Here is a 114,014-nt window from a genome sequence, read left to right on the forward strand (position 1 = left end):
GATCAAGGCGGCCCGCAAAGCGGGCCGCGCCGGCCCGGCCCCGGCCTGCTGGCGACCTCCGGCCGGCATCGGCCGGGCCGGCCGGCCACGCTGACGGAGCATCCCGAGGCTCTCCTGACCACCAAGTCATGAAGAGGACAGCTCACCGGGCGGCGGGTGCGCCCTACGCCGCCTACCTTCCCCCCATGCCGCTGTCCGCTGCCCGCCGCCCCCGACGCCTGGTCATCCTCGCCGCGTCGCTGGCCCTGATCTCGGTCATCGGCGCACACCTCGCCGTGACGCTGCGATACAAGCTGGACGCCGGCTTCTTTTTCGGGAGTCCCGACGCATATGCGAGGGTCGATGCCGACAACGTCACCGAACACCGGCACCTGGCCCGCCCTGGCGCAACTATCGACTACGCGTTCGGCATCGCAAACCCAGGGCCGTTCACCGTCCGTCTCCAAGAGGTGATCGACGAAGGCAGCGGGTCCTACACCCACGAACGCGTCCGGATGAAGGAGCTTTCCCGCGAAAAAAGCCCCTCACCTGTCGACCTCGGCCCTGCCGACGCGGTTCCGTTCCGACCGGTCGACCTGCGCCCCAACGCCGGCCTGCTGGTGTTTGTGACACTGCGACTCGGTCAGGAGATTCCTCCGGAATGCGCAGGCTTCTCGTTCGACGTCCAACGGGTGCGTTTCACGGTGCTGGGCATGCCCCGCGAGCAACTCGTCCCGATCGGACACGTCATCAAGGTCGAGGCGCCCGCGAGCGACGGCGAGCCCTGCAAGGATCCCGGCCTTGGAGGGTGACCCCCTGACCAGACGGCGCCACACTCGCCCAACGCGGCAGGGCACCAGTCGAGGGGGCGGACGTTCTCGCCATATGGGCCAATAGCTCGTGAACGCGCTTGAACTCCTCCCCTGGGTCGTCGGCCTGAACAGCAATAGTCGCCATCGGCGTCCCCTCCGAGACGTGCCCGTTGCGTGCCCGATCAACCAGGCAATCAGGGGCAGCGGCGGTCAACAGCAGCCGGAGACGACAAAGGCCCCTGACTTGCGTTTCCGCAGGTCAGAGGCCTTGCCATTGCCTGGTGGCGGGTGAAGGATTCGAACCTTCGAAGCTTTCGCGACGGATTTACAGTCCGCTCCCATTGGCCGCTCGGGCAACCCGCCAGGGCGTACCACCGCGTTGCCACGCGGCGGCGGAAGCAAGGATAGCGGTTGCCCCCCGGACCGTCGCAACCGGGTACCGTCAGGGGGTCGTGCCGCTGGTCAGCGCGCGACCGCACAGCTTTGACCGCCGGACAGCAGGAGCATGAGCATGGCAGCGAACCCGTCGTTCGACATCGTGAGCAAGGTCGACCGGCAGGAGGTCGACAACGCCCTCCGCCAGGCGGAGAAGGAGCTCTCGCAGCGGTTCGACTTCCGCGGCACCGGCGCGGAGATCTCCTGGTCGGGCGAGGAGGCGATCAGCCTCCAGGCGGAGACCGAGGAGCGGGTCAGCGCGGCGCTGGACGTCTTCAAGGAGAAGCTGGTCAAGCGGAACATCTCGCTCAAGTCCCTGGACGCGGGCGACCCGCGATCCTCGGGCAAGGTGTTCAAGATCGACTGCAAGGTCATCCAGGGCATCGACTCGGACAAGGCCAAGGCGATCAGCAAGAAGATCCGCGACGAGGGCCCTAAGGGCGTCCAGGCGCAGATCCAGGGCGACCAGCTCCGGGTCACCGGCAAAAAGAAGGACGACCTCCAGGCCGTCATCACCCTGCTCAAGGGCGAGGACTTCGGCGTCGCCCTGCAGTTCACCAACTACCGGTAGGCAGGTCTCTCCGCGCCTGGTCGTCGTTTCCACTCGGCCCTGTTAGCTGGGGAAGCGCGGGCATCAATAGTCGTCCTTGGTTGCCGGTAGTCAGGCTGCGACGGCCTGGCGACGGCCTGGAGCTCACGCGACCAAGGGGTGGCTGGTGTCTACCGGTCGTCCACGTCTACGTGCCGCCATCCCTGCTGGTGACCCCACATTTGTAAGTCCTGAGCGCCGCGTCCGTTGGCGTCCGTCCCTGACCGTGACCTCGGACGGTCGTCCACTGCGGGCTTGGCCTGGTCGTCATCGTCCGGGCCGGTTGCTGTCGCTGTTGCTGTCAGAGTCGGGCCGTGAGCAATCCCGCACTGCTCGGACGGCTGTCCGTCACGATCACTAAGACACCCCGGAGCTTCGCGGCCAGCAGGCCGTTCGTCATCCGGGCGGAGCAGGGCGGCGGTCGAGGTAGGCGTCCAATGCGGCGGCGCCGGCGAGCATGGCGCGGCTCCTGGCCGAGAGGCGGGCGCGCCAGTCGCGCAGCATCGACTCCAGCGGTGCGACGCCTCCGGCGGAGCGGACCTGGGCGATCAGCGGGGCGATCTGCTCCAGCAGGTAGCCACCCCGTCTGAGCTGGTGGGCCAGCAGGGCGTCGCGGACGTCCGCCTCGCTGTAGACCCGGTAGCCCGTCCGCGGGTCGCGGCGCGGCTGGACCAGGCCGGCGCGTTCCCATTTGCGCAGGGTGGCCGGTCGGATGCCGAGCCGCCGCGACAGCGGGCCGACGAACGTGTCACCGCGCTCCCGCGGTACGGGATCGAGGTCGCGAAGCGCGGCTTCGACGGCCTGGAGAGTGCGGCGGTCATCGAGCAGCTGGGCGTGACTCTCGTCGATGAGCCGGAGCGCGTCCTCGGTCGCGTCCCGGTTGACCGCCTGCATGATCGAGGTGGCCGTTTGGTGGCCGTGTCCGGGCACGAGCGCGAGAAACGCGCGGAGGGCCTGCGCGTGCCGCGGCGTGTAGGTGCGGTAACCGTGCAGGGTGCGTTCGGCGCCCGGCAGGATGCCGGCCGCCTCGTAGTTCCTGATCGCCTGGGTGGACAGGCCGTACCCGCGCGCCAGGTCGACCGGCCTGAGCCGTCCACCGTCTTGAAGGTTTCGCCCCACTGTCCTGCCAGCATCGCGGAGAAGTTTCAACCGGAGGTTCAACGATACCGTTGAGGGCATGATTGCTGGTGCCAAGGACACCGCCCATGCTGTCGAGGCCGCGACCGTCATGCGGCTGCTCCCGACCCGGCCGCGGCTGCTCGCCCTGGGCGAGCCCACCCACGGCGAGGACCTCCTGCTCGACGTACGCAACGAACTCTTCCGGCAGCTCGTCGAGCAGGAGGGCTACCGGACGATCGCCATCGAGAGCGACTGCGTGATGGGCCTGGTCGTGGACGACTACGTCACGTCCGGCACGGGCACCCTCGACGAGGTCATGGAGCGCGGCTTCAGCCACGAGTGGGGCGCCTTCCCGGCCAACCGCGAGCTGGTGCGCTGGATGCGCGCGTACAACGACGGCCGGCCCGCGTCCGAGCGGCTGCGCTTCGCCGGTTTCGACGGCCCGCTGGAGATCACCGGCGCCGCGAGCCCCCGGCAGGCCCTCACCGCACTCCACGCCTACCTCACCGCCTGGGCCGACGCCGACCTGCTCCCCTGCGCCGCCGATACGCTCGACCGCCTGCTCGGCGCCGACGACCAGTGGACCAACCCCGCCGCGATGATGGACCCATCCCAGTCCGTGGGGCAGACACCCGAGGCCAAGCAGCTGCGGCTGCTCGCCGACGACCTGGTGACGCTGCTCGACGCGCAGACGCCACAGCTGATCGCGGCGTCCTCACCGGACGACTGGGACCGGGCACGCCTGTACGGGCGCACCGCCACCGGCCTGCTGCGCTACCACTTCTGGATGGCCGACACGTCACCGAGCCGCATGGCGCGGCTGCTGGCCCTGCGGGACTCGATGATGGCCGCCAACCTGTTCGCCATCGCCGAGCGGGGGCCGGCGTTGGTGAACGCGCACAACGGCCACCTCCAGCGGAACAAGAGCAGGATGCGGATGGGCGACCTGCCGCTGGAATGGTGGAGCGCCGGCGCGATCGTCAGCGCCCACCTGGGCGACGGGTACGCCTTCCTGGCCACAGCCCTCGGCACGATCCGCCACCATGGCGTGGACGCCCCACCTCCGGACACCATCGAGGGGCTGCTGTACGCGCTGCCGGAGGACCGGTACGTCGTCGACGCCCGCCGACTGGCCACCGTCGTCGGCGACGTGACGCCCGCTCCCCGCGTGTCCCCCTGGTTCGGCTACTCCCCGTTGGACCCGGCCCAGTTGGCCAGCAGTGATGGGATCGTGTTCGTCAAGGACGTCCCTGCGGGACGATGTGATGGCTGGGCCGAAACGCGCGGCGGTGCTTGAGGTGGGCTGCGGCACCGGTCAGGCGACGCGCTCGGACCGGTCCGGTGGGCAGCAGGTTTGTCCCGCCCGTAGACAGCCAACTTGTCATCCGCGCATCCATGCCGTGATCACGCGGTTGAGGTTGGTCCGCACGTAGGCGTCTGTCTCGGTCTCCAGCATGCGCCGCATGGCCTGTAGGAGTGTCCGCTCCCCGCGCTTTTCAGCGGTCTGCACCGCCTGCCGCCGGACTCGCGGATCGTCATCGTCGAGCGCGCCAGCGAGCAGGTCGGCAGCTGGTCCCCGCGCCTGGGCGAGACAGTAGGTGGCGAATTCGCGAGATCCGGCGTCTGGGCCGGTGACGAGGGGAGCGAGGTCGACCACCGTCATCGTCCCGGTATCGGCCAGCGCCTGCATCGCCCTTTGTCGCACCCCGCGGTCGGGGTCACCGAGCAAGACTCGAGCCTGTTCGGCGAGATCAGAAACGCCCAGAGCGCGCAGGAATCCGATCACCGCCGCACGCACTGGTGCCTCGGGGTCGGCCAGCCTCGCTCGTGCCGCTGGCTCCAACCCCGGTGCCTTCTGACGCCATCCGACGCTCAGAGCCGCCTCACGTACCAGGGGGTCTTCGTCGGCAGCCGCCGCGGCAAGGCCACGAACACCTGTTGCGCTGATAGCGGGCAACGTACCCAGCGATCGCGCAGCTCGCGCCCGACGATGCGCGGACGGATCATCGGACAGGATGCCAAGCAGCCGCGCCTCGTCGCCGGGAATCTTGTCTCCGAACCAGGTCACGTCGTAGCCGGCCACAAGTTCGTCGAGCCAGCGCTCATACCAGGACAGGAAGTCCTCGTCCTCCAACACGTACGGCGCCGGGACACCGTTGAGGTCCACGTTGACGAGGCGACCCCGACCCCGGGCCGGAGATCACCAGCAGGGTGTAGCTGGTGCAGCCGTGATGCACGATCGCCAACGTGCCCTGCTGCGGATCCGGGCGGTCATCCGGCCCCCAGAACCCGTCCCACCAGTCCGGCTCGTACAGAGTGCCGGGCACGAACGGGCTGGGCGCAGCCAGATGCCCAGCAGACGAGTCGGACACCTCCTCGTACGCGTTGGCCAGCGACAGCAAGCCGTAGCTTGGGCCCGCTCCCCCATCGCCGAGCCCCAGGATGAACCTGCGGTAGCTCTCCGGTAGCGCGATTCCGTGCTCAGCCTCAAAGGCGGCCACGCTCGACTCCGGCAGCGGCGGCCTAAGCCGGTAGCCGTGCTCCTTGGCACCGAACGCGGTCAGGAACCGATCAGGGCTTGCGGCCACCAAGTTCAGCTTTCCGCCGATCCGGGATAGCTGCGCGTCGCTGACCATGCCCCTCCAACCCGCCTCGATGTGCCTCCGGTCTGCCACCTCGCCGGTCGCAGCGGCCTTCAATTTGGTGCATCCTGCCATGACCGATAGCACCAGCTCTGTGGACGCCTGAAGCGCTTGCCGAGTCCGCAGTACGGTGGCCTGGCCAAAAGATCGTCTAGCCGGAGGTGTCACCCACATCCCGAGACTGATCTGTCACGCACGTCCTGAGACCCGACACGCCGGCAGCCGGCCGGATCGAACGTGTGTTCGACTAAGCTGCTTCGGGTGGAGGTACTTGGTCGCTGGTGGAACGGGGCAGTGGGTCGCGTTGCCCGGCGGGAGGTCCTCACGCTGCCGTCGGACGGCCTGGCGACGGCCTAGCGGCGATCATGGCTGTGTTTTGGCTGGTAGCGGGCGACATCTCAGCAGTTCACCAACTACCGCTGATCGCGGCGGTCAGCGCCCGAAGATCAACAAAAGCACCACGGTCAGGATCGCGCTGACCAGGATCGAGCCGAGGCAGCCGATCCGGTTCGAGAAGAAGAACATGCGGCTGCCGTACCCGCCGCTCGCGACCGCAATCCGCCGGGTGGCACACCAGGGGCCTCTCCCGTCCCCGGAGACACCCCTGGTGTGCCACCGGCGAGGTCAGACCGGGGTGGGGTGTTCGGCGCGTACCGCCCGGGCCTCGGCGCGGGCGATCGGGCCGTCGGGCAGCGCGGCGACCCCGGCCCCGACGGCGACCGCCGCCCCGGCGAAGAGGAACGCCCAGGGCACGCCGCCCGCGTGGTCGACGATCAGCCCGGCCACCGCGCCGCCGGCCGCGCTCGCCGCCACCGACATGGTCACCACCCAGGTGTACGCCTCGTTCAGCATCCCGACCGGCGCGATCCGCCCGACCAGGGTGTTCTCCAGCGTGAGCGCGGGCGCGATGGTCGCCCCGCCGACCGCCAGCGCGACGCCCAGGGCCAGCGGGTGCGGCATCACCGCGAACACGGCGAAGCTGCCCGCCACCCCGCCGAGCAGCCAGGCGAACTGCCGGGCCATGTTCGGCGACGGCCGGCGTACCCCGAACCAGAAGCCCCCGACGGCGCTGCCGACCCCCCAGACGGCGAGCAGCAGCCCGGCGAGGCTCTCCGGGGCGGCGGTGGGCTGGTTGCCGGCGAACGCCGGCACGATCACCCCGGCCGCGCCGAACGCGACGCCCAGCCCGCCGACGCAGACCAGCAGCGCCGGGAAGCCGCCCACCCGCAGCGGGCCGAGGCCCTTGGCGTGGTGCTCGCGCGGGTGCGGCCGCCAGCCGCGCATCACCCGGCCGAGCGCCACCGCGCCGGTGCCGACCAGGGTGACCACGGCGGCGCCGACCAGCGCGGCGGCCGCGTCCGCGACCAGTACGAAGCCGGCCACCAGCAGCGGGCCCAGCACGAAGACGACTTCGAAGAGCGAGGTCTCCGCCGCCAGGGCGGTGTTGCGCAGGTGCTGCCGGCCGGAGGCGAAAGTGGTGAGGTCGTTCCAGGCGCCCCGGATCGCCGCGGTCAGCGGCGGGTAGGTCGCCCCGGCGACCCCGGCGGCCAGGTAGATCAGCCCGAGACTGCCCTCCTCGGCCCGGCTGGCCCAGAGCAGCCCGACCAGCGCCAACGGGTGGGCGACGGCGGTCGCCAGCAGCACCGGGGTCGGCCCGACCCGGTCGGCGACCCGGCCGGCGACCGGGCTGAGCGCGGCGCCGGCGAGCGCGTAGATGCCGCCGGCGACCGCAGCGAGCGCGTACCGGTCGGTCACCTGCTCGACGACCAGCAGCAGCGCCAGCGGCGTCATGCCGATCCCGAGCCGCCCGATGATGCCGAAGACCAGCAGCATCGGCGCGCCGGGGATCCGCCAGACGCCCAGGTACTGGCGCAGTGCGGCCACAGGGGCACCTCCGGGGAGCCAGGTAACGGGTGGGAGCCGTTCCGACCCTAACGCCGCAGCATGCCCCGGAGGTGGTCGGCTCGCTCACATCGGGGGGCGGAGCGGGGCTGCCCCGGGCGGCGGCGAGAGGGTAGTTTGTTGATCGAATTGGATCCATGCCCGCAGGCGCCGCCACGACGACGTACGGAGGTCCGATGACCGGCACGACGATCGAACCGCTGCGGGTGGAGATCTACTCGCTGTACGGGGACGCCCGGCCCGCCGAGGCCGCCTCCCCCAGCCTACGCGGATCGCTCCCGGCCCGGGCCGTGCAGCACTGCCCACCGGTCGCCGCCGGCTCCGGGTTCGGCTGGTACGTCCACCCGCCGGCCGACTTTGCGCTCCGCTGGGACGGGCAGGACACCGAGTGGAGCCTGCTGGAGGAGAACGAGCCGGTCGGCTGGCGCTCGCTGGCCGGCGGGTACGACGGCAAGCTGCCCGACGCGGCCGCCCAGCTGGCGGCGGCGCCCGAGCGGTTCCGCGACGACCTGGACATCTTCGACCGGTACGGCGGCAGCATCCCGTTCATCGACGCCGATCCGCGCGCCGCGAACACCATCGAGCTGGTCACCGGCGTGGTGGCGCGCACCTCGCCGGGCTGGTGCCTGCTCGCCCGGGGGGTGCCGAACTGGCCGACCCAGCGCGGGCTCCAGATCTACGAGGGGGTGGTGGAGACCGACTGGTACACCTCGCTCCTGCCCACCATTCTGCGGCTGACCGAGCCCGGCCAGGTGGTGCGCTTCTACCGGAACATCCCGATCATGTGCCTGCAACCGATGCACCGCTCGACGCTCGACGCGGTACGGCAGGCCGAGTTGGTCGCCGGGCAGGGCCTCGCGGCCTGGCCGGAGGACGCCTGGGCGGACTTCGTGGCGTTGCGCCGCCGCCGCCAGGATCCGGAGCTCCGCAGCAGCTACCGGCGGGAACAGGCCCGCCGGCTCCGGGAGAACGCCAGTTACCGGCCGATCGGGGTCGAGGAAGCGGACCAGCCGGCCTGATGACCAACGCCGACGAACGGCTCGCACCGCCCCCCGGCTATCGGGCGCTGTTCCGCCACCCGGTGGCCTCCCGGCTGGTGGCTGCCCGGGGCGTCTCCGAACTGGGCGACTTCGTCGGGCTGGCCGCCCTGCTGCTGCTCGCGTACGACCAGACGCACTCGGTCCTCGGGCCGGCCGCGGTCTACGCCGCCCGTACCCTGCCCGCCCTGCTGGTCGCCACCGTGTTCAGCGGCTGGCTGGACGTGCCGGCCCGGCGTACCCTCCTGGTCTGGCTCTCGGTGGCCGGCGCCGTGCTGATCGCGGTGCCCGCGACGGTCCCCCGGCCGGTGCCGGCGATCATCGCGGCCGGCCTGCTCGGCGCGGTCCGGGCCGCCTACTCCAGCGTCAACGTGGCGGTCGCCGCGGAGGCGGTGGACGCCCCGTTGCGGCTGCCGCTCTTCGGCCTCTCCGCCTTCGCCAACCAGGTCGGCCAGGTGACCGGCCTGGTCGCCGGCGCAAGCGTGACCGTGGCGCTCGGTCCCCGGGTGGCGCTCCTGATCGACCTGGTCTCGTTCCTGATCGCGGCGGTCGTCCTGGCCGGGCTGCCGACGGAGCCGCAGCACCGCCGGGGACCGCGCCCGCCGGCCACCGCGGGCATACGGATCATCGCGGGCCATCCGGTGCTGCGCGGCGTCGCCCTGCTCACCCTGGCCACGGTGCTCTCCGGCGCGCTGCCGGAGACCCTCGCCCCGGACCTCGCCGCAGGGGCCTGGCGACCCGTCGTGCTGGCCGCCTCGGCGCTGGGTGGCGCGTTCTTCGTCCTGATGGTCGGGCGCAGGGCCTGGCTGGGCCGGCTGGCCGGCCAGGTGGCGGTGGCGGCCGCGTTGGGCGGCGCGCTGCTGCTGGCCGGCGTCCTGGTCGCGGTCAGGGCGCCGCTGTGGGCGGTGGCGGTGGCGAACGCGCTGATCGGCGCGGGCGGCGGCTGGCTGATCGGCGCGCAGGCCACCTTCGCCCGGCTGGCGCCCCCGGAACGGATGGGGCAGGTGGAGGCGACGATCGTGGCGGCCAACATCGTGGTCTCCGGGTGCGGGATCTTCCTGCTCGGCGGCGTGGCCGCCGTGCTCTCCCCCGCCGCCTCGTACCTGACGGCGGGCGCGGTGCTGCTCGTCGTCGTCCTGCTGGCCCGTCCGGACCGGCTGCCGACCGGCCCGGAGTGATCCGGCGGCGGGTCGCGCTCCGCACACGGCTCCGCCCGCGTCCGAACCGGACGCGGGCGGAGGTGTCGGTGGGTCAGCGCTGGAACTGCACCGGGCCGCCGCCGGTGGCCATCTGCTCCAGCCGGGCGACCCGCTCCTCCATCCGGGGGTGGGTGGAGAACATCGCCGCGATGGCGCCGCCCCGCTTGAACGGGTTGTCGATCATCAGGTGGGCGGTGCTGGTCAACTGGCCCTGCGCGGGCAGCGGACGGGCCTGGGTGCCCACGTGGATCTTCTGCAGGGCGCTGGCCAGGGCCAGCGGGTCCCGGGTGAGCTGGGCGCCGGAGGCGTCCGCCTGGAACTCCCGGCTCCGGCTGATCGCCAGCTGGATCACGGTGGCGGCGATCGGGCCGAGGATCAGGGTGAGCAGCAGCACGGCCGGGTTCGGGGCGTCCTCGTCGTCGGAGGAGCCCAGCGGGATGAACCAGGCGATGTTGGCCAGCAGGGTGATGATGCCGGCCAGACCGGCCGCCACGCTGGAGATGAGGATGTCCCGGTTGTAGACGTGCGAAAGTTCGTGACCGATCACCCCGCGCAGCTCGCGGTAGTCCAGGATCTCGGTGATCCCCTGAGTGACGCAGACCGCCGCGTTGGCCGGGTTACGCCCGGTCGCGAACGCGTTGGGCTGCGAGGTCGGGCTGACGTACAGGCGGGGCATCGGCTGCCGTGCCTCGGTGGCCAGCTCGCGGACCATCCGGTACAGGTCGGGGAATTCCGCCTCGCTGACCGGTTGTGCCCGCATCGAGCGCAGGGCCAGCTTGTCGGACCAGAAGTAGCTCACGCCGTTCATCAGCAACGAGACGACGACGGCGATGACGAGGCCGCCGCTGCCGCCGAACCAGTAGCCGACCGCGAGGATCAGCGAGGTCAACAGGCCGAGCAGCGCTGCGGTCTTGAGACGGTTGTGATGCACGATCGCTCCTTCGGTGCGCGGATCGCACGGGACCCGTTGACCGGTCCAACGTCACCGGTACCCGTCAACCATCCTGCTCATGGCTGGGAGTTGACTGGAGATTCCTGTGCGACCGGACAGCGGGGACGACTCCGGACGGGTCCGGCCAGGTCGGCGCGGGAGCCGGTCACCCGGCCGCGAGGTCCAGCACGAGCTGCGGGGCGAAGCCGACCAGCACGGCCAGCGCGGTGGCCACGGTCAGGGCCACGGTGACCGTCCAGGCCGGGCGGGCCACCGCCGGCGCGGCGGCACCCTCGGCGGCCGGCCCGGCGGCGTAGAGGGCGGCGGCGAGGCGGAGGTAGTAGGCCAGGCCGATCACCGCGTTGACCGCCACCACCAGGGCGAGCCAGCCGGCGCCGCCGTCCAGCAGTGACCGGACCACGGTCACCTTGGCGAACAGGCCGGCCAGGCCGGGCGGCAACCCGGCCAACCCGATCAGCGCCAGGGCGAACGCCGCACCCACCCACGGGTGCCGGCGGGCCGCCCCGCGCAGCTCGGCCACCGTGCCGCCGTCCGCGCCGGCCGGGCGGAGCGCGACCAGCGCCGCGAAGGCGGCCAGCTCCAGCAGGACGAAGAAGACCGCGTACGCGACGGCGGCGGCGTACGCGGTCGTCCGGGCCTCGCCGGTGCGACCGGCGGCCAGCGCGAGCGCGCCCAGCGGGGCGAGGATGTAGCCGGCCTGGGCCACCGACGACCAGGCCAGCAGCCGGACGGTACGCCGCTGGCGCAGCGCCACCAGGTTCCCGACGGTCATCGTCAGCACCGCCAGCCCGGCGAGCACCGGCCCGGTGACCTCGGCCGGCAGGGCGCGCTGCACCACGGCGAGCAGGGCGACCACGCCACCCAGCTTGGAGGCGGTCGACAGGTAGGCCGCCACCGGCAGCGGCGCGCCGTCGTAGGTGGCCGGCGCCCAGGCGTGGAACGGCACCGCCGCCACCTTGAAGGCCAGCCCGAGCACCACCAGCGCGACGGCGGCGGTGGCCAGCGGCAGGTCCCGCAGCTCCGGGCGGTCCCCGAGGAGCGCGCCGAGCCGGTCCAGGTGCAGCCCACCGGTGGCCGCGTAGAGCAGCGCCGCGCCGAGCAGGGTGAGCGTGGTCGCCACCACGCTGACCACGAAGAAGGTGACCGCCGCTTCGGCGCTGGCCAGGCTGCCCCGGCGCAGCCCGACCAGGACGTAGAGCGGCAGGGTGAGGGTCTCCAGGGCGACGATCAGGGTGATCAGGTCGCCGGCCGCGCCGAGCACGACGCCGCCGGTCATCGAGCAGGCGAGCAGGAAGCAGTACTCACCCACCGGCGTCGTCCCGGCCCGCAGCAGCGGGCCGGAGATCGCCAGCACGCCGAGGGTGAGCAGCGCGAAGACGGCCGCGACCAGGGCGGCCCGGCCGTCGAACACCCAGGAGCAGTCCGCGCCGACGCAGAACGTCCGCCGGGTCTCCCCCGCGCCGACCAGCGAGGACCCGACGACGGTGGCGACGGCGCCCGCGGCGGCCGCGGCCACCGTCGCGCCGGCCCGGGCCAGCAGCAGGTCGGCCAGGAGCACGAGTACGGCGGTGCCGGCCGCCAGGTACGCCGGCAGCAGCGCCACGTTGTCGACGCTCTGCACGAGGCTCATCTCAACACCCCCACCAGGGCCTCCACCGGACCGGAGGCGAGGCCGAGCACCAGCGTTGGCGCCAGCCCGACGGCGAGCGCGAGCAGCACCAAGGGGGCCCAGGCGGTCAGCTCCGCCCCGGCCAGGCCGGGTGCCAGCCGCCCCACCACCGGGCTGGGCCGGCCGTGGGTGACCTGGCGCAGCAGCCGCAGGAGGTATGCGGCGGTGAGCGCCCCGCCGACCGCGGCCAGCACCGCGAGGGTGGTCCAGAGCGGTCCGCCCCGCCGGACGGCGGCGACCACGGCGAACGCCTCACCCCAGAAGCCGGCCAGCCCGGGCAGGCCGAGCGAGGCCACCGCGGCGAAGCCGAGCAGCCCGGCGAGCCGGGGCGCGGTCTCCCGCAGCCCGGACAGGTCGGCGAGCGCGCCGGTGTGGGTACGGTCCTTGACCGCCCCGGCCAGGAAGAAGAGCAGGCCGGTGATCACCCCGTGGGCGATGTTGCCGATCAGCGCCGCCTGGAGGCCGGTGGCGGTCAGCGTGGCCACCCCGAGCAGCACGAATCCCATGTGCCCGACGCTGGAGTACGCGATCAGCCGCTTCAGCTCGTCCTGGGCCAGGCAGACCAGGGAGCCGATCAGGATCGCGGCGACGGCGAGCACGCCGAGCACCGGGGCGGCCCAGCGGGCGCCCTCGGGGGCCACCCCGACCGCGATCCGGATCAGGCCGTACGTGCCCATCTTGAGCAGCACCCCGGCGAGGATGACGCTGCCGACGGTGGGTGCCTGGGTGTGCGCGTCGGGCAGCCAGGAGTGCAGCGGCCAGAGCGGGCTCTTCACCGCGAAGGCGAGCGCGAGCAGGGTGAACGCGGCCAGCTGGGTGCCTCGGGACAGGCTCGCCCCGCCGGTCAGCGCGACCACGTCGGCGGTGCCGGCGGCGGCGACCACGACGTAGACGCCGACCAGCAGCAGCACCGAGCCGAAGAGCGTGTAGAGGGCGAACTTGCGGGCCGCCCGCCGCCGGTCGTCGCCGCCCCAGCCGGCGATGATCGCGTACATCGGGAGCAGGACGACCTCGAAGAATCCGAAGAAGAGCACCAGGTCGAGGGCGAGGAAGGTGCCGAGGATGCCCACCTCGACCACCAGTAGCAGCGCGACGAGGGCCCGCCCGCTCCCGCCACCGGCCGGCACCTTCCAGACGGTGTAGCCGCAGCAGAGCAGGGTGAGCAGGGCGGTCAACGCCACCAGCGGCCAGGAGATCCCGTCCACCCCGAGGTGGAAGCGCAGGTCCAGGCCGGGCACCCAGGTCAGGTCGAGTTGGTGCCAGGGCTGCACGGCCGGCGCCGGGCCGTACCCGAACCAGCCGTGGTCGCCGACGACCAGCAGCGCCGCGACCACCAGGGTCAGCCCGGCGACCACCGTGCCGACCAGCCGGGCCGCCCGGTCCCGGGGCGTCGCGGCCACCAGGACCGCCCCGACCGCCGGCAGCGCCAGGACCGCGACCAGCAGGAACTTTCCGAGGCTCACGGCTGCTCCTCGGTTCCCGACTGCGGGGCTCGCAACACCGGCTCACTCCTCGCGCTCACGGAGTCACCTCAGTTCGCGACTGCGGGGCTCGCAACACCGGCTCACTCCTCGCGCTCACGGAGTCACCTCGGTTCGCGACTGCGGGGCTCGCAACACCGGCTCACTCCTCGCGCTCACGGTGCCCCTCCGATCAGCACGGCGGCCAGGCCGATCAGCACCGCGCCGGCCAGCACCGCCGCCGCCGCGCGGGGCAGCGCCGCCCGGTGCAGCGCGGCCAGGCCGCCGCCGAGGCCGTACGCGCCCCGGCCGGTGCCCTCCACCGCGCCGTCGACCACCACCTCGTCGCCGGTACGCAGCACCCCGGCGAGCGCCGTCGTCGGGCGTACGACCAGGGCGTGCTGGACGTCGTCGAGCCGGAACGCCGCCGCGAAGACCGGTCGCAGCGGACCCAGCGCGCGGGCCGGGTCGGTGGCCGGGTCCCGGCGCCAGCCGGCCCAGGCCAGCAGGGCCCCGACCAGCAGCAGCGCGGTCGGCAGCAGCAGCGCCAGGCCGAGGTGCACCAGCTCCACATCGGTTTCCGTCCCGGTCGCCGGGGCGAGGAGCCGGTCGGCGAACGGGGGCAGGAACGCGGCCAGCCCGAGCAGCGCGGCGGGAACCGCGAGCAGCAGCACCGGCCAGCGCATCGCGGCCGGCGGGTCGTGCGGGTGCCGCAGCGGCATCCGGGGCTCGCCGAGGAAGGTGCGCAGCAGCAGCCGGGTGGCGTACCAGGCGGTGACCACCACGCCGAGCAGCCCGACCAGCCAGACCAGCCAGCCCACCCAGGCGGGAGCCGGGCCGGCGCCGTCCAGCGCGGCCGACTCGGCGACGGCGAGCACGCCGTCCTTGCTCCAGAAGCCGGACAGCGGCGGCACCCCGGCCAGCGCGCCGAGACCGATCAGCGTGCACCAGAAGGTGACCGGCATGTCGCGGCGCAGCCCGCCCATCCGGGACATCAGCGTGGTGCCCACCGCATGGATCACCGCGCCGGCGGCGAGGAAGAGCAGCGCCTTGAAGGCGGCGTGGGCGAGCAGGTGGAACAGCGCGGCGGCGGGCGCCCCGACCGCGAGCGCCCCGGTCATGTAGCCGATCTGGGAGACCGTCGACCAGGCCAGCACCCGCTTGAGGTCGTCCTGGGCGGTGGCCGCGAACGCGCCGAGCAGCAGGGTGATCGAGGCCATCACCCCGAGCACCGCCAGCGCCGTCGGGGTGGCCGCGAAGAGCGGATAGAGCCGGGCGACCGCGTAGACGCCGGCGGCGACCATGGTGGCCGCGTGGATCAGCGCGGAGATCGGGGTGGGGCCGGCCATCGCGTCCGGCAGCCAGGTGTGCAGCGGGAACTGCGCGCTCTTGCCGGCCACCCCGGCGAGCAGCAGCAGGCAGGCGGCGGTCAGGACGCCGGTGGAGTGGTCGTGGGCGAGCACGTCGGCGATCCGGAAGCTGCCCGCCGAGACGCCGAGCAGCGCGATGCCGAGCAGGAAGCCGACGTCACCCACCCGGGTGACCAGGAACGCCTTCATCGCGGCGGCCGGGGCCTCGGGCAGCCGGCGGTCGTGGGCGATCAGCAGGTAGGAGCAGAGCCCCATCACCTCCCAGCCGACCAGCAGCATGACCAGGTCGCCGGCGACCACCACCAGCAGCATCGCCGCGGTGAAGAGGCTGATCTGCGCCGCGTACGGCGGGTAGCGGTGGTCGACCTCGACGTCGTCGTGCGGGCCGCGCTTGAGGTAGGCGGTCGAGTAGACCTGCACGGCCAGGGCCACCGCGGCCACCGCCACCGCGACCAGGGTGGCGGCGCCGTCGAGCCGGACCCCGAGCGTCACCCGCAGGCCGCCCAGGTCGATCCAGGTGGTGGAGGTCTCCACCGGGTCGTCGACCCGGGCCAGCAGGGCCAGCGCGATCAGCAGTGCGCCGGCCGCGCCGGTGACGCCGAGGGCGATCGCCGCCCGCCGGACCCGGTCCTCCCCGGTGGTCGCGCCGCGCGGCGAGGGCGGCAGCAGCAGGCCGGTCAGGCCGGCGAGCAGGGGTACGGCCGGCAGCGCGGCCCCCAGCAGTCCGGTCACCGGTCCCCCTCCGGCCGGTCGGCGTCCCCGGCCGCCGGTCGCTCGACGGCGGTCCCCGCGGCCAGCCGCTCGGCCGGCACCAGCGCCGGAGCCTCGGTCAGCGGGACCTCGTCCACCGCGACGCTGGCCCGCAGCCGGTAGAGCTGGAGCACGATGGCCAGCCCCACACCGATCTCGGCGGCGGCCAGCACGATCACGAAGAGCGCGAAGACCTGCCCGGAGTGCGGCAGCTGCGCCCGCACGGTGGTGTCGGCGGTGACCAGGATCAGGTTGACCGCGTTGAGCATCAGCTCGACGGCCATCAGCACCAGCACCGCGTTGCGCCGACGCAGCACGCCGTAGACGCCGAGCCCGAAGAGCAGCGCGGCGGTGACGTACGGGATGACCGGTCTCACCGGCGACCGCCCTGGTCGGCCGCCGTCCCGGCGGTGGCCCGGACGGGCGCCTCCGGGGCGGTCCGGTCGCCGCCGGCCGGGACGGGGCGGCCCCGGCCGGCCGGCGCGGCGGCCGGGTCGGGGCGGCGGCCGATGTCGGGGCGGGACAGGATGATCGCCCCGACCAGGGCGGCCAGCAGCAGCACCGATAGCACCTCGAAGGGGAGCACCCAGGAGCGGAAGACCTGCTCGCCGAGGCGCTCGGCGGTGCCCGGCGCCGGCAGCTCCACCCGGGACCAGCGGAACGCGTCGACCAGCAGCACGGCCAGCCCCAGCCCGGCGCCGCCGCCGATCAGCGCGGCCGGCCAGCCGGGGCGGTTCAGGTCGTCCGAGGCGCCGATCGGGGCGCGGGTCAGCATCACCGCGAAGAGCAGCAGCACCACCACCGCGCCGACGTAGATCAGCACCTGCACCCAGGCCACCAGCTCGGCGGTGAGCACCAGGTAGTCGCCGGCCAGCGCGCCGAGACAGACCACCAGGTAGAGGCCGGCCCGGACCAAATGCTTCGTGCCCACCACCAGCACGCCCGCCCCGACCGCCACCGCACCCAGGGCGAGCAGCAGCACGTCCGCACCGGTCATGGGGTCGCACCCCCGTCGGCGGCGGGGCCGGGCTCGGGGCGTACCACGGTGGGGCGGGCGGCGGAGCTGGTCGGGGCCGCGGCCTTGCGCGCGGCGGTGGTCTCCTCCTTGGCCGGCTCGCCGTTGTGGTCGTGCGCGGGCGGCGGCGGGACGGTGGCCATCCACTGGCCGAGGTGGTCCTTGTCGTGCAGCAGGTCCTTGATGTCGTACTCGGCGTACTCGAACTCGGGTGACCAGTAGAGCGCGTCGAAGGGGCAGACCTCGATGCAGATGCCGCAGTACATGCAGAGCGAGAAGTCGATGTCGAACTTGTCGAGGACGTTGCGCTGGCGGGGGCGGGCGGCGCCGGGCACCGCCACCTCCTCCTTGTGCGAGTCGATGTAGATGCACCAGTCCGGGCACTCCCGGGCGCAGAGCATGCAGACCGTGCAGTTCTCCTCCGACAGCGCGATCACGCCGCGGGAGCGGGGGGGCAGCTCCGGGGCGACGTCCGGGTACTGCTGGGTGGTCGACCGGCGGGTCATCGTCTTCAGCGTGACCGCCAGCCCCTTCACCAGCCCCTCGCCGGGAATGCCACTGCGCTCGCTCATGCCGCTCATCCTGCCCTGTGCCCCCGGCGCGCGCGACCACCACCCGGCACTTGCCGGCGGTACCGTGACCGGCACGGCCCCCGCGGCCGTTCACCGACGGATCCGGCAGTCACCGCACGCCACCCCGGGACGGGCGTCAGACCGGGGGCAGCATCTCGACACCGAGCTGCTGGAGAAGCTGGAACAGCTCGTTGACGCTCCACACATCGACGATCCGGCCGTCGGCGTCGAAGCGCAGGAACGTGGCGCCCGAGTAGCTGACCACCTGCCCGGTCGGTGGCACCGGCCCGAACCGCCCGGCCTGGGTGCCGGCGGCCCGCCAGCGCAGCGCCACCCGGTCCCCGGTGGCCACCACGTCCACCAGCTTGTAGCGCAGGTCGGGGAAGGCGGCCCGGCGGTCCCGGTGCCAGGCCAGGGTCGCCTCCGGGCCGGTCCCGCCCAGCCCCGGGCAGTCCTCGGCCACCAGCTCGTACGCGGACTCCTCGCGCCCGGCGTTCCACACGTCCGCGACGAAGCGCCGGGCCGCCGCCTCCACATCGGTCATCCCGGCAGCCTAGCCAGCGCCCGTCGACCCGCCCCGGCCGGAAGCGGCGGCGCGAGCGGGAGTGCCCGCCGGGCATGCCGGAGATCGGTCAGGATGGGGCGGAGACGACAGGCGGACCCGGAGGGGGCGACGTGGGCGGCGAGGCAGGCACGACGACCGGCGGAAAGTACGTCGAGCCGGGCGGCGAGTTCACCCGGGACCAGCGCTACATCGCCACCCGGATCACCGCCGACGGGCGGTACGGCTATCCGGTGACGCCGGGGCGGTACCGGTTGGCGGTCAGCCGCGCCTGCCCCTGGGCCAACCGGCTGATCATCGTACGGCGGCTGCTCGGGTTGGAGGACGCCCTCTCGATGGCGGTGGCCGGGCCGACCCACGACGCCCGGAGCTGGACCTTCGACCTCGACCCGGGCGGACGGGACCCGGTGCTCGGCATCGAGCGGCTGGCCGAGGCGTACTTCGCGCGCTTCCCCGGATACGAGCGGGGCATCACCGTGCCGGCGATTGTGGACGTGCCGACCGGGCAGGTGGTGACCAACGACTACGCGCAGATGAGCCTCGACCTGTCCACCGAGTGGACGGCGTACCACCGCTCCGGGGCACCCGACCTCTATCCCGAGCGGCTGCGCGACGAGATCGACGAGGTCAACGCGGTGGTCTTCGCCGACGTCAACAACGGGGTCTACCGGTGCGGCTTCGCCGGCAGCCAGGACGCGTACGAGAAGGCGTACCACCGGCTCTTCGACCGGCTGGACTGGCTGACCGACCGGCTGGCCGGGCAGCGCTACCTGGTCGGCGACACGATCACCGAGGCGGACGTGCGGCTGTTCACCACGCTGGTCCGCTTCGACCCGGTCTACCACGGCCACTTCAAGTGCAACCGGAGCAAGCTGACCGAGATGCCGGTGCTCTGGGCGTACGCCCGGGACCTGTTTCAGACCCCGGGCTTCGGCGACACCGTCGACTTCGACCACGTCAAGCAGCACTACTACGAGGTGCACCGGGACATCAACCCGACCGGCGTGGTCCCCCTCGGCCCCGACCTGTCCGGCTGGCTCACCCCGCACGACCGCGAGACCCTCGGCGGACGCCCCTTCGGCGACGGCACACCCCCACCGCCTCCCGCCGAACCGGTCGACCCCGCCCACACCCCCCTGCCCTGAACGCGAGCCCGGCTTAAGCCGGGGACGGTCAGAGGGCGATGCGGACGGCGGCGGTCAGGACGAGCTGGGCGAGGGAGAGGGGTACCAGGACCAGCCAGCAGAGGCGTTGGAGCTGGTCCTCGCGGAGCCGGGGGTAGGACACCCGGAGCCAGATGATCACGAAGGAGACCGCGAAGACCTTCAGCAGCGTCCAGAGCCAGCCGAGCTGCCCGTTGGCGAACGGGCCCTGCCAGCCGCCGAGGAAGAGCACGGTGGTCAACGCGGCGATCACCACGATGCCGACGTACTCGGCGAGCAGGAAGAACGCGAAGCGCAGGCCCGTGTACTCGGTCATGTACCCGAAGACCAGCTCGGAGTCGGCGATCGGCATGTCGAACGGCGGCCGCCGGATCTCGGCCAGCCCGGCGAGGAAGAAGACGATCATCGCGGGCGCCTGCCAGAGCAGCCACCAGGGCTGCCACGCCTCGACGATCCCGGAGAGGCTCAGCGTGCCCGCCGCCATCGCCACCGAGGCGGCGGCCAGCACCAACGGCAGCTCGTAGCCGAGCAGCTGGGCCGCCCCGCGCAGGCCGCCGAGCAGGCTGTACTTGTTGGCCGACGCCCAGGCCGACATCAGCACCGCCACCACGCCCACGCCGACCACGGCGAGGACGAAGAAGAGGCCGATGTCCAGCGGCTGCCCGACCAGGTCGTCCGGGCCGAGCGGGATGACCAGCAGCACCAGCAGGTAGGGCACCAACGCCACCACCGGGGCCAATCGGAACACCGCCCGGTCCGCCTCGCGCGGGGTGACGTCCTCCTTCTGCACGAACTTGATCCCGTCGGCGACCAGCTGCGCCCAGCCGTGGAAGCCGCCGGCGTACATCGGGCCGAGCCGACCCTGCATGTGCGCCATCACCTTGTGCTCGGCCTGACCGACCAGCAGCGGCAGGGTGAGGAAGGCGACCAGCACGCCACCGACCCGGATCACCAGCTCCAACCAGGTGGGCATCAGGCCGTACCTTCCTCGTCGTCGCCGGGGGCCGGCGGGTCGGCCGGCGCCGGGCCGTCGCCACCGCCGGTGGGCCGGGGGGTACGCGCCGGACGCGCGCCCGGGGCCGGCCGGGCGGGCCGCTCCCGGGACGGCCGGGCGGGGGTGCCGCCGCGCGGGCCCTCGCCCACGCCTGCCGCGCCGGCCGGGGTGGGCGTGGTGCCCCACTCCCCCGGCGCGGGCACGCCCGGCGGGCGGATCGGGCGGCGACCACCGCCGGCCTCCGACTCGCCCGGCTCCTTCGCCCCCGGCCACGGCTTGGCGACCCGGGAGGCCAGCACGAACTCCTTGCGCAGCGGATGGCCCTCGAACTCCGGCGGCAGCAGCAGCGGAAGCAGCCCCTCGTGGCCGGCGAAGTCCACGCCGAACATCTCGTGGGTCTCCCGCTCGTGCCAGGCCGCCCCCGGGTAGACGTCGACCACCGACGGCACGGTCGGCGACTCGCGGGGCACCCGGGTCCGCAGCAGCACCCCGTGCCGGTGCCGGGTCGACCAGAGGTGCGCCACCACGTCGAACCCGGCGGCCAGCTCGTCGACGGCGGAGAGCCAGTCGAAGAAATCGCAGGCCAGTCCGTCGTCGTCCCGCACCGCGCGGAGCGCGTCCGACCAGTTCGCGCAGGGTACGTCGACGGTGGCGCGGGCGTAGGACTGACCGCCGGAGACCGACGCGGTGGCCTCGACCGGCGCGAGCAGCGCGACCACCCGCTGGCCGACCTCTTCCGGAGTCATGCCGCTGATCCTATGGCCGGCGGCCCGGGCCCGTATCGGGCCGCCCGCGCCCGGGCTGGTCGGCTTGTCCGATTGCCGAGCGGACGGCGGCCCGGCGGGGAAAGATGAGGACTGTGCGCGCTGTGACTGTGACTCCCGGTGTCCCCGACTCGCTGCGCCTGACCGAGGACTGGCCCGAGCCGGCCTCCGAGGAGGGCGCGATCCTGGTCGAGGGGCTCGCCGTGGGCATCTGCGGCACCGACCAGGAGATCATCGCCGGGGCCTACGGCGAGGCGCCGCCCGGCCAGGAACGGCTGGTGCTGGGGCACGAGTCGCTGGGCCGGGTGCTGGAGGACCCGACCGGCACGTTGCAGCCCGGTGACCTGGTCGCCGGGGTGGTCCGCCACCCCGACCCGCTGCCCTGCCCGAACTGCGCGGTCGGCGAGTGGGACATGTGCCGCAACGGGCAGTACACCGAGCACGGCATCAAGGCGCTGTCCGGCTTCGCCCGGGACCGGTGGCGGGTACAGCCGAAGTTCGCGGTCGGCCTGGACCCGGTGCTCGAGCCGGTCGGGATGCTGCTGGAGCCGACCACCGTGGTGGCGAAGGCCTGGGACCACATCGAGCGGATCGGTCGCCGCGCCGAGTGGAAGCCGCAGACCGTGCTGGTCACCGGGGCCGGGCCGATCGGCCTGCTCGCCGCGCTGCTGGCCACCCAACGCGGGCTGTCGGTGCACGTGCTGGACCGGGCCATGACCGGGCCGAAGCCGGACCTGGTCCGGGCGCTCGGCGCGACGTACCACACGGTGCCGGTGAGCGAGTTGGAGTTCGAGCCGGACGTGGTGGTGGAGTGCACCGGCGCGCCGGTGGTCGTGCTCGACGCGATGTGCAAGACCGCGCCGACCGGCATCGTCTGCCTCACCGGGGTCTCCAGCGGCGGCCGGACCATCGACTTCGACGCCGGCGCGCTCAACCGGGCGCTGGTGCTGGAGAACAACGTCGTCTTCGGTTCGGTCAACGCGGGTCGCAAGCACTGGGACCAGGCCGCCGAGGCGCTCGCCCGGGCCGACCAGGGCTGGCTGAACTCGCTGATCACCCGCCGGGTGCCGGTGTCGGGGTACGCCGAGGCGTACGCCTCCGGACCGGACGACATCAAGGTGGTGCTGGACTTCACGGCCTGAGCGGCCGGGCGGCTCGCGGATCAGATGCCGGGGAGCCGGCCGTTGCGGAACAGGTCCACGAAGAGCTGGTGGTCCTCCCGGGCCCGGTCGCCGTACGCGTGGGCGAAGTCGACGAGGTGCGCCACGAAGCCGTCCGAGTCGGCGCCGATCGCGCCCACGATCGACTCCTCGGTCGAGTAGTCCACCAGGTCGTGGCTGGACTCGTCGTCGGCGACCGAGTGCATCCGGGCCACCGCCCGGCCCAGGTCGGCGAGCACCCCGGCCAGCTCCTCCGGCTCGTTGACGTCGGCCCAGTCCAGGTCGGCGGCGTACGGGGAGATCTCGGCGACCAGCTGGCCGGTCCCGTCCAGCTCGGTGAAGCCCAGCCACGGGTCGGCGTACGCCTGCAGGGCCCGCTGCGACTCGGCCGTGCGGTGTCCCTGGTGCCGGAAGTAGCCGCGGACCCGCTCGTCGTCGATGTGTCTGGCCACCGCCGGCACCTGCGCCTGCTTCATGTAGAGGACGACGTCGTTCTCCAGCGCCTGGGTGTGCCCCTCCAGCAGCAGGTTGTACGACGGCAGGCCGGCCGAGCCGATGCCGACGCCCTTGCGCAGCACCACGTCCTTGATCTTCGACGCCACCGGGCGCAGCCGGACCGCCGCCTCCGGCCGGGTGTCCAGGTACGCCTCGTAGGCGGCGCAGACCTTCTCCCGGGTCTCGCCGTCGATCTCGAAGACGCCGTCGCCGAGGGAGAACCGGCGGTCGTAGTTGTCGATGGTGGTCTGCGTGGCGAGCAGGTCCACCCGGGTGTTCAGCCGGGCCTGCTGGAGCACCCGGCGCAGCACCCCGTCGGCGGTGTCCAGGGTGATCGAGCCGATCGCGTCGTCCCCGCCGGCGGCGATGGCCGACAGCTCGGTCAGGTACGACCGGGCGAACCGGCCGACCAGGTCGCTGATCACCTGGTCGGAGAGGGCCTTGGCGTAGCCGAGCAGCGCCACGCTGGCCGCGAAGCGCTTCAGGTCCCAGGTGAACGGCCCGACGTACGCCTCGTCGAAGTCGTTGACGTTGAACACCAACTGCCCGGAGGCGTTCATGTAGGTGCCGAAGTTCTCCGCGTGCAGGTCGCCGTGGATCCACACCCGGCTGGTCCGGTCGTCGAGGAACGTGTCGTCAGCGAAGTCGCCGAGCTGGTCGGCGTAGAACAGCGACGCGCTGCCCCGGTAGAAGGCGAACGGGGAGGCGGCCATCTTGCGGAACTTGCGGCGGAACGCCGCCGGGTCGAGCGCCATCGACGCGCCGAACTCCGCGGTCAGCACGTCGATGATGAAGGCGGAACGCTGGTCCGCGGACTGGGTCATGGACCGCAGGCTAACCCCCGTCCGCCACCCGTGGCGCTCGTCCGACCGAGCTGGCCGGGCGGGCGGTACGGCGGTCCGGGTCATGTCCGCCATCCAGTCGGACTCCGACGGCCGCCGGTCGGCCCGTCCGGCGGTCAGGACGCGGGTGGGCGTACCGGCGGGGCGGTGAGTGAAGCGACGTCGCGGGGCGCGGCGTCCACCGGTGAGGCGAGCGGGTCGGGCCGGGACACCCCGCCGATGCCGGCCTGCTCGGCGGCGATCTTCTCCTGTAGGCGGAGGATGCCGTGCAGCAGCGCCTCCGGCCGGGGCGGGCAGCCGGGCACGTAGACGTCGACCGGGATGAGCTGGTCGACCCCCTTGGTCACCGAGTACGAGTCCCAGTACGGGCCGCCGCAGTTGGAGCAGGCGCCGAACGAGATGACGTACTTCGGCTCGGGCATCTGGTCGTACAGCCGCTTGATCGCCGGGGCCATCTTGTCGGTGACCGTGCCGGAGACCACCATCAGGTCGGCCTGCCGGGGGCCGTGGGCGAACGGGATCACGCCCAGCCGCATGAAGTCGTGCCGGCCCATGCTGGTCGCGATGAACTCGATCGCGCAGCAGGCCAGGCCGAAGTTGAAGACCCAGAGTGAGTAGCGGCGGCCCCAGTTGAGCACGAACCGGATCGGCTCGCCGAGCACTCCCGGCAGCTGCACGACCGCCCCCTTCCTGACCCTCACCGACAGTCAACCACAGGTCCGGTGCCACCCTCCGAGCAGCGGGTTGCGCGGAGGAACAGCCGGGTTCACGGCAGGAGGGGCTGCAACCCCCTCCGGGGGCATGGAGTGTTACCGGCGCCCAGGGCAGACCGGCCCGACGGTAACGGGGAGGGGCAGTGACAGCAGTGATGGGGGCCCGCGCCAACGAGCCACCGGCAACGCTCGGCGCGGCGGACGGGTTGCTCCGGCCGGCGATCACCTTCGACGACTTCTACCACGCGCACTTCCGTGGCGTGACCACGCAGCTCTGCGCGTACACGGGTGATCTGGGGCAGGCGCAGGACCTGGCCCAGGAGGCGTTCTGCCGGGCGCTGGCCCGGTGGGACCGCCTGGTCCGGTACGACGATCCGGTGGCCTGGGTCCGCCACGTCGCCTGGAACCTGGCCCGCAGCCGCTGGCGGCGGCTGCGCACCGCCCGCAACCACCTGCTGCGGCAGCGGCAGACCGAGGCCGAGGTGGCCGGTCCGACGCCCGACCGGGTGGCCATCGACGCGGCGCTGGCGAAGCTGCCCGCCAACCACCGGCGGGCGGTCATCCTGCACTACCTGGCCGACCTGTCGGTCAACCAGATCGCTACCCAGGAAGGGGTGGCGGAAGGCACGGTCAAGTCCTGGCTGCACCGCGGACGTACCGCGCTGGCCGGGCTGCTCGACGAGACCACCGAGGGGGTGGGCAATGTCTGACATCGACCCGCGACTGCGGGAGCGGTTCGCCGCGTACCGCAGCGACGTGACCACCCGGGTCGCCGGTCCGGGACCCGACCAGGCCCGGCGTACCCTGCGCCGGCGGCGCCGGACGGCCGTGGTGGCCGCCGCGGCGGCGGTGGTGCTGGTGGCGGCCCCGGTGGTCGCCAACGCGGCCCTGCACGGCGACCGGACCGCACCGGTGCCCGGGGTGTCCGTCGACCCGACCGCCCCGCCGACCGGGTTCCCGTCGCCCAGCCCGTCGGAGACCGGTACGACGACGCCGAGGCTGACCGCGCCGCCGCCGGACGGCCACCTCACCCGGTCACAGCTGCTCGGAGCGCCCGTGCCGGTCCCCGCGTGGCGGTCCGACGGGCCACAATGCCCGTCGGGACAGGTCCGGCTGACCACGGACGGCGCACGTCCACTGGCCGCGTTGCTGGTCTCGGTCGACCACGGGGACGTCGACCGGGACGGCGCGGCCGAGACCGTCGTCCGCCTGCGCTGCCTCATGGAGGGCACCGGACCGGAGCAGGTGGTCGTCTACGACCGGGACGCGAACGGCCGGATCGTCGCCCTCGGGCAGGTGGTCGCCCTGCCGGGCTCCACCGAGAAGGGTTGGCTCGAAACCGTTGAGGTGCGATCGGACGGCCAGATCCGGGTGCAGGTGATGGACCAGGGGCCGGGCTCCGGCTGGCCCGTGCAGTGGGTGCAGCACCAGTGGCGGACGTTCCGGTGGGACGGTTCGGGCTTCGACCAGGTGCTCGGCGAGACCGCGTTGCCCGTCAACCCGTACTCGGTGGACCTGTCGGTCACGTCGACCGACCTGCGGCTGACGAAGAACGCTGACGGGTCCCGCTCCGGCACGATCGACGTCCGGATCCGGCACCTGGGCGGCCGGGAGGCGACCGGGGTCGACCTGCGGCTAGACCTGCAGTGGGGCCTGTTTCCGGTGCGGAACAGCTGGACGATGTGCCGCAACGACTACCGCAGCACCCGGGATCCGGTGCAGTGCCGGCTGGGGCCGATCCGTCCCGGCGCCGAGCTCACGGTCCGGCTCAGCCTCGAGGTGCCGCAGGGATACGGCTTCACTCCCGAGGAGAGGTTGGTGAGTGCCCACGCCCTCGGGCCGGAGGACCAGGCGCTGATCGAGCGGAACGAGGAGAACAACCAGGTCAACCCCAGGCTCGGGTGAGCCGGGGCGGGCACAGCCCGGTCGGGATTCGTCCCGGCCGGGCCACGGCCGGGTCCGACCCGGCGGTGGCGCGGATGAACAGTCGGTTTCCCGGCAGAGCGGGCTGTGACCTCGTGCCCCGGCATGTCACGTTATGACCCGACTCACATCCCCTCTTCCGGCCACCAGCTGGCCGCCGCCATGTCCACCCCGGCCGGGCGCAGCGGGCAGCCCTCGGCCTGCAGCCGGGCCCGGGCCTCGACCTCGTGCCCGGGCGGCAGCCGGCCGGCGGAGTTCACCACCCGGTGCCAGGGCACCCCGCCGCCGTGCCGGGCCATGATCGAGCCGACCAGCCGGGCCGAGGCCCGCCCCGAGCGCTCGGCGAGGGCGTCGGCGACCGCCCCGTACGACATCACCCTGCCCGGCGGGATCCGCTCGACCAGCGCGAGCACCGCTTCGACGTACTCCTCCGGCGTCATGACCGGCCACGATATGGGAAGGCGACCGGCTCCGGTGGGACCGGACGCGCAGAATGGGCGGGTGCGCGAAGCAGTCACCTCGGCCCGGCGGATCGTCGTCAAGATCGGTTCGTCCTCGCTGACCACCGCGACCGGCGGGCTGGACGACGCACGAGTCGACGAGCTGGTCGACACGCTCGCCGCGCTGGCCGCTGCCGGGCACGAGGTGGTGCTGGTCTCCTCCGGCGCGATCGCCGCCGGGCTGGCCCCGCTCGGCCTGGCCCGGCGACCCCGCGACCTGGCCACCCAGCAGGCCGCGGCGAGCGTCGGGCAGGGCCTGCTGATCGGCCGGTACGCGGCCGGCCTCGCCCGGCACCGGCTCACCGTCGGGCAGGTGCTGCTGACCGTCGACGACGTGACCCGCCGGGCGCACTACCGCAACGCGTACCGGACCCTGCGCAAGCTGCTCGACCTGCGGGCGGTGCCGATCGTCAACGAGAACGACACGGTGGCCACCGAGGAGATCCGGTTCGGCGACAACGACCGGCTGGCCGCGCTGGTCGCCGCCCTGGTCGACGCCGACCTGCTGGTGCTCCTCTCCGACGTGGACGCGCTCTGGACCGGCGACCCGGCCCAGCCGGGCAGCGCCCGGATCACCGAGATCCGCGGCGAGCGGGACCTGGCGGCGGTCGACATCGGCGGCGCCGGCCGGGCCGGGGTCGGCACCGGCGGGATGGTCACCAAGGTCGAGGCGGCCCGGATCGCCACCGGCTTCGGCATCCCGGTGGTGCTGACCGCTGCGGCGCTGGCCGCCCGGGCGCTGGCCGGCGAGCCGGTCGGCACGTTCTTCCACCCCGCCGAGCGGCGACCGGCCGCCCGGCTCTTCTGGCTGGCGCACGCCACGGCGCCCCGGGGGCGGCTGCACCTCGACGCGGGAGCGGTGCAGGCCGTGGTGGGGCGGCGCAAGTCACTGCTGCCGGCCGGGATCACCGCCGTCGACGGCGCGTTCACCGCCGGGGACCCGGTGGACCTGGTGGACGCCGGGGGCGCCCCGGTGGCCCGGGGGCTGGTCAACTACGACGCGGTGGAGCTGCCCGGACTGCTCGGCCGCTCCACCGGTGAACTCGCCGCGGCGCTCGGCCCGGCGTACGAACGGGAGGTCGTCCACCGCGACGACCTCGTGCTGCTGTGAGGAGTGGACCCATGAGCGTCAGCGAGCAGGCCCGCCGGGCCCGGGAGGCGGCCGGGGAGCTGGCCGTCGCCACGCGTACCGCCAAGGACGCCGCGCTGCACGCGATGGCCGACGCGCTGGTGGCGCGTACGCCGGAGGTCCTGGCCGCCAACGCGACGGACCTGGCGGCCGGGCGCGAGGCCGGGCTGACCGCGGCCGTGCTGGACCGGCTCGCCCTCGACGCGGGCCGGGTCGCCGGCATCGCCGACGCGCTGCGCCAGATGGCCGCGCTGCCCGACCCGGTGGGCGAGGTAGTCCGCGGCTCGACCCTGCCCAACGGCCTGGAGCTACGGCAGGTCCGGGTGCCGTTCGGGGTGGTCGGCATCATCTACGAGGCCCGGCCGAACGTGACCGTGGACGCCGCCGGGATCTGCCTGAAGTCCGGCAACGCGGCGCTACTGCGCGGCTCCTCCTCGGCGGCGCACTCCAACGCCGCGCTGGTCGCAGTGCTCCGCGACGCGGTCGCCGGGGCCGGCCTGCCGGCGGACGCGGTGCAGCTGCTCGACGCCACCTCCCGCGACTCGGTCAAGGAGCTGATGCGGGCCCGCGGCCTGGTCGACGTGCTGATCCCGCGCGGCGGCGCGTCGCTGATCCGCACCGTGGTCGAGGAGTCGACGGTGCCGGTGATCGAGACCGGGGTGGGCAACTGCCACGTCTACGTCGACGCGGCCGCCGACCTGGCCAAGGCGGTGGCAGTCACCCTCAACGCCAAGACCCAGCGACTGTCCACCTGCAACACCGCCGAGTCGCTGCTGGTGCACGCGGACGTCGCCGACGCCTTCCTGCCCGCGGTGCTGGCCGCCTTCGCCGACGCCGGGGTGACCGTGCACGGCGACGCCCGGGTGGCCGCGTACTCGGCCGCGGTGATCCCGGCCACCGAGGAGGACTTCGGCACCGAATACCTCTCCGCCGACATCTCGGTCGCCGTGGTCGACTCGCTGGACGCGGCGGTCGCGCACATCCGCCGCTACGGCACCGGCCACACCGAGGCGATCGTCACCGACTCGCAGCCCGCCGCCCGGGAGTTCGTGGCTCGGGTCGACGCGGCGGCGGTGATGGTGAACGCCTCCACCCGGTTCACCGACGGCGGCGAGTTCGGCTTCGGCGCGGAGATCGGCATCTCCACCCAGAAGCTGCACGCCCGCGGCCCGATGGGGCTGCCCGAGCTGACCAGCACCAAGTACGTGGTCACCGGGGACGGGCACCTGCGCTGACGCCGGCCGCCGCTCAGCCGGCCGGGGTGGCCGACCCGACCGCCGGGCGGCAGGCGCGAATCGCCCGCAGGGTGGTGTGCACGTCGAACTGGTGGCCGTCGTCGCTGTCCCAGCCGCCGTCGCTGCGCTGCGTCTCGGCGAGCCGCTTGCGCGCCGAGACCAGCAGCCACTGCTCCTCGCCCACCTCGACCCGGCGCAGCGTCGCGGCCAGCCACGCCACGTCGGCCGGGGACATCTCCGGGATCCGCTCGGCCAGCACCGCCTGGATCCGCGCCGACTCGTAGTACATCTGCTGCCGGTGCAGCACGGCCGCGCTCAACCAGCCGGCGGGCAGGAACGACGGCCAGCTCCCGTCCGGGGCGAGCTGCCCGGCGAGCGTCTGCGCCGCGGCCTGCACCACCCCGGCGTACGCCCCGCCGACGCGGTGGTCGAGCGGGCCGGCGGCGCGGGCGTCCAGCCCGGCGACGGTCAGCCAGAACCCGGCGTTGGCGGTGAGGTAGAGCTGGGCCTCCGGGTCGCCGGGACGGGCCCACTCGGGGGCGAACCCGGCCAGCGCCGGGTCCTCGTCCCAGCCGCCGTCGGGGAGCTGCCGGACGGCCAGCCAGTCCAGGGCGTGCCGGGCCGCCGGGCGACCGAGCGCGCCGAGGTCGTCCAGCTCGCCGAGGCGGAAGCAGGTCGCGTCGACGGAGGCGACGTCGCTGCCCAGGGTGGCCGGCCAGCCGCCACCCGGCGTCTGCCCGGCCTCGGCCGCGTCGAGCAGTTCGACCGGCACCGGCGCCCCGGTGCGCAGCCGGGAGAGGCGGGCGCGGTCCACCGCATCACCATGAGCCACGACGAAGCCGATCGCGGCGTCCAAGTCGACCACGGCGGCAAGGCTACCGGCGCAAACGCGGTTACGCCTCGGTAGCTCGGCCAACGTGGCCCGGCCCACCGGCGGGTACGCGAAGGGGCCCTCCCGGCGACGGAAGGGCCCCTTCGACCGACGACTCAGTACGCGGGCAGCGACGGGTCGATCTGCTTGATCCAGGAGAGCACGCCGCCCTGGACGTGCACGGCGTCGCGGAAGCCGGCCGCCTTCAGCGCGGCGAGCGCCTCGGCGGAGCGGACCCCGGACTTGCAGTGCAGCACGATCTGCCTGTCCTGCGGGAGCTTCGCCAGCGCCTCGCCGGAGATGATCTCGCCCTTGGGGATCAGCGTGGCGCCGGGGATCCGGACGATCTCGTACTCGGCCGGCTCGCGGACGTCGACCAGGAAGATGTCCTTGCCGGCGTCCTGCCACTCCTTCAGCTCGCCGGCGGTGATGGTCGCGTCGACCACCGCCTCCTGCGCCTCCTCGGAGACCGCGCCGCAGAAGTCCTCGTAGTCCTCCAGCAGGTCGGTGACCGTGGGGTTCTCGCCGCAGAGCACGCAGTTCGGGTCCTTGCGGACCTTGATCTTGCGGTATTCCATCTCCAGGGCGTCGTAGACCATCAGCCGGCCGACCAGCGGCTCGCCGATGCCGGCGAGCAGCTTGATCGCCTCGTTGACCTGGATCGAGCCGATGGACGCGCAGAGCACGCCGAGCACGCCGCCCTCGGCGCAGGAGGGGACCATGCCGGGCGGCGGCGGCTCCGGGTAGAGGCAGCGGTAGCAGGGGCCGTGCTCGGCCCAGAAGACCGACGCCTGGCCGTCGAAGCGGTAGATCGAACCCCAGACGTACGGCTTGCCGAGCAGCACCGCCGCGTCGTTGACCATGTAGCGGGTGGCGAAGTTGTCGGTGCCGTCAACGATCAGGTCGTACCGGGAGAAGATGTCGCGGACGTTGTCCCGGTCCAGCGCGGTGTTGTGGATCTCGACGTTGACCAGCGGGTTGATCTCGCGGATCGACGCGGCGGCCGACTCGGCCTTCGCGCGCCCGACGTCCGAGACGCCGTGGATGATCTGGCGCTGGAGGTTGGACTCGTCGACGGTGTCGAAGTCGATGATGCCGAGCGTGCCGACACCGGCGGCGGCGAGGTACATCAGGGCCGGCGACCCGAGGCCACCGGCGCCCACGCAGAGCACCCGGGCGTTCTTCAGCCGCTTCTGCCCCTCGACCCCGACGTCCGGGATGATCAGGTGGCGCGAGTAGCGGCGGATCTCGTCAACGGTCAGCTCGGCGGCGGGCTCGACGAGCGGGGGCAGCGACACGGTGGACTCCCCGGGATCGGCAGTGGTGAACCGCGCCATTGTCGCTCGCCGTCCCGCCGGTCGGCCATGAGCGGGGACACGTCGCCCGACATGCGGGAGCGGGAACAACTCAGATGCCGGGGACCGGCTCGCCCTCGTAGCGGGAGCCGTCGACGTAGGGGAATGCGTTGGCGACGCAGCCGTCCAGGCCGTACGTCTGCTGCTGCATCACCGGCGCCGGTTCGCCCGGCCCGGGGCAGGCCTGGTGCTCCTCGCCGAGCTCGTGGCCGACCTCGTGGTTGATCACGTACGTCCGGTAGGTCTCCACCGGTGCCCCGTAGTCGGGCACCCCGTCCATCCAGCGGGCCAGGTTGATGATCACCTGTCCGGGCAGCCGGCAGGAGGTGTAGCCGTCGGTGCTCAGCCCGCCCTCGGTGCACATCCGTTCCGAGGTGGCCGGGGTGGCCAGGTAGACGGTGAAGTCCGCCGCGGCCGCCGCGGCCACCCGCTGCATCCGCAGCTCTCCCGAGGCGATCCAGCTGCGCTGGTCGCCCAGCGCCTCGTCGACGGTGGCGGCGAAGGCGGCCACGTCCTGCCCGGTGCCCTGTTCCACCGCCACCCGGTAGTGGTGCAGCGGACCGTCGGCGCCCTGGATCGGCGACCGCCCGTCGGCGGCGGTGAACCGGCCCGGGCCGCTCGACGGGTACGCGGCGGCCCGGTGACCGGCGCCCGTCCCGTCCGCCAGCCGCCCCCCGGTCGGCGCGGTCGGGGTGGCCGGGTCGCCGGTCCGGGCGAGCGCCACCCCGGTGGCCGTCGCGCCGAACAGGACCACGCCGATCAGCACGGCGCGCCGCCGCCGACGCCGCATCCGGACCAGGCCGGGACGGGTGGTGCGGCCGGACGGTTCCGGGCGGTCGTCGGTGACGGTCGGGTCGATGGGGTCCACCCGTCCAGCATGGCAAACTATTCGGGCAAAACGGCGCTATTGCCGCAGCCGCCGCGAATGTGGTTCACATGGCGCGGCGGGGCTCAGAGCGCCCGGCCGGTGTACCGCCTACCGCCGAGAAACGGCCACGGGTTGGCCGTGCAGCCGCCCAGGAAGAGCGACTGCTGCTGCATCACCGGCGCCGGCCGCCCGGCACCCGGGCAGCCCTCGTGGTGGTGCCCCAGCTGATGCCCCACCTCGTGGTTCACCACGTACGTGCGGTAGAGCGACAGCGGCACCCCGGCCCGGACGAAGTGCGGCACCGAGGTCCGCCACCGGTCCAGGTTGATGATCACCTTGCCCGGTGCCCGGCAGGACGTGTACGGCCGCCCGCCGACCCGGACGTCCACGCCCCCGGCGAGGCACATCCGCCCCGCCGTCCCCGGCGTGGCCAGGAAGACGGTGAAGTCGGCCGGGGCGCCCGCCGGAACCCGGAGCAGCCGCAGCTGGTCGCCGTCCACCCAGCTCCCCGGCCCGGCCAGCGCCGCCTGCACCGCGTCGGAGAACGCCCGCACGTCCTCGCCGGAACCGTTCTCGACCGCCACCCGGTACCGCTGGACCGCCCCCGACCGGCCGAGCATGGCGCCGGCACGGTCGTCGTACCCGAAGGTGCTCCACCCAGCGGCCGGCACCGCGCCGGCCAGCCGGAGCACCGGCGGCGCCGGGCTCGACGCGGACGGGCTCGGGCTGAGGGTCGGAGCCGGCGCCGAATACGGCGACGGCGAACCGGCGGTCGGCACGGCGACCGGGTCGGCGGCGAGCGGGCCGGTGCCGGCCTGCGGCCGCTCGGCGGTGATGGCGACCCCGACGAGCGCCGCCGCCAGGAGCGCGGCCAGCAACAGGACCGGACGCCACCGGGTGGACGGCCCGAGTGGCCGGGCGCGGTGCGGCGACCGCGGGGCGCTGTCGCCGCCGCGGCGGAGGAGATCGGACATCCCGGTCAGCCTGCCATGTCGGGACATACGGCGGAGTCCTCCGTTTCGGCGAGGAGTCCCACCACCGCGCGGGCCACCGTCCGGGGCACCTCCAGCTGGGCCACGTGGCCGACCCCGTGCAGCATCAGCAGCCGGCTGTCCGGGATCACCCGGGCCGTCTGCGGGGCCACCCGGACGTCCACCAACCGGTCCTGCATGCCCCCCACCACCAGCGTGGGCGCCTGGATCGAGGCGGCGATCCGCCACATCGAGCCGGGCCCCGGCAGGTACGACCGCAGGAAGCTGGAGACCAGGCCGCGGAACGTCCGGACGTACGCGGCGGCGTAGTGCGTCGCCTCGTAGCGGATCCGGATCTCCTCCAGCGCCTCCTGCCGGCGCTGCTCGCTGATCCGGCTGAGGTCCGCGACGCACGCCTCCATCGCCTCCTGGGCCATCACCTCGGGCGCCAGCTGGGCCAGCCGCCAGGCGGCCAGCCGCTCCCCGCGCGGGATGGCCAGCAGCGGCAGCATCCGCCCCTGCAACGAGCGGTGGAACGCCAGGAACGGCAGCGCCGGGGAGATCAGGGTGAGGGTGCGCACCAGGTCCGGGCGCAGCCCGGCCACCTGCACCGAGATCGCCCCGCCCAGCGAGTTGCCGAACAGGTGCACCGGGCCCCGGCCGGAGTGCTCGATCCACCGGATCACCCGCTCCGCGAAGGTCGGGATGGTGTAACGGCGGCCGGGCTCGCTGCGCCCGAAGCCGGGCAGGTCGATGGCCTGCCCGTCGAGCCGGTCGGCGAGCAGGCCGGCCAGGTCGGTCCAGTTCTGCGACGAACCACCCAGCCCGTGCACGTAGAGGGCGGGTTCGGCGTCCGGGCCGGTGGCCGGCGTCTCCCGGACGTAGGTGATCGTGCCGTCGAGGCGTACCGACCGGCCGGGCCAGGGCGGCGGGAGGTGGTGGGCGGGCAGCAGGTGGTCGGGCCAGAGGGCGGCGCGCTTCATTCCCCTAGTTTTCCCGCCGGAACCCGCGTCGACACCGCCACCGGCTCAGGACAACAGCGCCTCGAGGCGACGGTTCACCGCGGCCAGCGTCGCCCGGACCACCGCCTGCCGCGGGTCGCCGGCGACCAGGGCCGAGCCGGCCAGCTGCTCCACCCAGCCGTCGCAGACCAGCAGCACCACCACGGTCGCCACCTCGCAGTTGCCGAACGGCACGACCGCGGTGTGCTCGACGAAGCAGCGCCCCCGGTCGGCCGTCCGTTCGGACCCGCGCAGCAGCTGGTCGACCGCTGCCGCGGCCGCCACCGCGCAGAGCCGCAGGACGTACCCGTCCACGGCCGGCCCGGTGGAGTGCCCGGCGGCGGTCTCGCCCCCGGCGAGCAGGCGCACCTCGACGGTCGCGTCCAGACCGAAGGTGCTCACCTGCACGTGGTCGATCACCACCCGGGGCCCCGGCACGCCGCCGGTGTGCAGCGGGCGGGAGGGCGCGGTCTCCGTCGTGGTCATCTGCCCACCGGAGTACGACGTGCCGACCGTGGCCGGGCTGCCGGCGGCCGGCGGCGCGGAGGTGGCGGCCACCTCCTCCACACTGGCCCGACCCCGGTGGATGGGCGCCTGGCGGCGTCGCCGTGGCACGCCGGCCACCGTCTCGGCCGGCTCACCCGACCCGGCCGGGGTGGCGGAGCCGCTCGGCGCGCCGGGGAATCCCGCCCCGGCGACCGGACGGTCCTCGCGGGCGAGCGGGTCGGCCGCGCGGGTCGGGCTCGACGGACCGCCGGCCCGGGGCTGCTGGTCCCGGACGGTGGCCCGGGGATCGGTGGGTCGGGCGTCCGCCTCGCGGGCCCGCGACCGGGTCTCGCCGGCGCGGGTGTCCGCGCCGCGCGGCTCGGCCAGCCGGCTCTCCGCGGCCCTGGTGTCCGCGGCCCTGGTGTCCGCGGCCCTGGTGTCCGCGGCGCGCCCCTCGGCGGTGCGGGCCTCGCTGGGCCTGGTCTCCGCGGCCCTGCTCTCCGTGGCGCGGCCCTCGGCGGCCCTGTTCTCCGCGGCGCGGCGACGCAGCGGCGGCGCCGGGGCGGCCGGCGCGCCGGGCAGGTTCTGCGGGGCCGCGGCCAGCCCCATCCGCTCCTGAAGCAGGCGGGCCACCATCCGGCTCACGTCCGCCGGGTCGGCCCCGTCGGAGAGGTCGAGTCGCAGGCTGTGCGCGCCGGCCGGGGTACGGCGCAGCGCCGCGTCCCGCACGCCGGCCACCTCGCGGACGGCGTCGAGGATGGCGTTGACGTCGAAGCCCTCAGGGCGCTCCCGCAGCGGCGCGGGCTCGTCGTCCCGACGTAGGTGGGTGGCGATGCGGGCGAGTTCCGGGGTCTCGGCGGGTGGCTCCACGGCTGGCGGCTCCGGCACGACGGGCACGTCCGGTTCAGCGGGGACGCGCTGCGGCAGCACCGCCGAGCCGCGGTCCGACCTCCCGTCGTCCACGGCCGGCTCGGTCGTGGGCTCCGGATCGGGGGCGGATCGGCGGGCCGCGTAGGGGGGTGCGCTCGTCGGGGCGGGCGCGGACGACGTGGGGTCGAGGCGACGCGGCCCGCTCGTGGCGGGGAGGACTGCGGCGCCGGGACCGGCGAGAGTCGGCGGGTGGCCGTGGAGATCCGGCGGGACGGCGGCCTCCCCCGGTACGGACCGGAGGCGGAACGGCCGCTGCACCCGCTCGGCGCTCGGGGTGGAGTCAGGGGACGGGGCGCTGTCCGGGGTGGGCTGTTCGGCCGGAGCGGGTGGGGCGCTGCGCGGCGCGGTCGCCGACGGACCGCCGGCCCACCCGGGCGGCTGCACGACCGGCCGGTCGAAGCCGGGCCGGTCGACGGCGGCGCGGTCCACGGCGGGCGGGCCGACGGCGGGCAGGTCGGGGGCGGCCCGGTCGACCGGGGGCCGGTCGCGGGTCGACCGGTCGACGGCCGGCTCCTCGGTCGGCGCGGGCACCGGACGGACCGCCGGCTCGGGCACCACCGGGGGCTCCGGCTCCGAGCGGCTGACCTCGTAGGAACGGGCCGGCTCCGAGCGCACCGGCTCGTACGACCGGGCGGCCTCGGCCCGGACCGGCTCGTAGGGGCGGGCGGGCTCGGGGCGGGTGGGCTCGTACGGCCGGTTCGGCTCGGCGGCCCACTCCGGCGTACGGCCCGCGCGGGCCCGGCGACCACCCGGCTGCTCCTCACGCGACCAGGACGGCGCCCAGCTGCCGCCCCAGCTCGGCCCGTTCCAGTTCGGCGCGGACCAGTCCGGTTCGTCGGCCGGCGGGGTGGGCCGGCGGTCGGCGACCGGCTCGCTGCCGCGCCGGTCGGCCTCGGCCGGGGCGGCGGCCGTCGGCTCGGCGCCGAACCGGTCCGCCCAGCGGGGCGGCTCGGCGACCGGCGACGGCTCGGCCTCGGCGCGGCCGGTCTGCGGGGCGTGGAAGCCGGGGGGCACCTCGAAACCGGAGGCGGCGGTGCCCACCGGCGGGACCTGCACGGCCGGCGGGGCCGACGAGGGGAACATCCCCTCGGCCCAGGGGCTCACCCGGCCCGCCGACGGTTCCTCGGAGGCGTGCCGGACGGAGGCGTCCGGCTCGGACTGCTGCTCGCCCGGGGGCGCCGGCCGCTGCGCCGGCACGACAAGTCGGTCGCCGTCGGGGTCGCGCCGCGCCTCGGGACCGAACCGGGGCGGATCCGCGGGCGGGGCGCTCACCGGCGCCGGCCGCCCCGGGAGGTCGCCGTCGGCGTGGCCGACGCCGTTGAGATGGGCCCGCCCGTTGCGCGGCGCGGGGTCGTCGGCCGGAGGGCTGGAGAGCGGTGCCGGCAGGTCGCCGTGGCGGGGCGAGGAGGCACTCCAGCCGGCGGGGGGATCGGGGTGGCGCCACGGGGAGGCGGGCTCCCGGTAGGCGGGGGCCTCCGCGCCGGACCACCCGGTCGCCGGAGGTGCCCACCCGCTGACGGAGCGGGCCAGGTCGTCCTGCTGACCCGTCCCGTCGCCGTGCTCACCCGGGGTGGCGGCACCGGGTTGCCCTGTTTCACTCACCGTGCGCTCCTTGGTCGCCCCCGCTGAGGCTACCGTGTGGTGACAGTGGCGATAGGTTACGGCGGCGGGCCAATTCCGGGACCGGGGTGGATGCCCGGCCGGTACGGGGTAAAAGTGCCGGCTCGTACGAAGAAACTCGGAGGTTCCCATGACCGCTGTGGGGAACGGTGCCCAGACCGCCGGCCGGCCCACCAGGCTGCCCCGATCGGCGCGCCGTAAGCAGCTGCTCGCGGCGGCCCAGGAGGTGTTCGTCGCCCAGGGCTATCACGCCGCCGCGATGGACGACATCGCCGAACGGGCGGGGGTCTCCAAGCCGGTGCTCTACCAGCACTTCCCGGGCAAGATGGAGCTCTACCTGGCGCTGCTGGACACGCACTGCGACGCCATCGTCGCCAAGGTGCACGACGCGATGCGCGGGACCAACGACAACAAGGAGCGGGTCGGCGCCTCGGTGCGCGCGTACTTCGACTTCGTCGACCACGAGAGCGAGGCGTTTCGCCTCGTCTTCGAGTCGGACCTGCGCAACGACCCAGCGGTCCGGCAGCGGGTGGAGCGGGTCGAGCAGGGCTGCATCGCGGCGATAACCGACACCATCATCTCGGACACCGGCGTCAGCCGGGCGCACGCCGAGCTGCTCGCCTCCGGCCTGGTCGGCGCGGCCGAGACGGCCGCCCAGTTCTGGCTGGCCGGTGGTCGCCAGGTACCAAAGGCGGAGGCGGAGGCGCTGGTGGCGGGCCTGTCCTGGCGTGGGATCGCCAGCTTCCCGCTGCAAGGTGAGTCAGCCGGAACATCCGGCCCCGAGATCGGATAGCCTTCCCATCGGCGGCTCTTTCGCCCACCTGAGGAGGCACAGTGGAGGTCAAGATCGGCGTGCAGTACGCGCCCCGCGAGCTGGTTCTGGAGAGCGCGCAGTCGCCGGCCGAGATCGAGCAGATCGTGACCGACGCCTTCGGCAAGGACGAGGGGACGCTCTCCCTGACCGACGAGAAGGGCCGGCGGGTCATCGTGCCGGTCAGCAAGGTCGCCTACGTCGAGATCGCCGAGGCGTCCCCGCGGGCGGTCGGGTTCACCGTCCGCTGACCCGGTCCGGCCTCCGCGGCGGCTGAGTCCGCCGCGGGCCGGACCCGGCGCCCGGTTCACCGCACGCGTCCCGCGGTCGGCGGCCGGGGCCCGCACCGTGGCCGCCGGTCAGTTGTTGAGACCGGCGGCGGTCATCCGGGCGGTGTGGTTGGCGGTGAGCTTCCGGAACAGCGCCGGCACGTCCATCCCGTCCCGTGCGATAAGCGCGGTCAGCGCCCCGCGGTCCGCCGCCGCGACCCGCCCCGCCTGGGAGAGCGCCTCGCCGACGAGCCGCCGCGCCCACATCGAGAGCCGGTTCGCCACCCGGGGGTCGACCCCGATCGCGGCCCGGATCTCGGCCGCCGCGAACTCGGCGTACCGGGACTCGTGCAGGACGTCCCGCACCAGGCCCCGGTACGGCTCGTCCAGCCGGTCGGCCATCTCGCCGAGGAAGTCGTCGGTGATCCCATCCCCGACGTACGCCTTGGTGACCGCCTCCAGCCAGTCCCTCGGCTCGGTCGAGTCGTGGTACGCCTGCAACGGCGCGACGTACGGGGCCATCACGTCGTCGGGGGTCGCCCCGAGCGCGGTGAGCCAGTCGGCGAGCCGGCGGTAGTTGCCGATCTCCGCCGCCGCCATCTCGCTCAGCGCGGCCCGGCGGCGCAGGTCGGGGGCGAGCCGGGCGTCGGCGGCGATCCGGTCGAAGGCGAGCAGTTCGCCGTAGGCGACCAGGCCGAGCAGGTCGACGACGGCGTCGGGGCTTGTCGGGGCGGACACGACGCGCAGGCTACCGTCCGGGCCGTCACCTTTCCGCCCCGTTGGGGTGACGCAGGTCACAATTGCCACCCCCGGGGCAGGCCCGGTCACTGCGCGTCGGGTCGCCCGGCAGGGCGCTCGGGTAGGATAGAGCAGTTGCCGCGGGCGCCGATCTGATCGAAGTCCTGCCTGCGGCGCGCGTGCGGCCCGGTCCGGCTCGGCGATACCGCCCCCGACCGCGTGGCCCGCGTCAAACCGATCGCGCCCTGAGGACAAGACGGGGCGCACCACGAGAGGGCACCCCCAGATCCAAATGAGCGAACAAGTTCTCGAACAGCTGGGTGGCCAGGAGCTGGTCCCCACCGCCCCGGTCCGTCCGGAGGCTCCCACCTTCGCCGCGCTCGGCGCGCGGCCCGAGACCGTCGAGGCCCTGGCCGCGGCGGGCATCACCCGCGCCTTCGCGATCCAGGAGTACGCGCTGCCGATCGCGCTGCGCGGCACCGACCTGATCGGCCAGGCGCCGACCGGCACCGGCAAGACCCTCGGCTTCGGCGTACCGCTGCTCGAGCGGGTCTTCGCGCCGGGCGAGGGCAGCGACGGCGTGCCCCAGGCGCTGGTCGTCGTCCCCACCCGCGAGCTGGGCATCCAGGTCGCCAAGGACCTGGCCGCCGCGGGCCGGACCCGGGGCGTACGGGTGCTGCCGATCTACGGCGGCGTGGCGTACGAGCCGCAGATCGACGCACTGCGCAAGGGCGTCGAGATCCTGGTCGGCACGCCGGGCCGGCTGATGGACCTGCAGAAGCAGAAGCACCTGCGGCTGGACCGGGTGCGCGCGCTGGTGCTCGACGAGGCCGACCGGATGCTCGACCTGGGCTTCCTCGACGACGTCGAGAAGATCCTGGCGATGCTGCCGGAGGACCGGCAGACGATGCTCTTCTCGGCCACCATGCCGGACCCGATCGTCGCGCTGTCCCGGCGCTTCCTGCGCCGTCCGGTGACGATCCACGCCGGGCACACCGCCGAGACCGGCCCGTCCCCGCAGACCCAGCAGCTGGTCTACCGCACCCACTCGATGAACAAGGTCGAGATCGTGGCCCGGATCCTGCAGGCCGAGGGGCGCGGGCTGACCATGATCTTCACCCGTACCAAGCGGGCCGCCGACCGGGTCGCCGAGGACCTCGACTTCCGCGGCTTCGCGGTCGCCGCCGTCCACGGCGACCTGGGCCAGGGCGCGCGGGAGCGGGCGCTGCGCGCGTTCCGCGCCGGCAAGATCGATATCCTGGTCGCCACCGACGTGGCGGCCCGGGGCCTGGACGTCACCGGCGTCACCCACGTGATCAACTACGACTGCCCCGAGGACCAGGACACCTACACCCACCGGATCGGTCGTACCGGCCGGGCCGGGGCGACCGGCGTCGCGGTGACCTTCGTCGACTGGGACGACATGCCCCGCTGGCGGATCATCGACAAGACGCTCGGCCTGGAGATGCCGGAGCCGCCGGAGACGTACCACACCTCCCCGCACCTCTACACCGACCTGGACATCTCCCGGGACGTCACTGGCACCCTGCCGACCGCGGAGCGGACCCGTGCCGGGCTCGCCGCCGAGGTCGAGGAAGACCTGGGCGGCCGGCCGCCGCGCGGCGACGGCGGTGCCCGGGGTTCCCGGCGCGGCGAGAGCCGTGGGCGGGGCGAGCGGAGCGAGCGGGGCGAGCGGGGCGACCGCCAGCGCGGTGGCCGCTCCGACGCCGGTACGCCGGACGCCGAGGCGCCCGCCGACGCCTCCGCCGAGGAGGGCACCCGTACCCCGCGCCGCCGGCGTCGCCGCCGGGCCGGCGATGTGGTCGCCGGCGAGCCGACCGCGGTGATCACCGCCGACTCCGGCGGCACCGAGCCGGCCGCGGCCGCCGTCGAGGGCGAGCCGTCGAAGCCGCGCCGCCGCCGGCGCCGTCGTGGTGGCGGCGCGGGCGCCGGTACGCCGGCCGAGGCAACCGCCGACTGACACCAGCCACACCCGACATCCCCCGCACCGCCTACGCGGTACGGGGGATGTCCCCTTTCCCGCCGTGCGGCGCCGTGCCGCGCCGCGCCGACCTGATCGACTCCATTTGCGGGATGTTGCGCCATCGCGAGCGGTCGGACACGGCGACATACCGCACATGGAGTGGATCAACGGTGGCCCCCTACCGGTGGCACCGGCCACGTGACGAGGAAGATGGAGCGATGCCCGAACCACTCGACGCCGCCCTGACCGAGGTCCGGGCGCTGCTGCTCGACCCCGCGCTGACCCGCGCGGTCGCCGCCGGCCGCCGCCGCGGGCAGCGTCCCTCGGTGGTCCGCGCCGAACTACGCCCGGTGGCCCTCAAGACCGGTCCCCGGTTGCAGATCTCCACCTCCGACGGCGCCCGGCCGTACACCCGGAACGTGGCCCCCGGCGCGGAGGCCGACGCGGCGGTGGACGCGCTGCTGGCCGAGCCGTTCGGCAACTGGCACGTGGAGACCGCCGACGGGACCCTCCAGTTGCGGGTCACCAAGTCGGGCGAGGCGCAGGTGCACCGGGCCGCGGCCGCCCGGCCGGCCGCCGAGCCGGGCGGGCACGATCGGGCCAAGGAGTACCTGCTGGATCCGGGCGACCCGATCTTCGCCGAGATCGGCGGTTCGGCGGCCAAGCGACGGCAGGTTGACGCCTTCCTGCGCGCGCTCGCCGCCACCCTGCCCGACGACCTGACCAGCCCGCTGCGGGTGGTCGACCTGGGCTGCGGCAACGCGTACCTGACCTTCGCCGCGTACCGCTACCTCACTCAGCGGGGCCTGGCCGTCGAGCTGGTCGGCGTGGACGTCCGCGAGGACCAGCGGCGGCGCAACACCGAGCTGGCCGAGCGGCTCGGCTGGGGCGACCAGGTCTCGTTCGTGGCCGGCACCATCGCCGACGCGGTGGTCGAGCCGGCCCCCGACCTGGTGCTGGCGCTGCACGCCTGCGACACCGCCACCGACGAGGCGCTGGCCCGGGCGGTGCGCTGGAACGCCCGGTGGGTGCTGGCCGCCCCGTGCTGCCACCACGACCTGGCCGCGCAGCTGCGCGCCCGACCCGCCCCCGCCCCCTACGAGCTGCTGACACGCCAGGGCATCCTGCGGGAACGCTTCGCCGACGTGCTCACCGACGCGCTGCGCGCCGGGCTGCTGCGGCTGCACGGCTACCGGGCTGAGGTGGTGGAGTTCGTCGACTCCGCGCACACCCCCCGGAACCTGCTGATCCGGGCCCGGCGGACCGGCCCCGCGCCCACCGAGGGGCAGCAGGCCGAGTACCGGGAGCTGGTCGACCAGTGGCAGATCACGCCCCGGCTGGAGACGCTGCTGGCCGCGGACCCGCCCCGGGCCTGAGCCGCCGGGCGGAGCCGGTCAGCGGCGCCGCCCGCCGTTGGCGCCCCGGCCCCGACCCGACCGCTCGCCCGACGGGCCACGCTCGAAGACGGAGATCCGGTCGCCGTGACCGCCGTACGGCGACCGCTCGTCCTCCCCCGACATGGTCGGGAAGGGCACCACCTTGCCCGGCGTCTCGGCGTTGCCGGCGGCGGTGAAGGCGTTCCAGGAGATGTCGACCAGCAGCCGCTTGAGCTCCGCGTGCCGGACGGCCGCGCTGAGCTGCAGGGCCAGCCGGATGCCGAGCACCACGCCGACCAGGGTGGTGGTGACCGCCCCCGCGGCGGCCAGGACGTGCGCCCCGGTGGCCTGCTCGCCGGTCAGCGCCAGCACCAGCAGCCAGATCCAGAAGGCCAGGGCGAAGACACCGGCGTTCGCCACAAAGAAGAGGCTGATCGCACCCGGGCGGTGCGGCACCGGACGGACGGGGTCGGCCATGCTGCTCCTCATCGGTGTGCCGGGACGCGCCGGGCGGACGGGTGGGTGACGGCGGACATGTCGAGCTTAGTCGATGGACGACAATCGTCGCTGGCCACAGCCCCGCCACCGCCCGCCCCTCGACGTCGGGTTCCGTGGACGGGACGTACAGGTCGGTCGGTCAATTGCTTCTACGGTTTGTCGTACTACCCTCGAAGGGGCGCACCGACACCGGGCCCCGGCAGGAAAGGGACGACCTCGCAGGAATGGGTTCCGCAGACGTTTCACCACAGATGGCCTTCGCGCGCTTCGTGCGACGCGCCATCGACGACGCCCGCGACGAGCGGGGGTGGACGGTGAGCGACCTGGCGGCACACACCGGAGTCGGTCGGTCCACCGTCTTCCGCTGGCTCGCCGGCGACTGGCAGGACTACCCCGAGCTGGCCAAGGTGCGCGGCTTCTGCGCCGCCCTCGACCTGCCGGTGGCGGCGGCGTTCCGGGCGCTCGGCCTGCCCGACGCGGGCCCGGCCCCCCGCCGCCGCGCCGACGACGCACCGGTCGAGGCGGACGTCCGGGTCATCCTGGACCGGCTGGCCGACCCGACCGTGCCGGCCGAGGAGAAGCACCACATCCGGGACCTGCTCCGCTACCTGGCCCGCCGCCCGGTCCGACGGGCCGGCTGAGTCGCCCGGGCCACGCTCAGGGCACGTCGACGGTGAACTCGGCGGTCCGCACCTCGCCCGCCACCTGGAAGTCCAGGAACATCCGGTAGCGGCCCGGCCCCGGCACCGTCGCCCAGAAGGTCACCGGGTCGCCGGCCGGTGCCGGCTCCGGGTGCACGTGCAGGTAGCCCAGGTCGCCTTCGCGGAGCGCGACCAGGTGGCCGTACGCGCCGAGGTAGCGCTCCAGGGCGGCCGGCGCGTCACCAGCGCGGACCCGGAACCGCAGCGGCACCGCCCTGCCGACCTCCGGGACGCCCTCGTAGCCGACGGTGAATCCGTCGACGGTCGTGCTGGTGGCCGCGGCGGGCAGCGGCGACGGGGTGTAGCCGCCGGGCGCGACCAGGTCCACGCCGAGGGTCACCGCCGTCTGCCGGCCGTCGTCGGCGAGCGCGGTGAAGTCGGCGTACGCCCGCCAGACGCCCGGCTGCGGCAGGGTCAGCGGCACGGACCAGGTGCCCTCGGCGGCCATCGTCGGGTGCAGGTGCTGGTAACCGGTGAGGTCGCGGCGTACCACGATCAGGTGCATCGGCTTGTCGTGCACGACGGCGAACCGGGTGACCGGGCGGCGTTGGTCGTCGCGTACCTGGAAGCGGAGCTCGCCGGCCCGGCCGGCGGTGAACTCCCCGGCCGACGGGGTGAGGGTGTAGCCGGCCGAGGTGACCGACAGTCCACCGGCCCCGTCGGTGGACGCCTGGTCGGCGGCCGCGCCGTGACTGTGCGCCCCGGTGCCGGGGGCGTGGGTGTGCTCCGCGCCGGTGGCCACGTCGGCGCCCGTCGCGCCCGGGGTGGCCGGCCGGGGGTTGGCCCGGCCGAGGCCGAAGCCGAGCAGGACGGCGAGCACAAGCCCGCCGACGACCAGCGCGAGCCGCAGCGTGCTCCGGTCGGGGCCGCCCGGGTTCCCGTCGTCGGGCGGCAGGTCAGCACCGCGCCGGCCGGTGATCGGGTCACCGTCCGGCCCTCCGAGCGGGGTGTCACCGGCCACCGGGCGCCCGTCGGCCACCGCCGGGCCGCCTCCGTCCGCCGGGCCGGCGGGCGGAGGCGTGGGCGAGCGCTCAGGCACCGCCGCCGGCCAGTTCGTAGCCCGCCTCGTCCACGGCGGCCCGGACCGACTCCTCCGACAGCGGCGCGACGCTGGTGACCGTCGCGGTGCCGGCGGCCAGGTCCATCCGGACCTCGTCAACCCCGGGCAGCGCGGACAGCTCCGCGGTGACCGCGCGCACGCAGTGCTCGCAGGTCATCCCGGTGACGGCGTACGTCTGGGTGACGGGTCGCTGGTCGGCCATGCACCCACGGTACCGCCGGATCGGGTGCGGGCCGGTCGACGGTCGGTGACCGTGGCGACCATCGCATTCGGCCCGCCCGGGGAACTTTCCGGGGTGGCACCCACCCGGGCCGGGATCAGCCCGGCCGGGCCGCCCGGAGCGCGTCGACGGTCAGCCGGCGACGGCGAGGACGAGCGGGAGCACGTCCGGGGCGCCGGCCCGGCGCAACGACCGGGCCACCATGGTCATCGTCCAGCCGGAGTCGACCAGGTCGTCGACGAGCAGCACCGGCCCGTCCAGCCCGGCCAGGGCGTCGGCCAGCTCGTCGGGGACGGCGAAGGCGTCGTGCAGGGTGCGTACCCGTTGGGCGCTGTTGCCACGCGGCCCGCCGGGCCCGGACGGGCCGGTGGGGACTACCTGGCCGAGCAGCGGCAGCCGGCCCACGGTGGCGATCCGCTCGGCGAGCGAGCCGACCAGCACCGGGTGGGTCCGGGAGCACACGGCCACCACGCCGACCGGGCGGCGCGGCCACGGGTCGTCGCCGTGCGCCCAGGCCTTCAGCACCTCCACCACGGCCCCGGCCACGTCGTCGGGGACCGGGCCGTCCGCGGCCTCCGGCCCGACCAGGCCGCGCAGCCGCCCGCCCCAGCCCAGGTCGGAGAGCCGCCCCACGGCCCGCCCGGGCAGCGTCTGCTCGCCGGGGGCGATCCGCCCCTTCAGGGGTACGCCGACCGCGTCCAGCCCGGTCGGCCAGAGCTTCTTCGGCGCGATCTCCACGCCGGGCCGGCCGAGGAAGGTCTGCGCGGCGGTGAGCGCGGCGTCGGAGACCTCCGCGGCGAAGAGCGGGCCGGCACACCGGTCGCACCGGCCGCAGTCGCCCGCACCGGCGTCGTCCAGGCACTCGCGCAGGTACCGCATCCGGCAGCCGGTCGTGGTCGCGTACTCCCGCATGGCCTGCTGCTCGGCGGTGCGCGCCTGGGCGACGCGGCGCAACCGGGCCTCGTCGTAGACCCAGGGCTCGCCGGTGGCGAGCCAGCCGCCGCGGACCCGGCGGACCGCGCCGTCCACGTCGAGCACCTTGAGCATCAGCTCCAGCCGGGCCCGGCGCAGGTCGACGACCGGTTCGAGGGCCTGGGTGGACATTGGCCGGTCGGTGGGCAGCGCGGCGAGCACGGCCCGGACCTGCTCCTCCGGCGGGAAGGCCAGGGAGGCGAAGTAGCGCCAGATGGCCGCGTCCTCGACGCCGGGCAGCAGCAGCACCTCGGCGTGTTCGACGGCCCGGCCGGCGCGGCCGACCTGCTGGTAGTAGGCGATCGGCGAGGGCGGCGCGCCGAGGTGCACCACGAAGCCGAGGTCCGGCTTGTCGAAGCCCATGCCCAGCGCGGAGGTGGCTACCAACGCCTTGATCTTGTTGTCGAGCAGGTCCTGCTCGGCGGCGCGGCGGTCGGCGTCCTCGGCCTGACCGGTGTAGGAGGCCACCGACCAGCCCCGCGACCGCAGGAACTCCGCCGTCTCCCCGGCCGCCGCGACGGTCAGCGTGTAGATGATCCCCGAGCCGGGGAGCCGGTCCAGGTGGTCGGCGAGCCAGGCCAGCCGGTGCGCCGGGCTCGGCAGGTCGAGTACGCCCAGCCGCAGCGACTCCCGGTCCAGCGTGCCGCGCAGCACAAGCGCGTCACCGAGCTGCTCGGCGACGTCGGCGGTCACCCGCTCGTTGGCGGTGGCGGTGGTGGCCAGCACCGGGGTGCGCTCGGGCAGGTTGCCCAGGAAGGTCCGCAGCCGGCGGTAGTCCGGCCGGAAGTCGTGCCCCCAGTCGGAGACGCAGTGCGCCTCGTCCACCACCAGCAGGCCGGTGGTGGCGGCCAGCTTCGGCAGAACGGTGTCCCGGAAGTCCGGGTTGTTGAGCCGTTCCGGGCTGATCAGCAGCACGTCCACCGTGCCGGCGTGGATTTCGCCGGTGATCTCGTCCCACTCATCAAGGTTGGCGGAGTTGATGGTGCGGGCCCGGATGCCGGCCCGGGCCGCCGACTCGACCTGGTTGCGCATCAGCGCCAGCAACGGCGAGACGATCACGGTCGGGCCGGCCCGCTCCTCGGAGCGCTCCCGGAGCAGGGCGGTGGCCACGAAGTAGACCGCCGACTTGCCCCAGCCGGTGCGCTGTACGCAGAGCACCCGGCGACGGTCGACCACCAGCGCCTCGATCGCCCGCCACTGGTCCTCGCGGAGCCGGGCGTGCTCGCCGGCCAGCCGGCGCAGCACCGCCTCGGCCCGTTCCCGTACCGCCGCCCGATCCTGGCTCATCCGGCATTTCTACCAGCGCTGCCCCCGCCCCCACCCCTCCCCGCCCCCGCCTCCGCCCGGTGATCAAGAGGTTTGCGTCACGATTCCGGGTCCGGACGGAGGCAAACCTCTTGATCACCCTGGCGGGGGCGGGGTGCTGGACGGGGCGGGGTCGGGCAGCGGGGGGAGGAAGACGAGGAGGTCGCGGAGGGAGTCGGTGAGCAGCGGCGGGAGGAGGCAGCGGGCGGCAAGCTCCTCCATCGAGCCGAACGGGCCGCGGAGCCACCGGTCCATCGCCACCTGCCGGGCCTGCGCGGCGCTGATCCCGGGCAGCCGGGCGATCACCTTCTCCCCCACCGCGTTGATGTCCACCAGGCCCCCGTCGTCGAAGGTGCGGGGCAGGTCGGGCCGGCCGATGTGCAGCTCCTGCCGGGCCACCGGGTAGTGGTACAGCAGGTAGCGGGCCTGCTCACGGCGGATCCGGCGGTCGTCGGCCGGCGGCCCAGCGCCGCCCCGACCCCTGACCGCCGCCCAGACCACGCCGTTGAGCAGGATCGCGTGCAGGACGCCGAGCAGCCAGGCGACCAACCAGGCCACGATCAGGAGGCCCTCGGCGTCTGTCACGTAGTCCGGGTCGCCGCTGCCGAGCACGACGATGAACGTGACGGCGAACGACAGATAGCAGACGGCGGCGAGCGCGTTGCGCCAGCTCCGCCGCCAGCCGGCGTAGACGAGCACCACCAGCCAGGTGAGCAGGCCGAAGGAGAGCATCGCGGTCAGCGCGCCGACCACCGTTGCGCTGACGCTGAGCCAGCGCGGCACCGGCTGGGGCCGGGGACGGGCGGGCAGCTGCTCGTACCGCGGTGGCGGGAGGAACGGGGCGGGCGACGGCCCGGCCGGCGACGCGGGGAGGGCGACCGGCGAGCCGACCGGTCCGGGCGGGAAGCCGACGCTCGGCGCGGACCCGGGCCCGGCGGCCGGCGCGGGTATCGGCGCGAAGCCGGTGGCCGCCGGAGGTACGGGCGGGAAGCCGGGGACGAACGGCGACGCGAACCCGGCCGGCGGCGAGGCGGGCACGTCGGGCGTGCCTGCGGACACGAGCGGGCCGGGCATCTCTCCGGCAGCCGATTCCGACCCGCCCGGCCCCTCCTCGACCGGGTCCGCCTCCGCCGGCTCGACCGCGGCCGCCTCCACCGGCTGGGTCGGGGCAGCCTTCAGCAGGGTCGGGTCGGAGCGGAGGATGCGGCGGTGCAGCTCCCGGAGCACCTCGCCCGGCTCGATGCCGTACTCCTCCCGGAGCAGGCTGGCGAACTCCCGGTACGCGGCGAGCGCCTCCGCGTGCCGGCCGCTGCGATGCAGCGCCAGCATCAACTGGTACCGCAGCCGCTCCCGGACCGGGAACTCGGCCACCAGCTCGACCAGTTCGCCGACCAGCTCGCGGTGCCGCCCGCACTCCAGCTCCAGGTCGGCACGGGTCTCCAGAGCGACGGCCCGCAGCTCGACCAGCCGGTGCCGGGCGGCCTCGAAGACCGACCCGGCGAACCCGGTGAACGGCTCCCCCTGCCAGAGCTCCAGGGCCGCCGTCAGCTCCGCCAGGGCCTCGGCCGTACGCCCCGCCGAGTACCGCTGTCGGGCCCGGTGGACGCCACGCTCGAAGCGGACCGCGTCGACCGCCTCCGGTGTGATCCGGAGCAGGTAACCGGCGTCGGTCAGGCTGAGCACCTGCCCGGGCGTACGTGGGGAGCGGTCCGGCTCCAGCACCCGGCGCAGTCCGGCGACGTACTTCTGCACGACGTTGGGGCCGTTGGCGGGCGGCTCCTCCGGCCAGACCGCCTCGACGATCTGTCCGGTCGGGACCGGACGGCCGGCGGAGAGCAGCAGCACAGCCAGCACGGCGCGCTGCTTGCCGGGGCCGAGGTCGAGCTCCCGGTCGGCGTACCAGGCCCGCTGAGGCCCGAGGATCCCGAAACGCAGCGTTCCTGACATGCGAGTTTTCGCTCCTGACACCCCCTGGGGACCGGGCGGCAGTGCCCGGCAGCCGGACGGCAGCATATCGGCAGCCGGACCGCCGTGGCGGCCGGCAGCATCGTCAACGGCAGAAGCCACGCAGCGAGAAAGAGAAGTGCGATGACACAGGCAACGGGCAGCGCCGGCACCATCCGACGGGCGGTCGGCACGGCCGCCGCCCTGCTGGCCGCGACCACCCTGCTCGGGGGTTGCGGGCCGAAGGTCGGATCGACCGCCGCGCCCCGGACGAGCCCGAGCGCCGCGCCGAAGGAGGCGCTCCTCGACGCCGTCCCCGACGGCACGGAGGGAGCCTTCCGCTTCACCGGCAAGGACGCGTCCAGCAACCTCACCGGGCGAATCGACCCGGAGTCGAAGGCCTTCGAGATCAACACCGCCATGGCGCCGGACAAGGACGGCATCACGATGAAGATGTCGTTCCTGCTGATCGGGGACGAGATCTGGATGAAGGCGAAGTTCAGCGGCCACCCGGGCCTGCCGAATTTCCCGAACAAGTGGATGAAGCTGGACCGTGCGAAGCTGACCGACAGCGGGAGCGTGCCGTCCTACGACGGCGCGGACCAGGGCAATGCCGGCCCGCTCATCGAGGCGGCCACCTCCGTCGAGGAGCAGAGCCCCGGCAAGTACGTCGGTTTCATCGACGTGACAAGCGGCAACGCGGCGCAGGCGCTGGAGGACGGTGAGGCGGCGGCGCTCGGCGAGGCCGGCAAGCACGTGCCGTTCACCGCGCTGGTCGGGCCGGACGAGCACCTCGCCTCGCTGACGCTGGAGATCCCCGCAGCCGGCAAGCGGAAGGCGTACGAATACGTGGTCACGTACGCCGACTACGGCAGCACGCCGAAGATCACCGTGCCGACCGGCGGCGCGGCGACGAAGGCGCCGGCGATGGCGTACGAGATGTTGAACAGCTGAACCACGACGCAGGGGGCGGCGGCCGCACGGGGGGCCGCCGCCCTTTCGTCGTCAGCGGGCCGCGCGGGCTCAGCGGCCGAGGACCGAGCCGCCGTTGACGCCGAGCACCTGGCCGGTGACGTAGCCGGCGGCGGGGCCGACCAGGTAGCGGACCGCCGCAGCGATGTCGTCCGGCTGGCCGGCGCGGCCGACCAGGGTGGCCGCCACCCGGGTGGCGTGCCCCTCCGGGGTCATCCGGTCGCCGAAGAACTCGGTCTCCGCGACGTAGCCGGGGCTGACCACGTTGACCGTGATCTGCTCCTTGCCGAGCTGCGTGGCGAGGTCGTACGCCCAGCCGTGCAGTGCCGCCTTCGCCGCCGAGTACGCCCCGCCGCCGCCGCGCTGCGCGGCGATCGAGCTGAGCAGGACGATCCGGCCGCCGGGGCGGCGCAGGGCCGGCCGCAGCGCCTCGGTGAGCAGCACCGCGGTGAGCACGTTGGCGTCCAGGTTGGCCCGCCAGTGCGCCGCGGTCCCGGCCAGCGTCCCGGTGTCCCCCCCGAGGTACCCGCCGGCGTTGTTCACCACCGCGTCCACGATCCGGTCGCCGACCGTCTCGACGACCCCGGCGACCTGCGCGGGATCGGTCAGGTCCGCGGTCACGGCGGTGACCGCGTCGGCCCGCCCGCATTCGACCCGGATCCGCTCGGCGGTGGCCAGCAGCACGTCCGCCCGCCGCCCGACGATCAGTACGTCGTACCCGTCGGCCACCAGGCCCCGCGCCACGGCCGCCCCGATCCCGGTCCCACCGCCACTGACAACCGCGAACCGCTCTCCCACTGCCGCCACCTCCCGTCCGTCAGGCCCCGTTGATCATGAGGTTAGCGGGCTCCGCCGTGGCGTGGCGCCCCGCCAACCTCATGATCAAAGAGGTCGACGGGGGTCAGGGGCGGCGAGGAAGGAGCCGGAGGAGGGGGGCCAGCCGGGTACGGAGGCTGGCCAGGCCGCCGGGGAAGAAGTAGACCGCCAGGATGAAGACGGTGCCGAGGACGAAGAGGGGCTGGGAGAGGGGGTGGCTGAGGAACGCGGGGAGGTTGTTGACGGCGTCGCTGGTGCCGAAGGCGGTGAGGCGGTGGTCCAGGTACATGTAGAGGACGCCGCCGAGCACCGGACCCCAGCGGGTGCCCGGGCCGCCCAGCACCACCATGACCAGCAGCGACAGGGTCAGCTCGGACGACGTGAGGTGCGGTGAGGCGCCGCCGACGATCAGGCAGTAGACCACTCCCCCGGCCGCGGCGAGGCCACCGGCCAGGGTGAACGCCACCAGTTTGAACCGGTACGGGTCGAGCCCGAGCACCCCGATCCGCCGCTCGTCGTCGCGCAACCCGGCCAGCACCCGCCCGGTCGGCGAGCCGGAGACCCGGTGCACCACCAGGACCACCAGCGCCAGGTACGCCAGCGCCAGCCAGTACAGGTTGACCGTGTTCGTCACCCCGACCAGGGCGGGCGGCAGCCCGGAGACGTCCAGCGGCAGTCCCTCCTCGCCGCCGGTCCAGCCGTAGAAGTCCCGGGCCACCAGGATCGCGCCGACCTGGGCGAAGGCGAGCGTCACCATGGCGAAGGCGATCCCGACGGTACGCAGCGCGATCGCGCCGAGCAGCGCGGCCAGCGTCGTCGCACCGGTGACGGTGAGCAGCGCGGCCTGCCACAGCGGCAGCCCGGCCCGGGTGACCAGGATGTCGGTGCCGTACACCCCGGCGGCGAAGTAGAGCGCGTGCCCGAAGGAGAGCATCCCGGTGCGGCCGAAGAGCAGGTCGTACCCGGCGGCCAGTCCGCCGAAGACCAGGCAGATGGCGAGCAGTTGCAGGGTGCCCGGCGAGTTCAGCGGCCCCTCGAAGATCCCCGGCAGGGCGACCGTCGAGTACGGCACGACCGCGGCCACCGCCAGCGCCACCAGCGGCAGCCAGGGCCGCAGCCCGTGCCACCGCGAGTGCCCGGGGGTCAGCTCCGCCGGCACCTGGGCCGGGGGCGCGTCGACCATCGAGTCGGTCATGCGTGAGCCACCTTTCCGGCCAGGCCCTGGGGCCGCAGCAGCAGCACCGCGGCGAGCAGGCCGACCACACAGATGTCGCCCAGCCCGGACTCGCCGTAGTAGTTGACGAACTGTTGCACCAGCCCCACCGCGACGGCCGCGTACGCGGACCCGACCACCGAGCCCATCCCGCCGATCACCACCACGATGAACGCGAAGATCAGCAGCGAGCCGCCCTGCCCGGGCGAGACCGTGCCGTAGAACGTGCTGCCGAGCGCGCCGGCCAGCGCGGCGGCGGCCCCGCCGATCGCGAAGACCAGGGTGAACGCCTTGCGCACGTCGATGCCGAGCGCGGTGACCATCTCCCGGTTCTCCACCCCGGCCCGGATCACCAGGCCGTAGCGGGTCCAGCGGAGGAAGGCGAGCAGCGCGCCGAGCACCAGCACCGCCGCGACGATCAGCAGCAGCCCGCCGTTGGGCACGTTCGCGCCGAGGATCGAGGTCACCTGCCGGGTCCATTCCGGCCGCGGGAACGGCCGGGCGTCCGCGCCCCAGGTGGCCTGGAGCAGCGCCACCCCGGCCAGCGACAGGCCGACGGTGACCAGCACCTGCTCGATGGTGCGGGTGTAGAGCGGCCGGATCAGCACCAGCTCCACCAGCACCGCCACCAGCGCACCGGCGAGCACGCCGAAGGCGACGGCCAGCACGAAGCCGAAGCCGTCCGAGCCGGCGCCGGGCAGGTTCCCGGCGGCCCACCAGGTCGCGTACGCGCCAACGCCGAGGAAGAGCCCGTGCGCGAAGTTGAGCACGTCGGCGAGGCCGAAGACCAGGGAGAGCCCGGAGGCGACCAGGAAGTAGAGCGCGGCCAGGCCGAGCCCGGTCAGGGTCAGCAGGACGATGCCGCTCATGAACGCACCTCCGGGGCGCGGACGCCACTGTCGTGGCCGCCGGAGCCGACGCCGAGCAGCGACTTGGTCAGCCCGGTCTCCAGCAGCAGTTCCTTCGCGTCCCCGGCCCAGGCCACCCGGCCGGCGGCGAGCACCACCGCGTCCCTGGCCAGCCGCCGGACCACCGCCAGGTTCTGCTCGACCAGCAGCACCGGCACGGATTCCGCCACCCGTTCCAGCACCTCGGCCACCTCGGTCACCACCTTCGGCGCCAACCCCTTGGTCGGCTCGTCGACCAGCAGCAGCCGGTTGTCGTTGAGCAGCACCCGGCCGATCGCGAGCATCTGCTGCTGCCCGCCGGAGAGCGAACCGGCCCGTTGCCGTCCGCGCCGGTCCAGCTCCGGGAAGAGCGCGAAGACCTTGTCGTACGCCGGGGTGGTGCCCCGCCGTTCGGCGAGCCGGAGGTTCTCCGCGACGGTGAGGCCGGCGAAGACGCAGCGGTCCTCGGGCACGTAGCCGAGCCCGCCGCGGACCAGCCGGTGGGTGGGGCGGGCGAGCAGGCTCTGCGCGCCCATCCGGATCGTGCCGCGCACCTCGCCGTTGCGGGGGGTGAGGCCGACGACGGCGCGCAGCGTGGTGGTCTTGCCGACCCCGTTGCGGCCGAGCAGCACCGTCACCCCGGTCGGCGCGACGGTGAACGACACCCCCTGGAGGATGTGCAGCCCGGCGATCCGCACCGACAGGTTCTCCACGCTGAGGACGGGTTCCGTCATAGTGATTCCCCCAGGTACGCCTCCTGGACGGTGGCGTTGGCCATCACCGTGTCCGGGGTGTCGCAGGCGAGCAGCGCGCCGTGGTGCATCACGGCGATCCGGTCGGCCAGCTCCAGGATCACGTCCATGTGGTGTTCCACCATCAGCACCGACCGGCCACTGTCCCCGGTCAGTGACTTGATCACCGAGACCAGCTCGGGCACGTCCTCGGCGCTGACCCCGGCCATCGGCTCGTCCAGCAGCATCACCCGGGGCTCCCCGGCGAGCAGCAGGGCGATCTCCAGCTTGCGCTTCTCGCCGTGGGCCAGGGTGCCGGCGAGCGCCGTACCACGGTGGTGCAGGCCGACCCGGTCGAGCGCCGCGTCGGCGGCGGCGGCCACCTCCCGGTCGGCCGCCGCCCGCCGCCACAACTTCATCGAGCCACCCCGGTGCGCCTGTACGGCGAGCCGGACGTTCTCCCGGACGGTGAGCGAGCCGAAGACCGAGGACGCCTGGAAGGTACGTCCCAGCCCGAGGCGGGCCCGCCGGTGCGGCGGGAGGGCGGTGATGTCCTCCCCGTCCAGCAGGATCCGGCCCTCGGTCGGCCGGCGCAGGCCGGTGATCAGGTTGAACAGGGAGGTCTTGCCGGCGCCGTTCGGCCCGATCACGCCGAGGAACTCCCCGGGCGCCAGGTCGAGGTAGACGCTGTCGACGATGGCGACCTCTCCGATCCGCCAGGTCAGACCGCGGGTGGCGAGCACAAGTCAGCCCTTCATCTGGGTGACCGGCGGCGCGGTCTCGTCACCGGTCAGGCTCTTCGGCGCGGTGGCCGTGAAAGCGGTGCCGCTGCCGGAGAGCTTGGCCTGGTACATCGGCTGGAGCAGGGCGTGGTCCTCGGCGCGGATGGTCATCGGGCCCTTGATCCCGTCGAACGACCAGCCTTCCAGGGCCTTGACCATCTTGTCGACGTCGTCGCCGCCCTCCTGCACGGCGCGGACGACCATCTGCGCGGCGGCGAAGCCGTCCGGGTGGAACAGGTCGATCGTCCCGCCGGGGATCTTCGCCTTGGCGGCCTTGGCGGCCTCGGTGTCGCTGGCCCCGTCGAAGTAGTGCGACAGGAAGGAGATCTTGGCGCCGGCGGCGCCGAAGGTCGGCCAGGAGGCCCGGATGTCCAGGCCGGTGACGACCGTGGTGGAGGAGAGCACACCCTGCTGGTCGAGGGTCTGCCACATCGCGGGGGCGGTGGTGCCGGCCCAGGCGACGAAGAGCAGGTCCGGCTTGGCGGCCTTGATCTGGCTGGCGAACGGGGTGAACTCGGCGGCGCTGGCCGGGGCGCGGACGGCGCTGACGGTGGCGCCCGCCCCGCCGATGACCTTCTTGACGGCGGCCTCGTTGGCGTCGCCGAACGCGCCGTCCTGGGCGAAGACCACCACCTTCTTGCCGGCCGGGTCGCCGATGAACGACTTGGCGGTCACCACGTCCTGGTAGGACTGCCGGCCGGAGCGGAAGGTGTACTTGTTGGCGCCGGTGAGCGCGTCGGTGGCGGCCGGGCCGGAGATGAAGAGCGCCTTGTTCTGCGCGGCGATCGGGGCGACCTGAAGCGCGACGCCGGACGCGGTGGATCCGGCGATGATCTTCGTGCCCTTGCCGATCAGGTCCTTGGCCGCGGAGACCGCCTTGGCCGGGTCGCCCGCGTCGTCGACCTCGGTGAGCTCGATGGTGCGGTCGCCGACCTTGCCGGTGCCCTTGGTGGCGTAGTCGAGGCCGGCCTTGAACCCCTCGATGTACTGCTTGCCGTAGCTGGCCAGGGGGCCGGACTGGGAGTACACCAGGCCGACCTTGACCGGGGCGGTGCTGTCACCGCCACCGGAAGCGGTGTCCTGCGGGCTACCGCAGGCCGTGGCGGCGAGCGCCGCGGCCATCATCGTGGCGGCGGAGAGGAACGCCCGCCGCGTGTGCCGGACCGTCATCGCGACTCCAGGTGAGGACAGGAAGCATGTGTCGGCTCACGCTAGAAGTGACGTCACCCACGGGCCATGTGGCGGCAACACACAAGTAACGCGGGTGGGATGGCCGGCCGTAACAAGCTGCGGCCAGGTCAGTTCACCACACCGGCACACGATGGTCGCCGACCCTACCGCGCAGCCCATGGCTGTGTCGCGCCCCGCCATCGCCCCCGTTCCTCACCCGCCCGTCGCCTTCGGACCGCACGGACCTGAGTGATCAGCCGGCCGTGGGCACCGGCGGCCGCCGTCGAGGCGCCGGTCGCAGAAGACCCAGTGCCGTACGGACTGCGCGTCCTCGGCCGAGACCGTCGTACCCGCACGGTCCACATCGACCAGGAAGGAGAGAGCCCGGGTGATCGCCCGGGCGAATCGCAGCGCGGCGGGCAGGTCGGCCGCGGTACATATGTCGCCGAACGCCCGACCCGATAGGGGTTCTCCGGCGCTACAGACCTGATGACGTCAACGGATCACCCGCCGGACCGACCTCGATCGCGCTGAGGATCGCGCTCGATCCTGGAACAGGGGCCTCGTCGGCCGCGCGACACCACTGCTGGCAGGATCTTGCACGATCTTCGGAAACGCTCGGCCCAGAACCCGCGCGAGTCGTTCCCGACATCAGCTCCAAAGGACCCGCAGGACCGTGCCCGGGCCCGGCATAGCCGTAGGCGCGAACACGGACACGCGGACCTACTCGTCTACGCCATCAGGTTGGTAGCGACGCGGACCCAGCCCCGGCCCTGGCGGCGGCACGACCGGCCAGCGCGACGCGCTCGGGGACCGCACCTCGGCCGCCCGCGGCCACACCGGCCGCTCGGCACCCGCACCCCGCCCCGACGCCGAGGCCGAGGCCGAGGCCGACCCTGGCTGATCGACTCCGTTGCGCCGATGTGGAGGTGTCCGGAGCGGCCGGACACCCCCATATCGGGGACATGGACTGGATCATCGGGCCCGGACACGGCCGGGCCGAGGTGGTCAGTGCTGGGGCAGGCCGGCGCGGGCGGCGACGGCGGTGTCCGGCTGGTCGGCGAAGACGCCGTCCAGGCCGAGGCCGAGGAAGAGCTCGTACTCGGCGGTGATGTCGCCGCGGGCGTTCGGGTCGGCGCCGATCCGGAAGTCGGCCGGGAGGAACTGGTTCTCGGCGCGGAACGTCCAGGCGTGCACGAGCAGCTTCTCCCGGTGCGCGTCCCGGATCACCGTGGTCGGGGCGAGCAGCCTGCCGGTCGCGCCCCGAGGCACGATCAGGTTCTTGTTCAGGCCGACGCCGTCGGCGTACTCCGCGATCCACTTCAGGCCCGGGGCCGAGGCCAGGTCGGCGTAGGTGCGGGTGTCACCGGCGGCGGCGAAGTCGTACGGGCGGCCGGAAGCGTCCAGCAGCTGCACCAGCGGCACGTCGATCATCGTGTCGAGCTTGCGCAGGTTGGCGGTCTCGAAGGACTGGATGAACACCGGGTCACGCCGGTGGGTCAGCTTGTTCGCCTTCAGCACCTTGACCAGCGGCTCCTCCAACGCCAGCCCGACCGAGACGAAGTAGCTCGGGTGCTTGGTCTCCGGATAGACGCCGATGGTCCGGCCCCGGTTCCGGCTCTCCGTCCGGGCCAGGTCGATGACCTCCTGGAAGGTCGGCACCTCGAACATCCCGTCGAACGCGGTGTTGGCCACCCGGACCTGCGGCAGCCGCTCCTTGGCCCGCAGCGTCTTCAGCTCGGCCAGGGTGAAATCCTCGGTGAACCAGCCCGCGACCTTCCGCCCGTCGATGAGCCGGTCGGGGTCGTAGCGGTCGGCGAACTCCGGCCGGCCCGCCACGTCGGTCGTACCGGAGATCTCGTTCTCGTGCCGGGCGACCAGCACGCCGTCCCTGGTCGACACCAGGTCGGGCTCGATGTAGTCGGCGCCCATCCGGATCGCCAGCCGGTACGCCTCCAGGGTGTGCTCCGGGCGGTAGCCGCTGGCGCCCCGGTGGCCGATCACGATGGGCTGGTGGGTGGCCCGGTCCGCGCGGTCCGCGCGGTCCTCGCGGGCCGACGCCGCGCCGGGCACGGCAACGGCCACCGCGAGCAGGGCACCGGCCACGCCGAGGGCAGAAAGGATACGTCGCACCAGGGGTCTCCTCACGTAGGTTGATCGATGCGAGTCAACTCTCGTGGAGCGACGGCCGGTCGGGCAACGGCTGACCGCCGGGTGAACCTCCCCCAAGTGCCGGATGGACGATTGCCGTGGGTGGTAAGCAGGGCCGGTGACGATGCGGGGGAGGCTGGCCGACGCTCTCCGACGTCCGGTCCGGCTCGTGCCGCTGGTCCTGCTGGCGGGCATCGCGGTCGGCACCGCCGTCCTGATGCTGCCGGTCGCCAGGGCGGGGGCCGGCGGCACCCCGTTCATCGAGGCCCTGGTGGTCGCCACGTCGTCGATCTGCACCGCGGGCCTGGACTTCGAGGACACCGCGACCTACTGGTCGCCGTTCGGGCACGTGGTCATCATGCTGCTCACCCAGGCCGGCGGCTTCGGGATCATGACCATGGCCCTGCTGCTGACCCTCGCGGTCTCCCGGCAACTGGGGCTGCGTACCCGGCTGGTGCTGCAGGCGGAGGGGGCCGGGATCGGGCTGGGCGGCGCCCGACGGACGCTGATCCGGATCGGCATGACGATGCTCGGTTGGGAGAGCGCGGTGGCGCTGCTGCTGACCGCACGGCTCTGGCTCAGCTATGACTTCCCGCTGGCCCGGGCCGCCTGGTACGGCGTCTTCCACGGCGTCCAGGCCTTCAACAACAGTGGGTTCACCCTGTTCGACGGCGGCTGGAGCAAATTTGTCGCCGACCCGTGGATGTGCCTGCCCGCCACGACCGGCGTGATCGTCGGCTCGCTCGGCTTCCCGGTCCTGTTCGAACTGCGCCGCAACTGGCGTCAACCCGTGCGCTGGTCGGTGCACACTCGGCTGACCGTGGGTGGATCACTGATCCTGCTCGTGGCCGGTTTCCTTGCGCTGCTCCTGTTCGAGTGGAACAACCCGGCCACGTTCGGTCGTCTCGACGCACCGACGAAGGCGCTCGCCGCGTTCGTGCAGGGCACCATCCCCCGGTCCGGCGGCTTCAACACCGTCGACTACGGCGCCATGAGCCAGGAGAGCAGCACGGTCGTCATCGCCCTGATGTTCATCGGCGGGGGCAGTGCGAGCACCGCCGGCGGGATCAAGGTGACCACGTTCTTCCTGCTGGCGTACGTCATCTGGGCCGAGGTGCGCGGTGAACCCGACGTGGTGGTGGGCCGGCGGCGGATCGCGGAGATCACCCAACGCCAGGCACTGACCATCGCCCTGCTCGGTGTCGCGGTGGTCGCGATCAGTTCGCTCATCGTCATCGGGCTGACCGACGACGTCCTGTTCTACCGCGCGCTGTTCGAGGTCACCTCGGCCTTCTCCACCGCCGGTCTGGGCACCGACATCACCCCGCGGCTCCCCGAACCGGCGAAGTACCTGCTGATCGTCCTGCTCTTCCTGGGCCGGGTCGGCACGATCGCCGCGGCGTCCGCCCTCGCCCTGAACACCCGACACCGGCTGTACCACTACCCGGAGGAGCGACCCATTGTCGGCTAGCAGAAAACATGGCAAAGGCCCCCGCGACGTGGCCGTGGTCGGGCTGGGCCGGTTCGGCGCCCAGGTGGCGAGTTCCCTGTCCCGCCTGGGTCAGGGTGTGCTGGCCATCGACAGCGATCCGGCCAACGTGCAGCGGTGGTCGCAGTTCCTCACCCACGTCGTACAGGCGGACGCCACGGACAACCTGACGCTGCGGCAGCTCGGGGTGGCCGACTTCGAGCGCGTCGTCGTCGCCATCGGCACCGCGCTCGAGGCGAGCGTGCTGACCGTGCTGGCGCTGGCCGAAGCCGGCGTGCCGCAGATCTGGGCCCGCGCCACCTCCGAGCAGCACGCCAAGATCCTCTCCACCGTCGGCGCCCACCACGTGGTCTTCCCCGAGGCCGAGATGGGGGAACGGGTGGCGCACCTCATCGTCAGCCGGATGCTCGACTTCATCGAGTTCGGCGACGACTTCGCCATCGCCAAGGTGCCGGTGCCCCCGTCCCTGGTCGGCCGGCCACTGCGGGAGCTGGCCGTGCCGGAGCGCTACGGGGTCGTGGTGGTCGGTGCCAAGCTGCCGGAGGAACGCTTCCGGTACGCCACGCCCGACACCGTGCTCGGCCCCGGCACTGTGCTGATCGTGGAAGGCACGATCGGGCAGGTGCAGCAGTTCGCGTCGCTCGGCTGAGGGTCACTTCCCCTCACCCTTGGCCCTGCCGCCACCCTTCGCCGCTACTTCCCGCCTTTTCCCTTGTCCCCACCCGAGCCCTTGCCCGAGCTGCCGGACCGCGCCTTCGACGAGCCCGACCCGCCGCTGCCGGTGGCCGCCTTCGTCGCGGGCTTCGCCGGCGCCTTCACGACCGGGGCCTTCGGGGCCGGGGCGGTGCTGGGGACCGTGGCGGCCACCCCGGAGACCCGTACCCCACAGGTGGCGTCGCCGAGCTTGAACTCCACCGGCAGTGGGTTGGTCCCGGTGTACGAGCCGGTCAGGGCGACCTTCTCGGACGCACCCGGCGCGAGCGGGGCCCGCCCGGCGGCCGGCTCGACCGCGACCGTGCTGTCCTGCTGCCGGACCGAAGCCGGGCTGGCCTTGGTCACCGTCTGCCGGCCGGGGAAGGTGAAGCTCATCGTCCAGTCCCGCAGCTCCCGGGTGCCGGTGTTGGTCAGGGTCAGCTGCGCGGCGAAGTCCTTGCCGGAGTCGCTGCGCAGCGCGTACTCGACCTCGCACGGGGTGGGCTGCTCCATCCCCATCCGGGCCTCGTTGGGCGCGTCCACGCCGCCGCTGGCGGAGCTGCCGGACGTCACCCCCCACATCGCCGCGGTCACCGCGACCAGGCCGGCGGCGGCCACCCCGGCCTCGACCTTGCGCCGCCGGACCAACGCCCGGCGGGTGCGGGTCAGGCCGGAGAAGGGCAGCGCGTCGGTGTCGGTCGACCAGGGCAGGATCGTGGTGCCGGCGCTGGCCAGCAGGGCCGGGTCGAGCGTCCCGGGCGCCGGGGAGACCGGCACGGCCGCGATCATCCCGGCCGCGTCGGCGAGGGTACGGGCCACCTCGGCGGTGCTCGGCCGGTCCGCCGGACGCTTGGCCAGGCACCGACCCACCAGCTCGGCGACCTCGTCGGGCAGCCCCGGCACCTCGGGCATCGGCTCCGGGTCGTTGTACATGTGCGCGCGGAGCATCTCGGTGGTGGTGCTGGCCTGCCACGGCAGCCGGCCGGTGAGCATCCGGTAGATCAGCAGGCCGACGGCGTACACGTCGGTGGCCGGGGAGACCTGTCCGTGGTCCAGCCGCTCCGGGGCAAGGTAGGCGGGGGTGCCGAGCAGGTGGCCGTCCGGCCCCTTCTCGCTCTCCCCGACCAGCGCCGAGATGCCGAAGTCGACGACCTTCACCCCGGTCGGAGTCAGCATGACGTTGCCCGGGGTGACGTCCCGGTGGACGACGCCGCGGGCGTGCGCGGTGGCCAGCGCCGAGGTGACCTCGGCCCCGATCGTCATCGCCTCCCGCCAGGACAGCCGCCCGTCGCGGCCGAGCCGCGCGGTCAGCGGGTCGCCGTCGACCAGCTCCATCACGACGTACGGCACGGTCAGCCCGACCTGCTCGGACTCGCCGTAGTCGTACACGTTGGTGATGTTGGGGTGGCAGAGCCGCGCGGCGGCCTGGGCCTCGATCCGGATCCGGTGCCGGAACGCCTTGTCGCTGGCCAGCCGGGAGGCGAGCACCTTGATCGCGACCTGGCGACCGAGCACCTCGTCGTAGCCGCGCCACACCACGGACATGCCACCCGAGCCGAGCTGCTCGATCAGCCGGTACCGCTCACCGAGGAGCTGCGCCCCGTTCCGTACTGCTCCACCCATGGTGGAGGTGTTGCCCGGCTCCGCCCCAGCTACACCTCAATGGTCGTAATCGGTCAGCGAAGTCACCCGATCAGGCGGTGGCGAGCAGTTGGTCCACCGGCGCGTAGTCGTCGGTCAGCACCAGCGCGTCGCCGACGAACCCGGCCAGCTGCCCCTCGACGAGCAGGTCCGGCGGCGCGTCCACGGTGCCCAGCCGCCGGCGCAGCGCGTCCAGCGGCAGCGGCGCGTCCGAGGCGACGATGAGGAAGTTGGAGCCCTGCTCCCCGGCGATCGCGCCGGCCGGGGCGATCAGCGCGACGGTGCGGAACTCGGCGGCGACCGTGGCCAGCTCGGCGCGGATGAAGCGGTCCGGCGGGTAGTCGATGACGTTCTGCACGTAGACCCCACCCGGCCGGAGCACCCGGCTCACCTCCGCCGCCATCTCCCGGGTGGCCAGGTGCCAGGGCACCACCAGGTGACCGAAGGCGTCCCCGACAACGAAGTCCCGGCTGTCGGTCGACTCGCCGCCGACCAGTATCCGGGCGTCCCCCACCTCTGCCCGCAGCTGCGGGCCGGTGCGGACGCCGAGCTGCCGCCGGTCCAGGTCGACCAGCTCGCCGTCGATCTCGAAGACCAGGTTGTCGGTGCCGGGGCGGGTGGCGGTCAGGTAGCGGGGCATGGTGAAGCCGCCCCCGCCGAGGTGCAGCGCGTCCAGCCGCCGCCCCGTCGGCGCCAGCACGTCCGCCACCGCCCCGATCCACTGGGTGTACGCGTACTCCAGGTGGGTCGGGTCGGCCAGGTCCACGTACGAGTGCTGGGCGGAGTTGAGGTAGAGCGTGCGTCCGGTGGACCGGGACGGGTCGGTCTCCACCCGCGCGCAGTGGTACGCCGTCTCCACGTCGCACGGGTTCGGCGCGACGGCGCTCAGCCCCGCCCCGACCAGCCCGAGCACCGCGAGGGCGGCCTTCGTCCGGGCCGGACCGGGCAGCCCCGCCCCCTCCCGCCGGCGCAGGTACGCCCCGAGCACCAGGCCGGTGACGCCGAGCAACACCGCCAGCGCGATCAGGATGACCGTGCTCGGCAGCGCGGCCACCAGCACGAAGCCGGTGACCAGGGTGGCGGTGATGCCGCCCAGGGTGCCGATGCCGGAGAGCCGACCGACCACCTGCCCGGTCCGGCGCAGGTCGGCCAGCTGGAGCTTCACCACCAGCGGGGTGACCGCGGCGAGCAGGGCCGCCGGCACGAAGACGGCGAGCGCGGTGAGCAGCAGGATGCCGCTGACGGCGCCGCCGCGCAACACCTCACCGGCGTACCGGACCACCGGCAGGGTGACCGCGGAGGCGATGCCGGCCAGCACCAGCGCCGGGGCCAGCAGGCCGCGCGGGTCCCGCCGGTCGGCCAGCCAACCGCCGGTCCACGCGCCGTACGCGATCGCGGCCAGCGCGATGCCGATCACCGAGCTGGTCACCTGGAGGGTCACCCCGACGTACGGGCCGACCAGGCGGAGCGAGACGGTCTCCAGCACCAGCACGGCCCCGCTGGAGAGGAACACCAGGAACGCGGCGAGCCCGTTGGGCAGCGCGCGGGTGGTGGCCGGCGCGACGGACGCCGGGTCGACCACAACGTCGGACGATGAGCTGCTCACCGTCGCGATGGTACGCAGCGTTCCTGGCGGCCCGGGTCAGTACATCGAAAGATGAACATGGTTTGTGTGGTCGGCGGCCGGGCTGCCGGAGCCGCTGTACGACCGCCAGCCGGTGTTCGGCATCCAGATCTGCCGGTACCAGATCACGTAGAGCACGCCGAGCCGACTGGCGTTGTTCTTGAAGTAGCTGGCCAGGCTGTCGCCGTACGCCTTGTCCCCGCCGGTGGCCGTCTTGTCCTCGAAGCCGCTGGTGGCGGCGGCGAAGTCGCAGGCCCGGCCCTTGGGGTGCTCGCCGCCGCCGCCGCTGCGGAAGCAGGAGACGTACCGCTTGTAGCCGGCGGCCTGGGCCTGCTTGAGCGCGTGCAGGGTGCGCGGGGTGATGCAGCCGTCGGTGGTCGGGTCGCTCACCGAGCAGGTCTCCGAAGGCCAGGACCCGTCGGAGTTGCGCGGGGCGGGGCTGGCCGAGCGGGACCCGCCGCTGAAGCCGGCGCTGCTGCCCGAGCTGACCGTGGCCAGCGCGCGCTCCGCGTCCCGCTTCTTCTTGGCCAGCACCGCGAGCTGCTTCTGCTGCTCGCGCACCTCGTTGTCGATGGCCGCCTTGGCCTTCGCGGCGGCCTGCTTCGCCTCGGTGAGCGAGCGCAGCCGCTTGCCGTCCCGCTGCGCCATCACGTCGAGCTCGGCCGCCCGCCGCAAGAACCCCTCGGGGGTGGTGCTCTCGAGCAGCATCGCGGTCGGGGTCAGCCGACCCAACCGGTACGACTGCGCGGCCACCTCGCCCACCTGGGCGGTCAGCTGGCCCAGCCGTCCCTCGACCGTCTTCAGCTCGGCGACCAGCGCGACCTGCCGGCGCTTGGAGTTGTCCAGCTTGGCCTTGGCCTCGATGTGGCCCTTGGCGGCGGCCTCCAGCGCCTCACGGAGCTGCTTGGTGCCGCCCTCGCCGGGCTCGGCGGCCGCCGGGACGACCCCGGCCCCGAGCAGCAGCGCCACTGCGGCGAGCAGCACGGTCAGCAGCCGGCGGGCGCGCGGCCGGGTGAAGCTGGTCCTGGGCACGACGGTGTCCTTCCCTCTGCCGCCGGCCCCCGGTCGACCGTGCGCGGCGGCGGCCCCCGCCGGCCCCGGACGGCGGCCTGGGGGCGGAGACCGCCGGTCACGATACCGGACCGAACGCCGCTGACCAGGTCCGCGACCCCTCGGGGCATCGATCATCGACGCAGCGTGCCGGGGTGGTCGCCGAGCGCCGACAAAGGGCCGCGTCGGCTGCGGGGTCGGGGGCGGCCTCGGGTCGGGTCAGCCGCCCAGCAGGGCCTCGCGCGCCTCGGCCCAGGTCCGCTCGTCGGCGGCGACGAGCAGCCCCATGCCCTCGTCGGCCGGGTGGTACTCGGTACCGTCGAACCTGCGGGCCACCCCGCCGGCCTCGCGAACCAGCAACACGCCGGGGGCGTGATCCCAGGGCAGGGTCCGCCAGAAGAGGACGAACTGCTGGTCGCCGGTGAGCAGGTCGAGGTACTCCCGGCCGGCGCAGTGCTGCCCGGGCAGCAGTTCGCCGATCCGTTTCGCGCCGGCCTCGGCGCTCCGGCGGGCCTCCGGCGGCAGGAACTTCGTCACCGCGGTGCCGCGCAGCGCGCCCACCGACGGCACCCCGTGGCCGGTGCGCACCACCCGCCCGTCCAGTTCGGTGCCCTCGCCGGCGCGGGTCACCGCGAGCGTCCCGGCCAGCGGGTCGAGCACCCAGGCGGCGGCCGGCTCACCGTCGGTGAGCAGCGCGACCATCAGCGCGAAGGGCCGTCGCCCGGCGGCGAAGTTGGCAGTGCCGTCGATCGGGTCGACCAGCCAGACGTCGCCGCTGCCGCGCAGGTGGCGCAGCAGGGCGGGGTCGTCCGCGGCGGCCTCCTCACCGACCACCACCGAGCCGGGACGCAGCCGGCGCAGCGCGGCGGAGATCTTTTCCTCCGCCCGCCGGTCGGCGACCGTGACCAGGTCACCGGGCGCCTTCTCGGCGACCTGCGAGTCGTCCAGCTTGCGGAACAGCGGCAGCACGACGTCCGCCGCGGTCTCCCGCAGCAGCTCGCCGACGTCCTCCCGCAGCCGATCAGCCACGCGGCGGGAGCTTGACCACGCTGACGAAGAACTCGTCGATCTGGCGGACCACCGAGATGAAGCGCTCGAAGTCCACCGGCTTGGTCACGTAGGCGTTGGCGTGCAGCTGGTAGCTGCGCAGGATGTCCTCGTCGGCCTGGGAGGTGGTGAGCACCACGACCGGGATCCGGCGCAGTTCCTCGTCGTTCTTGATCTCCTCCAGCACCTCCCGGCCGTCCCGGCGCGGCAGGTTCAGGTCGAGCAGGATCAGGTCGGGGACGATGGCGTCCGCGTACTGGCCCTCGCGCCGCAGGTAGGCCAGCGCCTCGGCGCCGTCGGAGACGACGGCCAGCCGGTTGCGGAGCTTGTGCTCCTCGAACGCCTCCTGGGTCATCAGAACGTCGCCCGGGTCGTCCTCAACCAGGAGGACCTCGATCGGGCTCTTGCCGTCCGCTGGCGCCGTCATCCCACCGTCTCCTTCATGCCACCCGTTGTCCCGTGCTCCGGCGCCCTGTCGGGCCTGTCCCCGTCCGTCGCGCCGACCGGCGCCGGCTCGGCCTCCGCCGGCTGGCCCTCCGCCGGCTGGCCCTCCGCCGCCTCGGGGTCGGTGCCGCTCTCGGTCGATCCGGCCGGGGCCGCCTCGCCGTCCGGCTCCGCCGCCTCGGCCGCCTTCGCCGCCTCGACGTCCTCGGGCAGCGCCGGGAGGGTGAAGTGGATCGCGGTCCCCTCGTCGAGGTCGGTGTCCACCCAGATCCGGCCGCCGTGGTACTCGACGATCTTCTTGACGATGGCGAGGCCGATGCCGGTGCCCGGGTACGCGTCCTTGGCGTGCAGCCGCTGGAAGATCACGAAGATCTTGTCGGCGAACTCCGGCTCGATCCCGATGCCGTTGTCCCGGCAGCTGATCTCCCACTCGTCGCCGACCAGCCGGGCCGAGACGTGCACCTTCGGCGCCACGTCGGCCCGACGGAACTTGATCGAGTTGCTGACCAGGTTCGCCAGCAGGTTGGTCAGCAGCGGCTCCTCGCCGCGGATCACCGGCATCTGGTCCCAGGTCAGCTCGGCGTCGGCGTACTGCACGGCGGCCTCGGTCTGCCCGGCCACGTCGCCCATCACCTTGTTGAGGTCGACCTCGGTGAAGCCGCTGGTGAGCCGGCCGATCCGGGAGAACGCCAGCAGGTCGTTGATCAGGCGCTGCATCCGCTGCGCGCCGTCCACGGCGAAGGCGATGTACTGGTCGGCCCGCTCGTCGAGCTGCCCGGCGTAGCGGCGCTGGAGCAGCTGGCAGAAGCTCGCCACCTTGCGCAGCGGCTCCTGCAGGTCGTGCGAGGCCACGTAGGCGAACTGCTCCAGGTCACGGTTGGAGCGGGTCAGCTCCTCGGCCTGCTTCTGGAGCTGGCTGTTGACCCACTCGATGCTCTCGCGCGCCTCGCGCACCTCGGCGAGTTCCCTGGCGATCTTCTGCCGCATCGCGTCCACGTCGCCGGCAAGCCGCTGGAACTCCGGCGGCCCCGAGCCCTCGATGTGGTGCTGGTAGTCGCCCTCGGCGACCTCCCGCACCTGGAGCGCCAGCCCGGTCAGCGGCTTGATCACCATCCGGTCCAGCGAGAGCAGCAGCACCGTGCCGGCCACCGCCACCACCACCGCCGCGACGATCAGCAGGACGACCAGGATGTTGCTGCTCTGGTAGACCTTGGCGGCGGTCCGCTCCCGCTCCGTGAGGATCTCGGCCTGGAGGTCGCCGACCGAGGCACGGACCTGGTCGAACTGCCGCCGGGACTGGTCGGTGATGAGCGCCTGACCGGCCGCCGTGCCGTCCCGCCCGGTCGTGGTGATCACCGGCTCGGCGACGGTGCGCCGCCAGTCGGCCGCCTGCTGCTCCACGGCCCGCAGCTCACGCTCGATGTCGGGGTAGTCACGGATCAGCTCGTTCATTTTGCCGACCGTGTCCCGCTCCTGCTGGATGCCGCTCTCGTACGGACCCAGGTCGGCCTGGTCGCCGCTGACCGCGTACCCGCGGATCGCGGTCTCCTGGTCGAGCAGGGCGTTCAGCAGCTCCTGGCCCTGCACCCGCAGCGGACCGGTCTTCACCAGCACCGCGTCCATGTTCTGCCGGGTCTTGGCGGCAAGCGCGGCCTCGGCCGCGGCGAGACCGAGCAGCAGCACGACGACCACGGTGAGCAGGACGCTCACGCGCCGGCGCAGGGTCCACCCCCGCCGGTACGACTTCACCGGCCACCACCCCGGGTGACCAGCAGCATGGCGACGTCGTCGGCGAGCGGGCCACCGTTGATCTGCTCCGCCCGGCCGACCAGCCAGGCCGGCAGCTCGGACAGCGGCACGGCCTCGTTGGCCGGCTCCTCCAGCAGGCCGGTCAGCCCGGGGACGTCCAGCCGCTCGTCGCCGTCGCCCACCCGCCCCTCGATCAGGCCGTCGGTGTACATCAACAGGGACCAGTCATCGGTGGCGAACTCCAGGTCGAACGCTACGGTGCGGCGGGGTCGTACGCCGAGCAGCAGGCCGCCCCGCGCCGGGACCGGCGCGACCTTACCCCCGGCGAGCAGCAGTGGCGGCGGGTGGCCGGCCAGCCGGACGATGGCCCGGTTGCGGTGCAGGTCGAGCCGGACGGTGGCGACGGTGGCGAAGATCTCCTGGAGCCGCCGCTCGCTCATCAGCACCTGCTCCAGGGCGGGCAGTACCTCGTCGTCGGGGACGCCGGCCAGGATCAGGGCCCGCCAGGCGACCCGGAGCTCCACGCCGAGGGCCGCCTCGTCCACCCCGTGACCGCAGACGTCGCCGACGATCAGGTCGACCCGGTCGGGCCGGGTCTGCACCACGTCGAAGAAGTCGCCGCCGATCAGGGCCGCATGCCGGCCCGGGCGGTAGAAGGTGTGCACCGCCACCTCGTCGGTGGTCATCAGCGGCTGGGGCAGCAGGCCGCGTTCGAGGCGGGCGGACTCGGCCTGGCGCAGCTCGACCTCGCGCAGCCGTCGAGCGTTCTCGTCGGCCCGCTTGCGCTCCACGGCGTAGCGCAGCGCCCGGGTCAGCAGCACCCCGTCGACCTGGCCCTTGACCAGGTAGTCCTGGGCGCCCTCGGCGACCGCGACGATGCCGAGGTGCTCGTCGGAGCGGCCGGTCAGCACGCAGACCGCGGCGCCGGTGGACATCTCCAGCACCCGGCGCAGGCCGTCCAGGCCCTGCGCGTCGGGCAGCCCGAGGTCGAGCAGGACGCAGTCGACGCCCGCCACCCGCTGCCGCGCCTCGCTGAGGCTGGTGGCGACGAGCAGGTCGATCATCGAGTTCGTCTCGGCGAGCAGCTCGGTCACCAGGAAGGCGTCGCCCTCGTCGTCCTCGACCAGCAGGACCCGCAGCCGCTCACCGGGCGGCAGGTTGGGATGGCGCCCGAGGCCGCCGTGCGGGTACGGCGCGACGGAGGGACCGGCCATGCCGGGCCCCCGGTGCGGCCGGGTCACCGCCGCGAGACGCGGGAGTTCGCTGGTGATGTCGGGCTCCTTCCGAGTGCCCTGCTGATCCTGTATTAGACAACGGTCGCACACAACACGACCCCGCCGGCCCGGGCGCACCCGGGCAAGGCCCTCGCTCGGTGAGCGCCGGGGCGCCGCTGAGCGTCACGGTTCGGTCCCGGGGAGTCCCGCGCCGGCCTCCCCGGTGCAGGATGGTGCCCACCCCCGCACCACCTCCGAGGAGTCCCGCCGTGGGCGCACCCCCCACCCCCGCCGCCGACCGGGCGATCGCCCGGCCCCGCCGCCGGCCGCTCGCCGACCGGGCGCTGGCCCGGCCCCGCCGCCGGCCGCTCGCCGCCCTGGCCGCGCTCGTCGCGCTGCTCGCGGTCGGCGCCGCCATGCTGGTCGACCTCTCCACCCCGGCGCCGCGCCCGGCGGACGCCCCGGCCGACGAGTTCAGCGCCGGCCGGGCGTACCGGACCGTGCAGACCATCGCGGCCCGGCCGCACGTGGCCGGCAGCGCCGCCAACGACCAGGTACGCGAGCACCTGGTCGGCGTGCTGAGCGGGCTGGGCCTGGAGACCGAGGTGCAGGACACCGTCGCCCCGGAGGCCGGTCAGCTGAGTGGGGCCGCCGGCGGGGCGACCCTGGCCCGGGTCCGCAACGTGGTGGCCCGGCTGCCCGGTACCGCCTCGACCGGGCGGGTCTTCCTGGTGGCGCACTACGACTCGGTGCAGTCCGGGCCGGGTGGCAACGACGACGCCGCCGGCACCTCCACCATCGTGGAGGTGGCCCGGGCGCTGGCGGCCGGCCCCCGACCGCGCAACGACATCGTCTTCGTGCTGACCGACGCCGAGGAGGCGTGCCTCTGCGGCGCCTCGGCGTTCGCGTCGAGCCACCCGCTCGCCGCGGACGGCGGGGTGGTGCTCAACCTGGAGGCGCGCGGCGCGACCGGCCCGGTGATCATGTTCGAGACGTCCCGGAACAACGCGAAGCTGGTGGACGTCTTCGGTCGGGCCGCCCCGCACCCGGTGGGCACCTCGTTCGCGGTGGAGATCTACCGGGCGCTGCCCAACGACACCGACTTCACCGCGTTCCTCGACGAGGACTTCGTCGGGTTGAACTCGGCGTACATCGACGGGGGCGCGATCTACCACACCCCGCTGGACACGCCGGAGGCGATGGACCGGGGCAGCCTCCAGCAGCACGGCGACAACGCGCTCGGGCTGGCCCGCGAGTTCGGCCGTACCGACCTGGCGGCGCTGCGCTCCGGCCACGACGCCACCTACTTTCCGGTGCCCGGCGGCCTGGTCCGGTACCCCGGCTGGCTGACCTGGCCACTGGCCGCGGCGGCCCTGGTCGCGGTGCTGGCGCTGGCCTGGCTGGCCCGCCGCCGGGGTCGGGCCGGCACCGGGCGGCTGGCGGCCGGGTTCGGGCTGGCGCTGGTGCCGATCGTGCTCGCCCCGCTCGCCGCGCAGCTGCTCTGGGCCGGGATCACCGCGCTGCGCCCCGGCTATGCCGAGCTGCTCGACCCGTACCGGCCGACCTGGTTCCGGCTCGCCGTGGTGGCGCTCGCCGCCGCGATCCTCTTCGCCTGGTACGCGCTGACCCGCCGCTGGGCCGGTCCGGCGGCGCTGGCGATCGGCGGGCTGGGCTGGCTGGCCGTACTAGGGGTGGTGCTGGCCGCGCTGGTGCCCGGCGGGTCGTACCTGGCCACCCTGCCGGCGCTGACCGGCGCGCTCGCCGGCCTGCTCGCGCTCGGCACCCGGATCGACGGCCCGTGGCCGGTGCTGGCGGTGACCCTGGCCGGCGCGGTGGCCGTGGTGATCCTGCTGCCGACGGTCGTGCTGCTCTTCCCGGCGCTGGGCATGGCGATGGGCGGCGTCGCGGCGCTCTTCGCGGTGCTGCTCGGCCTGGCCGCACTTCCGGTGGTCGACCTGCTGCACCCGGCCGCCGGCGGGCAGCGCGGCTTGGTGGCCCTCCGCGCGCGCCGACTGGGCGCGCTGCCGGCCGTCGCCGCCGGGCTCGCGGCGGTGGTGCTCGCCGGAGTCGGGCTCCGCGTCGACCGTTTCGACGCCGCCCACCCGGTACCCACCCACCTGATGTACGCCCTAGACGCCGACAACGGTGAGGCCGAGTGGCTGAGTCACGAGGAGGAGCCCCAGCCCTGGACCCGGCCGTACGTCCAGGAGAAGGGCTCCGTCGCCTGGTTCTTCCCGACCCTGGGCGACGAGCGGATCTTCTACGGTCAGGCCACGGCGGCGAACCTGCCCGCACCGAAGCTGGAGGTGCTCGCCGACACCACCACGGGCGGCGAGCGCACCCTGCGGGTCCGGCTGACCCCGCAGCGGACGGTCCGCCTCGCCTCGCTGCACGTCGAGGCCGACTCGGCGACGGTCAAGCAGGCGGTCGCCGCCGGGCAGCCGTTGCCGATCGCCCCGCAGGTGCCCGGCAGTCGCTGGGGCTTCGGCCTGGTCTTCCACGCCCCGCCGCCGGAGGGCGTGGAGATCACGCTGACCCTGGTGCCCAGGACGGCCAAGGTGGTGCTGCGGGCGATGGACGCCAGCGACGGCCTGGACGCGCTACCCGGTTTCCGCCCCCGCCCGCCGGATGTCGGCGTGGCCGGCTCGCACAGCTCGGAGATGCTCGCGGTCGCCCGCACCTACCCGCTCTAGCCGACGGCCGGGAGTCGCCCCGCTGCGGCTCCGGCCGCTGCCAGGTGGCGACGGGCGGCAGCCGGGTGGCACCAGGCGACGGCCGGGTCCACTGCGGGGCCACGACCAGCGCGTGTTCCCGTGGTCGCTGTCGGGGTCACGCCGATCATCGGTGGTCAACGATGGCCACCCTTGGTTCGCCTTTGACGGCCTGGGGACGGCCTGATCATGCCAGCGACCTGCTGCCTCAGAACTGGGTACGGCCCGCCGGTATCCCTTCGTCCCGAACTCCTGGCGGCGGCTTCTCGTGCGGTTTCGGAATCACCGCGCCCAGCGCGGCGGACGGTACGGTGGCCACGACCGTGCCGACCGTGAGGTCGCCACCAACGCGAAGATTGCCTCAGCGGGGACAATGGAAGCCGACGAGGGAGGTTGGCGATGGGTGAGGATCGAGGGCATACCGAGCGGTCGACGGACGAGGAGTTCGCCCGCCTGCGGCACGTCAGGTTCGGCGAGCTGCCAGCCCGAGTCGCGCCGGCGGAGGACCTGGTCGAGACCGTAGACACAGAACCCCCGCACGAGGAGCCGGAGCAGCCTCCGGTGCGCCGGGAGTGGGGGGCGTAGGAGCTGCAGCGAGCACGAATCGCGGAACGGGACGACCCCCGCCGGGGGGAGCCGGACAGACCGCGCCGCCTCGTGTCGATTGTTGCCAGCCTGCGTGGTCGAGCAGCCGACGCTCGACGTCCTCTGCTGCCTCGTAGCCACAGATGGTCGGCATCTGACGGCCCGGCGACGGCCCAAACGGCCCAGACGGCGGCCCGGGACGGGACCCTCGGTCGCAACGTCATTTCGAACGGTGCCTTGCGTCGCCCTGACGGTCGGGCTCCATACGTGGCGGAGGCTCCCCTGGAAAGCGCGGCACCCCACCGGCGATCTCCACAACGGCTCTCAGGCGTCACCCTGTTCGCTGTTCTCTCTTACCGCTGCCGCACAGCTCAGCAGAGACTGAGCCAGCGCCTCTGCCCGGTCGGCCGATAACCACAACGAGCCGTGTGGCACGTCGTCATCGGGACCGGCGAGCCCCTCCGTGAGAGTCTCCGCCGGCACTTCGACATCAAGCCGAACGAAGTGACGCCCTCTGCTGTAGTCGACAAAGGCATCCAGGTACCGGTCATCGTCGAAGGTCACCGCAGCATGGTGCCACGGCAGCTCTGCCCACCTCACCGCCGCGACCTTGGCCTCTTCGTCCCGAACGCGGCTGCGGTGCGTCGTCTGCTGCCATCCGCTGTCATCCCGTACCTCTTAGCTCGGCTACGACCCCGCCTGCTGTCGTGGCGCGTCTCCCGCAGGCGACGCGTTCGCTGCCTGCTTCCGGTAGTGGTCGAGGCGCGCGCGTCCTGGCCCTGAACCTATGGATTGCCGGCGAGGCGGTCGCTCAAGGCTGGGTCAGCAGGTCAAGGGCCTGTACTTCCGTGCTGAACGGCTACCCAGGTGCCTGGGCTACGGAGTTGCCCAGACATGCGGCGGCACTGGACCGACCATGCTCGCGCACCTGCTCTCTCAGGTTTCGATGCGCTATTGCGGGTGGTCGGTCAAGAACCTCGACGCGGTCTGTGACACCCTGCGCGACATCGACTTCGCGGGCGTTACGGGTTGGGCGCTGGTCATCCGCGAGTTCGACGAACCCTTCAATGCCGATCCGTCGTGGGCGCGGACGCTCGCCGACGTCATCGCCCAGGTCTCATATGAGCATCTGCTCATGGGCAATAGGTTCCTCGCGCTGTTGCATACCCGAGACTGCAACGTCGCGCTCGGCCGGCTCGGCGGCCACGAACACTGGTGGCGCGAGCTCGGCAGTAGTTCGTAGAGACTCACGGTCAGCTTGGGAAGTGCCTTGCCGTCCGAGCTCACAGAACCGTACCGGTCGGCAGTAGTGCCGTGCGGCCGGCTGTCGGCTCCGCCTGAAAACTGACCACGTGGTTCCGGCTGAATCGGGACCATCTGCGGCCGTTGTTCCGCCGGCCGGACCCGGCGCAGCGCACGGAGGCTGTGCACCCGCCGGGCCCGGCGCCCACAACCGGTACACGCCACACGGCGGGCTCGCGCTCGCGCCCAAATCCGCAGACCAGCCGCACACCGTTCCACTCGCTCAACCACGACAGGCGCCAGATGAGGCAGGACCGCAACAAGGTCAGCCGATTGCACGACGCGCCCTACACAGTGGACCCGGCACCCCGATCCGGGTCAGTCCCGATCACGGAAAGTGGGCCAGATCCAGATCCAGTTTTCACCCGTTGTCGACAGTGCGGACGGTTCCCCGAGGTAGCCGGCACGTACGGATGCGGGCGGATGAGGCGCACAGAGCTTACAAGCGAGGGTTCGAACCGGGCTCCGGCACCGCCCTCCGCGCGGTTACTAGAAGGCGCGGACGACGGTGATGTGACGTTGGAGCAGTTGTCCGCCCAGCTGGTTGGTCATCCACCATCCAGGCCGGACGGATGTAACCCTTTGCACGATGCCGACGCTGCTGCTGATGAGCCGGACAAGATCCGCTCGACCATAGTCCGACAGACAAGAGGACCGTATGCATCGCATCCCCACACGCCCGGTCAGAGCCGCGGCCGCCCTTCTCACCCTGGGTCTCGGCGCCACCCTCGCGGCACCCGCGAACCCCGCCAACGCCGCTCCGCGACGGGCCGACCTCGCGGTCACCGTCACCGCCGACCAGACGGAGATCTCCACGGTGGGCGGCCGAGCGGACGTCACCATCGACGTACGCAACGTCGGCACCGGCACGGCCAACGGCGCCACCGTCGCCATCTCCCGACCCGACGGCACTGGTTACAGCGGCTGGGGCGAAAATCCGTCCCCACCCGGCTGGAACTGCGACTTCGGCACCGAGTGGACCTGCACGACGGAGCCGTTGGCCGTCGGCGCGGTCGCCGAGCCGCTGCTGCTGCGCCTCTCCCTCCCAGCCGGGCAGGCCGGCGAGACTGCGATGGTCGGCGCGGTGGCGACCACTTCCAGCCAGGAGCCCCTGCTCGATAACAACAGCGGCCAGGTCGCCCTGCGCTACGTCGCGCCGGACCTGGCGATCAGCATGACGGCGAAGCCCACACAGGTGATCGTCGGAGGCCAGGTCACCTACTGGATCGACGTCCGCAACCTCGGCGCGGCGACCGACGGCGTCAAGGTAGAACTCTTCGTCCCGGCCGGCATGCGGGGCGTCTCCTACAGCGGCCCATACGGCTGGGGCTGCAGCCTGGGCACGGACACGGTGACCAACATCCAGTCGTACTTGTGCCTGCACAACGCGGTGCCGGCCGGTGGCAGCGCCGAGCCGCTCACCCTGACCCTGCAGGTGGAGAACGCCGCGGCGGGTGACACCCTCACCGCCACGTCCACCGCGGCCGACGAGTCCGGCGCGGAGCAGGTGACGACGAACAACAGGGCGACCGCGCCGATCACCGTCGTCGAGGCCGGTCACCTCAGCGGTGCGATCTGGGGGGACGGCGACCGGGACGGGATCCGCGACGACTTCGACTCGGGCAGCTACATGCTGGCCGAATGGGTCACCATCCTGCCGCAGGACCCGGCGGACGGAGATCCGCAGGAGATCCCGGTGTCGCTGCCGTACGACGGGGACTACCGGGTCGCGCTGAAGCCCGGCCGGTACGTGCTCGAAGTGGCCGTCGACAAGGGCGAACTGAAGGACTTCAGCCCGCCGAACGTCGGCGACGACGCGACCGACTCGGACGTGATCGCCACCGAAGACACCAACTCGTACTACCGGATCGCCCGGAGTGCGGTGGTCGAGGTGACCGCGGGCGGCGAGACAGTGGTCGACGCGGGCGTCGTCAGCCCCTGACCGGATGACGTGGTGGGGCGGGCCATCTCCACCGGGGCCCCACCACGTCGTTCCTAGCGCCCCGGCGGTCGGTCCGCCCCTCAGCCCCGCAGGTGCATCTGGCCGATGCGGGTCCTGTTGCCGAGCGGGTCGCGGATGCCAAAGTCGATCCCGTACGGGCGCTCGGGCGGCTCGCGGGTGACATCGAGAGGACCAGCAGCGGCCGACGGAAGGCGTTTCGGCAGGTCAGAAGCCATGCCGGGGATAGCGTGGGAGGTCGGGAGGCCGGGGCTCTTACTTCCAGCGGAAATGCACGAATCGGAGAAGACCACGACGTTGACCTGCGACGCAACGCCGACCCAAGATCGCGGGAACAGATCGGGCACAACTCGGCTCATCACCGGGTCACCAGCCGAGCGCCGGACTGCTGGCATAGGGCCGCGTCAACCAGGTTCCGCGTCCGATCGATCGCCTCCGGCCACTCCCCCGCGTACGTGTTCAGCGTGATCGGCGTCGCATGCCCCAGCGCCATCTGAACCGTCTTCACGCTCGCCCCGCCGTGGATCAACAGCGTGGCGAAGTAGTGGCGCAATGCCCGGTGACCATCTACCTCGTCGACATCGAGCGGCGCACAGGCCGGTGTGGTTCAGTCAGTCGCGCTGCCGGTCTACGAGCATTCCTTGCGTCGCCGTAGCGTTGTCGGACCCCTCGTCGATGGAGGAACCCCATGGCTGCCAACTCACTCGCCGACTCCAGCGCGGGAGCGGTCGTTTTCATGCTCATCTTCGGCCTGCTCTTAGCGCTGTGGCCGATCGCCATCATCACCAACTTCCGGCGCTACCGTGATTCTCACGCGCGTCGCTCGATCGCGACGGGCCGCCGGTTCAATCCGGGGGTGAAGTTCTTCGGTGAGCCAGACCCCGACCACGAGCGTGCCTTCTCGCGCGTCATGCAGTACATCGTGGCCGGGGTCTTTTTGGTAGCCGCAGTGGCTGTCGTCGGGGCGGCATCAGCTGATCTCGTTCGGCGGATGACCGGGGGATAGTGCCGAGAGTTCGGCGCTCATCGAACGCCTGTGCTGACTCGGCCGACTGCCGGGTGTCGGGCTCCACTTACGTTACGCATCTGTTCCAGTTGATGGGTGACAGTTCGTCGGCCGACGGGTGCCAGGTCGTCACACCGCGTGACGGATCCGCCGCCTGCTACCGGTCGACGGACAAGTGCGCGCCAGGGACGCGCGGACAGCGGCAGATCCGTACATCTGATCTTGTCCGGCCACGGCAGAGGTCTGCTGACCGCCATGAAACGCCTGGTATCCCGGCGCTACTGGCGAGAGCTGTGGCCCTACACGGCAGTGACGTTCCGAAGCAGGCGAGCCGGCTACGACATCGAGATGCACATCGAGCCAAGATATGAGGTCGTTCGGCTACGGTTGCGGACGGTTCCCGATGGAGCTGAGCTGCTCGACCTGGATCTGCGTGGCGTTCAGGGCGTCCGAGTCGAACGCATCCATGGTCGCGAGTTGCTACGGCTCGACTTCCCGGACGACTCGCCGGCTTCCGCCCTGTGGCTACTGATGAAGCCCGACGTCGCGCTGCACTGGTCGTATGGCCTGGCAAGCTGACGTGGCCGCCCGGAGCGGTATGTCCGGGCGCTCACCGCCCGAGGGCGAAAAGGTCCTCGCCGCTGATCACGAAGCACCCGAACATGCCGCCGAGGACAGCTCGTTGGTGCTTCGTCAGCGGGTTCGCGAAGACCGCAACGCCGACCTCCGCAGCTCGGCACGCTTGCGCGATTTCGCGCGCCTTGCCGGGGCTAATCAGCGTCCGTCGAGAGAACGGTACGTTCATCTTGGCCGCACCGCCGTGCGAGACACCCCGCCGCTGGACGTGCCGGCTCACTACCCGCCCACCATGTGCCTCCACCGAAGCCGCCAGCAGATCGAGCTTCGCGCCGAATCGCTTGCCTGGTCGATGGCGCTGGCCGAGAGGTCGCCACCATCACCGTCGAGGCGAGCCCTGACGGCTACAGCGACCTGATCGCCTGGGCCGTGCAGCAGGCGCCCGGCCCGCGATTGACTTGGGCGGTGGAAGGCTGCCGCTCGCACGGAGCTCAGCGGCACAGCCCACCCGTGGCGGTTCGAGACGCGGCGAGACGCTGGCGGCTGGCGGGTGTGGGCAGCGGACCTGCCGGCATGGTGTGGCATGCACGTGCGGGCAGATATCTGCCGTTGAGCCGGTGACGCTACCGGTCGCGGGAGCATGGCGGATCGGAGAGTGCGGCGTTCAGGGCCACCTCCACCTCGGCCAGCGGCAGCTTCCTGGCCGGCGGGGCACCCTCCGTCGTGGCCGCGTGGATCGCGACGGACCGGTCCGGTGGGGTGGTGTAGATCCGCTGCACCAGCTCTCGGGGGGGGCCGGGCATCGCCGGGTCAGGCGTCGACCCGGGTACCCGATTCGAGCCGGCGGTACTCCCCCTCGTAGAGCCGGCTGAAGTTGCCGTTCAGCACGCCCAGCCCGTTGTCGTTGAGATACCCGTCGTGCAGCGCGTACGCCCGGCGCGGGCCAACCGCCCGGAGGAAGTCCAGCGACTCGGAGAACTTCGTCCACGGGGCGTGGATGGGCAGGAAGAGGGTGTCGATCTGGATGTCCTCCGGCACGACGAGCGAGTCGCCGGGGTGGTAGACCCGGTCGTCGACCAGGTACGCCAGGTTGTCCACCACCGGGATGTCGGGGTGGATCACGGCGTGTCGCCCGCCGTAGGCGCGGACCGGGATGCCGGCGGCGGTGAACCTCGAGCCCAGCTCCACCGGCTCGAGCAGGTCGGCCAGGCCGTCCAGAGTGGAGGCCAGCGACGCCGGCCCGTGCAGGGTGAACGGGCGCCGCTCGTGCTGGGCGGTCAGCGCCTCGACGTGCACGTGGTCGGGGTGCTCGTGGGTGATCAGCACGGCGTCCACGCCGTCCAGTGCGTCCCGCTCGCTGACCACTCCCGGGTCGATGACCAGCACTCCCCCGTCGTGCTCGATGCGTACGCAGGAATGGCCGTACTTGGTCAGGCGCATTCGTGACTCCTCGATTATCGAATCGTGACGTCCTCAGCGCAGTCTGCCGGAACGGGCGCGGCACCGCGCCTCGTCTGACCGATCGCCACCCAGATGTCCCGCCGGCCCGTGCCCCCATTCCATCGGCGATCACACACCGCCACCCGAAGCGGCTTAATCAAAACACGCGTTCGAATCGGCCGGCTGCCGGCGATGCCGGCGAACTGGTTCAAACTTTCTGTACGTCTTCAAGGCGGCCCGAGACGGGCCGCACGCGCCGCCGCCTGGGCGCGCGCCGCCGCCGCTGCCGCTGGCGCTCTGCGGCGTCACGCCTGATGCCCGGCGGCTGGCGCGGAGAGCGGGAAGCGGAGGGCCGCCGCAGAACGACAGCGCCGCGGCTGCTTGGGGTTCGTTTCATGCCGTGGGGGGCGGGGCTCGGCGGCCTTCTCTCGAAGGAACTGCTGCATCCCGGTCGGGAAGCCGAACCCGAGGCGCCGCTCGTTCGCGGCCAGATGTCGGGGGCGGTGCGCTGGGCTGTCGTGTATGCCCGGTGCATGACCTCTACTGGCAGTGTCGGTGAGTCGACGTGCTGGAGGAACAGGTCACGGTCGTATTCGGAGAGGCTGTTCCACCACCGATTGAAGTCGGCCACGTCTGAACCGTATCCGGGGGTGAGGCGGGCATCCGCAGCGGCACCTTTGGCGGCCATGCCTGGCGGAACACCGCCCGCGCCATGAGCAGGTGCCACCGCGACGGCCCCGCGGCCTCCGGTCGTTGATTACCTGGTGGGGCGAGCGGCTGTCGACAGCAACGCTGACAGCAACCGACCCGGACGAGCACAGCCGTGGTCGGCACCGTACGGACGGTTGCCCGAGTTGACGGACATGCGCGGATGCGGGCGGACGAGGTGCCCAGAGCTTGTAAGCGAGGCGTCAGGTTCCCGCCGAGCAGCCAAACCGGCGACCATCGGCGGACGATCGCGGACCGTGGCACGGGTGAGGTGGACAGGTGCTTGGGCCGGTCCACCTCACCTCATCCTCGCCTGCTTAGGGAATGGTGCCGTCGTGGGTGTCTCCTTCGGCAGCATTCAGGTCTTCCGCGGCGTCTGTTCCGTTCCCGCCGCTGAAGTAGTCCGCGCCGGCGTCGCCGAAGAGCATGTCGTCGCCGTTGGCGCCGTACATCGTGTCGTCACCGCCGTTGCCCCCAAGGCTTTCGTTGCCGTTCCCGCCGCACAACAGGTCGTTTCCGTCCCGGCCGCCGATGGTGTCGTCTCCGTTCTTGCCAAAGATCATATCGGGGTGCGCGGTACCGCCGATCTTTTCCGCTTGGGGGCGCCCAGCAATGACGTTGACGTTGACGGGGGCGCTGGTGTTGGTGCCATCGTTGACCTGCAAAGTCACGACCGCGCTTCCGGTCTGGGATGCCACCGTGGCTACCGACAGGGTGCGGTCAGCGCCCGAACCACCGAGGGTGATGTTGGCGTCCGGAACCAGTACCTGGTTCGACGAGGTCACAGTCACGACGAGATCCCCGGCTGGGCTTTCCGCATCGCCCACCCTGAGGTTGATGCTGCCGGACGTGCCAGTCACACATCGCCCACCCGCCGCGACGGTGATGGTGGGCGGTGCGTTGGACCCCGTGGTGTTCAACAACACCGAGACACTGTTCCCGGGAGTGTTCGCGGTTGCCACGTCGGGGCGGCCGTCGTTGTTGAAATCTCCGACCGCGACCGAGAGTGGCTGGGCGACGGCGCCGACCGTGAAGTCGGTGCGGTTGGCGAAACCACCAGAACCGTCGTTCAGCAACACCGACACGCTATGCGCGAAATTGTTGGCGGTAGTGAGATCAGAGCTGCCGTCGGTGTTGAAATCCCCCACTGCCACCGACCTCGGGGAAAGGCCGACTGACCAGTCGGTACGGTTGGCGAAACCACCAGAACCGTCGTTCAGAAACACCGAGACAGTGGGCCCGTCAGCGTTGGCGGTTGCCAGGTCGGAGATGCCGTCGGTGTTGAAATCTCCCACCGTCACCGAATTGGGGGCTGCGGGCATCGACAAGTCGGTACGGTTGGCGAAACCACCAGAACCGTCGTTGAACAACACCCGCAATTTACGGTTGGTACTTGTGTCGGTGACTGCCAGATCAGGGCTGCCGTCGGTGTTGAAGTCCCCCACCGCCACAGAAGCCGTACTGCCGCCGATCAACAAGACGGTGTGGTTGGCGAAACCACCAGAGCCGTCGTTCAGCAACACCGACACGGTATGATCCCCAAGGTTGGCGACAGCCAGGTCGGGATTGCCGTCGGTGTTGAAGTCCCCCACCGCCACCAAATTGGGCGCAAAGCCAACCAGCCAGTCGGTGCGGTTGGCGAAATCACCAGAACCGTCGTTGAACAGCACCGACACGGTATTTTCGCAGAAGTTGGCGACAGCCAGGTCCGGGCGGCCGTCCCCGTTGAGATCCCCGACCGCCGCCGAGGCTGGGCAGGCGCCGACATGGAAGTCGGTGCGGTTGATGAATCCACCAAAACCGTCGTTCAACAACACCGACACGGTGCCCGCGTCGAAGTTGGCGACCGCCAGGTCCGGGTGGTTGTCCCCGTTGAGATCCCCCACCGCGACCGAGGCTGGGGTAAGGCCAACCGGGAAGTCGGTCGGCGGATTGAAAGTCACCCCACCCGCTTGTGCCATCGCCACCGACGGCACCACCGCCAACAGGCCAGCGAGAACGGCGGACGCCGCACCCCCAACCATGCCACACCCCAAGCCCTTCCTGAGCATGTCGCACCTTCTTTCCTAACTAGCCAGACGGTGGCCCCGGCCCGAGACCCACCCAGCAAAACTTCCGAATTCAGGCGGGCCTGATCTCGCCCTCTTCGTCAACCATGAAGCTGCCGTTGGGCTGGTCGTCGATGGCGTTGCCGCTCGAGCGACTGCCTCGACAGCTGTGCAGGAGCTTGGCGTGGAGTTCCCGGACGAGGATGGCGCCCCGCGCTCACAGCGCGCTCATAGCAGGCTCAGAACCGATGGCTCGGCACGCCTGAGTAGCCACGCGAGTAGCCAAGCCGCCACACACGGCCGGATCACCCGTACCTCGGCGGAACCATTGAGCAACACTGGGCCGCCCTTTGCCGGCTCATGGCAGTGTGGGGGTCGGTACAGCAGCGAAGTACAGCAACGCTGGCAACCGGAAGCGCCTACACCGAGCCGAGGTAGCCTGCCTGGCCCTCGCACCAGACCGAACCGGGCCGTGTTGCCGCCAGGTTCGGGACGAAGAGGTCGATGGTGCGTCCAGTCGTCCAGCGACTAGGGGAGTCAGCAGAAAGTCAGCGAACGCCGTTATGCGTGACCAACGCCGATGGTCACAGCCGGCATGGCACAGAGGATAAGGCTACAGGGCGACACCCGCTGACGCTGGTCGGCAACGCCGACCAGGTTCCCCCCGGCGGGGGTCGGGAGCGTGGGCCGCCGGGCCGAAGCTGAAGAGACCCGGACGTTGTCCGAACGCAGTGGAGCTGCTGTCGCGTCACGTAGCTTGCTCTCCGTAGCGCCAGCCCGACTACTCCCTGGACCCACCCTGACGGGTCACGCGATCGGGAACGCGGATCAGGTCGTCGTCAACCCCGGGCCGGCGGTGGACCAGCCACCACCCCTGCTCGGTGTCCGGGTCGTAGTGGACGACCACGTCCTGCTCGCTCAGGTTCCGCAGCCAGCCTTCCAGCTTCTTCAGCTGGGCGGCCGGGATCGGCTCGCCGGCTCGGCGGCGGGCCTCGGTGCGCAGCATGTGCAGGATGTGGTGGTAGCGGTGCTCGCGCCGCACCGCCCACGCGACCGTGGTCACGCTCGCCTCCTAGAACAACCCGGCTCTCCCGATCATCCCAGGCCCTCTCGAAAGGCGTGGGCCGGCGGGCAAGCTGCCGACAGCAACGCCGACAGCAACCGCACCGGACGGCGGCGCATCAGTGAGGGCGGGAACGGACGGTACTCCGAGCTAACGACCGTCCCCGGACAAGGACGGACGTGCTGCACAGAGCTTGTAAACGAGGCGTCGGGCAGCAGCGAGGCAGCGAGAAGGCAGCAGGAGCTCTGATCGGGGTCGGTGCCGAACGTCGACCGACGGCAACCCGCACCTGCTCCCCGACACGAGCCGCTACCAGCCCGCAGCAGCCGACAACTTCGGTCCGCATCCCCCCGGCGGGGGTCAGAGCTCCACCTCGGCCTGGCCGCTGTCGGCCCCTGTTGGCTCCCGAGCCGGACGGCGCTCAGCCCTGGGAAGGGCCAGGCCTTAGGAAACATGACCTAGTGCGCCGGGGAGGGAGCCTCGGGGGGCCGGCCGGCGGCGTGGCGGGCGTCGGCGAGGGCGACGGCGAGCAGTACGAGCCCGGCCACGACCGCAGCGAGCAGCGTCGGGACGAAATACAGGGGGATTGCGGCGACCGCCAGGGCGGCGATGGCGACGACGCGGCGGATGGAAAGCCGGTCGAACACGGCGCGTTCCAGACGGATACGGGCGTAGAGGAACAGTGCCGGACCGCCGAGGATCGCGATGAGCCACGCCGGCTCGGGCGGGCCGTCCGGGTGTTTCAGCACGATCTCGAAGCCGACAGCGGTGGCGACGATGCCCAGCACCATGACGACGTGGGCAGTGCCGATGGCGCGGCCAGCGGCGTCCCTGTCCCCCGCCGCAGCGACGGTTTCGGCGAGGACCTGGCCGGAGCGGTAGAAGTAGATGCGCCAGAGCAGCACCGTCGACAGGAACGCCACCACCAGCCCCGCGGCGGTCGCTGCGGTAACCGGCTGGTTGGTCAGCGTGGTACCGGCGGCGAGCAGGGTTTCCCCGAGGGCGATCATCAAGAGCTGCTGGTAGCGTTCGGGCAGGTGGTGGCGGCTGTCCGTGGCCCACGCACTGACCGTCGGCCCGGCCATCCCCGGTACCGGCCAGCGCAGCTGCGCGGCGACGAAGTCAACGATTACCGCGGCCCCCCACAGGGCGGCCCGGGCGCCGCCACTGACGGCCGCGCCGGCGAACCAGATCACCGCCGAGGCCGCGAACCACAGCACCGACCGGAGGTAAAGCTGCCGCAGGGGATGTCCGCGCAGCGCGGGCATCAGGATGAGCGGCCGGCCGCACTGCAGGATCACATACGGCAGCACGAAAGCCCACCCGCGGCCGACGAACGCGCGCGGCAGCGAGGTCGACATGACCAGCAGCCCGAAGGCACTGGCCAGCACGATCCACTGGATCTTGCGGCGGCGGGGGTCAAACCAGCTGGTGATGTGCGCGGTCGTGATCCACAGCCAGATCAGCGGCAGCGACAGCACCGGCAGGAAGGCCATCGCCCGCCACCGGACGACAACGTCTTCGCTGACGATGTCCCGCGCGACCCGGGTGACGACCCCGGCCAGGGCGAACACCAACACCAGGTCGACGAACAGTTCCAGGAAGTTGGCCTGCCGCACGTCCTCGCGACGTTGCAACAGGTCCTGACCCTGTCCACCGCCTTCCCGATCCCCCATACCGCTCATACTCGCCGGGCACAACGCAGGCTGACCGGGGGTTGAACGTCGTACACCCAGTGGGAAGCCACCCACCGGTGACCGCCAACCACTCCTGGCCCGATTAGGAGGCCCCTATCAGGGGACGGCACGTCTAGTCCCACCCTCTCCCGGTTCACCCCCGATACGCCCCCGGACCCTGAGCGACGGCGGGTAGCGGCTGGACTCAGCGGGACCAGACAAGATCGGCCCCTGACCGCATTTCTGCTGATCAGGGGCCGTCTTCGCACCTGGTGGCGGGTAGAGGATTCGAACCTCTGAAGCTTTCGCGACGGATTTACAGTGCGCCCCAAGTCGGCCCGGTAGCGCTGCTCGACCAAGGGCCGGCCGCGGAAGCCGGCAAGTTCGTCATGATCACGTGGCACAGATCCGGCACAACTGAGCACGAGTAGCAGCGGAAGATGCCGGAAACCGACGGAAGCCGTTTCGGCAGGTCAGGAGCCATCTCGGGGGAAGCGTGGGAGGTCGGGAAAGCCGGGGCTATTACTTCCAGCGGAAGTGGACGAAGAGGCGGCCGAAGTTCTTCGAGTCCTTCTCCACCCGGTGGTAGAGCTGCTTGACGTCCTTCTGGTCGAGGAACCGCAGCACCCGCTTCTTGAGCTGACCGGACCCCTTGCCAGGGATGATCTCCACGAGGGTGGCCTTCTTGGCCACCGCCTCGTCCATGATCCCGCGCAGCGCCCGGTCGATGTCGTGGCCCTTGTTGAAGACGTCGTGCAGGTCCAGCTTCAGCTTCATGCCGCGTCCACCGCCAGGTCAGGTCCCATGCCCGCAATGCTAGGCCGGCCGCCGGGCCCCGGACACGCGTCGGGGCAGCCCTTCCCGAGCTGCCCCGACCGTCCCATCCGTCCCGTCCGCCGCTGCCGTCAGCGGCCCGCGCTGAGCCGGCTCTCCACCCGGCGCAGCGCGGTCACGTAGTCGTCGTTGGTGGCGTGCATCGCCGCCGCGATCCGCAGGTGCCGCAGCGCGTCCGGGTAGCGGTTCAGCCGCTCCAGCGTCCGGCCCAGCACGTGGTGGGCGTAGTGGTCGCTCGGGTCCCGGTCGACCAACTCCCGCAACTGCTCCTCCGCCCGGCTGAGCTGGGCGGACTTGAAGTACGCCCGGGCCAGCAGCTGGCGTACCGAGGAGTTGCCGGGCTCGGCCTCGACGATCGGCTCGAGCAGCCGGGCCGCTGCGGTCGGGTCACCCGCTTCGAAGAACATGGTCGCCCGCCGGTACTCCGCCAGAAGATCCATCCCGACCCACCTCCTCGTCTCGCGCCGCCACTGATCCGACGCTGGCACAACATCAGCCGTACCGCGAATGTTCCTCGGGGACGGCCACGCCCGGGGACGGCTCAACCGGTCGGGTCGTACCGCTGGGCGGCGAGCTCCCAGGCCCGGACGCCACCCACGATCCCGGCCGTGTTCGGGACGACCACGACGTCGTCCCCCATCCGGGCCACCTGTTCCGGGCGGATCAGCCGCGAGTTGCCACCGCCGAGATAGAGCCGGTCCCAGCGGAACACCGGCCGCAGCCCCTCCACCACCTGCCGGATCCGCCGGGACCAGAATGCGTCACCGAGCCGGCGGCGCTCCGGCTCCCCCACGTACGTGTCGTAGGTGGTGCCCCAGCGCACCGGGGCGTGCGACAGCTCCAGGTGCGGGGCGAGCAGCCCGCCGTCGAAGAGCGCGCTGCCCAGCCCGGTGCCGAGGGTCAGCACCAGCTCGCAGCCGGTGCCGGCGACCACCCCGGCACCGTGCACCTCGGCGTCGTTGAGCACCAGCGCCGGCACGCCGAAGGCGTCGGCGAGGGCGCTGCGGGCGTCGTACCCGGACCACTCGGCGACCAGGTCCGGGTCGACCCGGCTGCGCGGCCCGGAGCGGGTGACGTAGTGCGGGGTGGCCACCACCACGCCGTGCCGGATCATGCCGGGCATCCCGACCGTCACCCGGTCCGCCGCGGGCAGCCGGCCGCCCAGCTCCAGCAGCGTCTTCACGAGGAGCGCCGGCGGCAGCGGGTACGGCGTGGGCACCCGCAACGGCCGGGCCCGCATTGTGCCGGCCCCGTCCAGCACCGAGGCCTTGATCCCGCCGCCGCCGCAGTCGATCGCCAGAGTGGTCACCACGCCGTGAGTCTCTCTCAGCTCCCCGGCGCACGTACGCCGGGTCATCCGATCGGCGACCGGTGCCCGCCCCGGTACGCTCGGCTCCTCATGAGCGCCACGCTGATCGTCAAGGACCTCGCCGCCGGCCACGGTGACCGGCTGCTCTTCTCCGACCTGGAACTGGTGGTCGCCCCCGGCGACGTGGTCGGCCTGGTGGGGGTCAACGGGGCCGGCAAGTCGACGCTGCTGCGTACCCTCGCCGGGATCCAGCCGGTCGAGCTGGGCAGCGTCTCGCTCAACCCGCCCACCGCCACCGTCGGCTACCTTCCGCAGGAGCCGGAGCGCCGGCCGGGCGAGACGGTCCGCGACTTCCTGGCCCGGCGTACCGGGGTCACCGCGGCGCAGGCGGCGTTGGACGCCGCCACCGAGGCGCTCGGCACGGGCGCGGCCGGTGCCGACGACGCGTACGCCGAGGCGCTGGAGCGCTGGCTCGGTCTGGGCGGCGCGGACCTGGAGGAACGCGCGGAGCAGGTGGCCGCGGAGCTGGGGCTGACGGTCGACCTGGACCACCCGATGACCGGCCTCTCCGGCGGCCAGGCCGCCCGGGCCGGGCTGGCCTCGCTGCTGCTCAGCCGGTACGACGTCTTCCTGCTCGACGAGCCCACCAACGACCTGGACCTGGCCGGCCTGGAACGGCTGGAGCGGTTCGTCACCGGGCTGCGCGCCGGCACGGTGCTGGTCAGCCACGACCGCGAGTTCCTCACCCGCACGGTGACCCGGGTGCTGGAGCTGGACCTGGCCCAGCAGCAGGTCCGGCACTACGGCGGCGGCTACGCCGCCTACCTGGAGGAGCGGGAGGTGGCCCGCCGGCACGCCCGCGCCGGCTACGAGGAGTACGCCGACACCCGGGGGGCGCTGGAGGCCCGGGCGCGCACCCAGCGGGCGTGGATGGAGAAGGGCGTGAAGAACGCCCGGCGCAAGGCCACCGACAACGACAAGATCGGCCGCAAGTTCCGCGCCGAGTCGACGGAGAAGCAGGCGGCGAAGGCCAAGCAGACCGAGCGGCTGATCGAGCGGCTGGATGTGGTCGAGGAGCCGCGCAAGGAGTGGGAGCTGCGGATGGAGATCGCCGCCGCGCCCCGCGCCGGCGCGATCGTGGCCTCGCTGCGTGGCGCGGCGGTCCGCCGGGGCGGCTTCACCCTCGGCCCGGTGGACCTCCAGGTCGACTGGGCCGACCGGGTGGCGATCACCGGGGCGAACGGCTCCGGCAAGACCACCCTGCTCGCCGCACTGCTCGGCCGGCTGCCGCTCGACGAGGGGCACGCCGCGCTCGGCCCCGGGGTGGTGGTCGGCGAGGTCGACCAGGCCCGCGGGCTCTTCCTCGGCGACCAGCCGCTGCTGGACGCGTTCGGTGCCGCCGTACCGGAGCTGGCGCCGGCGGACGCGCGGACGCTGCTGGCCAAGTTCGGCCTGCGCGCGGCGCACGTGCTGCGGCCGGCGGCGACGCTGTCGCCCGGCGAGCGGACCCGGGCGGCGCTGGCGCTGTTGCAGGGGCGCGGGGTCAACCTGCTGGTGCTGGACGAGCCGACCAACCACCTCGACCTGCCGGCGATCGAGCAGCTGGAATCGGCGCTGGCCAGCTATCCGGGCACGCTGCTGCTGGTCACCCACGACCGGCGGATGCTGGACGCGGTGACCGTCAACCGGCGGCTGCGGGTCGACGCCGGACGGATCGCCGAGGATTGATCCGTGCCGGCGGGCGCGCGCCGGGTGAGAATGACTCCATGCTCAAGTGGGAGTACGCGCTGCTGGTCCGCCGCCGCCAGGCGGCCACCACCGACATCGGGTGGGAGGTCGTCTTCATCTGGTACAGCCCGGACGGCTCGATGGTCGACGTCACGCCGTACGGCGACACCGCGCTGGCCCACCTCAACCGGGCCGGCGACCAGGGCTGGGAGCTGGTCGGGATGAGCGAGGACCCGTCCCTCGAGGGCCTCACCGAGCTGCACCGCTACCACCTCAAGCGGCCGAAGGCGGTGACCCCGCAGCCGCGGCAGCGGATCCGGGGCGCGGGGCGGGGCACCCGCCGGACCATCTCCGGCTGAGCCCGGCCGCGGCCCCCGCCGCCCGGCTCTGGCCGGCCCCGCCGTCCGGACCTGCCACGCATACCGGGCGGAGATGCGGGTAACGGCCGGCGGGAGGTGGCCATGGTCGCGCTGGCGCAGACGCCGCCCTCGGCCGACCGGCTGCGGGCGATCGACGGGTTCCTCGCCGAGGCCTGGGCCGAGCAGGCCCGGCACGACGAGCGGGTACGCGGGCTCCCGGTCGAGGTGCGGTTCGACCGGGGGGTCGCCCACCTCACCGGCGAGGTCGCCGAACCGGCCCAGCTGCGGCTGGTCCGCGACCTGGTGGGGCGGCTGGCCGGGGTGCTCGGCATCTGGTCCCGGGTCCGGGTCGCCGGTCGGGACCCGGTGGTGGTGGACCTGGGCTGCGGCGGCCAGAAGCAGTACCCGACGAACCTGGGGCTGGACATCTACCCGGCGACCGGGGTGGACGCGGTGGCCGACCTCTCCGGGTCGCTACCGCTGGCCGACGACTCGGTCGACGTCTTCTTCGCGGTGCACATCCTGGAGCACCTGATCGACTTCCTGCCGCTGGTGGACGAGTGCCACCGGGCGCTCCGGCCGGGCGGCGTGCTGCATGTGATGAGCCCCTGGTGGGGGCACGTGAACGCGGTCGCCGACCCGACCCACGTACGCCTGCTGGACGTGCAGACCTTCAAGGGCATCTGCGGCCGGCGCCCGCCGGGCAAGCCCCGGTGGTACCCGCTGCACGCCGGCTGCGACGGCGCCTCCATCTTCGCCGACCTCACCGCCCTCCCCCCCGACGCCGCACCCCCCTCCCCATCCCACCTCTCCCGCTTCTTCGACTGACCCGCCCCTACTCACTCACCCCCGGCCCCTCGACGCGTTGATCATGACGGCGGGCTCGTGGGCGGCGAGGCGGTTGCGGCGGTAGCCGTAGCCGAAGTAGATGACCGCGCCGAGCAGCATCCAGACGAGGAACCGGATCCAGGTCTCCACCGACAGGTTCAACATCAGGTAGAAGCAGGCCAGCGCGGAGACGATCGGCAGCACCGGGGAGAACGGCACCTTGAACGGCCGGTCCAGATCCGGCCGCTTGCGGCGCAGGATCGGCACCGCGATCGAGACGATCACGAACGCGCAGAGCGCGCCGATGCTGACCAGGTCGGCCAGGGCCGACAGCGGCAGGAAGCCGGCGAGCAGCGCCACCACCACGATCATGACCGCGGAGATCCGGTACGGGGTGCCCCAGCGCGGGTGCACCTTGGCGATCGAGGGCGGGATCAGCCCGTCCCGGGCGATGGCGAAGCCGATCCGGCCCATGGCCACCAGGTCGACCAGGATCACGCTGGTCAGGCCGGCGATGGCGGCGATGGAGACCAGCACCCCGGCCCAGCCCGCGCCGGCCGCCTTGAACGCCGACGCGATCGGGGCGCCCCGGTCGATCTCGGTGTACGGCACCATGCCGACCACGACCAGCGAGACGCCGATGTACAGCACGGTGGAGATCAGCAGCGTGCCGAGCAGGCCGAGGGTGAGGTCCCGGCGGGGCCGCCGGGTCTCCTCGCCGAGGTTGGCCACCGCCTCGAAGCCGGTGTACGCGAAGAAGACCACCGCGGCGGCGCTGAGCACGCCGACGAAGCCGAACACCGAGGGCTCCAGCCCGAAGAGGGCCTGGGTGACCGGCTGCTTGATGCCGTCGTCGCCGGCGCCGGCGGGCTCCGCGGGCGGGATGAACGGGGTGAGGTTGGCGGCCTTCACGAAGAACAGGCCGGCGACCACGATGAAGACGCAGATGGCGACCTTGACCAGCACCAGCAGGTTGGTCACCTTGGCGGACTCGCGGATGCCGACGATGGCCACGATGCCGAGCAGCAGCACGACGCCGATCGCGCCGACGTTGACGATGCTGCCCTCCTCGCCGAACCAGGCGGTGGGCAGCCCGAAGAGTTCGGCGAGATAGCCGGACCAGCCCCGGGCCACCACCGCCGCCCCGAGCGCGAACTCCAGCAGCAGGTCCCAGCCGATGATCCAGGCGACGATCTCGCCCATGGTCGCGTACGCGTAGGTGTAGGCACTTCCGGCCGTCGGCACGCTGGAGGCCAGCTCGGCGTAGCAGAGCGCGGCGAGCAGGGCGACCACGCCGGCGATGGCGAAGGAGATCACCACGCCCGGCCCGGCGCTGTCCCGCGCCTCGATGCCGGTGAGCGTGAAGATGCCGGTGCCGATCACGATGCCGATGCCGAAGCCGGTGAGGTCACGGGCGCCGAGGTGGCGCTTAAGTCCCAGCTTGCCGTCGCTGCCGTCGGCCTCGCCCTGGGCTATCACGTCCTTGATCGGTTTGGTCCGCAGCACGGACACCGCGTTCACCCCTCCCACCGTCCGACCACCCCCGTGGCGGCCGGTGACCGGCGATGCTACCGAGCACGGACCCTCGTCAATCACCACTTCTCGCGCCAATCGGGCCATGACCGGGCGTGTGGAGCCGGTCACGGTCGGCGGTGTGATCCGCGCCGCTCCGGACGCCGGTCACCGGTATCCGGACATCCGAGGTCAGACCCTTGCGCGAAGCCCATCCGGTGTGAAAATTTCCTACCAGCGGTAGATAGCCGCTGGCGAATCTTGCCACGCGAAGCCGCACACCCGGGAGCCCGACGAAGGGACACACCGCATGAAGGCAACTCGGCTCAGAGCCGCCGGGCTCGCCGCAGCACTGCTCGGCGCGCTCGTCGCCGCCACCCCCGCGAGCGCCGCGGAGACCGACTCGGCGACCACCCCCACCACGACCACCTGCACCCCCGACCCGGCCACCCCGAAGCGCCAGTTCCGGGCCATGTGGATCGCGTCGGTGACGAACATCGACTGGCCCAGCAAGGCCTCGCAGACCGCGCCCGACCAGGTCGCCAAGCAGAAGGCGGAGTACCTGGGCTGGCTCGACCTGGCGCAGAAGCTGAACCACAACGCCGTGGTGGTCCAGATCCGCCCGACCGCGGACGCGTTCTGGCCGTCGCCGTACGAGCCGTGGTCGGAGTACCTGACCGGGGTTCGCGGCCAGGACCCCGGCTGGGACCCGCTGGCCTTCCTCGTCGAGGAGCCGCACAAGCGCAACCTGGAGTTCCACGCCTGGTTCAACCCGTACCGGATCTCCATGCCGGCCCCGGGCGGCGCCGGCGCGGACATCTCGAAGCTCGCCCCGAACCACCCGGCCCGGCAGCACCCGGACTGGACCTTCGCGTACCCGCCCGCCGGCGTCGCCGGCAGCCGGCTCTACTACAACCCCGGCATCCCCGAGGTCCGCGAGTTCGTCCAGACCGCGATGATGGACGCGGTCGACCGGTACGACATCGACGGCGTGCACTTCGACGACTACTTCTACCCGTACCCGAGCGGCACCCACCAGGTGCCCGACGACGCCACCTTCGCGGCGTACAACCGCGGGTTCACCAACAAGGCCGACTGGCGGCGGGACAACATCAACCTGCTGATCCAGGAGATGAACGCCAAAATCAAGGCGGCCAAGTCGTGGGTGAAGTTCGGGGTCAGCCCGTTCGGCATCTGGCGCAACAAGTCCGTCGACCCGCTCGGCTCGGACACCACCGGCAGCCAGTCCTACGACATCATCTCCGCCGACACCCGCACCTGGGTGAAGCAGGAGTGGATCGACTACGTCGTCCCGCAGCTCTACTGGTACATCGGCCAGTACCCGGCGGCCGACTACGCGCGACTGGTGCCGTGGTGGGCCGAGACGGTGCGCGGGACCCGGGTGCAGCTCTACATCGGACAGGCCGACTACAAGAGCGGTGAGCCGGTCTACGGGCCGTTCTGGCAGAACCCGCGGGAGCTGTCCGACCACCTGACGCTCAACCGGTCGTACCCGGAGGTGCTCGGCAACGTGCACTTCTCGGCCGTGCAGGTGAGGGCCAACCGGCTCGGTGCCACCGACATCTACGCCGCCGAGCACTACTCGCGTCCGGCACTGGTCCCGGCCATGCCGCACCTGCCGTCCAAGCCGCTGCTCCTCCCGGTGGTCACCGGGTCGCAGCGACAGGACGACGGGGTGCGGCTGAGCTGGCGGCAGCCGGCCGATGGCAAGGGCCCCTTCGGCACCGCGACGTCGTACGCGATCTACCGGTTCAACGGGACCGATCTGGCCGACGGCTGCGACTTCGCCGACGCGTCACACCTGGTCGACACGGTCCGGGCCACGCCCGAGGAGGTGCAGTCCTGGGTGGACCCCACCGCCGAGGCGGGCCAGCGGTACACGTACTACGTGACCGCGCTCGACCGGCTGTGGAACGAGAGCCGGGTCAGCCCGCCGCACTTCGTGCGCTGACGACCGACGGATGCCCCGGACGCCCCCGCGCCCGGGGCATTCGTCTGTTTCGGCGCAGGTCATCAATAGTCGGCGTCGGATGGAGATTCACGTACGCCGATTGATCGACACTGATCGGCATCCGGTGACCCGCCGGTAACCGCCCGTACCGCTCACCCCCGCGGAGGTAACCGTGCCCAGACGCCTCGCCACCCTACTCACCGCCGGCACGTTCGCGCTGCTCATGGCGCTCGGTGTCGCCTCGCCCGCGTCCGCCGCGGTGAGCACCGCGCAGAAGCTCAGCGTGCTCTCCAGCTGGACGCAGACCAGTGCCACCAGCTACAACGCCTGGAACGCCGGCCGCCTGAACAAGGCCGCCTGGTCGGAGTACGCCTTCGACTGGTCGACCGACTACTGCTCGTCGAGCCCGGACAACCCGCTCGGGTTCAGCTTCAGCCTCTCCTGCTACCGGCACGACTTCGGCTACCGCAACTACAAGGCGATGGGCCAGTTCTCCGCCAACAAGTCCCGGCTGGACAGCGCCTTCTACGCCGACCTGAAGCGGGTCTGCGCCACCTACAACATCGTCGTCCGGCCGGCCTGCTACAGCCTGGCCTGGACCTACTACGAGGCGGTCAGCATCTTCGGCTCCGTGGCCGCCGTCCAGCAGTCCGACATCGACCGGGCCGCCCGGATGAAGGCCGACGCCGAGCGCCGCGCCGCCCTCCGCGGCTGACCCGCACGCCCCGCCGACCGGGAGGTTCGCGTCGCCGGATCCTGACGCGAGCCTCCCGCCGTCGCCGTCGCCGTCGCAGTCCTGCCGCGCAGGTCGGTGCCGGTGGTCGACGCGGGCGCGCCGGCGTCAGGCGCGTTCGCGGTGGTCGACCTCGCGGGAGGCCGGGCCGGACTGGCGCAGTGCGGCGGCGCCGAAGCGCACCGAGTCGGCCGCGAGGTCGGGGTGCTCCGCCGCCAGGGCCAGCGTCGCCGCCTCCTCCAGCCCCAGCTCGCCGCCCTCGCCGTACGCGGCGTCGAAGGCCGCGTCGCCGAGCGTCCGGCGCAGCTCCGCCTGCTGCTCCAGCCAGTAGCTGCCGTAGATGCCGGGGGTCGCACGCAGCTGCGCCCGGGTCGCCTGGGCCGCGCCGAAGAGCCGCGCGGCGGTCAGCGGGTCATCGCCGGCCGCGCAGCGGACCGCCACCGCGTTCACCGTGTCACAGGCCCGCCCGTGGTAGCCGTGGCTCATCCGGGACCGCAGCGCCACCAGCAGGTGCTCGTGCGCGGCGACCAGGTCGCCCCGGGCCAGCGCCACCATGCCGAGCAGCATGTCCACCGAACGGTGACCGCGCTCCACCGGCCGGGCCGCCTCCACCGGGCGGGCCGCGCCGAGCAGCTCCGCCGCCTCGGCCAGCGCGCCCCGGCGCCAGAGCAGCTCGGCCAGGTTGTAGATGGCGAAGAGCGCGTCGCCGGTCACGTCCTGCTCCTGCGCCCAGTCGATGACCTCCCGGCAGACCCGCTCCGCCTCGGCGAACTGTCCCATGTCGATCAGCGGGGCGGCCCGGCCGGCGAGCACCCGGGCGAGCAGGCCGGCGTCGCCGGCCTGCCGTGCCGCCGCCTCCGCCCGCTGGGAGAAGCGCAGCTCCTCGGCGAACTCGCCGTCCGCGCCGGCGTGCAGCGAGTGCAGGTGGTACGCCGCCGCGAGCTCCGCCTCCGGAATCGACTCTCCGGTCTCGGCGATCCGGCCGTACAGCCGGAACAGCCAGAGCCGCCCCTCCCGGGACAACCCGCGCTCCCGCCACCACTGGTCCAGCCCGCCGGCCAGCCGCAGCCCGGCCCGGGCGCTGCCCCCGTTGGCGCACCAGCGCAACGCGGCCCGCAGCTCGCCGGCCAGCGGATCCAGCGCGTAGAGCGAGAGGGTGACCGGTCGCCCGTCCGGGCCGAGGTGGGCCCGCTCCAGCGCGTGCGCGGACCAGGCCACGTGCCGGTCCCGGGCGGTGCGCTCCTCGCCCGCCTCGATCAGCCGGCGGGCCGCGTACGCCCGGATCGGGTCGAGCATCCGGTACGTGCTGCCCGACGCGTGCGGCTCGGCCAGCACCATCGACTTGTCCACCAGCACCGACAGCGGATCGAGCGGGTCGTCGTCGAGCAGCCACTCCACCGTGGTCAGGTCGACCGGGCCGGCGAAGACCGCCATCCAGCGCAGCAACCGGGCCGCGCGCGGGCCGAGCGTCCGGTACGACCAGGTGACCGTCGCCTGCATGGTCAGGTGCCGTTCGATGGCGGAGCGCTGCACCGCCCGGTGCGCCGGCGTGGGCGGGGTGCCACCGGCCGCCGCGGCCGCCAGGTCCACGGTGTCCTGCTGGTTGCCGGTCCAACCCTTGTCGGCGGGCGGCTCCGGGTCGGCGCGCCCGGCGTCGAGGGTGCCCAGCACGTCGTCCAGGCGGGCGGCGAGCTGGCCGGCGGAGAGCACCCGCAGCCGGGCGGCGGCCAGCTCGATGGCCAGCGGCAGCCCGTCCAGCCGTTGCACCACCCGGCGCAGGTCGGCGACCTCCGCGCAGTCCGGCAGCCGGCCGCCCCGGGCCGCCGCCATCCGGTCCAGCAGCAGCGCGACCGCGTCGCTCTCCCGACCCGGCTGCGGGTCCACCGAGAGCGGTGGGATCCGCCAGACCACCTCGCCGGGCAGGCCGAGGGACTCCCGGCTGGTGGCCAGCACCCGTACCCCGCCCCCGCCGGTGAGCAGGCGGGAGGCCACCTCGGCGCAGGCCGCCGGCTGCACGTCGCAGGTGTCCAGGACGATCAGCATCCGGCGGGCGGCGGCGTACTCGACCAGGGTGTCCAGGATCGGGCGACCCGGCTCGGGACGCAGCCCGAGCACCGCGGCCACCGCGAACGCCACCAGCCCCGGGTCGGTGACCGTGGCGATGTCGACGAACCAGACCCCGTCCGGGTACGCCTCGACCATCCCGGAGGCCAGCTCCACCGCCAGCCGGGTCTTGCCCCCGCCGCCCGCGCCGAGCACGGTGACCAGCCGGTGCAGCCGGACCAGCAGGTCCAGCTCGACCCGTTCGACCTCGCGGCCGACGAAGGAGGTGACCTGGGTGGGCAGGTTGTGCGCCACCGCGTCGGCGGTACGCGGCCGCGGGAACTGCCGCTCCAGGCCGGGTGCGACGAGCTGGAAGAGCCGTTCCCGGTCGTCGAAGCCGCGCAACCGGTGCAGCCCGAGGTCGAGCAGGGACGCGCCGGCCGGCAACGGCTCGGCGTGCCGGGCGGTCGAGGCCGAGCAGAGCACCTGCCCGCCGTGGGCCGCGGCGGCCACCCGGGCGGCCCGGTGCACCTCGGGGCTGGCGTACTCGCCGTCGCGCGGCTCCGCGTAGCCGGTGTGCAGCCCCATCCGGACCCGGGGGGTGGCGTCCGGGTGCGGCCAGTCGTGGGTGGACAGTGCCCGCTGGGCGGTCAGGCAGGCGGTCAGCGCTGCCGAGGCGTCCGGGAAGGCGAGGAAGAACGAGTCACCCTCGGTCAGCAGCTCCGCGCCGTCGGTCCCGGCCAGGGTGTCGCGGAGCAGCCGACGGTGCTCCCGCAGCACCGGGCGGTATTCCGGACCGAGCAGCTGGGCCAGCCGGGTCGAACCCTCAATGTCGGTGAACACGAAGGTCACCCAGCCGCTCGGGAGGTGGATCCGTGGCGACATGCGTGGAACCTCCGCCCCTGACGTGGGGCTCATGCTGCCCTATGGTCGGGCCGTCACGCAACGTGAGAACGGCCGGGCGGCGTCCGGCCCAAGGTGCCACTGGACCCGATCCCCGGCAAGGTCGACGTCCTCCGCCGGGCCCGCCGCGACGTGGTCAGCAGCCGCAGCCACCGCCGCAGCAGCCGCCCGCGGCAGCCGCCGGGGCGCCGCCCACCGGGCCCGCGCCGCCACGGCCGGTGACCGCGACGGCGGAGAGGAGCTTGACCGTGTCGGCGTGCCCCTGCGGGCAGGACGCCGGCTCACCCGCCTCGGCCATCGGGCGGTTGACCTCGAAGGTGTCGCCGCAGGCGCGGCAGCGGAACTCGTAGCGGGGCATGCTGCCAGGGTACGGCCGGACCTGACGTCGGTAGGGACATGGGTGATACTCGACGCGTGGCGAGTGGCGAGGACAGATCGACGGTGCGGCCCCTGCGACCGGCGACACCGCCCGACGGCCCGCTGGCCAGCACCGGCGCGGCGCCGGAGCCGACGTCGGTCCCCCGGCCCCGCCGCGCGGTCCCGGACGCGCCGCCCCCGGCCGGGGACGCCGGGCAGCCGATGGCCGACTCCGGGAAGTCGGCAGCCGAAGGTGCCGGAGAGCCGGCCGCCGGCACCGAGCCCACCCCCACCGCCAACCCGACCGCGACCGACCGGACCAGCGACCCCGGAACGGCGAAGTCCGACGCCTCCGGCGAGGCAGGTCCCGCCGACGGTGACACGAAGGGCGACAGCCCCGAGGCCCTGGGGCGACGACGACGGATGCCGTTCGCGCACGCCGTGCCGCTCTCCCCTCCCCGGCAGGCGGTCCTCGGCGCGGCCCGGGCCACCCGGGCCTGGTCCCGGCGCCCCAGCGGGCGGCTGACCGTACCCGGGGTGTTCCTGATCGGGCTGGTCGCGGCGACCGCGGCGGTGGGCGCGGTGGTGGTGCCGGCGGCCGTCCGGACGCCGAGCCCGGTCGCGGTGGACGCCACCGCGAGCACCGGCATCGGCGCCCCCTCGGGCGACCCGACGGCGGCGCCCGCGGTGCCCGGAGCGCCGGTGGTGCCCGGGGCCACCGGACTGCCCGGCCTGCTGCCCGGCGGGGTGGCGCCGACCGGGCCGGCCGCCGCGCCCGCCACCGGGCGCCCCGCCGACGCCCTCGCCGGCTGGGCCCGGGCCACCGGCGCCGAGGTGGGCGTCTCGCCGGTGGCCATGCAGGCGTACGGCTACGCCGAGCTGGTGCTCGCCCAGACCAACCGAAGCTGCCAGCTGAGCTGGACCACCCTCGCCGCGATCGGGTACGTCGAGTCCCGGCACGGGCAGGCCAACGGCGCCACCCTCCACCCGGACGGTCGGGCCGAGCCGGAGATCATCGGCGACCCGCTCGACGGCCAGGGCGGCCGCTCCCGGATCACCGACACCGACCGCGGGCTCTTCGACCGGGACACCGTCTACGACCGGGCGATCGGGCCGATGCAGTTCATCCCGACCACCTGGCAGCAGATCGGCGCGGACGCCGACAACGACGGCCGGAAGGACCCGCACGACCTGGACGACGCGGCGCTCGCCGCCGGCCGGTACCTCTGCGCGGGCGGCCGGAACATGACCATCGCCGGCGACTGGTGGGGGGCCATCCTCTCCTACAACGACGTGCGCCGGTACGCCCAGGACGTCTTCGACACCGCCAACCGCTACGGTCAGGCCAGCCGCACGTGATGTGATCGTCCGCGTACTTTAACGGACCGGACACTTCCCCCGGGCAGCCATTGACGGCAAGCTAGACGGGTGATGGTGCGCGAGTGGGATCCCCGGACCGCGTCGTCCGACGAGATCGCGTCGCTGCTGGACACGCTGAACGCGGTCCTGGCGGCGGATCTCCCGCAGGACCCGCCCTGGCGGGAGAGTTCCCTGCGGGAATACCTCTGCGAAGTGATGCCGGGCGAGCGGCGGATCTCCTGGGTGGCCCAGGACGGGTCGGCCGCTGAGCCCGGCCGGATCCTCGGCCAGGTGCACGTGCTGCTGCTCGGGGACATCGGCGTGCTGGAGGTGCTGGTGCACCCCTCGGCGCGGCGCACCGGCCTGGGCCGCGACCTGGTCCTGCTGGCCGCCCGCCGGGTCTACCAGGAGGGCTTCCGGTCGATCGGCGTCGAGGTGGTCGGCGACACCCCGGCGGTCGGCTTCTACGAGTCGCTCGGCTTCACCAGGGAATACGTCGAGACCCGCAGCGTGCTCGACCTCGGCGCGGTGGACTGGCCGGCGCTGGCCGAGATGGCCACCGGCGTCGGCGCCGGCTACCACCTGGAGTTCTGCCCGGGCGGCCCGCCGGACGACGTGATCGAGGCGTACGCGCGGGCCAAGGCCGAGGTGCGCGACGTCGACGACGGCGAGCTGCGCCCCAGCTCGTACGACCCGCAGCGGCTGCGCGACAGCCTGGACACGCTGCACCGGCGGGGCATGAAGCCCTACATCGTGCTGGCCATCCACGAGCAGACCGGGGAGGTGGCCGGGCTGACCGAGGTGGTGGTGCCGGCCCAGCACCCGACCCGGGCCGACCAGTACGACACGATCGTGGCGCAGAGCCACCGGGGCTACGGCATCGACCGGGCGATCAAGGCCCGGATGCTGCTGGAACTGCGCTCGGCCGAGCCGGAGCTGGCCGAGGTGCAGACCTGGAACGCCCAGGCGAACGAGGCGATGCTCAAGGTGAACGCCGAGCTGGGCTACCGCCCCGACCGGGACTGGTGCGAATACAGCGTGGACGTGGCCGAGCTGGTGCACCGGGTCGACTCTTCCCGCTGACCGGTCGTTCACCACACGGCCCCCACGGGGGATGGACGGCGGACTGCATCGACGCTTAACGTGCGTTAGTTCACGTCCACCCATCGTGGAGGCCTCATGCGCCCGCGCCGCAGATACGCCGCGCTCGCAACCGCCGTCGCCGTCACCATTCCGGTCATCGGCGTCGCACCCGGTGCGGCCATCGCCGCGCCCACCGACCTGTTCATCTCCGAGTACGTCGAGGGGTCGTCGAACAACAAGGCGATCGAGCTGTTCAACGGCACCGGAGCCCCCGTCGACCTGGCGGCCGGCGGCTACCAGCTCCTCCTGTCCTTCAACGGCGGCAGCTCGACGAACACCGTCGCGCTGACCGGCACGGTCGCCGCCGGCGACACCTTCGTGCTGGCCGCCGCCTCGGCCGCGTCGGCGATCCTCGCCCAGGCCGACCAGACCACCGGCGTCAGCCTCTTCAACGGCGACGACGCGATCGTGCTCCGCAAGGGCACCACGGTGCTCGACTCGATCGGGCAGGTCGGCGTCGACCCGGGCACCGAGTGGGGCGTCGGGGTCACCAGCACCGCCGACAACACCCTGCGCCGGCTGCCCTCGGTGACCTCCGGGGACACCGACCCGTCCGACGCGTTCGACCCGGCCGCCCAGTGGGCCGGCTTCCCGACCGACACCTTCGACGGGCTCGGCGCGCACGCCGTCGACGACGGCGGCCCGGTCGACCTGCCCGCCACGGTGGACTGCGGCACGCCGCTGACCACCGCCGCCGGCACCCCGGCCAGCCGTGAGGTGACCGCCACCGACGCCGACGACACCGTCGTGGAACTGGCCGTCACCGCGGTCACCCCCGCGCCGACCGCCGGCTCGATCAGCCGTACGGCGTTCACCCCGGCCGACGCGGCCGGCGGCACCGCCCGGGCCACCGTGACCGCCAGCGCCGACCTGGCCGCCGGCGCGTACACGGTGAAGCTGACCGCCACCGACGCCGAGGGCGGCACCGCCACCTGCACGCTGGCCGTGCAGGTGACCCGGGAGCTGACCGTGGGCGAGGTGCAGGGCCCGACCACGGACGCCGAGTCCGGCCCGGTCGACCGTTCGCCGCTGGCGCCCGCCACCGGCAACGGCACCAGCAGCACCCTGTACGACGTCCGCGGCGTGATCACCCAGCTGTCGCTCTCGCTCACCTCGGCCGGCGCCGAGCAGCGCGGCTTCTGGCTGCAGAGCCGCACGGGCGCCACCGACGGCGATCCGATCAGCTCGGACGGCATCTTCGTGTTCACCGGCTCGTTCACCTCGCTGATCGGCGGCTACGTGCCGACCGTCGGCGACGAGGTGGTGCTCCGGGCCCGGGTCTCCGAGTTCTTCAACGCCACCCAGCTCTCCAGCGCCTCGCTGGTCCGTAAGGTCGCCTCCGGTCTGGACGTCAACAGCGAGGTCGAGGTCGCCGTCGCGGCGCCGCCGGCCGACCTGCTGGACGCGCAGCGCTGGTGGGAGCGGCACGAGGGCGCCCGGCTGCAGGTGCGCGCCGGCAGCGGCGCGGTCAGCGGGCGGGATGTCTTCGCCTCCACTGCCGACGCCGAGACCTGGGTCATCGACCGGGACGATCCGCTGCTGGACCGCGCCGACCCGTACGCCCGCCGGGTGTTCCGGGACACGCACCCGCTGGACAACGACCCGAGCCGGCTCTTCGACGACGGCAACGGCCAGCGCGTCCTGCTGGGCAGCACCGGCATCAAGGGCAGCACCGGTGACAGCGCGGCCATGCTGCCGCCGGCGCACACCTTCGACACGCTGGGCGCGGACGCGTACGGCGCGGTCGGGTACACCTTCTCCAAGTACGGCGTGCAGGTCGAGGCGGCCGAGTTCACCGCCGGGGCCGACCCGTCGAAGAACAACCCGCCGCGGCCGGCCGACCGGTCGCGGGAGGTCGCGGTCGCGACCTACAACGTGGAGAACCTGTACGACTACCGGGACGACCCCTTCGACGGCTGCGACTTCACCGGCAACGCCGGTTGCCCCGGGGTCCGGCCGCCGTTCGACTACGTGCCGGCCAGTGAGGCGGACTACCGGGAGCACCTGACCTCCCTTGCCGACCAGATCGCGACGGACCTGCACGGGCCGGACCTGATCCTGGTGCAGGAGGCCGAGGACCAGGACATCTGCTCGGTCAGCGGCGCCGAGCTGGTCTGCGGCGACACGAACGACGCCGACGGCGCCCCGGACACTCTCCAGGACCTGGCGCTAGCCGTGGCGGCCGCCGGCGGCCCGGCGTACGCGGCCGCGTACGACCGTACCGGCGCGGACGCGCGCGGCATCACCGCGGCGTTCCTCTACCGCACGGACCGGCTGTCGCTGGCCGGGGCGACCGCCGCCGACCCGCTGCTCGGCTCCTCCCCCACCGTGGAGTACCGGTCGGCGGGGCTGGCATCCAACGCGGACGTGCAGAACCCGAAGGCGCTCAACGCGGTGCTGCCGGCCGACACGGACACCTCCACCGGCAAGGACGGCGACAACGTCTTCACCCGGGCGCCCCAGCTGGGCAAGTTCGTGGTGAAGGCCGCGCCGGGCGCGACCGAGCAGTTCACCCTGTACGCGCTGAGCAACCACTACTCGTCCGGGCCGGACAGCCGGGTCGGGCAGCGCACCGAGCAGGCCGCGTACGGGGCGGCGATCGTCACCGCGATCGAGAAGTCGGACCCGGACGCCCGGGTGATCTACGGCGGGGACCTGAACGTCTTCCCCCGCCCGGACGACCCGATCGCCACCGGGGCCGACCCGACCCCGTCGGACCAGCTCGCCCCGCTCTACGAGGCTGGGCTGCGCAACCTGTGGGACGACCTGGTCGCCGACGTGCCGGCGTCCGCCTACTCGTACAGCTTCCAGGGGCAGGCGCAGACGCTGGACAACCTCTTCGTCAACGACGCGCTCCACGACGACCTGGTGCAGGTGCGGGCGGCGCACATCAACGCCGACTGGCCGGCCGAGTTCACCGGGGACGGGTCGCGCGGTTCCAGCGACCACGACCCGCAGGTCGCGCGCTTCCGCGCCCAGCCGTCCCTGCGGATCGGCGACGCGTCGGTGGTCGAGGGGGACAAGGGTGACACCACCCTGACGTTCACCGCGACGGTGTCCCGCCCGCTCTCCCAGCCGAGGACGATCTGCGCCGCCACGGCGGGCCTGACCGCGCAGGCCGGGTCGGACTTCGACTCGTACCTGGGTTGCCGGGTGCTGCCCGCCGGGCAGACCTCGCTGGCGTTCCCGGTGACCGTCCACGGTGACCGGAAGGTCGAGGCGGACGAGAAGATCACCATCGCGGTCGCCGGGGTGGGCCTGCGGATGGTCGACCCGCTGGCCACCGGCACCATCACGAACGACGACTGACCGTCCTGGTGTACGCGACGGCCCGTCGGTCAGGCATCCGCCTGGCCGGCGGGCCGTCACCAGTTGGGGCGCACCCGGGGTGGCGGCGGATCGCCGCGATACTTCGCCACCCGCACCTCCCACTGGCTGCGCCGGCGCATGGCGTCACGGATCGCCCGGTCGCGGTGGAACGTCTCCGGTGGCCGCGCCAGCCCGTAGATGTCGGCCCACCACTCGCCGGGCTCGGGGTCGAGGATGGTGTCCAGGTGGGAGGGGTAGCGCCGCTCCGCGCCGTTGCGGGTGTCGTCGCGGTCCCGCATCGGCTGGAGCACCCGACCGAACTCGTCAACGACCGCCAGCCGGAAGCCGGCGGCCGCGATGATGCGGCGCAGCACCGCGATGCTCGGTGTCAGCGTCCCCGCCTCGATCCTGCCGACGGTGCCGTGGTGGACGCCCGCCCACCGGGCCAGTTCCCGCTGGCTGGCGTCGGCACGGCGACGGACGGCACGGACGATGCCGGCGGCCGGCCACGGCAGGTCGAAAGGCTTGCTCAGGAACGTCGACTCCTCCGCTGAGTCGTCGGTGTGGTTGTCGTGCGCGGGGCACGCAGCTTCCCCGGGCTCCTGGCGCTCGGGCTCCTGGCGCTCGGGCTCCTGGCGCTCGGTCCGCTCGCCCTCGGGGCGCTCACCGCCGCCGACGGGCTGGGCCGGGATCGCATCACTCATGGCGTCACCGTGGTGGCTGGCCCGGTCCGGCGCTACCCCACCCCGCCGTCCTGTGGACAACGTGCGCCCCTGTGGACAGCGCGCGCTCCCTGGGAGCTGCCGACCGGTCGCGCTCCGTCACCGGCACCCCTGACCCGCCGTGGGCAACGCTCAGTAGTCGCCCACGTGGCCTTGTTGGACGCGCATCACGCGCCATCCCAGTAAGAACGCTCTGAACAGGGAGACCCGGATCATCCCCGGCGGATGCCACCGCCCCGTCGTGGACGCTTTGCTCTGCCGCCATCAGAGCGACGGGCGCGGAGCGTGCTCGTCGCGCCGAGGGCGGCAGAGCAAAGCGAAGAGAAGGGGGTGGCGACCGGGCGCGGCGGGTACCGGCAGTAATCGCGTTCGGAAGGGTGCGCGGGCGGCCACGGCAGGCGAATCCAGATTCGTGCGGAGCACGCGCCAGGGCGCCGGGACGCCGGGGCGCCGGGGGCGGAACTCGGTCAGCGCGGCCCGAGGCGGGGGCCTGAGGTGGTCCCGCCCCCGCTCAGTAGCGCTGGCGGAGCAGCTGGGCGGCCTCGACCGCCCAGTAGGTGAGGATGATCTGGGCGCCGGCGCGGCGGATCGAGGTGAGCGTCTCCAGCATCACCCGCTCCCGGTCGATCCAGCCGTTCGCGGCGGCCGCCTCGACCATCGCGTACTCGCCGGAGACCTGGTAGGCGGCGACCGGGACGTCCACCGCGGCCCGGACCGCCGACACCACGTCGAGGTAGGGCAGCGCTGGCTTGACCATCACCATGTCGGCGCCCTCGGCGATGTCCAGGCCGACCTCGCGCAGCGACTCCCGCAGGTTGGCCGGGTCCTGCTGGTAGGTGCGCCGGTCGCCCTCCAGCGCCGACTCCACGGCGTCACGGAACGGGCCGTAGAAGGCGGAGGCGTACTTTACGGCGTACGCCAGCACGGCGACGTCGGTGTGACCGGCGGCGTCGAGGGCCCGACGGACCACGCCGACCTGGCCGTCCATCATCCCGGACGGCCCGACCACGCCGACCCCGGCGGCGGCCTGGGCCACCGCCATCTCGGCGTACGCGGCGAGGGTGGCGTCGTTGTCCACGCCGCCGTCCGGGGTGAGCAGCCCGCAGTGCCCGTGCGAGGTGAACTCGTCCAGGCAGAGGTCGCTCATCACCACGGTGGCGTCGCCCACCTCGGCGACGACGTCCCGGATCGCGACGTTGAGGATGCCGTTCGGGTCGATGCCGCCGGAGCCGCGGGCGTCCCGCTCGGCCGGCACCCCGAAGAGCATGATGCCGCCGACCCCGGCCTGGACCGCCTCGGCGGCGGCCTTGCGCAGCGAGTCCCGGGAGTGCTGGAGCACCCCCGGGAGCGACGCGATGGCCCGCGGCTCGCTCAGCCCCTCCTTGACGAACATCGGCACGACCAGCTCGGCCGGGTCGACGCGGGTCTCGGAGACCAGCCGCCGCACGGCCGCGTTACGACGCAGCCGGCGGGGCCGGATCTCGGGGTACGGCATGGGGGCCTCCTGTACGACTACCGGAACCTCAGGGCGGTCGGCCCCTGCACCTTCGAGCCGCGGCGCTGCTTGGCCGGCATGGCGGCGAGCTTCTCGCGCAGCTCGACGGCGTAGGCGGCGAGCGCCTCCACCAGGTCGGGCACCGAGGCGTGCTGAGGCTGCACGTCGACCCGCAGGCCGAACTCCGTCGCGGTCTCCGCCGTCTTGGGCCCGATGACGGCAACAACGGTACGCGCGTGCGGCTTCCCGGCGATGCCGACCAGGTTCCGGACGGTGGAGGACGAGGTGAAGAGCACCGCGTCGAACCCGCCCGACTTGATCGCGTCCCGGATCTCGGCGGCCGGCGGGGCGGCCCGGACGGTCCGGTACGCGGTCACGTCGTCGACCTCCCAGCCGCGCTCGGTGAGCCCGGCGGCGAGCGTCTCGGTGGCGATGTCGGCGCGCGGCAGCAGCACCCGGCCCACCGGGTCGAGGATCTCGTCGTGCGGCGAGAACTCGGCCAGCAGCCCCTCGGAGGACTGCTCGCCCGACGGGACCAGCTCCGGCTGGATGCCGAAGGCGCGCACCGCGTCGGCGGTGGCCTCGCCGATGCAGGCGATCTTGACGCCGCCGAAGTGGCGGGCGTCCAGGCCGTGCTCGGCGAACTTCTCCCAGACCGCGCGGACGGCGTTGACCGAGGTGAAGATCACCCAGGCGTACCGGCCGTCGACCAGGCCCTTGACCGCCCGCTCCATCTGGGCCGGGGTACGCGGCGGCTCGACCGCGATGGTCGGCACCTCGCACGGGATCGCCCCGTACGCGCGCAGCCGGGCGCTCATCGCGCCGGCCTGCTCCTTGGTCCGGGGCACCAGCACCTTCCAGCCGTACAGCGGCCGGTTCTCCCACCAGCTCAGCTTGTCCCGCTGGCCGACGCCCACGCCGACGGTGAGCACCACCCGACCGGTGAAGCCGAGCGCCGCCGCGACGAACGAGTCGACGGTCGACGTGGTGGTGTACTGCGTCTCGCCGGTGCCGTCGCCGGTCACCCCGACGCCGGTGGTGCCGTCCACGCCGGCGGCCAGCAGGCCGTCCCGGATGGCGGCCAGGTCGCCGGCGTCCACGGCGAGGGCCAGCGAGCCCCGGCCGACGGCCGCGGCCAACGCGTCGAAGTCCAGCGTGCTGACGTCCTCGACGTCGGCGGAGGTGCGTACGCCGGGCAGTGGCACACCGGCGTAGGTGGCGACGCCCTCGGCCTGGCCGACGCCCGGTACGACCTCGAAGTGCGCCGCGGTACGCGCGACCGCCTGCACCTCCTTGACCACCGAGTCGTGGCCGAACGGGTCACCGGCGACCAGGTGCACCGCGTTCAGCCCGGAGCGGGCCGCGGAGATGAGCACCTTGGCCACGTCACCCGGCACGCCCTCGGCGGGGGTGAACTGGGCGTCCTCCTTGGCCTGGGCACGGACGGCGTCGAGCAGCGACTCGGGGAGTCCCCGGTCGTACACCACCTGGTCGGCGTCGACCAGGGCGTCGTGCGCCCGGCGGGTCAGCAGGCCCGGGTCGCCGGGGCCGGCCCCGACGAACGCGATGCGGCCTACGGGCTTACGGGTGCGGGTCATCCTGTGCTCCCAAATTGCTGGGTCCCCGGGCCGGTGCTTCCTTCGAGGCCGAGGATCGAGTCGGCGCCGAGTTCGAGGAGTTCGGCGGCGAGTGCCTTGCCGATCTCCGCCGCGTCGGCGGGCGTACCGGTGCGGGACAGCCGGAGGTCTCGGGAACCGTCCGGGCTGATCACCGCCCCGCGCAGGTAGATCTCCTCACCGGCGTCGCCTTCGGCGAGTTCGGCGTAGGCGGCGACCGGAGCGGAGCACCCGGCCTCCAGGGTGGCCAACAGCGCCCGTTCCGCGGTGACCGCGGCCCGGGACGGTGCGTGGTCGAGCATGGCGAGCAGCTCGACCAGTTCCGGGTCGTCGGCCCGGCACTCCACTGCCAGGGCGCCCTGGGCGGGCGCGGGCAGCATCAGCATCGGGTCGAGCGTCTCGGTGATCTCGTCGGTGCGCCCCAGCCGGGCCAGGCCGGCCCGGGCCAGGACGACCGCGTCGAGATCGGCGTCCGGGCCGAGCACCCGCCGCAGGCGGGTGTCCACGTTGCCCCGGATCGGGGTGACCTCCAGCTGCAGCCCGAGGGCGTGCAGCTGGGCGATGCGGCGCAGCGCGCCGGTGCCCACCAGGGCGCCCGGCGGCAGCTCGGCGAGGGTGCGACCACCCTTCGCGACCAGCGCGTCACGCGGGTCCTGACGGGGCGGCACCGCCGCGATGTGCAGCCCGGCCGCCGCGGCGGTGGGCAGGTCCTTGTAGGAGTGCACCGCGAAGTCGACGGTGCCCGCGGTCAGCGCGTCGCGCAGCGCGGTGACGAAGACGCCGACGCCGAGCCGGTGCACCGGGGCGGCCGAACGGTCACCGGCGGTGACCACCTCGACCAGCTCGACCTCGCGGCCGGTCGCCGCGGTCAGCGCCTCGGCGATCTGCCCGGACTGGGCCATCGCCAGGACGCTGCCCCGGGTCCCCAGGCGCAGGGGGGTGCTCATCGCTCACCTCCGGTGGGCGGGAGGTCGGCGACGCCGAACGAGGACGGCACGTCGGCGGCGTCGAAGGACGGCCGGCCGTCGGCGGTCTCGACGACGTCGGGGACGGTGTCGACCGGGGAGGTCTGTGGCACCTCGAGGTCGAACAGCTCGCGCAGCAGCGCCGCGTACTGGTCGCCGCCGGGCTCGGCGGCGAGCTGGCGGACCCGCACGGTCGGCTGGTGCAGCAGCCGCTGCACCACCCGGTGCACGGTCCGGGCGACCTCGGCGCGCTGGTCGTCGCTGAAGTCCGAACGGCGCTGGGCGAGCCGGCGCAGCTCGGCGGTGACCACGTCGTCGGCGCGGCCGCGCAGCGCGGCCACGGTGGGTGCCACGTCGGCGCCGCGCAGCCAGCTCAGGAACGCCTCGACCTCGGTCGTGACGATCCGCGTCACCTCGGCGGCGTCGGCGGCGGCCGGACCGTCGGCGATCAGCGCGGCCATCCGGTCGATGTCGATCACCTCGACGCCGGGCAGCCCGGCCACCCCGGGCTCGACGTCGCGCGGCACGGCGAGGTCGAGCAGGACCAGCGGGCCCCGGTCGGCGTCCCGGGCGGCGAGCGCCCGGGTCACCACGTCGAGGGTCAGGACCGGCTCGGTGGCCGCGGTGGCGGCCACTACGATGTCCACTGTCGAGAGCGCGTCGACGAGCTCGGCCATCGGGACGGCGCTCGCCCCGTACGACTCGGCCAGGCGTACCGCCCGGTCGGCCCCGCGGTTGGTCACGGTGAGCGGCCCGGCGCCCAGCCGGGAGAGCGTCGCCACGCCCAGCGCGCCCATCGCCCCCGCCCCGACCACCATGGCCGGCCGGCCGGCGAGGTCGCCGTCGAAGTGGCCGGCGGCCAGGCCCAGCGCCGCGGTCACCACGCTCTGCCCGGCGCGGTCGATGTTGGTCTCGGCGTGCGCCCGCTTGCCGACCCGCAGCGCCTGCTGCATCAGCTCGTGCAGCAGCCGCCCGGCGGTGTCGGCCCCGCTCGCCCAGTGGTACGCGTCACGGAGCTGGCCGAGGATCTGCGCCTCGCCGACCACCATCGAGTCCAGCCCGGCGGCGACCCGGAAGACGTGCTCCACGGCGGCCGAGTCGTAATGCACGTAGAGGTGGCTGGCGAGCGCGGCCGGCGGGGAGCCGGCCTGCTCGGCGAGGACCGCGCAGATGTCGCCGAGCCCGCCGTGGAAGCCGGACACGGCGGCGTATACCTCCACCCGGTTACAGGTGGAGACCAGCACCGCCTCGGCCACGTACGGCTGGGCGACCAGCCGGTCCAGGGTGCGGGTGAGTTCGGCGGGGGCGACCGCCAGCTGCTCCAGGGTGGCGACCGGAGCGGTGCGGTAGGACGCGCCGACGACGAGCAGTTTCACGTGCCGATCGCCTCCTGGGTGTCGGTGGCCGCGAGCCCGCCGGGCAGGGCGGTGAGGGCGGACCCGCCGGTGGTCGCGGGGAGCGCGGTCAACGATGCCTTGCGGTGCTCGTGGAAGGACAGAATCTGAAGCTCGATGGCGAGATCGACCTTCCGGACGTCGACCCCCACCGGCACCGAGAGTACGCACGGCGCGAAGTTGAGGATGCTCGTCACGCCGACCGACACCAGCTGGTCGGCGACCGGCTGGGCGGCCCGGGCGGGGGTGGCGATCACGCCGATCGAGATCGACTCCTCGGCGGCGACCCGGGGCAGCTCGTCGACGTGCCGGACGACCAGGCCGTTGATCACCTCGCCGACCCGGGACGGGTCCGCGTCGAAGAGCGCGGCGATCCGGAAGCCGCGGCTGACGAAGCCGTCGTAACCGGCCAGGGCGTGACCGAGATTACCCACGCCGACCAGGGCGACCGCCCGGCGCTGGGTGAGCCCGAGCACGTACTCGATCTGGTCGATCAGCAGCGCGACGTCGTAGCCGACGCCCCGGGTGCCGTACGAGCCGAGGTGGGAGAGGTCCTTGCGGAGCTTGGCCGAGTTCACCCCGGCGGCGCCGGCCAGCTCCTCGCTGGAGACCGTCTCGTGACCGGTTTCGGCGAGATTGTGCAGGGCACGAAGGTACTCCGGGAGCCGCGCGATGGTCGCCTCCGGCAGATCCGGGAGCGCCGGTACGGCACCGGCGCGGCCGGCCGCTCCAGGGTGACGGTGCTGACTCATGAGACTCCGTGCGTTGCGATCCTCGACCTGCTCCGATGGCCGGCCGTTTCGGGACCCCCGCTGGCGACCGGAATTGCCGGTCGTGCTAGCAGGGCGCGTCGGAACTACAGAGTAGGCGCTTGTGAAGACGTGCACAAATCGCGATCTTGCCGACTCGCGACGCCTCTCCACCAGCTCCCCCATTCCGCAAGATCGATCCGGCGGCCTCCGCCGGCGCCGCCTGGCGATTATTGCTCAATCCCGACTTCTCTGACCAATCGCGCGGGCATCGTCGCGCCGTGTCACATCCCTCCCCCTCGCCGGGGCGGGGTAGGGACAGCCCTACCGCGGAGAGGGCGGCCTGCCGGATGGGCCCGGGCCGCCGGATTTCCTAGCCTCGAACCATGACCGCCGCAACCCTCGCCGAGCCGGCCGCGCCGTCCCCGGGCCTCCCCCGTCAGCTCCTGCGCGACTCCACGTACGTGCTGCTCGGTTTCCCGCTGGCGCTCGCCGGCTTCGTCGTCCTGATCGTCGGCACCGCGCTGAGCGCCGGGCTGCTGGTCACGGTGATCGGCCTGCCGGTCCTGGCCGTCACCCTGTACGCCGCCCGGGGGCTGGCCGACATCCAGCGGCTGCGCCTGCCCGCGGTGCTGCGCCAGCCCCGGGTCCGCCCCGCCTACCGGGTGCCGGAGCCGGGGGCCGGCGCCTGGCGGCGGACCTTTACCCCGATGCGGGACGCGCAGTCGTGGCTCGACCTGACGCACGGCATCCTCGCGCTGGTCGTGGCCGTCCTCACCTTCGTGGTGATCGTGACCTGGTGGGCGGGCGCGGTCACCGGCGTCCTCTACTTCGCCTACGACTAGGCCCTGCCGTACGGCCCGGACAACGTCCACCTCAGCCAGCTCCTCGGCATGGGCGACTCGGCCACCGCGCGGATCGTCCTGAACACCGCGATCGGGCTGTTCTTCCTGCTCACCCTGCCGCTCGTGGCGCGCGGCTGCGCCCTGCTCCAGGGGGGCTTCGCCCGGGTGATGCTCACCGGGGTGGCCGAGATGCGCAACCGGATCACCACCCTGGAGGACCAGAAGCGGGCGGCGGTCTCGGCGGAGGCGTCCGCGCTGCGCCGGCTGGAGCGGGACATCCACGACGGCCCGCAGCAGCGGCTGGTCCGGCTGGCGATGGACCTCAGCCGGGCCCGCGCGCAGCTCGACGCCGACCCGGAGGCGGCCGGCCGGACCCTGGACGAGGCGGTGGCCCAGACCCGGGACACCCTGGCCGAGCTGCGGGCGCTCTCCCGGGGCATCGCCCCGCCGATCCTGGTCGACCGGGGGCTGCCGAGCGCGCTGGCCGCGCTCGCCGGGCGCGGGCTCGTCCCGATCGAGCTGACCGTCGACGAGCGGCTCGGCACGCCGGAGGGCCGGATCGACCCGATGGTGGAGAGCACCGCCTACTTCGTGGTCGCCGAGGCGCTGACCAACGTGGCCAAGCACAGCGGGGCGACCTGGTGCCGGGTCACGGTCACCCGGGCCGGCGACCGCCTGACGATCGGCGTGGCCGACGACGGCCGGGGCGGCGCCCACCTGGCCAAGGGCCACGGGCTCGCCGGCATCGCCGACCGGGTACGCGCCGCCGGCGGCATCCTCGACGTGATCAGCCCCGCCGGCGGCCCGACCGAGCTCCGGACCGGGCTCCCGCTCTGACCGGACGCCCGCCGGGCGTCCCCCGGCGCGACCGGCATGGCGCACGCCCCCGGGCGCGACCGGCACGGCGGACGCCCACCGGTGCGACCCGGCATGGCGGACGCCCACCGGGCGTGGCGGGCGCCGGCGGGCGGGACAGCGCACCGCCCGACGTGGTAGACACCGGCACCATGCGGGTGCTGATCGCCGACGACGCCGTCCTGCTCCGGGAGGGCCTGGTCCGGCTGCTGACCGAGCAGGGGCACGAGGTGGTGGCCGCCGTCGGCGACGGGGAGGCGATGGTGGCCGGTGTGGTGGCACACCGGCCGGACGTGTCGGTCGTCGACGTACGCATGCCGCCGTCGCACACCGACGAGGGGCTGCGCGCGGCGGTGCGGGCCCGCCAGCTCGTCCCGCGCACGCCGATCCTGGTGCTCTCCCAGTACGTCGAGGTGGCGTACGCCGACGACCTGCTCGCCACCACCGGCGGGGCGGGCGGCGGCGGAATCGGCTACCTGCTCAAGGACCGGGTGGCCGCGATCGACGAGTTCCTCGACGCGCTGGACCGGGTGGCCGACGGCGGCACCGTGCTCGACCCGGAGGTGGTCGCCCAGCTGCTGGTCCGCCGGCGTCGCGACGACCCGCTGCGCGAGCTGACCCCGCGCGAGCGGGAGGTGCTGGCCCTGATGGCCGAGGGGCGCTCCAACACCGCCATCGCCCGGACCCTGGTGGTCAGCGACGGCGCGGTGGAGAAGCACGTCCGCAACATCTTCACCAAGCTGGACCTGCCGCCCGCCCCCGACCAGCACCGCCGCGTCCTCGCCGTCCTCGCCCAACTCCGCGCCTGACCGTCGCCCAGGGCGCGTCAGGGGAGGGTGGTGGCGAGGGTCACCGCGGCGGTGAGGGTGTCGGCCGTGGGGTGGGCGGTGGCGCGGAGACGGTCGGGGTCGGAGAGGCCGCCGGTGTAGAGGACGCACCGGGCGCCGACGCTCTCCGCGGCGTCGGCGTCGTCGACGGAGTCGCCGATCAGCACCACCTGACGGCCGTCCAGTCCCAGCTCGGCCAGGTGCTTCTCCAGCCACTCCGCCTTGAAGCCCCCGCCGATCGTGGCGCGCAGCCCGTCCACCCGGGCGAAGTGGCCGGTCAGGCCGTAGGTGTGCACCGTAGGCACCAGCTCGTCGTGGAACCACATGGACAGCAGCGACTGGCTGCCCGGCCAGGCCCCGATCGCGACGGTCGCGTCTTCGGCCAGCGCGCAGCTGGTCATCCCGGCCCGGTACGCGTCGTGGAAGATCCGGTCGAGCCGGCCGAACGCCTCGTCGTCGACGGCCCGGCCGAGCATCTCGGCGTAGTAGTCGGCGATCGGCCGGCGGAACCGCACCCGGTGCTCCTCGGTGCTGACCGGCGGCCCGCCGACGCTGGCGAACGCCACGTTGGTGGCCTCGACCACCAGGCTGAGGTCGTTGAGCAGGGTGCCATTCCAGTCCCACACCAGGTGGTGGCGCGCAGGGGTCATCGCAGCACCATAAGGCCCGCTCACAGCTGCGGGGTGGTGAGGTCCCGCAGCAGCCGGTCCTCCTCGACCCGCCAGTAGCCGTGCTCCTTGCCGTCGAGCAGCACCACCGGCAGCCGGTCGCCGTACTCCCGCTCCAGCTCCACGTCGCCGGTCACGTCCTTCTCCACCCACCGGTCGCCGGTGACCGCCACCACCCGGTCCAGCGCCGCCTTGGCGTCCTCGCAGAGGTGACAGCCGGGGCGGGTGATCAGGGCGAGCCGGGCGTCACTGGACATCGGGCACCTCCGTGGTGTTGGCGGCCGGGGCCGACCGCAGCTGGGTCTTGCGTACCTTGCCGATCGCCGAGTACGGCAGCTCGTCGACGAACTCGACCGCGGTCGGGCACTTGAACCGGGCCAGGTTACGCGCGCAGTGGGCGAGCAGCTCCTCGCCGGTGACCGGGCGCCCCGGCGCCGGCACCACGTACGCCCGGACAGTCTCACCCGTACGCGGGTGCGGCACACCGAGGACGGCCGAGCCGGCCACTCCCGGGTGCCCGTCGAGCACCAGCTCGACCTCGTGCGGATAGACGTTGAAGCCGTTGACAAGGATCAGCTCGCCGAGCCGGTCGACCAGGAAGAGGTCACCGTCGTCGTCGGCGTAGCCGACGTCCCCGGTCGGCCACCAGCCGTCGTCGTCCGGCCCGCCCCGGCCGTCCGGCCAGTAGCCGGTGAACAGGTTGGCCCCGCGGGCCACGATCTGCCCCGGGTCGGTCCCCGGCGACGAGTCGGCCAGGTAGGGGTCGTCCGGGTCCTCCTCCGCCGCGGCGACGCCGTCCCGCCACAGGTCGGCGCCGTCCGCCCCGATCAGGCGCAGCTCGACGCCGGGCAGCGGCCGGCCGATCGAACCCGGCTTCGGCTCGCCGCCGACCAGGGTGGAGGTGAGCACCGGGGCGGTCTCGGTCAGGCCGTACCCGACGTGGACCGGATGGCCGGTGACCTCGGTGAAGCGCGCGGCGGTGGCCGGGTCGAGCGGCGCCGCGCCGCAGACCGCGACCCGGACGGCGGCGGTGGCTGCGGCGACCGTTTCGGCGTCCGCGGTGGACCAGGCCAGGAACATCGACGGTACGCCGACCAGCACGCTCACCCGGTGCCGGGCGATCTCGTCGAGCGCGCAGGTCGGCCCGGGGTCGTCGACGAGCACCCCGGTCGCGCCATGGTGGACGACCGCCCCCAGCCCCGAGTTCAGCCCGTACGCGTGGAACAGCGGCAGGGCGAGCAGCACCGTGTCGTCCGGCCCGACCACCGGCGGGGAGATCCGGGCCACCTGGTCGTGGTTGGCGGCCAGCGCCCGGTGCGGGAGCATCGCGCCCTTGGGCCACCCCTCGGTGCCGGAGGTGTAGAGCAGCACGGCGAGGTCCTCGCCGCTGCGGGCCGGCGCCGGGGTGAGCGGACCGTGCTCGGCGGGCAGCTCGGCGGGCAGCTCGGTGTGCACGGCGGTGAGCGCCGGCAGCTCGGCGGCGAACCCGGCGACCCGGTCGCGGACCGCCGCCGTGCAGATCAGTACGCGCGCCCCGGAGTCGGTCAGCACGTGCCGCAGCTCGCGGGCGGTGAGGCCGGGGTTGACCGGGACCGCGACCAGCCCGGCGCGGAGCGCGGCGAGATAGCCGACCACGAAGTCCGGCGAGTTGGGCAGGGCGATCGCCACCCGGGGCGGGTCGCCGCCGGTGGCGCTGGCGGGCGCGGACCGGGCCAGGGCGCCCGCCACAGCGGTCACCCGGGCGTCCAGTTCGGACCAGGTGAGGGTCACCTCCCGCCA

The 114,014-nt window shown here is 73.1% G+C and carries 99 protein-coding genes, 1 tRNA gene and 3 pseudogenes (1 of these 103 running past the window's edge); 35 read left to right on the plus strand and 68 right to left on the minus strand.

Going from position 1 to position 114,014, the window contains the following annotated elements; translation table 11 throughout:
- Window positions 1-185 precede the first annotated feature (185 nt).
- Window positions 186-791, plus strand: a complete 606-nt coding sequence (locus ACLQ2U_RS14365; protein ID WP_425751126.1) for a hypothetical protein — start codon at window positions 186-188, stop codon at window positions 789-791.
- Between the two features lie 279 nt (window positions 792-1,070).
- On the opposite strand, the gene ACLQ2U_RS14370 is transcribed toward ACLQ2U_RS14365, so the two are convergent.
- Window positions 1,071-1,154 (minus strand) — tRNA-Tyr (locus ACLQ2U_RS14370).
- Window positions 1,155-1,302: 148 nt separating this feature from the next.
- Between ACLQ2U_RS14370 and ACLQ2U_RS14375 the strand changes: the two genes are divergently transcribed.
- Entirely contained in the window at window positions 1,303-1,797 is a 495-nt protein-coding gene (locus ACLQ2U_RS14375) for a YajQ family cyclic di-GMP-binding protein (protein WP_425751378.1), read from the plus strand.
- A 414-nt stretch (window positions 1,798-2,211) separates the two neighbouring features.
- On the opposite strand, the gene ACLQ2U_RS14380 is transcribed toward ACLQ2U_RS14375, so the two are convergent.
- Window positions 2,212-2,934 (minus strand): TioE family transcriptional regulator, encoded by a 723-nt coding sequence (locus ACLQ2U_RS14380; protein ID WP_425751127.1) that lies wholly within the window; start codon window positions 2,932-2,934, stop codon window positions 2,212-2,214.
- 58 nt (window positions 2,935-2,992) lie between these two features.
- Between ACLQ2U_RS14380 and ACLQ2U_RS14385 the strand changes: the two genes are divergently transcribed.
- Window positions 2,993-4,231 (plus strand): erythromycin esterase family protein, encoded by a 1,239-nt coding sequence (locus ACLQ2U_RS14385; protein WP_425751128.1) that lies wholly within the window; start codon window positions 2,993-2,995, stop codon window positions 4,229-4,231.
- A gap of 84 nt (window positions 4,232-4,315) precedes the next feature.
- Here ACLQ2U_RS14385 and ACLQ2U_RS14390 read toward each other — a convergent pair whose 3' ends face one another.
- The 3 genes from ACLQ2U_RS14390 to ACLQ2U_RS14400 form a co-directional block, all read right to left on the minus strand.
- Entirely contained in the window at window positions 4,316-5,101 is a 786-nt protein-coding gene (locus ACLQ2U_RS14390) for a HEAT repeat domain-containing protein (protein WP_425751129.1), read from the minus strand.
- The gene (locus ACLQ2U_RS14395; protein ID WP_425751130.1) at window positions 5,037-5,570 is read right to left on the minus strand and encodes a hypothetical protein; all 534 of its coding nucleotides are present in this window, start codon (window positions 5,568-5,570) and stop codon (window positions 5,037-5,039) included. The genes ACLQ2U_RS14390 and ACLQ2U_RS14395 overlap by 65 nt, the downstream gene beginning before the upstream one ends.
- Window positions 5,571-6,200: 630 nt before the next feature.
- Window positions 6,201-7,460, minus strand: coding sequence for an MFS transporter (locus ACLQ2U_RS14400; RefSeq protein WP_425751131.1), 1,260 nt, complete (start codon window positions 7,458-7,460; stop codon window positions 6,201-6,203).
- 194 nt (window positions 7,461-7,654) lie between these two features.
- Here ACLQ2U_RS14400 and ACLQ2U_RS14405 point away from each other — a divergent pair, with 194 nt between their 5' ends.
- Window positions 7,655-8,497: a DUF6065 family protein gene (locus ACLQ2U_RS14405; RefSeq protein WP_425751132.1), complete on the plus strand. Its 843-nt coding sequence runs from the start codon at window positions 7,655-7,657 to the stop codon at window positions 8,495-8,497.
- A complete protein-coding gene (locus ACLQ2U_RS14410; protein WP_425751133.1) occupies window positions 8,497-9,693 on the plus strand; it encodes a hypothetical protein in 1,197 nt (398 codons plus the stop codon). Before ACLQ2U_RS14405 ends, ACLQ2U_RS14410 begins: the two co-directional genes overlap by 1 nt.
- A gap of 73 nt (window positions 9,694-9,766) precedes the next feature.
- On the opposite strand, the gene htpX is transcribed toward ACLQ2U_RS14410, so the two are convergent.
- The 8 genes from htpX to ACLQ2U_RS14450 all read right to left on the minus strand — a co-directional run bounded on the left by htpX (window position 9,767) and on the right by ACLQ2U_RS14450 (window position 18,046).
- Window positions 9,767-10,645 (minus strand): zinc metalloprotease HtpX, encoded by an 879-nt coding sequence (gene htpX, locus ACLQ2U_RS14415; protein ID WP_425751134.1) that lies wholly within the window; start codon window positions 10,643-10,645, stop codon window positions 9,767-9,769.
- A gap of 166 nt (window positions 10,646-10,811) precedes the next feature.
- Window positions 10,812-12,296 carry an NADH-quinone oxidoreductase subunit N gene (locus ACLQ2U_RS14420; RefSeq protein ID WP_425751135.1) on the minus strand — a complete coding sequence of 495 codons (1,485 nt, stop codon included), beginning with the start codon at window positions 12,294-12,296 and terminating at the stop codon, window positions 10,812-10,814.
- Entirely contained in the window at window positions 12,293-13,798 is a 1,506-nt protein-coding gene (locus ACLQ2U_RS14425; protein ID WP_425751136.1) for a complex I subunit 4 family protein, read from the minus strand. Before ACLQ2U_RS14425 ends, ACLQ2U_RS14420 begins: the two co-directional genes overlap by 4 nt.
- Window positions 13,799-13,971: 173 nt before the next feature.
- The gene (locus ACLQ2U_RS14430) at window positions 13,972-15,897 is read right to left on the minus strand and encodes an NADH-quinone oxidoreductase subunit L (protein WP_425751137.1); all 1,926 of its coding nucleotides are present in this window, start codon (window positions 15,895-15,897) and stop codon (window positions 13,972-13,974) included.
- Window positions 15,894-16,292: an NADH-quinone oxidoreductase subunit NuoK gene (gene nuoK / locus ACLQ2U_RS14435; protein ID WP_425751138.1), complete on the minus strand. Its 399-nt coding sequence runs from the start codon at window positions 16,290-16,292 to the stop codon at window positions 15,894-15,896. The genes ACLQ2U_RS14430 and nuoK overlap by 4 nt, the downstream gene beginning before the upstream one ends.
- Window positions 16,289-16,912, minus strand: a complete 624-nt coding sequence (locus tag ACLQ2U_RS14440; RefSeq protein ID WP_425751139.1) for an NADH-quinone oxidoreductase subunit J — start codon at window positions 16,910-16,912, stop codon at window positions 16,289-16,291. The genes nuoK and ACLQ2U_RS14440 overlap by 4 nt, the downstream gene beginning before the upstream one ends.
- Complete coding sequence (locus ACLQ2U_RS14445; protein WP_425751140.1) at window positions 16,909-17,502, minus strand: NuoI/complex I 23 kDa subunit family protein; 594 nt, start codon at window positions 17,500-17,502, stop codon at window positions 16,909-16,911. The genes ACLQ2U_RS14440 and ACLQ2U_RS14445 overlap by 4 nt, the downstream gene beginning before the upstream one ends.
- A gap of 136 nt (window positions 17,503-17,638) precedes the next feature.
- Window positions 17,639-18,046 (minus strand): ester cyclase, encoded by a 408-nt coding sequence (locus ACLQ2U_RS14450; RefSeq protein WP_425751141.1) that lies wholly within the window; start codon window positions 18,044-18,046, stop codon window positions 17,639-17,641.
- A gap of 74 nt (window positions 18,047-18,120) precedes the next feature.
- Here ACLQ2U_RS14450 and ACLQ2U_RS14455 point away from each other — a divergent pair, with 74 nt between their 5' ends.
- On the plus strand, window positions 18,121-19,209 hold the full coding sequence (locus ACLQ2U_RS14455) for a glutathione S-transferase family protein (protein ID WP_425751142.1): 1,089 nt from the start codon (window positions 18,121-18,123) through the stop codon (window positions 19,207-19,209).
- 28 nt (window positions 19,210-19,237) lie between these two features.
- Here ACLQ2U_RS14455 and nuoH read toward each other — a convergent pair whose 3' ends face one another.
- On the minus strand, window positions 19,238-20,200 hold the full coding sequence (nuoH, locus tag ACLQ2U_RS14460) for an NADH-quinone oxidoreductase subunit NuoH (RefSeq protein ID WP_425751143.1): 963 nt from the start codon (window positions 20,198-20,200) through the stop codon (window positions 19,238-19,240).
- The gene (locus ACLQ2U_RS14465) at window positions 20,200-20,967 is read right to left on the minus strand and encodes an NADH-quinone oxidoreductase subunit C (RefSeq protein ID WP_425751144.1); all 768 of its coding nucleotides are present in this window, start codon (window positions 20,965-20,967) and stop codon (window positions 20,200-20,202) included. The genes nuoH and ACLQ2U_RS14465 overlap by 1 nt, the downstream gene beginning before the upstream one ends.
- Window positions 20,968-21,080: 113 nt before the next feature.
- Between ACLQ2U_RS14465 and ACLQ2U_RS14470 the strand changes: the two genes are divergently transcribed.
- Entirely contained in the window at window positions 21,081-22,127 is a 1,047-nt protein-coding gene (locus tag ACLQ2U_RS14470) for a glucose 1-dehydrogenase (protein WP_425751145.1), read from the plus strand.
- A gap of 20 nt (window positions 22,128-22,147) precedes the next feature.
- Here the strand turns inward: ACLQ2U_RS14470 and ACLQ2U_RS14475 are convergent, their stop codons facing one another.
- Window positions 22,148-23,464 carry a DUF2252 domain-containing protein gene (locus tag ACLQ2U_RS14475; RefSeq protein WP_425751146.1) on the minus strand — a complete coding sequence of 439 codons (1,317 nt, stop codon included), beginning with the start codon at window positions 23,462-23,464 and terminating at the stop codon, window positions 22,148-22,150.
- Window positions 23,465-23,598: 134 nt separating this feature from the next.
- On the minus strand, window positions 23,599-24,159 hold the full coding sequence (locus ACLQ2U_RS14480) for an NADH-quinone oxidoreductase subunit B (protein ID WP_425751147.1): 561 nt from the start codon (window positions 24,157-24,159) through the stop codon (window positions 23,599-23,601).
- A 179-nt stretch (window positions 24,160-24,338) separates the two neighbouring features.
- Here ACLQ2U_RS14480 and ACLQ2U_RS14485 point away from each other — a divergent pair, with 179 nt between their 5' ends.
- Entirely contained in the window at window positions 24,339-24,905 is a 567-nt protein-coding gene (locus ACLQ2U_RS14485) for a SigE family RNA polymerase sigma factor (RefSeq protein ID WP_425751148.1), read from the plus strand.
- Window positions 24,898-26,100: a hypothetical protein gene (locus tag ACLQ2U_RS14490; protein ID WP_425751149.1), complete on the plus strand. Its 1,203-nt coding sequence runs from the start codon at window positions 24,898-24,900 to the stop codon at window positions 26,098-26,100. The genes ACLQ2U_RS14485 and ACLQ2U_RS14490 overlap by 8 nt, the downstream gene beginning before the upstream one ends.
- Before the next feature lie 143 nt (window positions 26,101-26,243).
- Here the strand turns inward: ACLQ2U_RS14490 and ACLQ2U_RS14495 are convergent, their stop codons facing one another.
- Window positions 26,244-26,558, minus strand: a complete 315-nt coding sequence (locus ACLQ2U_RS14495; protein ID WP_425751150.1) for an MGMT family protein — start codon at window positions 26,556-26,558, stop codon at window positions 26,244-26,246.
- A gap of 13 nt (window positions 26,559-26,571) precedes the next feature.
- Between ACLQ2U_RS14495 and proB the strand changes: the two genes are divergently transcribed.
- Window positions 26,572-27,729: a glutamate 5-kinase gene (gene proB / locus ACLQ2U_RS14500; RefSeq protein WP_425751379.1), complete on the plus strand. Its 1,158-nt coding sequence runs from the start codon at window positions 26,572-26,574 to the stop codon at window positions 27,727-27,729.
- Window positions 27,730-27,740: 11 nt separating this feature from the next.
- Window positions 27,741-28,982, plus strand: coding sequence for a glutamate-5-semialdehyde dehydrogenase (locus ACLQ2U_RS14505; protein ID WP_425751151.1), 1,242 nt, complete (start codon window positions 27,741-27,743; stop codon window positions 28,980-28,982).
- Window positions 28,983-28,995: 13 nt separating this feature from the next.
- On the opposite strand, the gene ACLQ2U_RS14510 is transcribed toward ACLQ2U_RS14505, so the two are convergent.
- The 6 genes and pseudogenes from ACLQ2U_RS14510 to ACLQ2U_RS14535 form a co-directional block, all read right to left on the minus strand.
- Entirely contained in the window at window positions 28,996-29,898 is a 903-nt protein-coding gene (locus ACLQ2U_RS14510; protein WP_425751380.1) for a squalene--hopene cyclase, read from the minus strand.
- Window positions 29,899-29,969: 71 nt separating this feature from the next.
- Window positions 29,970-31,190: an adenylyltransferase/sulfurtransferase MoeZ gene (gene moeZ, locus ACLQ2U_RS14515; protein WP_425751152.1), complete on the minus strand. Its 1,221-nt coding sequence runs from the start codon at window positions 31,188-31,190 to the stop codon at window positions 29,970-29,972.
- A 70-nt stretch (window positions 31,191-31,260) separates the two neighbouring features.
- Window positions 31,261-32,076, minus strand: a complete 816-nt coding sequence (locus ACLQ2U_RS14520) for a DUF3152 domain-containing protein (RefSeq protein WP_425751153.1) — start codon at window positions 32,074-32,076, stop codon at window positions 31,261-31,263.
- Window positions 32,077-32,159: 83 nt separating this feature from the next.
- Window positions 32,160-33,050 carry a DUF3152 domain-containing protein gene (locus tag ACLQ2U_RS14525; RefSeq protein ID WP_425751154.1) on the minus strand — a complete coding sequence of 297 codons (891 nt, stop codon included), beginning with the start codon at window positions 33,048-33,050 and terminating at the stop codon, window positions 32,160-32,162.
- Window positions 33,051-33,055: 5 nt separating this feature from the next.
- Window positions 33,056-34,030, minus strand: a complete 975-nt coding sequence (locus tag ACLQ2U_RS14530) for an alpha/beta fold hydrolase (protein ID WP_425751155.1) — start codon at window positions 34,028-34,030, stop codon at window positions 33,056-33,058.
- Between the two features lie 45 nt (window positions 34,031-34,075).
- Window positions 34,076-35,248, minus strand: a pseudogene (locus tag ACLQ2U_RS14535) (hypothetical protein); the annotation flags it as partial.
- 1,966 nt (window positions 35,249-37,214) lie between these two features.
- Here ACLQ2U_RS14535 and ACLQ2U_RS14540 point away from each other — a divergent pair.
- Both ACLQ2U_RS14540 and ACLQ2U_RS14545 read left to right on the plus strand, forming a co-directional pair.
- On the plus strand, window positions 37,215-37,877 hold the full coding sequence (locus ACLQ2U_RS14540) for a TetR/AcrR family transcriptional regulator (RefSeq protein WP_425751156.1): 663 nt from the start codon (window positions 37,215-37,217) through the stop codon (window positions 37,875-37,877).
- 41 nt (window positions 37,878-37,918) lie between these two features.
- Complete coding sequence (locus ACLQ2U_RS14545) at window positions 37,919-38,146, plus strand: DUF3107 domain-containing protein (RefSeq protein ID WP_334449574.1); 228 nt, start codon at window positions 37,919-37,921, stop codon at window positions 38,144-38,146.
- A 108-nt stretch (window positions 38,147-38,254) separates the two neighbouring features.
- Here ACLQ2U_RS14545 and ACLQ2U_RS14550 read toward each other — a convergent pair whose 3' ends face one another.
- Window positions 38,255-38,902, minus strand: a complete 648-nt coding sequence (locus ACLQ2U_RS14550) for a ferritin-like fold-containing protein (RefSeq protein WP_425751157.1) — start codon at window positions 38,900-38,902, stop codon at window positions 38,255-38,257.
- A 292-nt stretch (window positions 38,903-39,194) separates the two neighbouring features.
- Here ACLQ2U_RS14550 and ACLQ2U_RS14555 point away from each other — a divergent pair, with 292 nt between their 5' ends.
- Window positions 39,195-40,883, plus strand: coding sequence for a DEAD/DEAH box helicase (locus tag ACLQ2U_RS14555; protein WP_425751158.1), 1,689 nt, complete (start codon window positions 39,195-39,197; stop codon window positions 40,881-40,883).
- Between the two features lie 221 nt (window positions 40,884-41,104).
- Window positions 41,105-42,262 (plus strand): class I SAM-dependent methyltransferase, encoded by a 1,158-nt coding sequence (locus ACLQ2U_RS14560; protein WP_425751159.1) that lies wholly within the window; start codon window positions 41,105-41,107, stop codon window positions 42,260-42,262.
- An 18-nt stretch (window positions 42,263-42,280) separates the two neighbouring features.
- On the opposite strand, the gene ACLQ2U_RS14565 is transcribed toward ACLQ2U_RS14560, so the two are convergent.
- Entirely contained in the window at window positions 42,281-42,739 is a 459-nt protein-coding gene (locus ACLQ2U_RS14565; protein WP_425751160.1) for a hypothetical protein, read from the minus strand.
- A 245-nt stretch (window positions 42,740-42,984) separates the two neighbouring features.
- Between ACLQ2U_RS14565 and ACLQ2U_RS14570 the strand changes: the two genes are divergently transcribed.
- A complete protein-coding gene (locus tag ACLQ2U_RS14570) occupies window positions 42,985-43,401 on the plus strand; it encodes a helix-turn-helix domain-containing protein (protein ID WP_425751161.1) in 417 nt (138 codons plus the stop codon).
- Between the two features lie 16 nt (window positions 43,402-43,417).
- Here ACLQ2U_RS14570 and ACLQ2U_RS14575 read toward each other — a convergent pair whose 3' ends face one another.
- From ACLQ2U_RS14575 to ACLQ2U_RS14590, 4 genes are all read right to left on the minus strand, one after another.
- Entirely contained in the window at window positions 43,418-44,440 is a 1,023-nt protein-coding gene (locus ACLQ2U_RS14575) for a hypothetical protein (protein ID WP_425751162.1), read from the minus strand.
- A gap of 52 nt (window positions 44,441-44,492) precedes the next feature.
- Window positions 44,493-44,723, minus strand: coding sequence for a heavy-metal-associated domain-containing protein (locus tag ACLQ2U_RS14580; RefSeq protein WP_425751163.1), 231 nt, complete (start codon window positions 44,721-44,723; stop codon window positions 44,493-44,495).
- Between the two features lie 150 nt (window positions 44,724-44,873).
- Window positions 44,874-47,000, minus strand: a complete 2,127-nt coding sequence (locus ACLQ2U_RS14585; protein WP_425751164.1) for a DEAD/DEAH box helicase — start codon at window positions 46,998-47,000, stop codon at window positions 44,874-44,876.
- Window positions 47,001-47,114: 114 nt separating this feature from the next.
- Window positions 47,115-48,965: a BTAD domain-containing putative transcriptional regulator gene (locus tag ACLQ2U_RS14590; RefSeq protein ID WP_425751165.1), complete on the minus strand. Its 1,851-nt coding sequence runs from the start codon at window positions 48,963-48,965 to the stop codon at window positions 47,115-47,117.
- 141 nt (window positions 48,966-49,106) lie between these two features.
- Here ACLQ2U_RS14590 and ACLQ2U_RS14595 point away from each other — a divergent pair, with 141 nt between their 5' ends.
- Window positions 49,107-49,916 carry a hypothetical protein gene (locus ACLQ2U_RS14595; RefSeq protein WP_425751166.1) on the plus strand — a complete coding sequence of 270 codons (810 nt, stop codon included), beginning with the start codon at window positions 49,107-49,109 and terminating at the stop codon, window positions 49,914-49,916.
- A gap of 69 nt (window positions 49,917-49,985) precedes the next feature.
- On the opposite strand, the gene ACLQ2U_RS14600 is transcribed toward ACLQ2U_RS14595, so the two are convergent.
- From ACLQ2U_RS14600 to ACLQ2U_RS14630, 7 genes are all read right to left on the minus strand, one after another.
- Window positions 49,986-50,732 (minus strand): SDR family NAD(P)-dependent oxidoreductase, encoded by a 747-nt coding sequence (locus ACLQ2U_RS14600; RefSeq protein WP_425751167.1) that lies wholly within the window; start codon window positions 50,730-50,732, stop codon window positions 49,986-49,988.
- 103 nt (window positions 50,733-50,835) lie between these two features.
- Entirely contained in the window at window positions 50,836-51,945 is a 1,110-nt protein-coding gene (locus ACLQ2U_RS14605) for a branched-chain amino acid ABC transporter permease (protein ID WP_425751168.1), read from the minus strand.
- Window positions 51,942-52,832, minus strand: coding sequence for a branched-chain amino acid ABC transporter permease (locus ACLQ2U_RS14610; protein ID WP_425751169.1), 891 nt, complete (start codon window positions 52,830-52,832; stop codon window positions 51,942-51,944). Before ACLQ2U_RS14610 ends, ACLQ2U_RS14605 begins: the two co-directional genes overlap by 4 nt.
- Window positions 52,829-53,584, minus strand: a complete 756-nt coding sequence (locus tag ACLQ2U_RS14615; RefSeq protein ID WP_425751170.1) for an ABC transporter ATP-binding protein — start codon at window positions 53,582-53,584, stop codon at window positions 52,829-52,831. Before ACLQ2U_RS14615 ends, ACLQ2U_RS14610 begins: the two co-directional genes overlap by 4 nt.
- Entirely contained in the window at window positions 53,581-54,324 is a 744-nt protein-coding gene (locus ACLQ2U_RS14620; RefSeq protein ID WP_425751171.1) for an ABC transporter ATP-binding protein, read from the minus strand. The genes ACLQ2U_RS14615 and ACLQ2U_RS14620 overlap by 4 nt, the downstream gene beginning before the upstream one ends.
- 3 nt (window positions 54,325-54,327) lie before the next feature.
- Window positions 54,328-55,533, minus strand: coding sequence for a substrate-binding domain-containing protein (locus ACLQ2U_RS14625; RefSeq protein ID WP_425751172.1), 1,206 nt, complete (start codon window positions 55,531-55,533; stop codon window positions 54,328-54,330).
- 1,008 nt (window positions 55,534-56,541) lie between these two features.
- The gene (locus ACLQ2U_RS14630; protein WP_425751173.1) at window positions 56,542-57,666 is read right to left on the minus strand and encodes a glycerophosphodiester phosphodiesterase; all 1,125 of its coding nucleotides are present in this window, start codon (window positions 57,664-57,666) and stop codon (window positions 56,542-56,544) included.
- A 154-nt stretch (window positions 57,667-57,820) separates the two neighbouring features.
- Here ACLQ2U_RS14630 and ACLQ2U_RS14635 point away from each other — a divergent pair, with 154 nt between their 5' ends.
- A complete protein-coding gene (locus ACLQ2U_RS14635) occupies window positions 57,821-59,155 on the plus strand; it encodes a TrkH family potassium uptake protein (RefSeq protein ID WP_425751381.1) in 1,335 nt (444 codons plus the stop codon).
- A complete protein-coding gene (locus ACLQ2U_RS14640; protein ID WP_425751174.1) occupies window positions 59,145-59,822 on the plus strand; it encodes a potassium channel family protein in 678 nt (225 codons plus the stop codon). The genes ACLQ2U_RS14635 and ACLQ2U_RS14640 overlap by 11 nt, the downstream gene beginning before the upstream one ends.
- A 44-nt stretch (window positions 59,823-59,866) precedes the next feature.
- On the opposite strand, the gene ACLQ2U_RS14645 is transcribed toward ACLQ2U_RS14640, so the two are convergent.
- The 7 genes from ACLQ2U_RS14645 to ACLQ2U_RS14675 all read right to left on the minus strand — a co-directional run bounded on the left by ACLQ2U_RS14645 (window position 59,867) and on the right by ACLQ2U_RS14675 (window position 68,635).
- Window positions 59,867-61,489: a protein kinase domain-containing protein gene (locus ACLQ2U_RS14645; protein ID WP_425751175.1), complete on the minus strand. Its 1,623-nt coding sequence runs from the start codon at window positions 61,487-61,489 to the stop codon at window positions 59,867-59,869.
- Between the two features lie 70 nt (window positions 61,490-61,559).
- Window positions 61,560-63,113, minus strand: coding sequence for a fused MFS/spermidine synthase (locus ACLQ2U_RS14650; protein ID WP_425751176.1), 1,554 nt, complete (start codon window positions 63,111-63,113; stop codon window positions 61,560-61,562).
- Window positions 63,114-63,149: 36 nt separating this feature from the next.
- Entirely contained in the window at window positions 63,150-64,163 is a 1,014-nt protein-coding gene (locus ACLQ2U_RS14655; protein ID WP_425751177.1) for a coiled-coil domain-containing protein, read from the minus strand.
- Window positions 64,164-64,400: 237 nt separating this feature from the next.
- Window positions 64,401-65,210 carry an inositol monophosphatase family protein gene (locus tag ACLQ2U_RS14660; RefSeq protein WP_425751178.1) on the minus strand — a complete coding sequence of 270 codons (810 nt, stop codon included), beginning with the start codon at window positions 65,208-65,210 and terminating at the stop codon, window positions 64,401-64,403.
- Window positions 65,203-65,655, minus strand: coding sequence for a response regulator (locus ACLQ2U_RS14665; protein WP_425751179.1), 453 nt, complete (start codon window positions 65,653-65,655; stop codon window positions 65,203-65,205). Before ACLQ2U_RS14665 ends, ACLQ2U_RS14660 begins: the two co-directional genes overlap by 8 nt.
- On the minus strand, window positions 65,652-67,421 hold the full coding sequence (locus ACLQ2U_RS14670) for a sensor histidine kinase (RefSeq protein ID WP_425751180.1): 1,770 nt from the start codon (window positions 67,419-67,421) through the stop codon (window positions 65,652-65,654). Before ACLQ2U_RS14670 ends, ACLQ2U_RS14665 begins: the two co-directional genes overlap by 4 nt.
- Entirely contained in the window at window positions 67,418-68,635 is a 1,218-nt protein-coding gene (locus ACLQ2U_RS14675; RefSeq protein ID WP_425751181.1) for a PP2C family protein-serine/threonine phosphatase, read from the minus strand. Before ACLQ2U_RS14675 ends, ACLQ2U_RS14670 begins: the two co-directional genes overlap by 4 nt.
- Before the next feature lie 269 nt (window positions 68,636-68,904).
- On the opposite strand from ACLQ2U_RS14675, the gene ACLQ2U_RS14680 reads away from it, so the two are divergent.
- Complete coding sequence (locus tag ACLQ2U_RS14680) at window positions 68,905-71,328, plus strand: M28 family peptidase (RefSeq protein ID WP_425751182.1); 2,424 nt, start codon at window positions 68,905-68,907, stop codon at window positions 71,326-71,328.
- Between the two features lie 417 nt (window positions 71,329-71,745).
- Window positions 71,746-71,931 carry a hypothetical protein gene (locus tag ACLQ2U_RS14685; RefSeq protein ID WP_425751183.1) on the plus strand — a complete coding sequence of 62 codons (186 nt, stop codon included), beginning with the start codon at window positions 71,746-71,748 and terminating at the stop codon, window positions 71,929-71,931.
- A gap of 324 nt (window positions 71,932-72,255) precedes the next feature.
- On the opposite strand, the gene ACLQ2U_RS14690 is transcribed toward ACLQ2U_RS14685, so the two are convergent.
- Window positions 72,256-72,495: a hypothetical protein gene (locus tag ACLQ2U_RS14690; protein WP_425751184.1), complete on the minus strand. Its 240-nt coding sequence runs from the start codon at window positions 72,493-72,495 to the stop codon at window positions 72,256-72,258.
- A gap of 352 nt (window positions 72,496-72,847) precedes the next feature.
- On the opposite strand from ACLQ2U_RS14690, the gene ACLQ2U_RS14695 reads away from it, so the two are divergent.
- Together ACLQ2U_RS14695 and ACLQ2U_RS14700 are read left to right on the plus strand one after the other, a co-directional pair.
- On the plus strand, window positions 72,848-73,174 hold the full coding sequence (locus tag ACLQ2U_RS14695) for a hypothetical protein (protein WP_425751185.1): 327 nt from the start codon (window positions 72,848-72,850) through the stop codon (window positions 73,172-73,174).
- Window positions 73,175-73,891: 717 nt separating this feature from the next.
- Window positions 73,892-75,175 carry a hypothetical protein gene (locus ACLQ2U_RS14700; RefSeq protein WP_425751186.1) on the plus strand — a complete coding sequence of 428 codons (1,284 nt, stop codon included), beginning with the start codon at window positions 73,892-73,894 and terminating at the stop codon, window positions 75,173-75,175.
- Between the two features lie 80 nt (window positions 75,176-75,255).
- On the opposite strand, the gene ACLQ2U_RS14705 is transcribed toward ACLQ2U_RS14700, so the two are convergent.
- Window positions 75,256-75,540 carry a hypothetical protein gene (locus ACLQ2U_RS14705; RefSeq protein WP_425751187.1) on the minus strand — a complete coding sequence of 95 codons (285 nt, stop codon included), beginning with the start codon at window positions 75,538-75,540 and terminating at the stop codon, window positions 75,256-75,258.
- An 11-nt stretch (window positions 75,541-75,551) separates the two neighbouring features.
- Window positions 75,552-75,752 (minus strand): annotated as a pseudogene (locus ACLQ2U_RS14710) (tyrosine-type recombinase/integrase); the annotation flags it as partial.
- 129 nt (window positions 75,753-75,881) lie between these two features.
- On the opposite strand from ACLQ2U_RS14710, the gene ACLQ2U_RS14715 reads away from it, so the two are divergent.
- Both ACLQ2U_RS14715 and ACLQ2U_RS14720 read left to right on the plus strand, forming a co-directional pair.
- Entirely contained in the window at window positions 75,882-76,199 is a 318-nt protein-coding gene (locus ACLQ2U_RS14715) for a hypothetical protein (RefSeq protein WP_425751188.1), read from the plus strand.
- A gap of 255 nt (window positions 76,200-76,454) precedes the next feature.
- On the plus strand, window positions 76,455-76,778 hold the full coding sequence (locus ACLQ2U_RS14720; RefSeq protein WP_425751189.1) for a hypothetical protein: 324 nt from the start codon (window positions 76,455-76,457) through the stop codon (window positions 76,776-76,778).
- Between the two features lie 31 nt (window positions 76,779-76,809).
- Here ACLQ2U_RS14720 and ACLQ2U_RS14725 read toward each other — a convergent pair whose 3' ends face one another.
- From ACLQ2U_RS14725 to ACLQ2U_RS14765, 9 genes are all read right to left on the minus strand, one after another.
- Window positions 76,810-77,004: a hypothetical protein gene (locus ACLQ2U_RS14725; protein WP_425751190.1), complete on the minus strand. Its 195-nt coding sequence runs from the start codon at window positions 77,002-77,004 to the stop codon at window positions 76,810-76,812.
- Between the two features lie 394 nt (window positions 77,005-77,398).
- Window positions 77,399-77,578: a hypothetical protein gene (locus ACLQ2U_RS14730; protein ID WP_425751191.1), complete on the minus strand. Its 180-nt coding sequence runs from the start codon at window positions 77,576-77,578 to the stop codon at window positions 77,399-77,401.
- 7 nt (window positions 77,579-77,585) lie between these two features.
- Window positions 77,586-78,215 (minus strand): MBL fold metallo-hydrolase, encoded by a 630-nt coding sequence (locus ACLQ2U_RS14735; RefSeq protein WP_425751192.1) that lies wholly within the window; start codon window positions 78,213-78,215, stop codon window positions 77,586-77,588.
- Window positions 78,216-79,240: 1,025 nt separating this feature from the next.
- Window positions 79,241-80,974: an FG-GAP-like repeat-containing protein gene (locus ACLQ2U_RS14740; RefSeq protein ID WP_425751193.1), complete on the minus strand. Its 1,734-nt coding sequence runs from the start codon at window positions 80,972-80,974 to the stop codon at window positions 79,241-79,243.
- 778 nt (window positions 80,975-81,752) lie between these two features.
- Entirely contained in the window at window positions 81,753-82,034 is a 282-nt protein-coding gene (locus ACLQ2U_RS14745; protein WP_425751194.1) for a hypothetical protein, read from the minus strand.
- 458 nt (window positions 82,035-82,492) lie between these two features.
- Window positions 82,493-83,719 carry a low temperature requirement protein A gene (locus ACLQ2U_RS14750; protein WP_425751195.1) on the minus strand — a complete coding sequence of 409 codons (1,227 nt, stop codon included), beginning with the start codon at window positions 83,717-83,719 and terminating at the stop codon, window positions 82,493-82,495.
- Between the two features lie 513 nt (window positions 83,720-84,232).
- Window positions 84,233-84,487, minus strand: a complete 255-nt coding sequence (locus ACLQ2U_RS14755) for a Smr/MutS family protein (protein ID WP_425751196.1) — start codon at window positions 84,485-84,487, stop codon at window positions 84,233-84,235.
- A 128-nt stretch (window positions 84,488-84,615) separates the two neighbouring features.
- Window positions 84,616-84,984, minus strand: a complete 369-nt coding sequence (locus ACLQ2U_RS14760) for a tetratricopeptide repeat protein (RefSeq protein ID WP_425751197.1) — start codon at window positions 84,982-84,984, stop codon at window positions 84,616-84,618.
- A gap of 101 nt (window positions 84,985-85,085) precedes the next feature.
- The gene (locus tag ACLQ2U_RS14765; protein ID WP_425751198.1) at window positions 85,086-85,856 is read right to left on the minus strand and encodes an ROK family protein; all 771 of its coding nucleotides are present in this window, start codon (window positions 85,854-85,856) and stop codon (window positions 85,086-85,088) included.
- Window positions 85,857-85,943: 87 nt separating this feature from the next.
- Here ACLQ2U_RS14765 and ACLQ2U_RS14770 point away from each other — a divergent pair, with 87 nt between their 5' ends.
- The 3 genes from ACLQ2U_RS14770 (at window position 85,944) to ACLQ2U_RS14780 (ending at window position 88,768) form a co-directional block, all read left to right on the plus strand.
- Window positions 85,944-87,581 (plus strand): ABC-F family ATP-binding cassette domain-containing protein, encoded by a 1,638-nt coding sequence (locus tag ACLQ2U_RS14770; RefSeq protein WP_425751199.1) that lies wholly within the window; start codon window positions 85,944-85,946, stop codon window positions 87,579-87,581.
- A gap of 38 nt (window positions 87,582-87,619) precedes the next feature.
- Entirely contained in the window at window positions 87,620-87,940 is a 321-nt protein-coding gene (locus ACLQ2U_RS14775; protein ID WP_425751200.1) for a hypothetical protein, read from the plus strand.
- Window positions 87,941-88,042: 102 nt separating this feature from the next.
- Window positions 88,043-88,768 carry a methyltransferase domain-containing protein gene (locus tag ACLQ2U_RS14780; protein WP_425751201.1) on the plus strand — a complete coding sequence of 242 codons (726 nt, stop codon included), beginning with the start codon at window positions 88,043-88,045 and terminating at the stop codon, window positions 88,766-88,768.
- A 15-nt stretch (window positions 88,769-88,783) separates the two neighbouring features.
- On the opposite strand, the gene ACLQ2U_RS14785 is transcribed toward ACLQ2U_RS14780, so the two are convergent.
- Window positions 88,784-90,289 (minus strand): amino acid permease, encoded by a 1,506-nt coding sequence (locus tag ACLQ2U_RS14785; protein WP_425751202.1) that lies wholly within the window; start codon window positions 90,287-90,289, stop codon window positions 88,784-88,786.
- A gap of 301 nt (window positions 90,290-90,590) precedes the next feature.
- On the opposite strand from ACLQ2U_RS14785, the gene ACLQ2U_RS14790 reads away from it, so the two are divergent.
- Complete coding sequence (locus ACLQ2U_RS14790; protein ID WP_425751203.1) at window positions 90,591-92,252, plus strand: family 10 glycosylhydrolase; 1,662 nt, start codon at window positions 90,591-90,593, stop codon at window positions 92,250-92,252.
- A gap of 172 nt (window positions 92,253-92,424) precedes the next feature.
- Window positions 92,425-92,967, plus strand: a complete 543-nt coding sequence (locus tag ACLQ2U_RS14795) for a phospholipase (RefSeq protein ID WP_425751204.1) — start codon at window positions 92,425-92,427, stop codon at window positions 92,965-92,967.
- A gap of 126 nt (window positions 92,968-93,093) precedes the next feature.
- On the opposite strand, the gene ACLQ2U_RS14800 is transcribed toward ACLQ2U_RS14795, so the two are convergent.
- Together ACLQ2U_RS14800 and ACLQ2U_RS14805 are read right to left on the minus strand one after the other, a co-directional pair.
- Complete coding sequence (locus tag ACLQ2U_RS14800) at window positions 93,094-95,913, minus strand: ATP-binding protein (RefSeq protein ID WP_425751205.1); 2,820 nt, start codon at window positions 95,911-95,913, stop codon at window positions 93,094-93,096.
- A gap of 154 nt (window positions 95,914-96,067) precedes the next feature.
- Window positions 96,068-96,289: an FmdB family zinc ribbon protein gene (locus ACLQ2U_RS14805; RefSeq protein ID WP_425751206.1), complete on the minus strand. Its 222-nt coding sequence runs from the start codon at window positions 96,287-96,289 to the stop codon at window positions 96,068-96,070.
- 56 nt (window positions 96,290-96,345) lie between these two features.
- Here ACLQ2U_RS14805 and ACLQ2U_RS14810 point away from each other — a divergent pair, with 56 nt between their 5' ends.
- From ACLQ2U_RS14810 to ACLQ2U_RS14820, 3 genes are all read left to right on the plus strand, one after another.
- Window positions 96,346-97,647 carry a lytic murein transglycosylase gene (locus ACLQ2U_RS14810; RefSeq protein WP_425751207.1) on the plus strand — a complete coding sequence of 434 codons (1,302 nt, stop codon included), beginning with the start codon at window positions 96,346-96,348 and terminating at the stop codon, window positions 97,645-97,647.
- 72 nt (window positions 97,648-97,719) lie between these two features.
- Entirely contained in the window at window positions 97,720-98,730 is a 1,011-nt protein-coding gene (locus ACLQ2U_RS14815; protein ID WP_425751382.1) for a GNAT family N-acetyltransferase, read from the plus strand.
- A gap of 96 nt (window positions 98,731-98,826) precedes the next feature.
- Window positions 98,827-102,099: a lamin tail domain-containing protein gene (locus tag ACLQ2U_RS14820; RefSeq protein WP_425751208.1), complete on the plus strand. Its 3,273-nt coding sequence runs from the start codon at window positions 98,827-98,829 to the stop codon at window positions 102,097-102,099.
- Window positions 102,100-102,155: 56 nt separating this feature from the next.
- Here the strand turns inward: ACLQ2U_RS14820 and ACLQ2U_RS14825 are convergent, their stop codons facing one another.
- The 6 genes from ACLQ2U_RS14825 to ACLQ2U_RS14850 all read right to left on the minus strand — a co-directional run bounded on the left by ACLQ2U_RS14825 (window position 102,156) and on the right by ACLQ2U_RS14850 (window position 109,043).
- Complete coding sequence (locus tag ACLQ2U_RS14825) at window positions 102,156-102,803, minus strand: helix-turn-helix transcriptional regulator (protein WP_425751209.1); 648 nt, start codon at window positions 102,801-102,803, stop codon at window positions 102,156-102,158.
- A gap of 529 nt (window positions 102,804-103,332) precedes the next feature.
- Window positions 103,333-104,316 (minus strand): porphobilinogen synthase, encoded by a 984-nt coding sequence (gene hemB / locus ACLQ2U_RS14830; protein ID WP_425751210.1) that lies wholly within the window; start codon window positions 104,314-104,316, stop codon window positions 103,333-103,335.
- 17 nt (window positions 104,317-104,333) lie between these two features.
- Window positions 104,334-105,914, minus strand: coding sequence for a uroporphyrinogen-III synthase (locus ACLQ2U_RS14835; protein WP_425751211.1), 1,581 nt, complete (start codon window positions 105,912-105,914; stop codon window positions 104,334-104,336).
- Entirely contained in the window at window positions 105,911-106,879 is a 969-nt protein-coding gene (gene hemC, locus ACLQ2U_RS14840) for a hydroxymethylbilane synthase (protein WP_425751212.1), read from the minus strand. Before hemC ends, ACLQ2U_RS14835 begins: the two co-directional genes overlap by 4 nt.
- Window positions 106,876-108,273, minus strand: coding sequence for a glutamyl-tRNA reductase (locus ACLQ2U_RS14845; protein ID WP_425751213.1), 1,398 nt, complete (start codon window positions 108,271-108,273; stop codon window positions 106,876-106,878). The genes hemC and ACLQ2U_RS14845 overlap by 4 nt, the downstream gene beginning before the upstream one ends.
- Complete coding sequence (locus tag ACLQ2U_RS14850; protein WP_425751214.1) at window positions 108,270-109,043, minus strand: redox-sensing transcriptional repressor Rex; 774 nt, start codon at window positions 109,041-109,043, stop codon at window positions 108,270-108,272. Before ACLQ2U_RS14850 ends, ACLQ2U_RS14845 begins: the two co-directional genes overlap by 4 nt.
- Before the next feature lie 383 nt (window positions 109,044-109,426).
- On the opposite strand from ACLQ2U_RS14850, the pseudogene ACLQ2U_RS14855 reads away from it, so the two are divergent.
- Window positions 109,427-110,722 (plus strand): annotated as a pseudogene (locus tag ACLQ2U_RS14855) (sensor histidine kinase).
- A gap of 170 nt (window positions 110,723-110,892) precedes the next feature.
- Complete coding sequence (locus tag ACLQ2U_RS14860; RefSeq protein ID WP_425751383.1) at window positions 110,893-111,549, plus strand: response regulator; 657 nt, start codon at window positions 110,893-110,895, stop codon at window positions 111,547-111,549.
- Between the two features lie 17 nt (window positions 111,550-111,566).
- Here ACLQ2U_RS14860 and ACLQ2U_RS14865 read toward each other — a convergent pair whose 3' ends face one another.
- The 3 genes in view from ACLQ2U_RS14865 to ACLQ2U_RS14875 are tightly spaced (at most 20 nt apart) and all read right to left on the minus strand, a layout consistent with a single transcriptional unit that may run on beyond the window.
- Window positions 111,567-112,217, minus strand: coding sequence for an HAD family hydrolase (locus ACLQ2U_RS14865; RefSeq protein WP_425751215.1), 651 nt, complete (start codon window positions 112,215-112,217; stop codon window positions 111,567-111,569).
- Window positions 112,218-112,237: 20 nt separating this feature from the next.
- Window positions 112,238-112,492 carry a glutaredoxin family protein gene (locus ACLQ2U_RS14870; protein ID WP_425751216.1) on the minus strand — a complete coding sequence of 85 codons (255 nt, stop codon included), beginning with the start codon at window positions 112,490-112,492 and terminating at the stop codon, window positions 112,238-112,240.
- A protein-coding gene (locus tag ACLQ2U_RS14875) for an AMP-binding protein (protein WP_425751217.1) crosses the window boundary here: on the minus strand, window positions 112,482-114,014 show its 3' portion. 129 nt of this gene lie beyond the right edge of the window; only the last 1,533 of its 1,662 coding nucleotides appear in the window; its start codon lies beyond the right edge, outside the window; its stop codon occupies window positions 112,482-112,484. The genes ACLQ2U_RS14870 and ACLQ2U_RS14875 overlap by 11 nt, the downstream gene beginning before the upstream one ends.

Source organism: Micromonospora sp. DT47, from assembly GCF_049844475.1.
Taxonomy (GTDB): Bacteria; Actinomycetota; Actinomycetes; order Mycobacteriales; family Micromonosporaceae; genus Micromonospora.

Coding starts and splice junctions, on each gene's coding strand:
- ACLQ2U_RS14475 (WP_425751146.1), bottom strand. CDS start 23,464: ATGACCCAGTCCGCGGACCAGCGTTCCGCCTTCATCATCGACGTGCTG.
- ACLQ2U_RS14740 (WP_425751193.1), bottom strand. CDS start 80,974: ATGCTCAGGAAGGGCTTGGGGTGTGGCATGGTTGGGGGTGCGGCGTCC.
- ACLQ2U_RS14675 (WP_425751181.1), bottom strand. CDS start 68,635: ATGGCCGGTCCCTCCGTCGCGCCGTACCCGCACGGCGGCCTCGGGCGC.
- hemB (WP_425751210.1), bottom strand. CDS start 104,316: ATGCCGTACCCCGAGATCCGGCCCCGCCGGCTGCGTCGTAACGCGGCC.
- ACLQ2U_RS14580 (WP_425751163.1), bottom strand. CDS start 44,723: ATGGCCGACCAGCGACCCGTCACCCAGACGTACGCCGTCACCGGGATG.
- ACLQ2U_RS14755 (WP_425751196.1), bottom strand. CDS start 84,487: ATGAAGCTGAAGCTGGACCTGCACGACGTCTTCAACAAGGGCCACGAC.
- ACLQ2U_RS14590 (WP_425751165.1), bottom strand. CDS start 48,965: ATGTCAGGAACGCTGCGTTTCGGGATCCTCGGGCCTCAGCGGGCCTGG.
- hemC (WP_425751212.1), bottom strand. CDS start 106,879: ATGAGCACCCCCCTGCGCCTGGGGACCCGGGGCAGCGTCCTGGCGATG.
- ACLQ2U_RS14560 (WP_425751159.1), top strand. CDS start 41,105: ATGCCCGAACCACTCGACGCCGCCCTGACCGAGGTCCGGGCGCTGCTG.
- ACLQ2U_RS14540 (WP_425751156.1), top strand. CDS start 37,215: ATGACCGCTGTGGGGAACGGTGCCCAGACCGCCGGCCGGCCCACCAGG.
- ACLQ2U_RS14790 (WP_425751203.1), top strand. CDS start 90,591: ATGAAGGCAACTCGGCTCAGAGCCGCCGGGCTCGCCGCAGCACTGCTC.
- ACLQ2U_RS14805 (WP_425751206.1), bottom strand. CDS start 96,289: ATGCCCCGCTACGAGTTCCGCTGCCGCGCCTGCGGCGACACCTTCGAG.
- ACLQ2U_RS14695 (WP_425751185.1), top strand. CDS start 72,848: ATGCTCGCGCACCTGCTCTCTCAGGTTTCGATGCGCTATTGCGGGTGG.
- nuoH (WP_425751143.1), bottom strand. CDS start 20,200: ATGCCCACCTGGTTGGAGCTGGTGATCCGGGTCGGTGGCGTGCTGGTC.
- ACLQ2U_RS14615 (WP_425751170.1), bottom strand. CDS start 53,584: ATGACGGAACCCGTCCTCAGCGTGGAGAACCTGTCGGTGCGGATCGCC.
- ACLQ2U_RS14715 (WP_425751188.1), top strand. CDS start 75,882: ATGGCTGCCAACTCACTCGCCGACTCCAGCGCGGGAGCGGTCGTTTTC.
- ACLQ2U_RS14835 (WP_425751211.1), bottom strand. CDS start 105,914: ATGACCCGCACCCGTAAGCCCGTAGGCCGCATCGCGTTCGTCGGGGCC.
- ACLQ2U_RS14780 (WP_425751201.1), top strand. CDS start 88,043: ATGGTCGCGCTGGCGCAGACGCCGCCCTCGGCCGACCGGCTGCGGGCG.
- ACLQ2U_RS14490 (WP_425751149.1), top strand. CDS start 24,898: ATGTCTGACATCGACCCGCGACTGCGGGAGCGGTTCGCCGCGTACCGC.
- ACLQ2U_RS14800 (WP_425751205.1), bottom strand. CDS start 95,913: ATGTCGCCACGGATCCACCTCCCGAGCGGCTGGGTGACCTTCGTGTTC.
- ACLQ2U_RS14720 (WP_425751189.1), top strand. CDS start 76,455: ATGAAACGCCTGGTATCCCGGCGCTACTGGCGAGAGCTGTGGCCCTAC.
- ACLQ2U_RS14525 (WP_425751154.1), bottom strand. CDS start 33,050: ATGTCCGATCTCCTCCGCCGCGGCGGCGACAGCGCCCCGCGGTCGCCG.
- ACLQ2U_RS14385 (WP_425751128.1), top strand. CDS start 2,993: ATGATTGCTGGTGCCAAGGACACCGCCCATGCTGTCGAGGCCGCGACC.
- ACLQ2U_RS14860 (WP_425751383.1), top strand. CDS start 110,893: ATGCGGGTGCTGATCGCCGACGACGCCGTCCTGCTCCGGGAGGGCCTG.
- ACLQ2U_RS14375 (WP_425751378.1), top strand. CDS start 1,303: ATGGCAGCGAACCCGTCGTTCGACATCGTGAGCAAGGTCGACCGGCAG.
- ACLQ2U_RS14820 (WP_425751208.1), top strand. CDS start 98,827: ATGCGCCCGCGCCGCAGATACGCCGCGCTCGCAACCGCCGTCGCCGTC.
- ACLQ2U_RS14665 (WP_425751179.1), bottom strand. CDS start 65,655: ATGACGGCGCCAGCGGACGGCAAGAGCCCGATCGAGGTCCTCCTGGTT.
- ACLQ2U_RS14495 (WP_425751150.1), bottom strand. CDS start 26,558: ATGACGCCGGAGGAGTACGTCGAAGCGGTGCTCGCGCTGGTCGAGCGG.
- ACLQ2U_RS14865 (WP_425751215.1), bottom strand. CDS start 112,217: ATGACCCCTGCGCGCCACCACCTGGTGTGGGACTGGAATGGCACCCTG.
- ACLQ2U_RS14735 (WP_425751192.1), bottom strand. CDS start 78,215: ATGCGCCTGACCAAGTACGGCCATTCCTGCGTACGCATCGAGCACGAC.
- ACLQ2U_RS14530 (WP_425751155.1), bottom strand. CDS start 34,030: ATGAAGCGCGCCGCCCTCTGGCCCGACCACCTGCTGCCCGCCCACCAC.
- ACLQ2U_RS14770 (WP_425751199.1), top strand. CDS start 85,944: ATGAGCGCCACGCTGATCGTCAAGGACCTCGCCGCCGGCCACGGTGAC.
- ACLQ2U_RS14730 (WP_425751191.1), bottom strand. CDS start 77,578: ATGCCCGGCCCCCCCCGAGAGCTGGTGCAGCGGATCTACACCACCCCA.
- ACLQ2U_RS14555 (WP_425751158.1), top strand. CDS start 39,195: ATGAGCGAACAAGTTCTCGAACAGCTGGGTGGCCAGGAGCTGGTCCCC.
- ACLQ2U_RS14420 (WP_425751135.1), bottom strand. CDS start 12,296: ATGAGCCTCGTGCAGAGCGTCGACAACGTGGCGCTGCTGCCGGCGTAC.
- proB (WP_425751379.1), top strand. CDS start 26,572: ATGGGAAGGCGACCGGCTCCGGTGGGACCGGACGCGCAGAATGGGCGG.
- ACLQ2U_RS14815 (WP_425751382.1), top strand. CDS start 97,720: ATGGTGCGCGAGTGGGATCCCCGGACCGCGTCGTCCGACGAGATCGCG.
- ACLQ2U_RS14760 (WP_425751197.1), bottom strand. CDS start 84,984: ATGGATCTTCTGGCGGAGTACCGGCGGGCGACCATGTTCTTCGAAGCG.
- ACLQ2U_RS14570 (WP_425751161.1), top strand. CDS start 42,985: ATGGGTTCCGCAGACGTTTCACCACAGATGGCCTTCGCGCGCTTCGTG.
- ACLQ2U_RS14825 (WP_425751209.1), bottom strand. CDS start 102,803: ATGAGTGATGCGATCCCGGCCCAGCCCGTCGGCGGCGGTGAGCGCCCC.
- ACLQ2U_RS14870 (WP_425751216.1), bottom strand. CDS start 112,492: ATGTCCAGTGACGCCCGGCTCGCCCTGATCACCCGCCCCGGCTGTCAC.
- moeZ (WP_425751152.1), bottom strand. CDS start 31,190: ATGGCGCGGTTCACCACTGCCGATCCCGGGGAGTCCACCGTGTCGCTG.
- ACLQ2U_RS14645 (WP_425751175.1), bottom strand. CDS start 61,489: ATGGGTGGAGCAGTACGGAACGGGGCGCAGCTCCTCGGTGAGCGGTAC.
- ACLQ2U_RS14440 (WP_425751139.1), bottom strand. CDS start 16,912: ATGACCGGTGCGGACGTGCTGCTGCTCGCCCTGGGTGCGGTGGCGGTC.
- ACLQ2U_RS14505 (WP_425751151.1), top strand. CDS start 27,741: ATGAGCGTCAGCGAGCAGGCCCGCCGGGCCCGGGAGGCGGCCGGGGAG.
- ACLQ2U_RS14365 (WP_425751126.1), top strand. CDS start 186: ATGCCGCTGTCCGCTGCCCGCCGCCCCCGACGCCTGGTCATCCTCGCC.
- ACLQ2U_RS14750 (WP_425751195.1), bottom strand. CDS start 83,719: ATGAGCGGTATGGGGGATCGGGAAGGCGGTGGACAGGGTCAGGACCTG.
- ACLQ2U_RS14605 (WP_425751168.1), bottom strand. CDS start 51,945: ATGACCGACTCGATGGTCGACGCGCCCCCGGCCCAGGTGCCGGCGGAG.
- ACLQ2U_RS14565 (WP_425751160.1), bottom strand. CDS start 42,739: ATGGCCGACCCCGTCCGTCCGGTGCCGCACCGCCCGGGTGCGATCAGC.
- ACLQ2U_RS14395 (WP_425751130.1), bottom strand. CDS start 5,570: ATGGTCAGCGACGCGCAGCTATCCCGGATCGGCGGAAAGCTGAACTTG.
- ACLQ2U_RS14455 (WP_425751142.1), top strand. CDS start 18,121: ATGCCGGAGATCGGTCAGGATGGGGCGGAGACGACAGGCGGACCCGGA.
- ACLQ2U_RS14595 (WP_425751166.1), top strand. CDS start 49,107: ATGACACAGGCAACGGGCAGCGCCGGCACCATCCGACGGGCGGTCGGC.
- ACLQ2U_RS14625 (WP_425751172.1), bottom strand. CDS start 55,533: ATGACGGTCCGGCACACGCGGCGGGCGTTCCTCTCCGCCGCCACGATG.
- ACLQ2U_RS14585 (WP_425751164.1), bottom strand. CDS start 47,000: ATGAGCCAGGATCGGGCGGCGGTACGGGAACGGGCCGAGGCGGTGCTG.
- ACLQ2U_RS14450 (WP_425751141.1), bottom strand. CDS start 18,046: ATGACCGATGTGGAGGCGGCGGCCCGGCGCTTCGTCGCGGACGTGTGG.
- ACLQ2U_RS14685 (WP_425751183.1), top strand. CDS start 71,746: ATGGGTGAGGATCGAGGGCATACCGAGCGGTCGACGGACGAGGAGTTC.
- ACLQ2U_RS14405 (WP_425751132.1), top strand. CDS start 7,655: ATGACCGGCACGACGATCGAACCGCTGCGGGTGGAGATCTACTCGCTG.
- ACLQ2U_RS14775 (WP_425751200.1), top strand. CDS start 87,620: ATGCTCAAGTGGGAGTACGCGCTGCTGGTCCGCCGCCGCCAGGCGGCC.
- ACLQ2U_RS14445 (WP_425751140.1), bottom strand. CDS start 17,502: ATGAGCGAGCGCAGTGGCATTCCCGGCGAGGGGCTGGTGAAGGGGCTG.
- ACLQ2U_RS14850 (WP_425751214.1), bottom strand. CDS start 109,043: ATGAGTCAGCACCGTCACCCTGGAGCGGCCGGCCGCGCCGGTGCCGTA.
- ACLQ2U_RS14465 (WP_425751144.1), bottom strand. CDS start 20,967: ATGACTCCGGAAGAGGTCGGCCAGCGGGTGGTCGCGCTGCTCGCGCCG.
- ACLQ2U_RS14700 (WP_425751186.1), top strand. CDS start 73,892: ATGCATCGCATCCCCACACGCCCGGTCAGAGCCGCGGCCGCCCTTCTC.
- ACLQ2U_RS14410 (WP_425751133.1), top strand. CDS start 8,497: ATGACCAACGCCGACGAACGGCTCGCACCGCCCCCCGGCTATCGGGCG.
- ACLQ2U_RS14610 (WP_425751169.1), bottom strand. CDS start 52,832: ATGAGCGGCATCGTCCTGCTGACCCTGACCGGGCTCGGCCTGGCCGCG.
- ACLQ2U_RS14725 (WP_425751190.1), bottom strand. CDS start 77,004: ATGAACGTACCGTTCTCTCGACGGACGCTGATTAGCCCCGGCAAGGCG.